Annotated in this window: 109 protein-coding genes and 1 pseudogene (2 of these 110 cut by a window edge); 66 read left to right on the top strand and 44 right to left on the bottom strand. The window is 67.4% G+C overall.

Annotated features, from left to right (window positions below; all coding sequences use genetic code 11):
- The 7 genes from JX552_RS24495 to JX552_RS24465 form a co-directional block, all read left to right on the top strand.
- Positions 1-1,117, top strand: the 3' portion of a protein-coding gene (locus JX552_RS24495; protein ID WP_205874410.1) for a virulence factor Mce family protein. The gene continues 305 nt to the left of window position 1, outside the view; only the last 1,117 of its 1,422 coding nucleotides appear in the window; its start codon lies off the left edge, out of view; the stop codon is at positions 1,115-1,117.
- On the top strand, positions 1,114-2,712 hold the full coding sequence (locus JX552_RS24490) for a virulence factor Mce family protein (protein WP_205874409.1): 1,599 nt from the start codon (positions 1,114-1,116) through the stop codon (positions 2,710-2,712). The genes JX552_RS24495 and JX552_RS24490 overlap by 4 nt, the downstream gene beginning before the upstream one ends.
- On the top strand, positions 2,709-3,854 hold the full coding sequence (locus tag JX552_RS24485; RefSeq protein WP_205874408.1) for a virulence factor Mce family protein: 1,146 nt from the start codon (positions 2,709-2,711) through the stop codon (positions 3,852-3,854). The genes JX552_RS24490 and JX552_RS24485 overlap by 4 nt, the downstream gene beginning before the upstream one ends.
- A complete protein-coding gene (locus JX552_RS24480) occupies positions 3,848-5,398 on the top strand; it encodes an MCE family protein (RefSeq protein ID WP_205874407.1) in 1,551 nt (516 codons plus the stop codon). The genes JX552_RS24485 and JX552_RS24480 overlap by 7 nt, the downstream gene beginning before the upstream one ends.
- Positions 5,399-5,478: 80 nt before the next feature.
- Entirely contained in the window at positions 5,479-5,937 is a 459-nt protein-coding gene (locus tag JX552_RS24475; RefSeq protein WP_205874406.1) for a type II toxin-antitoxin system prevent-host-death family antitoxin, read from the top strand.
- A gap of 146 nt (positions 5,938-6,083) precedes the next feature.
- Positions 6,084-6,422 (top strand): MmpS family transport accessory protein, encoded by a 339-nt coding sequence (locus tag JX552_RS24470; RefSeq protein WP_241010708.1) that lies wholly within the window; start codon positions 6,084-6,086, stop codon positions 6,420-6,422.
- Between the two features lie 85 nt (positions 6,423-6,507).
- Positions 6,508-6,972 carry a MarR family winged helix-turn-helix transcriptional regulator gene (locus tag JX552_RS24465; protein WP_241010707.1) on the top strand — a complete coding sequence of 155 codons (465 nt, stop codon included), beginning with the start codon at positions 6,508-6,510 and terminating at the stop codon, positions 6,970-6,972.
- Here JX552_RS24465 and JX552_RS24460 read toward each other — a convergent pair.
- Positions 6,961-7,992: a TIGR03617 family F420-dependent LLM class oxidoreductase gene (locus tag JX552_RS24460; RefSeq protein ID WP_205874404.1), complete on the bottom strand. Its 1,032-nt coding sequence runs from the start codon at positions 7,990-7,992 to the stop codon at positions 6,961-6,963. The genes JX552_RS24465 and JX552_RS24460 overlap by 12 nt on opposite strands.
- A 98-nt stretch (positions 7,993-8,090) precedes the next feature.
- Between JX552_RS24460 and JX552_RS24455 the strand changes: the two genes are divergently transcribed.
- The 5 genes from JX552_RS24455 to JX552_RS24435 all read left to right on the top strand — a co-directional run bounded on the left by JX552_RS24455 (position 8,091) and on the right by JX552_RS24435 (position 13,615).
- Positions 8,091-9,242 (top strand): sulfotransferase family protein, encoded by a 1,152-nt coding sequence (locus tag JX552_RS24455; protein ID WP_205874403.1) that lies wholly within the window; start codon positions 8,091-8,093, stop codon positions 9,240-9,242.
- Positions 9,232-10,572, top strand: a complete 1,341-nt coding sequence (locus JX552_RS24450) for a DUF1214 domain-containing protein (RefSeq protein WP_205874402.1) — start codon at positions 9,232-9,234, stop codon at positions 10,570-10,572. Before JX552_RS24455 ends, JX552_RS24450 begins: the two co-directional genes overlap by 11 nt.
- Positions 10,573-10,654: 82 nt before the next feature.
- Positions 10,655-11,137 carry a hypothetical protein gene (locus JX552_RS24445; RefSeq protein WP_205874401.1) on the top strand — a complete coding sequence of 161 codons (483 nt, stop codon included), beginning with the start codon at positions 10,655-10,657 and terminating at the stop codon, positions 11,135-11,137.
- 45 nt (positions 11,138-11,182) lie between these two features.
- A complete protein-coding gene (locus JX552_RS24440) occupies positions 11,183-11,965 on the top strand; it encodes a hypothetical protein (RefSeq protein ID WP_205874400.1) in 783 nt (260 codons plus the stop codon).
- A 54-nt stretch (positions 11,966-12,019) separates the two neighbouring features.
- The gene (locus JX552_RS24435; protein ID WP_205874399.1) at positions 12,020-13,615 is read left to right on the top strand and encodes an esterase-like activity of phytase family protein; all 1,596 of its coding nucleotides are present in this window, start codon (positions 12,020-12,022) and stop codon (positions 13,613-13,615) included.
- 6 nt (positions 13,616-13,621) lie between these two features.
- Here JX552_RS24435 and JX552_RS24430 read toward each other — a convergent pair whose 3' ends face one another.
- Positions 13,622-14,131 (bottom strand): nitroreductase family deazaflavin-dependent oxidoreductase, encoded by a 510-nt coding sequence (locus JX552_RS24430; RefSeq protein ID WP_241010706.1) that lies wholly within the window; start codon positions 14,129-14,131, stop codon positions 13,622-13,624.
- 38 nt (positions 14,132-14,169) lie between these two features.
- Here JX552_RS24430 and JX552_RS24425 point away from each other — a divergent pair, with 38 nt between their 5' ends.
- The 3 genes from JX552_RS24425 to JX552_RS24415 are packed head-to-tail and all read left to right on the top strand — an operon-like array spanning position 14,170 to position 15,711.
- The gene (locus JX552_RS24425) at positions 14,170-14,649 is read left to right on the top strand and encodes a dienelactone hydrolase family protein (protein ID WP_241010705.1); all 480 of its coding nucleotides are present in this window, start codon (positions 14,170-14,172) and stop codon (positions 14,647-14,649) included.
- A gap of 10 nt (positions 14,650-14,659) precedes the next feature.
- Complete coding sequence (locus JX552_RS24420) at positions 14,660-14,932, top strand: DUF6295 family protein (protein WP_205874398.1); 273 nt, start codon at positions 14,660-14,662, stop codon at positions 14,930-14,932.
- A 35-nt stretch (positions 14,933-14,967) separates the two neighbouring features.
- Complete coding sequence (locus tag JX552_RS24415) at positions 14,968-15,711, top strand: DUF427 domain-containing protein (RefSeq protein WP_205878664.1); 744 nt, start codon at positions 14,968-14,970, stop codon at positions 15,709-15,711.
- Here JX552_RS24415 and JX552_RS24410 read toward each other — a convergent pair.
- The gene (locus JX552_RS24410; RefSeq protein WP_277396100.1) at positions 15,708-17,540 is read right to left on the bottom strand and encodes a heavy metal translocating P-type ATPase; all 1,833 of its coding nucleotides are present in this window, start codon (positions 17,538-17,540) and stop codon (positions 15,708-15,710) included. The genes JX552_RS24415 and JX552_RS24410 overlap by 4 nt on opposite strands.
- A 150-nt stretch (positions 17,541-17,690) precedes the next feature.
- Here JX552_RS24410 and JX552_RS24405 point away from each other — a divergent pair, with 150 nt between their 5' ends.
- The 7 genes from JX552_RS24405 (at position 17,691) to JX552_RS24375 (ending at position 24,798) form a co-directional block, all read left to right on the top strand.
- On the top strand, positions 17,691-18,050 hold the full coding sequence (locus JX552_RS24405; protein WP_241010704.1) for an ArsR/SmtB family transcription factor: 360 nt from the start codon (positions 17,691-17,693) through the stop codon (positions 18,048-18,050).
- 413 nt (positions 18,051-18,463) lie between these two features.
- Positions 18,464-19,645 (top strand): YncE family protein, encoded by a 1,182-nt coding sequence (locus JX552_RS24400; RefSeq protein ID WP_241010703.1) that lies wholly within the window; start codon positions 18,464-18,466, stop codon positions 19,643-19,645.
- Positions 19,646-19,764: 119 nt separating this feature from the next.
- Positions 19,765-21,396: a long-chain fatty acid--CoA ligase gene (locus JX552_RS24395; RefSeq protein ID WP_205874396.1), complete on the top strand. Its 1,632-nt coding sequence runs from the start codon at positions 19,765-19,767 to the stop codon at positions 21,394-21,396.
- Between the two features lie 97 nt (positions 21,397-21,493).
- Positions 21,494-22,567 carry an NAD(P)H-dependent amine dehydrogenase family protein gene (locus JX552_RS24390; RefSeq protein WP_205874395.1) on the top strand — a complete coding sequence of 358 codons (1,074 nt, stop codon included), beginning with the start codon at positions 21,494-21,496 and terminating at the stop codon, positions 22,565-22,567.
- On the top strand, positions 22,567-23,043 hold the full coding sequence (locus JX552_RS24385; protein ID WP_205874394.1) for an SRPBCC family protein: 477 nt from the start codon (positions 22,567-22,569) through the stop codon (positions 23,041-23,043). The genes JX552_RS24390 and JX552_RS24385 overlap by 1 nt, the downstream gene beginning before the upstream one ends.
- Positions 23,044-23,050: 7 nt before the next feature.
- Positions 23,051-23,932, top strand: a complete 882-nt coding sequence (locus JX552_RS24380) for a class II glutamine amidotransferase (protein ID WP_205874393.1) — start codon at positions 23,051-23,053, stop codon at positions 23,930-23,932.
- The gene (locus JX552_RS24375) at positions 23,929-24,798 is read left to right on the top strand and encodes a patatin-like phospholipase family protein (protein ID WP_205874392.1); all 870 of its coding nucleotides are present in this window, start codon (positions 23,929-23,931) and stop codon (positions 24,796-24,798) included. The genes JX552_RS24380 and JX552_RS24375 overlap by 4 nt, the downstream gene beginning before the upstream one ends.
- A gap of 430 nt (positions 24,799-25,228) precedes the next feature.
- Here the strand turns inward: JX552_RS24375 and JX552_RS24370 are convergent, their stop codons facing one another.
- The gene (locus tag JX552_RS24370; RefSeq protein WP_205874391.1) at positions 25,229-28,996 is read right to left on the bottom strand and encodes a PE family protein; all 3,768 of its coding nucleotides are present in this window, start codon (positions 28,994-28,996) and stop codon (positions 25,229-25,231) included.
- A gap of 233 nt (positions 28,997-29,229) precedes the next feature.
- On the opposite strand from JX552_RS24370, the gene JX552_RS24365 reads away from it, so the two are divergent.
- Both JX552_RS24365 and JX552_RS24360 read left to right on the top strand, forming a co-directional pair.
- A complete protein-coding gene (locus JX552_RS24365) occupies positions 29,230-29,421 on the top strand; it encodes a hypothetical protein (RefSeq protein WP_205874390.1) in 192 nt (63 codons plus the stop codon).
- A gap of 184 nt (positions 29,422-29,605) precedes the next feature.
- Positions 29,606-29,995: a hypothetical protein gene (locus JX552_RS24360; RefSeq protein WP_205874389.1), complete on the top strand. Its 390-nt coding sequence runs from the start codon at positions 29,606-29,608 to the stop codon at positions 29,993-29,995.
- A 72-nt stretch (positions 29,996-30,067) separates the two neighbouring features.
- On the opposite strand, the gene JX552_RS24355 is transcribed toward JX552_RS24360, so the two are convergent.
- Positions 30,068-31,111: a patatin-like phospholipase family protein gene (locus JX552_RS24355; protein WP_205874388.1), complete on the bottom strand. Its 1,044-nt coding sequence runs from the start codon at positions 31,109-31,111 to the stop codon at positions 30,068-30,070.
- A 99-nt stretch (positions 31,112-31,210) separates the two neighbouring features.
- Entirely contained in the window at positions 31,211-31,645 is a 435-nt protein-coding gene (locus JX552_RS24350) for a lipoprotein LpqV (RefSeq protein ID WP_205878661.1), read from the bottom strand.
- Between the two features lie 107 nt (positions 31,646-31,752).
- Between JX552_RS24350 and JX552_RS24345 the strand changes: the two genes are divergently transcribed.
- Together JX552_RS24345 and JX552_RS24340 are read left to right on the top strand one after the other, a co-directional pair.
- Positions 31,753-32,316 (top strand): cysteine dioxygenase, encoded by a 564-nt coding sequence (locus tag JX552_RS24345; protein WP_205874387.1) that lies wholly within the window; start codon positions 31,753-31,755, stop codon positions 32,314-32,316.
- Positions 32,316-32,717, top strand: coding sequence for a rhodanese-like domain-containing protein (locus tag JX552_RS24340; protein WP_205874386.1), 402 nt, complete (start codon positions 32,316-32,318; stop codon positions 32,715-32,717). The genes JX552_RS24345 and JX552_RS24340 overlap by 1 nt, the downstream gene beginning before the upstream one ends.
- A gap of 119 nt (positions 32,718-32,836) precedes the next feature.
- On the opposite strand, the gene JX552_RS24335 is transcribed toward JX552_RS24340, so the two are convergent.
- The 4 genes from JX552_RS24335 to JX552_RS24320 form a co-directional block, all read right to left on the bottom strand.
- The gene (locus JX552_RS24335; RefSeq protein WP_205874385.1) at positions 32,837-34,732 is read right to left on the bottom strand and encodes a PE family protein; all 1,896 of its coding nucleotides are present in this window, start codon (positions 34,730-34,732) and stop codon (positions 32,837-32,839) included.
- 661 nt (positions 34,733-35,393) lie between these two features.
- Positions 35,394-37,136, bottom strand: coding sequence for an alpha/beta hydrolase (locus tag JX552_RS24330; protein WP_205874384.1), 1,743 nt, complete (start codon positions 37,134-37,136; stop codon positions 35,394-35,396).
- A complete protein-coding gene (locus tag JX552_RS24325) occupies positions 37,133-37,906 on the bottom strand; it encodes an enoyl-CoA hydratase (RefSeq protein WP_205874383.1) in 774 nt (257 codons plus the stop codon). The genes JX552_RS24330 and JX552_RS24325 overlap by 4 nt, the downstream gene beginning before the upstream one ends.
- A gap of 9 nt (positions 37,907-37,915) precedes the next feature.
- Entirely contained in the window at positions 37,916-38,953 is a 1,038-nt protein-coding gene (locus JX552_RS24320; protein ID WP_205878660.1) for an enoyl-CoA hydratase/isomerase family protein, read from the bottom strand.
- Positions 38,954-39,224: 271 nt separating this feature from the next.
- On the opposite strand from JX552_RS24320, the gene JX552_RS24315 reads away from it, so the two are divergent.
- Entirely contained in the window at positions 39,225-40,064 is an 840-nt protein-coding gene (locus tag JX552_RS24315; protein WP_205874382.1) for a Bax inhibitor-1/YccA family protein, read from the top strand.
- Between the two features lie 204 nt (positions 40,065-40,268).
- On the opposite strand, the gene JX552_RS24310 is transcribed toward JX552_RS24315, so the two are convergent.
- From JX552_RS24310 to JX552_RS24300, 3 genes are all read right to left on the bottom strand, one after another.
- The gene (locus JX552_RS24310; RefSeq protein ID WP_241010701.1) at positions 40,269-40,886 is read right to left on the bottom strand and encodes an endonuclease domain-containing protein; all 618 of its coding nucleotides are present in this window, start codon (positions 40,884-40,886) and stop codon (positions 40,269-40,271) included.
- A 110-nt stretch (positions 40,887-40,996) separates the two neighbouring features.
- Entirely contained in the window at positions 40,997-42,214 is a 1,218-nt protein-coding gene (locus JX552_RS24305; protein ID WP_205874381.1) for an acetyl-CoA C-acetyltransferase, read from the bottom strand.
- Positions 42,215-42,258: 44 nt separating this feature from the next.
- Positions 42,259-43,188, bottom strand: coding sequence for an SGNH/GDSL hydrolase family protein (locus tag JX552_RS24300; RefSeq protein ID WP_205878658.1), 930 nt, complete (start codon positions 43,186-43,188; stop codon positions 42,259-42,261).
- Positions 43,189-43,411: 223 nt separating this feature from the next.
- Here JX552_RS24300 and JX552_RS24295 point away from each other — a divergent pair, with 223 nt between their 5' ends.
- The 4 genes from JX552_RS24295 (at position 43,412) to JX552_RS24280 (ending at position 48,102) form a co-directional block, all read left to right on the top strand.
- Positions 43,412-44,479, top strand: a complete 1,068-nt coding sequence (locus tag JX552_RS24295) for an alpha/beta hydrolase (protein ID WP_205874380.1) — start codon at positions 43,412-43,414, stop codon at positions 44,477-44,479.
- A 52-nt stretch (positions 44,480-44,531) separates the two neighbouring features.
- Positions 44,532-45,926 (top strand): cystathionine beta-synthase, encoded by a 1,395-nt coding sequence (locus JX552_RS24290; RefSeq protein WP_205874379.1) that lies wholly within the window; start codon positions 44,532-44,534, stop codon positions 45,924-45,926.
- An 81-nt stretch (positions 45,927-46,007) separates the two neighbouring features.
- Complete coding sequence (locus JX552_RS24285; protein ID WP_205874378.1) at positions 46,008-46,778, top strand: RDD family protein; 771 nt, start codon at positions 46,008-46,010, stop codon at positions 46,776-46,778.
- A 169-nt stretch (positions 46,779-46,947) separates the two neighbouring features.
- Positions 46,948-48,102: a cystathionine gamma-synthase gene (locus JX552_RS24280; RefSeq protein WP_205874377.1), complete on the top strand. Its 1,155-nt coding sequence runs from the start codon at positions 46,948-46,950 to the stop codon at positions 48,100-48,102.
- 47 nt (positions 48,103-48,149) lie between these two features.
- Here JX552_RS24280 and greA read toward each other — a convergent pair whose 3' ends face one another.
- Positions 48,150-48,644: a transcription elongation factor GreA gene (gene greA / locus JX552_RS24275; protein ID WP_205874376.1), complete on the bottom strand. Its 495-nt coding sequence runs from the start codon at positions 48,642-48,644 to the stop codon at positions 48,150-48,152.
- Between the two features lie 215 nt (positions 48,645-48,859).
- On the bottom strand, positions 48,860-49,306 hold the full coding sequence (locus JX552_RS24270; RefSeq protein WP_205874375.1) for a DUF4307 domain-containing protein: 447 nt from the start codon (positions 49,304-49,306) through the stop codon (positions 48,860-48,862).
- A 106-nt stretch (positions 49,307-49,412) separates the two neighbouring features.
- Here JX552_RS24270 and mca point away from each other — a divergent pair, with 106 nt between their 5' ends.
- From mca to JX552_RS24250, 4 genes are read left to right on the top strand one after another with little or no spacing between them, the layout of a single operon-like run.
- Positions 49,413-50,282 (top strand): mycothiol conjugate amidase Mca, encoded by an 870-nt coding sequence (mca, locus tag JX552_RS24265; RefSeq protein ID WP_205874374.1) that lies wholly within the window; start codon positions 49,413-49,415, stop codon positions 50,280-50,282.
- Entirely contained in the window at positions 50,279-50,569 is a 291-nt protein-coding gene (locus JX552_RS24260; protein ID WP_205874373.1) for a hypothetical protein, read from the top strand. Before mca ends, JX552_RS24260 begins: the two co-directional genes overlap by 4 nt.
- Complete coding sequence (locus JX552_RS24255; RefSeq protein ID WP_205874372.1) at positions 50,556-52,568, top strand: thioredoxin domain-containing protein; 2,013 nt, start codon at positions 50,556-50,558, stop codon at positions 52,566-52,568. The genes JX552_RS24260 and JX552_RS24255 overlap by 14 nt, the downstream gene beginning before the upstream one ends.
- 13 nt (positions 52,569-52,581) lie before the next feature.
- Complete coding sequence (locus JX552_RS24250; protein WP_205874371.1) at positions 52,582-52,965, top strand: nuclear transport factor 2 family protein; 384 nt, start codon at positions 52,582-52,584, stop codon at positions 52,963-52,965.
- Between the two features lie 8 nt (positions 52,966-52,973).
- Here JX552_RS24250 and trhA read toward each other — a convergent pair whose 3' ends face one another.
- On the bottom strand, positions 52,974-53,708 hold the full coding sequence (gene trhA, locus JX552_RS24245) for a PAQR family membrane homeostasis protein TrhA (RefSeq protein ID WP_205874370.1): 735 nt from the start codon (positions 53,706-53,708) through the stop codon (positions 52,974-52,976).
- Between the two features lie 146 nt (positions 53,709-53,854).
- Between trhA and JX552_RS24240 the strand changes: the two genes are divergently transcribed.
- From JX552_RS24240 to JX552_RS24225, 4 genes are all read left to right on the top strand, one after another.
- The gene (locus JX552_RS24240) at positions 53,855-54,643 is read left to right on the top strand and encodes a (2Z,6E)-farnesyl diphosphate synthase (protein WP_205874369.1); all 789 of its coding nucleotides are present in this window, start codon (positions 53,855-53,857) and stop codon (positions 54,641-54,643) included.
- Positions 54,644-54,664: 21 nt separating this feature from the next.
- On the top strand, positions 54,665-56,035 hold the full coding sequence (locus tag JX552_RS24235; RefSeq protein ID WP_205874368.1) for a hypothetical protein: 1,371 nt from the start codon (positions 54,665-54,667) through the stop codon (positions 56,033-56,035).
- A gap of 33 nt (positions 56,036-56,068) precedes the next feature.
- On the top strand, positions 56,069-57,163 hold the full coding sequence (locus JX552_RS24230) for a methyltransferase (RefSeq protein WP_205874367.1): 1,095 nt from the start codon (positions 56,069-56,071) through the stop codon (positions 57,161-57,163).
- A gap of 149 nt (positions 57,164-57,312) precedes the next feature.
- Positions 57,313-57,726, top strand: a complete 414-nt coding sequence (locus tag JX552_RS24225; RefSeq protein WP_205874366.1) for a hypothetical protein — start codon at positions 57,313-57,315, stop codon at positions 57,724-57,726.
- Between the two features lie 353 nt (positions 57,727-58,079).
- On the opposite strand, the gene JX552_RS24220 is transcribed toward JX552_RS24225, so the two are convergent.
- Complete coding sequence (locus JX552_RS24220) at positions 58,080-59,648, bottom strand: FAD-dependent monooxygenase (protein WP_241010700.1); 1,569 nt, start codon at positions 59,646-59,648, stop codon at positions 58,080-58,082.
- A 349-nt stretch (positions 59,649-59,997) separates the two neighbouring features.
- Between JX552_RS24220 and JX552_RS24215 the strand changes: the two genes are divergently transcribed.
- Both JX552_RS24215 and JX552_RS24210 read left to right on the top strand, forming a co-directional pair.
- Positions 59,998-61,995, top strand: coding sequence for a PE family protein (locus JX552_RS24215; RefSeq protein ID WP_205874364.1), 1,998 nt, complete (start codon positions 59,998-60,000; stop codon positions 61,993-61,995).
- A 175-nt stretch (positions 61,996-62,170) separates the two neighbouring features.
- Entirely contained in the window at positions 62,171-64,978 is a 2,808-nt protein-coding gene (locus JX552_RS24210; RefSeq protein ID WP_205874363.1) for a PE family protein, read from the top strand.
- An 18-nt stretch (positions 64,979-64,996) separates the two neighbouring features.
- Here JX552_RS24210 and coaA read toward each other — a convergent pair whose 3' ends face one another.
- Positions 64,997-65,935 (bottom strand): type I pantothenate kinase, encoded by a 939-nt coding sequence (gene coaA, locus JX552_RS24205; RefSeq protein ID WP_205874362.1) that lies wholly within the window; start codon positions 65,933-65,935, stop codon positions 64,997-64,999.
- A 145-nt stretch (positions 65,936-66,080) separates the two neighbouring features.
- Here coaA and glyA point away from each other — a divergent pair, with 145 nt between their 5' ends.
- The 5 genes from glyA to JX552_RS24180 all read left to right on the top strand — a co-directional run bounded on the left by glyA (position 66,081) and on the right by JX552_RS24180 (position 72,442).
- Positions 66,081-67,361, top strand: a complete 1,281-nt coding sequence (gene glyA / locus JX552_RS24200) for a serine hydroxymethyltransferase (protein ID WP_205874361.1) — start codon at positions 66,081-66,083, stop codon at positions 67,359-67,361.
- Positions 67,362-67,510: 149 nt separating this feature from the next.
- Positions 67,511-68,338 (top strand): acyl-ACP desaturase, encoded by an 828-nt coding sequence (locus tag JX552_RS24195; RefSeq protein WP_205874360.1) that lies wholly within the window; start codon positions 67,511-67,513, stop codon positions 68,336-68,338.
- Positions 68,339-68,579: 241 nt separating this feature from the next.
- The gene (gene phoH2, locus JX552_RS24190) at positions 68,580-69,881 is read left to right on the top strand and encodes an RNA 5'-3' helicase PhoH2 (RefSeq protein ID WP_205874359.1); all 1,302 of its coding nucleotides are present in this window, start codon (positions 68,580-68,582) and stop codon (positions 69,879-69,881) included.
- Between the two features lie 142 nt (positions 69,882-70,023).
- Positions 70,024-70,899 carry a polysaccharide deacetylase family protein gene (locus JX552_RS24185; RefSeq protein WP_205874358.1) on the top strand — a complete coding sequence of 292 codons (876 nt, stop codon included), beginning with the start codon at positions 70,024-70,026 and terminating at the stop codon, positions 70,897-70,899.
- A 52-nt stretch (positions 70,900-70,951) separates the two neighbouring features.
- On the top strand, positions 70,952-72,442 hold the full coding sequence (locus tag JX552_RS24180) for an adenylate/guanylate cyclase domain-containing protein (protein ID WP_205878657.1): 1,491 nt from the start codon (positions 70,952-70,954) through the stop codon (positions 72,440-72,442).
- Here the strand turns inward: JX552_RS24180 and JX552_RS24175 are convergent.
- The 3 genes from JX552_RS24175 to glpX form a co-directional block, all read right to left on the bottom strand.
- On the bottom strand, positions 72,411-73,412 hold the full coding sequence (locus tag JX552_RS24175; RefSeq protein ID WP_205874357.1) for a hypothetical protein: 1,002 nt from the start codon (positions 73,410-73,412) through the stop codon (positions 72,411-72,413). The genes JX552_RS24180 and JX552_RS24175 overlap by 32 nt on opposite strands.
- A 106-nt stretch (positions 73,413-73,518) precedes the next feature.
- On the bottom strand, positions 73,519-74,922 hold the full coding sequence (locus JX552_RS24170; protein ID WP_205874356.1) for a class II fumarate hydratase: 1,404 nt from the start codon (positions 74,920-74,922) through the stop codon (positions 73,519-73,521).
- Between the two features lie 26 nt (positions 74,923-74,948).
- Positions 74,949-76,025 carry a class II fructose-bisphosphatase gene (gene glpX, locus JX552_RS24165; RefSeq protein WP_205874355.1) on the bottom strand — a complete coding sequence of 359 codons (1,077 nt, stop codon included), beginning with the start codon at positions 76,023-76,025 and terminating at the stop codon, positions 74,949-74,951.
- 75 nt (positions 76,026-76,100) lie between these two features.
- Here glpX and JX552_RS24160 point away from each other — a divergent pair, with 75 nt between their 5' ends.
- Complete coding sequence (locus JX552_RS24160) at positions 76,101-76,745, top strand: DUF4245 domain-containing protein (RefSeq protein ID WP_241010699.1); 645 nt, start codon at positions 76,101-76,103, stop codon at positions 76,743-76,745.
- Positions 76,746-76,765: 20 nt separating this feature from the next.
- Entirely contained in the window at positions 76,766-77,563 is a 798-nt protein-coding gene (locus JX552_RS24155) for a dienelactone hydrolase family protein (RefSeq protein WP_205874353.1), read from the top strand.
- Here the strand turns inward: JX552_RS24155 and JX552_RS24150 are convergent.
- Positions 77,544-78,674, bottom strand: a complete 1,131-nt coding sequence (locus tag JX552_RS24150; protein ID WP_205874352.1) for an AI-2E family transporter — start codon at positions 78,672-78,674, stop codon at positions 77,544-77,546. The two genes, JX552_RS24155 and JX552_RS24150, sit on opposite strands and share 20 nt — an antisense overlap.
- Before the next feature lie 154 nt (positions 78,675-78,828).
- Between JX552_RS24150 and JX552_RS24145 the strand changes: the two genes are divergently transcribed.
- Positions 78,829-80,364 (top strand): carboxylesterase/lipase family protein, encoded by a 1,536-nt coding sequence (locus JX552_RS24145; protein WP_205874351.1) that lies wholly within the window; start codon positions 78,829-78,831, stop codon positions 80,362-80,364.
- 6 nt (positions 80,365-80,370) lie between these two features.
- Here the strand turns inward: JX552_RS24145 and JX552_RS24140 are convergent, their stop codons facing one another.
- The 4 genes from JX552_RS24140 to JX552_RS24125 are packed head-to-tail and all read right to left on the bottom strand — an operon-like array spanning position 80,371 to position 83,633.
- Complete coding sequence (locus JX552_RS24140) at positions 80,371-81,468, bottom strand: 3-beta-hydroxysteroid dehydrogenase (protein WP_205878656.1); 1,098 nt, start codon at positions 81,466-81,468, stop codon at positions 80,371-80,373.
- A gap of 53 nt (positions 81,469-81,521) precedes the next feature.
- Entirely contained in the window at positions 81,522-81,767 is a 246-nt protein-coding gene (locus tag JX552_RS24135; RefSeq protein WP_205878655.1) for an exodeoxyribonuclease VII small subunit, read from the bottom strand.
- Positions 81,757-83,010: an exodeoxyribonuclease VII large subunit gene (xseA, locus tag JX552_RS24130; protein WP_205874350.1), complete on the bottom strand. Its 1,254-nt coding sequence runs from the start codon at positions 83,008-83,010 to the stop codon at positions 81,757-81,759. The genes JX552_RS24135 and xseA overlap by 11 nt, the downstream gene beginning before the upstream one ends.
- On the bottom strand, positions 83,007-83,633 hold the full coding sequence (locus tag JX552_RS24125) for a lipid droplet-associated protein (RefSeq protein WP_205874349.1): 627 nt from the start codon (positions 83,631-83,633) through the stop codon (positions 83,007-83,009). The genes xseA and JX552_RS24125 overlap by 4 nt, the downstream gene beginning before the upstream one ends.
- An 89-nt stretch (positions 83,634-83,722) precedes the next feature.
- Between JX552_RS24125 and JX552_RS24120 the strand changes: the two genes are divergently transcribed.
- Entirely contained in the window at positions 83,723-84,736 is a 1,014-nt protein-coding gene (locus tag JX552_RS24120) for a 4-hydroxy-3-methylbut-2-enyl diphosphate reductase (RefSeq protein WP_205874348.1), read from the top strand.
- A 5-nt stretch (positions 84,737-84,741) separates the two neighbouring features.
- On the opposite strand, the gene JX552_RS24115 is transcribed toward JX552_RS24120, so the two are convergent.
- Positions 84,742-86,010, bottom strand: a complete 1,269-nt coding sequence (locus JX552_RS24115) for a DUF6542 domain-containing protein (protein ID WP_205874347.1) — start codon at positions 86,008-86,010, stop codon at positions 84,742-84,744.
- Between the two features lie 84 nt (positions 86,011-86,094).
- Here JX552_RS24115 and ychF point away from each other — a divergent pair, with 84 nt between their 5' ends.
- Both ychF and JX552_RS24105 read left to right on the top strand, forming a co-directional pair.
- Positions 86,095-87,168, top strand: a complete 1,074-nt coding sequence (ychF, locus tag JX552_RS24110) for a redox-regulated ATPase YchF (protein WP_205874346.1) — start codon at positions 86,095-86,097, stop codon at positions 87,166-87,168.
- A gap of 39 nt (positions 87,169-87,207) precedes the next feature.
- Positions 87,208-87,753, top strand: a complete 546-nt coding sequence (locus tag JX552_RS24105) for an AAA family ATPase (protein ID WP_205878654.1) — start codon at positions 87,208-87,210, stop codon at positions 87,751-87,753.
- 202 nt (positions 87,754-87,955) lie between these two features.
- Here the strand turns inward: JX552_RS24105 and JX552_RS24100 are convergent, their stop codons facing one another.
- The gene (locus JX552_RS24100) at positions 87,956-88,441 is read right to left on the bottom strand and encodes a MarR family winged helix-turn-helix transcriptional regulator (RefSeq protein WP_241010698.1); all 486 of its coding nucleotides are present in this window, start codon (positions 88,439-88,441) and stop codon (positions 87,956-87,958) included.
- 365 nt (positions 88,442-88,806) lie between these two features.
- On the opposite strand from JX552_RS24100, the gene JX552_RS24095 reads away from it, so the two are divergent.
- Genes JX552_RS24095 through JX552_RS24075 form a run of 5 tightly spaced genes read left to right on the top strand, consistent with a single transcriptional unit; the run spans position 88,807 to position 92,222 of the window.
- Positions 88,807-90,327, top strand: a complete 1,521-nt coding sequence (locus JX552_RS24095; protein WP_205874344.1) for an aromatic/alkene/methane monooxygenase hydroxylase/oxygenase subunit alpha — start codon at positions 88,807-88,809, stop codon at positions 90,325-90,327.
- A gap of 5 nt (positions 90,328-90,332) precedes the next feature.
- Positions 90,333-90,584: a toluene-4-monooxygenase system B family protein gene (locus tag JX552_RS24090; protein ID WP_205874343.1), complete on the top strand. Its 252-nt coding sequence runs from the start codon at positions 90,333-90,335 to the stop codon at positions 90,582-90,584.
- Positions 90,571-90,906 carry a Rieske 2Fe-2S domain-containing protein gene (locus JX552_RS24085; RefSeq protein ID WP_205874342.1) on the top strand — a complete coding sequence of 112 codons (336 nt, stop codon included), beginning with the start codon at positions 90,571-90,573 and terminating at the stop codon, positions 90,904-90,906. Before JX552_RS24090 ends, JX552_RS24085 begins: the two co-directional genes overlap by 14 nt.
- On the top strand, positions 90,903-91,214 hold the full coding sequence (locus JX552_RS24080; RefSeq protein ID WP_205874341.1) for an MmoB/DmpM family protein: 312 nt from the start codon (positions 90,903-90,905) through the stop codon (positions 91,212-91,214). Before JX552_RS24085 ends, JX552_RS24080 begins: the two co-directional genes overlap by 4 nt.
- A gap of 3 nt (positions 91,215-91,217) precedes the next feature.
- On the top strand, positions 91,218-92,222 hold the full coding sequence (locus JX552_RS24075; protein WP_205874340.1) for a ferritin family protein: 1,005 nt from the start codon (positions 91,218-91,220) through the stop codon (positions 92,220-92,222).
- A 410-nt stretch (positions 92,223-92,632) separates the two neighbouring features.
- On the opposite strand, the gene JX552_RS24070 is transcribed toward JX552_RS24075, so the two are convergent.
- Positions 92,633-93,025 (bottom strand): DUF732 domain-containing protein, encoded by a 393-nt coding sequence (locus tag JX552_RS24070; RefSeq protein WP_241010697.1) that lies wholly within the window; start codon positions 93,023-93,025, stop codon positions 92,633-92,635.
- 364 nt (positions 93,026-93,389) lie between these two features.
- Between JX552_RS24070 and JX552_RS24065 the strand changes: the two genes are divergently transcribed.
- Complete coding sequence (locus tag JX552_RS24065; protein ID WP_205874339.1) at positions 93,390-93,749, top strand: hypothetical protein; 360 nt, start codon at positions 93,390-93,392, stop codon at positions 93,747-93,749.
- Between the two features lie 366 nt (positions 93,750-94,115).
- Positions 94,116-94,657 (top strand): annotated as a pseudogene (locus JX552_RS24060) (hypothetical protein); the annotation flags it as partial.
- A gap of 263 nt (positions 94,658-94,920) precedes the next feature.
- On the opposite strand, the gene JX552_RS24055 reads toward JX552_RS24060, so the two are convergent.
- The gene (locus tag JX552_RS24055; protein WP_205874337.1) at positions 94,921-95,148 is read right to left on the bottom strand and encodes a hypothetical protein; all 228 of its coding nucleotides are present in this window, start codon (positions 95,146-95,148) and stop codon (positions 94,921-94,923) included.
- A gap of 230 nt (positions 95,149-95,378) precedes the next feature.
- The gene (locus tag JX552_RS24050; RefSeq protein ID WP_205874336.1) at positions 95,379-96,071 is read right to left on the bottom strand and encodes a guanylate cyclase; all 693 of its coding nucleotides are present in this window, start codon (positions 96,069-96,071) and stop codon (positions 95,379-95,381) included.
- 33 nt (positions 96,072-96,104) lie between these two features.
- On the opposite strand from JX552_RS24050, the gene JX552_RS24045 reads away from it, so the two are divergent.
- On the top strand, positions 96,105-96,314 hold the full coding sequence (locus JX552_RS24045) for a hypothetical protein (protein ID WP_205874335.1): 210 nt from the start codon (positions 96,105-96,107) through the stop codon (positions 96,312-96,314).
- On the opposite strand, the gene JX552_RS24040 is transcribed toward JX552_RS24045, so the two are convergent.
- Positions 96,263-97,099 (bottom strand): adenylate/guanylate cyclase domain-containing protein, encoded by an 837-nt coding sequence (locus tag JX552_RS24040; RefSeq protein ID WP_205874334.1) that lies wholly within the window; start codon positions 97,097-97,099, stop codon positions 96,263-96,265. The two genes, JX552_RS24045 and JX552_RS24040, sit on opposite strands and share 52 nt — an antisense overlap.
- A 114-nt stretch (positions 97,100-97,213) precedes the next feature.
- On the opposite strand from JX552_RS24040, the gene gnd reads away from it, so the two are divergent.
- Positions 97,214-98,236 carry a phosphogluconate dehydrogenase (NAD(+)-dependent, decarboxylating) gene (gene gnd, locus JX552_RS24035; protein WP_205874333.1) on the top strand — a complete coding sequence of 341 codons (1,023 nt, stop codon included), beginning with the start codon at positions 97,214-97,216 and terminating at the stop codon, positions 98,234-98,236.
- A 23-nt stretch (positions 98,237-98,259) separates the two neighbouring features.
- On the opposite strand, the gene JX552_RS24030 is transcribed toward gnd, so the two are convergent.
- From JX552_RS24030 to JX552_RS24010, 5 genes are read right to left on the bottom strand one after another with little or no spacing between them, the layout of a single operon-like run.
- Positions 98,260-99,117 (bottom strand): alpha/beta fold hydrolase, encoded by an 858-nt coding sequence (locus tag JX552_RS24030; protein ID WP_205874332.1) that lies wholly within the window; start codon positions 99,115-99,117, stop codon positions 98,260-98,262.
- Positions 99,114-99,734, bottom strand: coding sequence for a TetR/AcrR family transcriptional regulator (locus tag JX552_RS24025; RefSeq protein WP_205874331.1), 621 nt, complete (start codon positions 99,732-99,734; stop codon positions 99,114-99,116). The genes JX552_RS24030 and JX552_RS24025 overlap by 4 nt, the downstream gene beginning before the upstream one ends.
- The gene (locus JX552_RS24020) at positions 99,731-100,798 is read right to left on the bottom strand and encodes an NAD(P)H-dependent amine dehydrogenase family protein (RefSeq protein WP_205874330.1); all 1,068 of its coding nucleotides are present in this window, start codon (positions 100,796-100,798) and stop codon (positions 99,731-99,733) included. Before JX552_RS24020 ends, JX552_RS24025 begins: the two co-directional genes overlap by 4 nt.
- Positions 100,795-101,364 carry a nuclear transport factor 2 family protein gene (locus JX552_RS24015; RefSeq protein WP_205874329.1) on the bottom strand — a complete coding sequence of 190 codons (570 nt, stop codon included), beginning with the start codon at positions 101,362-101,364 and terminating at the stop codon, positions 100,795-100,797. Before JX552_RS24015 ends, JX552_RS24020 begins: the two co-directional genes overlap by 4 nt.
- Positions 101,365-101,376: 12 nt before the next feature.
- Positions 101,377-102,240 (bottom strand): SDR family NAD(P)-dependent oxidoreductase, encoded by an 864-nt coding sequence (locus JX552_RS24010; RefSeq protein WP_205874328.1) that lies wholly within the window; start codon positions 102,238-102,240, stop codon positions 101,377-101,379.
- A gap of 101 nt (positions 102,241-102,341) precedes the next feature.
- On the opposite strand from JX552_RS24010, the gene JX552_RS24005 reads away from it, so the two are divergent.
- Positions 102,342-102,815, top strand: a complete 474-nt coding sequence (locus JX552_RS24005; protein WP_205874327.1) for a VOC family protein — start codon at positions 102,342-102,344, stop codon at positions 102,813-102,815.
- Positions 102,816-102,817: 2 nt separating this feature from the next.
- Here JX552_RS24005 and JX552_RS24000 read toward each other — a convergent pair whose 3' ends face one another.
- A complete protein-coding gene (locus JX552_RS24000; protein WP_205874326.1) occupies positions 102,818-103,405 on the bottom strand; it encodes a TetR/AcrR family transcriptional regulator in 588 nt (195 codons plus the stop codon).
- A gap of 8 nt (positions 103,406-103,413) precedes the next feature.
- Positions 103,414-104,454: a PPE family protein gene (locus tag JX552_RS23995; RefSeq protein ID WP_205874325.1), complete on the bottom strand. Its 1,041-nt coding sequence runs from the start codon at positions 104,452-104,454 to the stop codon at positions 103,414-103,416.
- Between the two features lie 183 nt (positions 104,455-104,637).
- Here JX552_RS23995 and JX552_RS23990 point away from each other — a divergent pair, with 183 nt between their 5' ends.
- Both JX552_RS23990 and JX552_RS23985 read left to right on the top strand, forming a co-directional pair.
- On the top strand, positions 104,638-105,549 hold the full coding sequence (locus JX552_RS23990; RefSeq protein WP_205874324.1) for an alpha/beta fold hydrolase: 912 nt from the start codon (positions 104,638-104,640) through the stop codon (positions 105,547-105,549).
- Between the two features lie 17 nt (positions 105,550-105,566).
- Positions 105,567-106,790 (top strand): WS/DGAT domain-containing protein, encoded by a 1,224-nt coding sequence (locus tag JX552_RS23985; RefSeq protein ID WP_205878652.1) that lies wholly within the window; start codon positions 105,567-105,569, stop codon positions 106,788-106,790.
- Between the two features lies 1 nt (position 106,791).
- Here the strand turns inward: JX552_RS23985 and JX552_RS23980 are convergent, their stop codons facing one another.
- Positions 106,792-107,397, bottom strand: coding sequence for a helix-turn-helix domain-containing protein (locus JX552_RS23980; RefSeq protein WP_205874323.1), 606 nt, complete (start codon positions 107,395-107,397; stop codon positions 106,792-106,794).
- Entirely contained in the window at positions 107,394-109,016 is a 1,623-nt protein-coding gene (locus tag JX552_RS23975) for a pyruvate, phosphate dikinase (protein WP_205874322.1), read from the bottom strand. The genes JX552_RS23980 and JX552_RS23975 overlap by 4 nt, the downstream gene beginning before the upstream one ends.
- Before the next feature lie 100 nt (positions 109,017-109,116).
- Here JX552_RS23975 and JX552_RS23970 point away from each other — a divergent pair, with 100 nt between their 5' ends.
- The gene (locus JX552_RS23970) at positions 109,117-109,626 is read left to right on the top strand and encodes a DoxX family protein (RefSeq protein ID WP_205874321.1); all 510 of its coding nucleotides are present in this window, start codon (positions 109,117-109,119) and stop codon (positions 109,624-109,626) included.
- 230 nt (positions 109,627-109,856) lie between these two features.
- On the opposite strand, the gene JX552_RS23965 is transcribed toward JX552_RS23970, so the two are convergent.
- The 3 genes from JX552_RS23965 to JX552_RS23955 form a co-directional block, all read right to left on the bottom strand.
- The gene (locus tag JX552_RS23965) at positions 109,857-111,209 is read right to left on the bottom strand and encodes a flavin monoamine oxidase family protein (protein WP_205874320.1); all 1,353 of its coding nucleotides are present in this window, start codon (positions 111,207-111,209) and stop codon (positions 109,857-109,859) included.
- 127 nt (positions 111,210-111,336) lie between these two features.
- Positions 111,337-112,467: a bifunctional 2-methylcitrate synthase/citrate synthase gene (locus JX552_RS23960; protein WP_241010696.1), complete on the bottom strand. Its 1,131-nt coding sequence runs from the start codon at positions 112,465-112,467 to the stop codon at positions 111,337-111,339.
- 44 nt (positions 112,468-112,511) lie between these two features.
- Positions 112,512-114,020: an MmgE/PrpD family protein gene (locus JX552_RS23955; RefSeq protein WP_205874318.1), complete on the bottom strand. Its 1,509-nt coding sequence runs from the start codon at positions 114,018-114,020 to the stop codon at positions 112,512-112,514.
- A gap of 118 nt (positions 114,021-114,138) precedes the next feature.
- On the opposite strand from JX552_RS23955, the gene JX552_RS23950 reads away from it, so the two are divergent.
- A protein-coding gene (locus JX552_RS23950) for a short-chain fatty acyl-CoA regulator family protein (RefSeq protein WP_205874317.1) crosses the window boundary here: on the top strand, positions 114,139-114,737 show its beginning. The gene runs 823 nt beyond the window's last position; only the first 599 of its 1,422 coding nucleotides appear in the window; its start codon is at positions 114,139-114,141; its stop codon lies beyond the right edge, outside the window.

Raw genomic sequence — 114,737 nt, 5'->3', positions numbered from 1 at the left:
CCTGGGTAAGAAGGTGCTCGAGATCGAGCCGCGGGGGAGGAAAGTCCTGCGGTCCGGGGGTGTGCTCCCGCTGGGCCAGAGCACCACGCCCTACCAGCTTTACGACGCGAACTTCGACATCGTCAGGGCTGCAACGGGCTGGAACATCGACAGCGTCAAACAATCGCTGAATGTGCTGTCTGAGACCATCGATCAGACCTACCCGCATATCAGTGCCGCGCTCGACGGCGTGGCCAGGTTCTCCGACACTATCGGCAAGCGCGATGACGAGATCAAACATCTGCTCGCGCAGGCCAACAAGGTGGCCAGCGTGCTCGGTGACCGCAGCGAACAGATCAACCGGTTGCTGGTCAACGCGAAGGCGCTGCTGGTCGCGTTCAACGAACGTGGACGAGCCATCGACGCTCTGCTGCAGAACATTTCGGCTGTGGCAGCGCAGATCAAGGGATTCATCAACGACAACCCGAACTTGAACGCGGCGCTGGAGCAGTTGCACACCCTCACCGATGTGCTGGTCCAGCGTAAATACGACCTGGCTCAGACCCTGACTTTCGTCAGCTCCTTCGCGGCATCGCTGGGTGAGTCCGTCGCGTCGGGACCGTATTTCAAGATCGTCCTGTCCAACCTGCTCCCGTTCTGGATGCTGCAGCCGTTCGTCGATGCCGCGTTCAAGAAGCGCGGTCTGGATCCCGAAGAGTTCTGGCGCAGTGCCGGCCTGCCCGCCTTCCGCTTCCCCGACCCCAACGGCACCCGGTTCCCCAACGGCGCGCCGCCACCGGCACCACCGGTACTGGAGGGCACCCCGGAGCATCCGGGACCCGCCGTTCCACCGGGATCGCCATGTTCGTACACCCCAGCGGCCGACGGGCTGCCGCGCCCGTGGAACCCATTGCCCTGCGCGGGGGTTGACGTGGGTCCGTTCGGCGTCAGCTTCCCGGCCCCGCTCGACGTGCAGACCTCGCCACCGAACCCGAACGGGCTGCCCCCGACACCGGGGATTCCGATCGCCGGGCGGCCTGGCGAGCCGCCGCCGGACGTGCCCGGCACTCCGGTGCCGCTGCCGCCCAACGCGCCGCCCGGCGCGCGCACCGAGGGTACGACGGGAGGCCAGAGTTGAGCAGCAATTTCGTTCTCCGCAAGCCGCGTCCGCGGAACGTCATCGCAACGCTGGCCGTAATCGTGGGCCTGGCCGCCGCGTTCGTCGGCTGGCGGCTCTACCAGAAGGTGAGCAACAACACCGTGGTCGCATACCTGCCCACGGCGATCGCTCTCTACTCCGGCGACAAGGTCCAGATCATGGGCGTGCGTGTCGGTTCCATCGACTCCATCGAACCGGCCGGCGACAAGATGAAGGTGACGTTTCACTACGCCAACAAGTACAAGGTGCCCGCCAACGCATCCGCGGTCATTGTGAACCCAACTCTGGTGGCATCCCGCAGCATTCAGCTCGAACCGCCCTACAAGGGTGGCCCGGTCATGACCGATAATGCGGTGATTCCCATCGAGCGCACCCAGGTGCCGACCGAGTGGGATGAACTGCGTGCCAGCGTCGCCAACATCATCGACAAGCTGGGTCCGACACCCGAGCAGCCCAAGGGTCCGTTCGGTGACCTGATCGAGTCTTTTGCCGACGGAGTGGCCGGTAAGGGCAAGCAGTTCAACACGACACTGGACAGCTTGTCTCAGGCGCTCACCGCCCTCAACGAAGGTCGTGGTGACTTCTTCGCGGTAGTGCGCAGCTTGGCGCGGTTCGTCAACGCCCTGCATAAGGACGACAAGCAGTTCGTCGCGCTGAACACCAACCTCGCCCAATTCACCGACAAGCTGACCAGTTCCGACCGCGCGCTTGCCGACGCGATCCAGCAGTTCGACGGGCTGCTCGCCACGCTGCGCCCGTTTCTGACCGAGAACCGTGAGGTGCTCGCCCAAGACATCGGCAACCTGGCCACCGTCACCACCACGCTGGTCCAGCCCGAGCCGCTGAACGGTTTCGAGACCGCCCTGCATGTGCTGCCCACCTTGGAAACCAATCTCAGCCAGATCTACCACCCGTCCCACGGCGCGGTCATGTCGATCCCGGCCATCCCGAACTTCGCCAACCCGATGCAGTTCATGTGCAGCATGATTCAGGCCGGCAGCCGGCTGGGATATCAGGATTCGGCGGAGCTGTGCGCGCAGTACCTGGCGCCGGTGCTCGACGCGATCAAGTTCAACTATCTCCCGGTGGGGTTGAACCTGTTCAGCACGGCCGAGACGCTGCCGAAGGAAGTCGCCTACTCCGAGCCCCGGTTGCAGCCGCCGAACGGCTACAAAGACACCACGGTGCCCGGGATCTGGGTTCCCGACACCCCGTTGTCGCACCGCAACACCCAGCCCGGTTGGGTGGTCGCGCCGGGCATGCAGGGCGCTCAGGTGGGGCCGATCACGGCGGGACTGCTGACCCCGGAGTCGCTGGCTGAACTGATGGGCGGCGCCGACATCGCGCCTCCGCAGTCGGGGCTGCAGACTCCGCCGGGTCCGCCGAACGCCTACGACGAGTACCCGGTATTGCCGCCGATCGGTCTGCAGGCGCCGCAGGTGCCGATCCCGCCGCCGCCACCGGGGCCGGGAGTGCTCCCGGGGCCGGCCGCGCTTCCCAGCACACCGCTGCCCGCCGCTCCCGGACCGCCGCTGCCGGCGGAGGCGGCCGTGGCGACAGGCGCCGGCTCATGAGGACGCATCTGCGGCAGACCCTGGCGTTGTTCGTCGCCGCGCTGACCCTCACTTCGTGCGCGGATTGGCGTGGGGTGGCGAATATTCCGATGCCCGGCGGTCCGGGGTCCGGGTCCGGCTCTTACACCGTCTACGTGCAGATGGCCGACACCCTGGCGCTCAATACCAACAGTCGAATCCGGGTGGCCGATGTGTTCGTCGGCACGGTTCGCGCGATTCAACTGAAGAACTGGATGGCCACCCTGACGCTGCGCCTGGACAAGGGCGTCAAGTTACCCCGGAACGCCACCGCCAAGATCGGGCAGACCAGCCTGCTGGGCTCACAGCACATCGAGCTGGCCGCGCCACCGAATCCGTCTCCCGAGCCGCTGCGGCCGGGAGACACCATCCCACTGAAGAATTCGTCGACCTATCCGACGACCGAGCAGACGCTGGCAAGTCTTGCCATGATCCTGCGCGGGGGCGGAGTGCCGAACGTGGAGGTGTTGCAGAACGAGATCTACGACATCGTGCATGGTCGGGCCAACGAGATCAGGGCCTTCTTGGGAAAGCTCGACACGTTCACCGCCCGGCTCAACGAGCAACGCGACGACATCACCCGGGCGATTGACTCCAGCGACCGGCTGTTGGCCTACGTCGGTCATCGCTCCGACGTGCTGGACCGCGTGCTCACCGAATTCCCGCCGCTGCTCAAGCATTTCGCGGACAAGCAGGACCTGCTGATCAACGCGGTCGACTCGGTGGGGCGGCTCGGCGAGGTTGCCGACCAGTACCTGTCTCCGTCGCGGGGCGATCTGCACCAGGACCTGGTGGCGCTGCAGTGTCCGCTGCGGGAGTTCGGCCGTGCCGCGCCGTATCTGGTCAAGGCGCTCAAGCTGATGCTGGTCCGGCCGTTCGACGTCGACTCCGTGCCCAAGGCATTCCGCGGCGACTACTACAATCTGTCGCTGACACTCGACCTCACCATGAGCGCCGTCGACAACGCGGTCCTCACCGGGACGGGTTTCTCCGGAGCGCTGCGCGCACTCGAGCAATCCTGGGGCCGTGACCCGGAAACGATGATCCCCGACGTCCGGTACACACCGAACCCCAATGACGCTCCCGGCGGACCGCTGGTCGAAAGGGCGGACCGGCAATGCTGACCCGCTTCATCTGGCGCCAGATCTTCTTGTTCACTCTCTTGAGTCTGGCGACCGCATTTGCGTTGGGCTGGTACTACTTACGAATTCCCACCGCAGCGGGCATCGGCCAGTACACGCTGAACGCCAGCCTGCCCACATCCGGTGGCCTGTACCGGACGGCCAATGTGACCTATCGCGGGGAAACCATCGGCACGGTCACCTCCGTCGAGCCCACCGAGAATGGGGTCTTGGTCAGGATGAGCGTCGCCGACCGCTTCCAGATCCCGATCGACGCGTCGGCGAACGTGCGTTCCATGTCGGCGGTCGGCGAGCAGTATCTGGACCTGGTGTCGTCGGGGAATCCGGGCAGATATTTCGGACCGGGGCAGACCATCACCAAAGGCAGCGTGCCCTCAGAGATCGGTCCGGCGCTGGACGCGGCCAACCGCGGGCTGGCTGCCCTTCCCGCTGGCAAGATCCCGGCGTTACTTGACGAAACAGCCCAAGCCGTAGGTGGATTGGGCCCCGCGCTACAACGGCTCGTCGATGCGACGCAGGCGCTCGCCGGCGACTTCAAGGCCAACATCGTCGATATCGACGACATCATCCAGAATTCTGGGCCCGTGATCGACAGTCAGGTCGAGTCGGGTGACGCGATCGGGCGCTGGTCGCACAACCTGGACACGCTGGCCGCACAGGCCGCAGAAAATGACCCGCACGTGCGAAGCATCCTGAACCAGGCGACGCCGACCACCGATCTGGTCGACGCGGTGTTCAACGACGTGCGCGAGTCCCTGCCGCAGACGCTGGCGAACCTGGAGATCGTGCTGGAAATGCTCAAGCGCTACCACAAGGGCGTGGAGCAGCTCCTGGTCGCCTATCCGCAAGGTGCGTCCGAAGGTCAGACGGTGACGTCGGCGTTTCCCGGCTTCGCCTCACTCGGAACGCATTTGACGATCAACCAACCGCCGCCGTGTCTGACCGGCTTCCTGCCGGCGCCGCAGTGGCGGTCGCCGGCGGACACCAGCCTGGCGCCGATGCCGTCGGGAACGTATTGCAAGATCCCCCAGGACACACCGGCCAACGCCGTGCGGGGAGCGCGGAACCTGCCCTGCGTCGATGTGCCCGGTAAACGCGCCGCCACGCCGCGGGAGTGCCGCGACTCCAAACCCTATGAGCCGATGGGCACCAACCCCTGGTACGGCGACCCGAACCAGATTCTGACCTGTCCTGCGGCCGCGGCCCGCTGCGACCAGCCGGTGAAGCCGGGTCAGGTGATACCCGCGCCGTCGATCAACAACGGTATGAATCCGGCCCCCGCCGACCGGGTGCCCGGCAGCCCCCCGCCGGTCAGTGACCCGCTGTCGCGGCCGCATTCGGGAAACGTCGTGTGCAACGGTCAGCAGCCCAACCCTTGCGTCTACACCGGGAACGAGCCGCCGGTCGCCGTATACAGCCCACAGCGCGGTGAACTGGTCGGGCCCGACGGAGTCAAGTATGCCGTGGAGAACTCCACCAGGACCGGGGACGACGGCTGGCAGGGCATGCTGTCGCCACACAACTGATTGACACTGACCGCACGTACAGTCATATAATGATTGGGTGACCCGCGGCCGCATCGGTCGTGCGCGACGATCGGAGCGAAATGCCGGAAGTGATTGGCCTGGGCCAACTCCGGAGTGACGCCTGCACCTACCTCGAGCGGGTCGCCGCCGGCGAGACGCTCGACGTTGTCCGGCGCGGCAAATTGGTGGCACAGATTGTGCCGGTTGGTGATTGGCGGGCGGCGCCGTTACCGGCCCGGTCGGTCAAGACCGAGGACCCGGGTTGGGTCGGCCTGGATGAACTGCGGACGCGCGCTGGGCGGTGCTTCGACCGGGTTGCGGCAGGGGAGACGTTGTACGTGGTCCGCGCCGGCCGGATCTTGGCACGGATAGTGGGGACCGGCGCTGCGGCCACCAGCGCGGCGGACGCCGGTCAGCGCGTCGAACTCGACGAACTGCGCAACCGCGCGGGCCGCTACATCGATCGGGTCGCGGCTGGGCAGACCATCGAGGTCAGTCGGGGCGGCAAGGTCGTCGCGCGGATCGTGTCGGTCGCGTAACCGGCTTCCTCGCGCCCAGAGGTTTAATCTCGCTCCACCACGGGTAACGGTGATCGCATCGAAAAGGTGAACGCCAGCTCGTAACGTACGCGGTCGGTGACATGAGGCGATCAATATTCGTGCGAGATTTGGGGGAACTGATGCAGATGAAGCGTGTCACCCGAGCCACCTGCTCGGCCCTGGCGGTTGCCGCACTGTCCGGACTGGCCGCGCCGCCGGCTTCCGCCGACTCGAGCACCGTGCTCTTCGAGGCGTTGGGGACGGGCACCGCCACGACGATCGACACGGACCCGGCGATCGATCGCGTGTACAACGCGCCATTGCCCTGGAGCCGGACGATCCAGGCCGGTCCTGATGTCGCCCTGTTCCAGGTGGTGGTCGTCGGGTCGGGCACGACCAGCCCCGGCTGCCGCATCACCGTCGGCGGCCATGTGGTTGCCGAGCAGCCGGTCGGTGGTTCGGCGCACTGCATCTACTCGCGCTGACCCGGGCGGGCCCGTCGTCCAAAGTCCGGTCGCGGCAGCGGTCTTCGGTGCCGTGAAGATTGACTATGTCAAGTAATGTAGGGGCGTGACGACCGCATCGAAACGCGACACGCTCGATTCGATCAGTGCGACGATGTCGCGGATCATGCGCCTCAGTGGCAGTCGGTCGATGTTCAAGCGTCAGGCGGCGGCCGCCGCGGTGGAGCTATCGCAGCCGTCGTACATGTTGCTGCGCGTGCTGACCGACGAGGGCCCTATGCCGATGGGTCAGCTGGCCCGCCTGGCGCACATGGATCTGGGCATGGCCGCACGCCGGGTGCAGAGCCTGCAGGACGACGGGATGGTCCTGCGACAGTCCGATTCCGGGGATGCCCGCAAGACCTTGGTCGACGCCACCGCCGCGGGTAAACGGGCCGCGGCCGCCCTGCAGGACGTGCGACGTGACCACCTGCAACGGGCGCTGGCGCAGTGGTCGTCCGCCGATCTGCGCCAGTTCGACCGACTGCTGGAGCGTTTTCTCACCGACACCACGGTGACCTCATTCGACTGACCGCGGACCCCGGCGCATTTCCCGGATGCAGCGGGCCAGCGGTTCGTCATCCGTGCCGGCGGGCGGTGGCAGCACCAGGCCGTCGGCGATGTCACCGTATCTGCCCCAAAGCAATTGGGGGAGCTCGTCATACCGGCCCCGGACCACGAGCGCGTCCAGGACCGTGTCGTCCAGTACGGCGGACAACTCATCCCAGCGTTGGTCACGGGTCAGGGTGCGCAACCGATCCGGCAACGACGTCCAGCCGCGCCTCTTCAGCGCCCCGGCATACGCCGGCGTCGACAGCAGGAAAGCCAACATGCGACGTTGCCGTTCCCACTGCGCCGCCACCTCGTCATCGGTGCGGCCGGTGGCGATGGCGGTGGATACGACGAGTTGTGGCGCTTCGCCCCGGCCGGCCGCAGCGGCACCCCGCTGCAACCCCGGCTTGACGACATCGCGCAGGTATTCCGGATCGGAATTGGTGGAATGCGTGACTACGCCGTGCGCCACCCGGCCGGCCAGCTCGCACATGCCGGCGTTGACCGCGCCCAGCCAGATCGGAGGTGGCGTGATGTCGCAGGGGCCCGGGTTGAAGTAGGGCTGCAGGCGGGTCAACCGGTAGCTGTCCCCGGTGTAGTCGATCGGGCCGCCGCTGCCGAAGGCGGCGAACAACGCCTGCAACGCCTCGACGTACTCCCGCATCCGCGCTTGCGGCTCTGACCACGGCATACCGAACCGGTCTTCGATGTTCTGTCTGATCTGGCTGCCGAGCCCCAATTCGAATCGCCCACCCGAGAGCAGCGCCAGATCCCATGCGGCATAGGCGGTCAGCGTGGGACTGCGGACGAACGCCAGCGTGACCGCGGTGCGGATTCTCAGCCGGGTGGTGTGCTCGGCGGCCAGCGCCGCGACGGTCAGTGAGTCGTGGATCGTCTCGGCGATGTGGACGCCGTCGAAACCCAGCCGTTCCACCCGGCGGACGTACGCGCCGACCTCGGACAGCGGCAGCTCGGGAGTCATCGCGGCAAGCACCTGCATGGCAGCACCCTAACCCAGGACTGTTCGAGAGGTATTTGACATAGTCAAATACTTCGGCCTACGCTCCCGACTAAAGACGATGTGGGTGAGGGAATCTCATGAGCGGGTCGCGTTTCTACTTCGACTGGTCCAACTTCGCCACCATGTTGCGGTTGCTGCGCGACGATCCCGCGACGCCGCGTAAGCGGTATCTGACATTCCTGGTGGCCATACCGATGGTCGCGGCGTTTCACGCGATCTGCTTCGCGCTCGACCCGCTGCTCTTTCCGTCGCTGCGGCGCACCGAAGTTCGCGCACCCACGTTCAGCGTGGGTCACGCTCGCAGTGGCACCACCTACCTGCACCGGCTGATGGCCGCCGACCCGCAATTCAGTTATGCCTTGATGTACGAGCTGTTCTTCCCGTCGCTGCTGCAGAAGCGCTTGCTGCGCCTGCTGCTGCGCGTCGATGCCAGGTTCGGCCGACCGTTGCGACGGCGCCTGGACGCCGTCGAAGAGAAGATGTTCGCCCAGACCGACGACATGCACAAGACCGGCTTCTTCGTTCCCGAGGAGGACGACTTCTTGTTGACCTGGTCGCTGAGTTCAGGGTTCTGGATCGTGATGTTTCCCTACATGGGCGAGCTGGACTTCTACCACGTGGACCGGTGGCCCGCGCGCAAGCGGCGTCGATTGATGACGTTCTACCGCGAATGCGTGCGCCGCCAACTGGCGCTCAACGGTGGCGCTGTGCACCTGAGCAAGAACCCCACCTTCTGCGGCCGGGTGGAGGCCTTGATCGAGACCTTCCCCGACGCGAGATTCATTGTGCCGATGCGCAATCCGTACGAGACGATTCCCAGCCTGCTGAAGATGATGCAAACCGAGTGGCGATTACGCGGCCGCGACGAGCGGCTGATCGAGCACTCCCTGCGGGTACTCGCCGGCCAGTCGATCCACTCCTACACCCACCCGCTGGAGGTGCTGGCCAGACATCCGGAGGTGCGTTCGGCCGTGGTGGACTACCGCGAGTTGGTGGCGGATCCCGCGGCCACGATGCGGCGGGTGTATGACGAACTGGGACTGCACCTCGGGTCGAGGGCGGCAGCCGAGTTCGAGGCGGCCGGCCGCCGCCACGGCCACGAGACGGCGCACCGTTACAGTCTCGCCGAGTTCGGTCTGGGCCCGGACGCCATCAGGGCACCGCTCGCGCCGATGTTCGACGAATTCGGCTGGGAAGTCGAGGAAAAGGGCAGGACACATGTCAGTTGACCAGACTCGGGCGGAGCTGCGCGCGGCCTGGATGGACATGATCGACACGCTCAACCGGGCTCGTGACTACGTCGATTCGCCGGCATTGCACGCGCCGCCGCCGACCGAGCAGGGGCTGGCCGAGGGCCACCGTTACCTACTCGGTTTTCTGTTCAGCTCGATCGAGCGAGCCTGCTTGGAGGATCCGGAGTTCCCCTACTTCCGGCGCGCCATCCAACCGCAGGACAAGGCCACTATCGACAACGCCGACGCGCTGTACCTGTCGGCGCGGATCGACGGCACCCAGAGCTACCGGATCACCGGACGCTTCGCCGACCACCGGCACTGGAATGGTGCCGCGCGGGCGAGGGGGCCGGTGGCGCCGCAGTACGTCGTCTTCGAAGCGCACACCGTCTACGCCGGCGACACCGGCAGCCTGATGGAGCTGGCGCCCGGCGGACGGGCGGTGACCGGCCTGCTGGACAGTACCGACCTTGCCGTGGATCCAGACGGGCGGTTCGAAATCCTCTGCGCGCCAGAGCGTCCCGCCGATTATGCCGGCAACTTCATAGCCACCGCCAAGGACGGCGGGCACACCGCCGCTTATCTGATCGTGCGGGTGCTGTTCGGTGATTGGGCCAACGAGGTGTCACCCGAGTTGCGTATCGTGCGGATCGGACGGCGGGGGCGGCACCCGTCGCCCGTCGACCCCGACAGCACGGCCGCCGCGGTCCGGCGCGTCGGCGAACTCGTCGAGCACCAGATGCGGTTCTGGAACGAGTTCTACGACATCGTCCTGGAATCCAACGGCGACAAGAACGGCGACGGTGTCACCTTCATGCCGCACAACGCGCTCAACGAGCCGGCGGCGGCCAATCTGGCCTCGGGCGGCGGCCAGAGCACCAACGTCTACTCCGGCGGCGTCTTCGAACTCGACGCCGACCAGGCGCTGGTGGTGGAGGTCAGCGTTCCGGTCGAACCGGCCTATCTCGGCTTCCACCTGTCCAACGTCTGGGGGGAGTCGCTGGACTACGGCAATCATGTCAGCAGCCTCAACGGCTTCCAGACGGTGATGGACCCCGATGGAGTGCGGCGCTACGTCATCGCACACCGCGATCCGGGTGTGCCGAACTGGCTGGACACCGTAGGCCACCGCACCGGGTTTCTCGCCGTGCGCTGGACCTATCCGAAGCCGCCGGAGCGGATGCCGGCCACGGCCGTGCGCAAGGTTTCGCTCTGCGAGGTGCGGGACCTGTTGCCGCCCGGCACCGCCGCGGTGAGCCCCGAGCAGCGCGCGGAGCAAATCGAGAGCAGGCAGCAGCACGTAGCCCGCCGCTACCGGCAGTACTGAATACGCAAAACGGTAGGGCCAGGATGCGAAAAACCTGCTGTGATGGACGGGTAGCTGAACCCACGCGACTCGGGACGTCCTCATGTACAACTACCCGCCTCCGGGATACCCGCCCCCGCCCTACGGATCCCCGGCGCCGGTCCCACGAAGACTGTTGTGGCCATGGGTGCTCGGCGGCGTTGCCCTGCTTGTCGTCGTGATGCTGGGGGTCGTGGTCGTAGTGCTGATGAAGCCGTCGAGCGAGGACAAGCGCCGGGCTGTCACCATGACATACCAGGTCCAGGGCACGGCCAAGACGGCGCGCGTGTCGTATACCGGACCCACTGACAGCGACGAAAACCACGAAGTTTCGCTGCCCTGGTCGATCGAGGTGGTCGTCGGGAAAACTGTCGTGATGGCGGGGGTGACGGTGACGACTCTTGAATCGGGGGCCACCGTCGAGTGTCGGGTGCTGGCCAACGGCAAGCAGGTGGCGCACAACGGCCCGTCGCCGATGATCGCCGGATGCCTGGGTGAGACCGGAAATCCGTGGCCGACACCGACCAGAAGCAGGTACCGCAACTGATCCGGTGCGCATCACTCCGGCAGCCCGGCCATAGACTGACCCGTTGTGGGCATGCTTTTTGGCTTTGCGCCGTGGATCGTCTACTGGGTCCTGGTCGGTAACGTCCCGTTTGCCACGGCCGTATCGATCGCGCTGCTGATGGCCGTTGCAGTCTTCGCCGTCGGGCGCACCACTGGAAAACCCGGACACACGCTTGAAATCGGGGCTGTCGCAACGTTTGTGGTGCTGGCCGTGCTGACCTTTGTGTTCAGCGACGAGTTCATGTCGCGCTGGATCCAACCGCTGAGCAATCTGGGGATTTTCCTGGTGGCGCTGGTCGGCGTGCTGGTCGGCAAACCGTTCGTGCGTGAGTTCGCCGCCGCCGAGCAACCCCCCGACGTCGTCAAGACCGACCTGTTCGCACGGGTCACCACGACACTGACCTGGGTCTGGGTCGCCGCCTTCGCCGGGATGACCATCTCGTCGACCATCCCCGCGATCGTGGAGAGTGACGCCACGATCCTGGACACCAAGACCCCGCTGTCGTTCATCTGCTACTGGGTCATCCCGTTCTCGCTGCTCGGCGCGGCCGCCCTGGCATCGCGCTTCCTGCCGGAGAAAATGCTGGCCGGCATCGACGACGCCGCGCGGGAGACCTCTTTCGTGGCCTACGACGAGGCCACCATCGACGAGCTGTACTACCTGGCTCAGGAACACGCCAACCGGGAAGTCGGACCGGGCAAGGAGGCCTACAACGTGAAGGTGGGCGGCATGGGCACCCCACTGACCGGCGACGAGTCACGAAAATCGTGGCCGTCGACCTACAAGGTGAGAGACAAGAAGCATTAGCGGCGCGCGGCCGGCGTACACCGGGTTGTCAACTTGGCTTGCTAAGTAATGCGGATGGCATACACAACGAAAACCGTCGCCTTGTTCGCCACGCTGCTGGTCACCGTCGCGGGCTGCGCATCCAGTGCCAAGCCGTCGCTGCCGGCGGCCACGGGCAAGGCCGAGTTCAGCGCGTCGGCCGGCAAACCGCTCACCATCACCCCGGACCGCATGTTGGCCGCGACCGGCGGTGTCACGCCTGTGGCGTTCGGCAAGCCCGCCCACGGCAAGATCGGCTACGGACCCAAAGGGGTGGTGGTCTACACCCCCGACGCCGGTTTCCGCGGCAACGACGAGTTGTCGGTCACCGTCAGTCGCACCGTCAAGCTCTTCACCGAGGACCAACTACCCCTGGCCACCATGGGTGGCGTCGACATTCAGGCCAGCGCGCACGGCTCCGGCATCGCCCCGGTGCCCGGCAGCAGCGACGAGATCTACGGGCTCACCGACCGCGGCCCCAACGTCGAAGGACGCACGCCGAACGAAGTCGTCTTCCCGGTCCCGGAATATCACCCGCACATCGCCAAGCTCAAGCTGGCCGACGGCGTGGCCACGGTGGAACGGACCATCCTGTTGCAGGGACCTGACGGCCACCCGCTGGAAGGCCTGCTCGACCCCCGGGCGAGCGCTGGTGAGACCATGGTCGACCTCAACGGCGTGCCACTGCCGCCTGCGGACTACGGCGTGGATCCCGAGGGACTGGTCGCGACACTGGACGGCAACTTCTGGGTGTCCGACGAGTACGGCCCATCCATCATCCACTTCGACGCGAACGGCAAAGAGCTGGAACGGCTTTCGCCCTACGACGACACCCTGCCGCGAGAGCTCTCGCTGCACGCCCCCAACCAGGGCCTGGAGGGGCTGACGATCACCCCGGACGGCAACACCTTGGTGGCCGTCATGCAGTCGGCGCTGCAGACGCCGGGTTTGCCGGGTCCGGGCAAATCCGTCCCGATCACCCGCATCGTCACCGTCAATCTGGTCAACCGCAATATCATGCACGAATACGTCTACCCGCTGGCCAACCCGCAGGACTCGAAGGTCGGGATCTCGGAGATCACCGCGCTGAGCGCAACCACGTTCCTGGTCGACGAGCGCAACAGCAAGAACCCGCCGAACGGGAACGTGAAGATCTACCTGGCCGACATCGCCGCCGCCACCGACGTGGGGCCGAACTCGACGGTGCCCGACGCCACGTACGACGCCGCCGCCGGCGGATTGCTGGTGAACAAGATGCCGATCGAGACGCTGGTGGGTGTCAGTACCGACGCCGAGGCGCTGGCCAAACTCAAGGCTGCCGGAATCACCGCCGCCACCAAGACACTGCAGCTGGATGTCTCAGCGCTGCTGCGCTCCCTGTCGCCCAACGGCGACTTCTTCGGACACGACAAGATCGAGGGCATCACCACCCGCGACGGCGGGAAGACGCTGATGCTGGCCAACGACAGCGACTTCGGTTTGGCCGGGCTGGCGTCGGACACCCCGCCGTTTCGGCTCAAGCCCAAGGTGCTGCCCAACGGAACCCAGGACAGTGGTGAGATTCTGGTGGTCGACACCGATCGACTGCCCGCCAAGACCGAGAAGATGACAGTGGCCATCAAAGTCGGCTGAGCGCAGCTAACCGGTGGGCCGCAGCAGGAAGATCCGGATTTCGCGAGGCGCACACTTCGTGCGGTAGGTCTCGAAGCCCGCGTAGTAGTCGACGGCGTTGGCCCACGCCGCGGCCCGGGCGTCACCGGTAAGTAGCTCGGCGCGGTACTGCCTTGGCGGGCCGACGAATTCGACCGTGCACTCCGGGTGCTCGAGCAGGTTGGCGCTCCAGGCCGGGTGGGCTGGGCGCCCGTAATTCGACCCGATCGCCAACAAACCACCGTCGGCAGCGAAGAGCGCCAACGGATGCGTGCGCGGCCGTCCGGACTTTGCTCCGGTACTGGTGACCAGCCCGACCTTGTCGATCCCCGCCGAGCTCACGCGGCCGTTGGTGCGGGGGATCACCACTTTGTCGAGCGACGGAGCCACGTGCAACATGAACTGGTAGCCGACCCTGGTCATGGCGAAGCGCTCGAACAGAGCCTCGCCGAGCCGCAACCGTCGCCCGCGCATCGGGCTTTCCCGCCGAAGTGACACGCTTCAGAGCGTATCCGCACGGGTGGCAAGCTGAAACGGTGAATGCCTACAGTTCAGACGCGATCCAGGCGGAGACGATCGGCATCACCGGTCACGATGGTGACCAGATCGAGGCATACCGGGCGATGCCGCTGGCCGCAGGTTCCCGCGGTGCCGTGGTGTGGATCCACCACATGCCCGGATACGAGCGGGAGACAAAGGAATTCGTGCGGCGCCTGGCGGTCGCCGGCTACCACATGGTGGCGCCCAACCTGTACTCCCGAGAAGCACCCGGCGCCGCACCCGACGACGCTGCGGCGGCCGTCCGCGCGGCCGGCGGTGTGCCCGATGAACGGTTGGTGGGCGATGTCGCCGGGGCCGTCGAGCAGCTGCGGTCGTTGCCCGGCGCCAACGGAAAGTTCGGCGTGATCGGACACTGCTCCGGCGGACGGAACGCCTACCTCGCGGCCTGCTCGTTGCCTTCGATGCCGCGGTGGACGGCTGGCGCCGCATCGACGCGTTCTTCGCCACTCACTTGAAAGGCTAGCCATGTGTACGTATCTCACCGAACACGTTCAGATCGACGGCAGCGGCAAGGGTGCGACGGCATGGTTCGGGGCCAGCCGCGCGACGGTGTACGTCGACAATCCCGTGCATGCGCAGTACGGCCACACCGTCAACATCGACGTCATCAATCCAGAGCTGGGGCCGTCCGCCCGGGTCGCGTTGGAACTGACCGAGGAGAGCGCCCTGGCACTGGCTGACGCAATCCGCCGGGCCAATCACCATGCGCCCGCGGGCTTGGCGTCCAAGAACCAGTAGGAGTACCCGTGAGCACCGAACATGACTTCCCCCAAATGGCCGCGGCGCGAGGACGAATCGAGCCCGCGCCGCGCCGGGTACGCGGCTACCTCGGTGCCGAGCTGGTGTTCGACACCACCGCGGCGCGCTATGTGTGGGAATTCCCTTACTACCCGGCGTACTACATCCCGCTGACCGACGTGCGCACCGAGTTTCTCAGCGACGAGAATCATCCGCAGCGGGTTCAGCTGGGACCGTCGCGGCTGTACTCCCTGGTGGGCGCCGGGCAGACGCACTCGTCCGCCGCGCGGGTCTTCGACGCCGAAAGTGACAGCCCCGTGGCGGGTCTGGTGCGATTCGACTGGGATCCGCTGCGCTGGCTGGAAGAGGACGAGCAGATCTACGGTCACCCGCGCAATCCGTACGCACGTGTCGATGCCCTGCGCTCGCACCGGCACGTCCGGGTGGAACTGGACGGCGTCGTGCTCGCCGACACCCGATCGCCGGTGCTGCTTTTCGAAACCGGTTTACCCACAAGGTATTACATCGACCCCAGCGATGTCGCAGTCGAGCACCTGGAACCGACGTCCACGCAGACGCTGTGCCCCTACAAAGGGGTGACTTCGGGTTACTGGTCGGTGCGGGTGGGCCAGACCGTGCACCCGGATCTGGCCTGGACATACCATTACCCGCTTCCCGCCGTCGCCCCGATTGCCGGGTTGGTGGCCTTCTACAACGAGAAGCTCGACATCGTCGTCGACGGCGCGGCGCTGGCGCGGCCGCGCACGCAGTTCAGCTAAGACCGACCAGGCCAGGCGCGATCACGGAGCAGTCGTAGGCCGTTGAGGCCCACGAGCACCGTCGACCCTTCGTGGCCGGCCACCCCCAGCGGTAGCGGGAGATGGCCGACCAGGTCCCAGGTGACCAGGACGACGACGAAGGTCGTGGCGATCAGCAGGTTGGCGGCGACCACGCGGCGAGCCCGGCGGGCCAGCGCGACGACGGCCGGCAGCGCCGCCAGGTCGTCGCGGGTTATCACCGCGTCGGCGGTTTCCAGCGCGAGGTCGGACCCGGAGCGGCCCATAGCGACCGCAACGTGCGCGGCGGCCATTGCGGGGGCGTCGTTGACACCGTCGCCGACGAACAAGACCCTGGATCCGTCGGATTCCAAGCCGCGCACGACGCCGACTTTGCCCTCGGGCAGCAGGTTGGCACGGACATCGGTGATCCCCACCTCGCCGGCGAGCCGTCCGGCGGCCTGCGGGTTGTCTCCGGTGACCAGTAACGGCGTTGTGCCGATAAGGGATTCGAGGTTGGCGACGGCACTGGTAGCCTCGTCACGCCGGTGATCGGTCAGCCCCAGCACCCCGGCCCGGGCGCCGTCGACGACCACGATCACCGCGGTGTGGCCGGACTGCTCGAACTGCCCGACCGTCTCGTCGCGGTACTCGCCGAGCAGCGCCGGACTGCCCACCTCGACCGTATGGTCACCGATCCGCGCACGGACGCCGCGTCCCGGCGTGGACGCAAACTCTACGGCCGGCTGTATTGCGACGCCCGCGTCGCGGGCAGCGGCGACGATGGCACGGGCCAACGGGTGTTCCGAGGGGTTCTCTGCGGACGCGGCCAGCGACAGCAGTGTCGTGTCGGCGAAGCCGTTGTCCGAGTGGATTCGGGTGAGCCGTGGGGCCCCCGCGGTCAGGGTGCCGGTCTTGTCGAACGCGACGTGGGTGACACCGGCGAGTTTTTCCAGGACCACGGCCGACTTCACCAGCACGCCGTGGCGGCCGGCATTGGCGATCGCCGCCAACAGTGGCGGCATCGTGGACAGCACCAGGGCACAGGGGGAGGCCACGATCATGAACGTCATCGCGCGCAGCAGCGACGATCGCAGATCGCCGCCGGCCAACACGGGGACGACCAGCAGGGCGACGGTCGCGGCCACCATGATCACCGAATAGCGTTGCTCGACCTTTTCGATGAACAGCTGCGTGCGGGCCTTGCTCGCGCTGGCCTCGGTGACCATCGCGGCGATGCGGCTGATGACCGTGTCGGCGCTGGGGCGAACCACTCGGACGCGCAGCGTGCCGGTGCCGTTGACGGTGCCGGCGAAGACCTCGTCACCGGCCGCCTTGGCGACCGGCAGGGGTTCCCCGGTGATGCTGGCCTGATCGACCTCGCTGGCCCCGTCGAGCACCACGCCGTCGCCGCCGATGCGCTCACCGGGCCGGATCAGCAACACGTCGCCGACCGCCAGTAGCGCAGTGTCCACCACTTCCTCGTCGTCGAGACCGCGGACCCGGACGGCGGTTTCGGGGGTCAGCCCGAGCAGTCCGCGCACCGAGTCTTCGGTGCGTCGGGTCGCGACCGCCTCTAGCGCCCCGGAGGTCGCGAAGATGACGATCAGCAGCGCGCCGTCGAAGACCTGGCCGATCGCGGCCGCTCCGACCGCGGCCATGACCATCAGCAGATCGACGTCCAGGATCGTGCTCCGCAACGCCTGCAGGCCGGCGAGGCCCGGCTGCCACCCGCCGGCGGCGTAGCAGGCCAGATACAGCCCCCAGGACAGCCAACCGGGAACACCAGCGAGCTGGCCGATCAGCCCCAGCGTGAAGAGCGTGGTCGCCACCAGCGCCCACCGGACTTCGGGGAGCTCGCGATACGTCGCCGGCGCCCCGGGGGCCGGCGCTCCGGAGGCTTGGCGGACAGCGGTTGCGGGCACGTCCACACTATAGCTGCGTATGTGTGAATATATGCAAGTGCGATTACAGATGGATGCGTGATTGCACAGGTCAGCGGTATGCTCGGGGTCGTGCACACGTCAATCGCTGGCTTCTCCATGCCTTCTGAGGAGCAGGTGTCGCGTGCCGCGGAAACCTTCCGCATGCTCAGCGATCCCACGCGAGTGAAGGTCCTGTGGGCGCTGCTACAAGGTGAGACGTCGGTGGCCTGTTTGGCCGAACTCGCCCAGGTGGCTCCCACGGTCGTCAGCCAGCACCTGGCGAAATTGCGGCTTGCCGGGCTGGTGAAAACGCGCCGCGAAGGAACCTTCGTCTACTACTCGCCGGCCGATCAGGACATTCTGCGCGTGCTCAGGCAGGCCCTGGGTGGCGCAGAGGCCACCCAGTCGATCACCTAGCGGAGTGTCGAATTCGCGGCGACACGCGGTGGCAGCGGGTGTGATATTTGCCTCGTTGTGGGGCTGATAATAAGAATTTCTTACCCAGGTGGTTCGCCGAACGGACAAGAATCGTTAACCACTGTATCGTAACTGCAGCTCAACAGCGTGGGTTGGTTTGCTAGAGCATGCTTGCCGAGCCATTCGTGTCGACCTTCCTGAGCGTATACTGAGGCGTTCGCGTGATGTAGGTAACAGCCGCGAAATTGAATTCTAATTAAGTGCAATTCGGCCGCTAGAATGGCCGTTAAACATGTCGAAGCAGCCCTTTTGGTGCTGTTATGCGTTTTATCGGATGTCGGCGTCGCACTTAGCCGCGCGATGCTTGGCATCCCATCCGGAGAGTCGACGAACAGAGCAAAGGCGGTGCCAGCGTGAGCTTCGAAAGCAAGGCGAACGGCCGGGAGTCAGAGGCCCTCGAGCTCGGTGAATTCGGGGCGAACCCGGTTGCCATCCAGATCCCGCTGCACATGGGGCCCATCGGTGACGTCGCCGTCAGCCCGGACGGCAAGCGATTGCTGGCGACCAACTACGGCAGCGACAGCGTCTCGGTGATCGACATCCAGACCTGCCGGGTGGTGGACACCATCGACGGCCTCGACGAACCGTTCGCGATCGCTGCCGACGACGCCGACCGTGCCTACGTGAGCACCGTTTCCCCGGCGTCCGACGCGATCGAGGTCATCGACCTGGCCACCAACACCGTCGTCGCCTCCCATCGGGTTGCGCTCAGCGTCAGCGACCTGACCGTGAGTGCGGACGGCAAGCGCGTCTATATCAGCCGCAACGGTGCTCGGGCGGCCGATGTCGCCGCCCTGGACATCGCCACCGGCCGGATGCAGATCGTCGACATCGCGACCACCGCCGGCACCACCACGGAATCCTTGCGGGTCAGTCCCGACGGCGGACGGTTGTACGTCGGCGTCAACGGCCCCTCCGGAGGTCAGCTGATCGTCATCGACACCGGCCTGAATCCGCACGAGCCCACCGGACGCGCCCGTTGGCGGCGCAAGGGCGCCAAGAACGCCAAGAACACCCAAGCCTCGGCCAAGGCGACGCCGCAGCTCACCTCCCCGTCGGTGATCGGCACCATCGAGATCGGCCTGGCCATCCGCGATGTCGCCGTCAGCCCCGATGGTGGTCTGGTCTACGTGGCCAGCAGCGGCCCCGAAGCCGCCGTGATCGACGTCGTCGACGCGCGTACCAACAAGATCACCGGCACTCGCAAGATCGCCGAGGTCACCGGCCTGGTCACCCGCCTCACCCTCAGCGGTGACGGTGACCGCGCGTACCTGGTCAGCAATGACAGCGTCACCATGCTGTGCACACTGACCCAGGACGTCGTCGACACCATCGAAGTGGCCGGCCAGCCGTCCTGCGTGGTCGAGAGCCGCGATGGCGAATACCTGTACATCGCCGACTATTCCGGTGCCGTCACCGTGGTGCCGGTCGCGGTGAACGCCGAGACGCGGATGGAGCAGGCGGCACTCGAGAGCAAGCGGTCGGTCGACCTGTTCGTCCCCGACTTGCTGCAGTACGACGCGGCTCTCGTCTGACGCGGATCGCGGGCCGGGTCCCGTCGGCCCGGCGTTCGTTATCCCGTGGCGCGGCGATAGCATTCGGCCACGGGAAACGACAGGCGGTGCTGCGCCGAGACGCGTGAGGCGGTACATCGATGTACAGCACGATGCAGGAATTTCCGCTGACGATCACCGCGATCATGCGGCACGGCTGCGGCGTTCACGGACTGCGCGAGGTCATCACCGCCACCGGTGACGGCTACCGGCGCACCACGTATCGCGAACTGGGAGCACAGGCCGCGCAACTCGCCAACGCATTGCACCGCCTCGGCGTCACCGGTGATCAGCGGGTCGCCACCTTCATGTGGAACAACGCCGAACATCTGGCGACCTACCTGGCGGTTCCCTCGATGGGGGCCGTCCTGCATACCCTCAACATCCGGCTGTTCCCCCACCAGATCGCCTATGTGGCCAATGAAGCCGAGGACCAGGTGGTGCTGGTCGACGTGTCGCTGGCCAAGCTGCTCGGCCCGGTGCTGCCCGAACTCGAGACCGTGCACACCGTGGTCGCGGTCGGCGACGGGGACGTCACGCCGCTACAGGAGTCCGGCAAGACGGTGGTGCGCTACCACGAGCTAATCGAGGGCGAGTCGACCGACTTCGACTGGCCGACGATCGACGAGAATTCCGCGGCCGCCATGTGTTACACCAGCGGCACCACCGGAAACCCAAAAGGCGTTGTCTACAGCCATCGTTCGAGCTTCCTGCACTCGATGGCCGCCTGCACCGTCAACGGCATCGGGGTGGGCTCGAGTGATCGGGTGCTGCCGATCGTGCCGATGTTTCACGCCAACGCCTGGGGGCTGCCGTACGCGGCGTTGATGGCCGGAGCGGATCTGGTGCTGCCCGACCGCCATCTGGACGCCCGTTCGCTGATCGACATGGTGGAGACGCTGTGTCCCACGCGGGCCGGGGCGGTGCCGACCATCTGGAACGACGTCATGCACCACCTGGAAAAGGAACCGGGACACGACATGTCCTCGCTGAAGATGGTCGCCTGCGGGGGCTCGGCCGTTCCGGAATCGCTGATGCGCACCTTCGAGGACAAACACGGCGTCCAGATCCGGCAGTTGTGGGGGATGACGGAGACCTCGCCACTGGCCACCATGGCCTGGCCGCCGCCGGGCACCCCGGACGACCGGCACTGGGCGTTCCGGGTGACCCAGGGGCAGCCGGTGTGCGGCGTGGAGACCCGGATCGTCGACGACGACGGCAAGGTGTTGCCCAACGACGGCAAAGCCGTGGGCGAGGTGGAGGTTCGCGGTCCGTGGATCACCGGCGCGTACTACAAGGGTTACGACGAGTCCAAGTTCGATTCCGGGTGGCTGCGCACCGGTGATGTGGGTCGCATCGACGAACAGGGGTTCGTCACGCTGACCGACCGCGCCAAGGACGTCATCAAGTCCGGCGGCGAATGGATCTCCTCCGTGGAGTTGGAGAATTGCCTGATCGGCCATCCCGACGTGGTCGAGGCCGCCGTCGTCGGCGTGCCCGACGAGCGCTGGGACGAACGGCCGCTGGCCGTCGTCGTCGCCCGGGAGGGGGCCGACGTCAAACCGTCCGAGTTGCGGAAATTTCTGAGCGACAAGGTGGTTCGCTGGTGGTTGCCCGAGCGGTGGGCGTTCACCGACGAGGTGCCGCGCACCAGCGTCGGAAAGTACGACAAGAAGACCATCCGGTCCCGGTACACCGACGGGGACTACGAGGTCGTCGAAGCACACGACTGAGCGACTGGAACGACTGAGCGCGAGCAGACGCAAAAGCCCCCTCTGGAGGGCCTAAACAGGGGATTTTGCGTCTGCTCGCGAGAGAAAGGGGACCGCCATGAGCCTGCGGGTGGTGCAGTGGGCAACGGGATCGGTGGGGGTGGCCGCGATCAGAGGGGTGCTCGAGCATCCCGAACTCGAACTCGTCGGTTGCTGGGTGCATTCGGCGGCCAAGAACGGCAAGGACGTCGGCGAGATCATCGGCGGCCCGGCGCTGGGTGTCACCGCGACCAGTGACATCGACGACATCCTGACGCTCGACGCCGACGCGGTGATCTACGCGCCGTTGCTGCCCAGCGTCGACGAAGTGGCGGCGTTGCTGCGCTCGGGCAAGAACGTCGTCACGCCGCTGGGGTGGTTCTACCCGACCGAAAAAGACGCCGCCCCACTGGAAGTCGCCGCACAGGCCGGCAACACCACGCTGCACGGCGCCGGCATCGGCCCCGGCGCCGCCACCGAGCTGTTCCCCCTGCTGCTGTCAGTGATGTCCACCGGTGTGACTTTCGTTCGCGCCGAAGAGTTTTCCGACCTGCGTACGTACGGCGCTCCGGACGTGCTGCGCTACGTGATGGGATTTGGCGGCACCCCGGACAGCGCGCTGACCGGGCCGATGCAGAAGCTGCTCAACGGTGGCTTCTTCCAGTCGGTGCGGCTGTGCGTGGACAAGCTGGGCTTCGCCGCCGATCCCGAGATTCGTCCGTCGCAGGAGGTGGCCGTCGCGACGGCGCCCATCGACTCGCCGATCGGGGTGATCGAGCCCGGGCAAGTGGCCGGACGCCGGTTCCACTGGGAGGCGCTCGTCGGCGACACTCCGGTTGTCCAGATCACCGTCAACTGGCTGATGGGCGAGGAAAACCTCGACCCCCCATGGTCTTTCGGACCCGCCGGCGAGCGTTACGAGATCGAGGTGCGGGGTAACCCGGACACCTTCGTCACCATCAAGGGATGGCAGCCCGACAGCGTGCAGGCCGGGCTGGTCAGCAATCCCGGCATCGTGGCGACCGCGGCGCACTGCGTCAACGCGGTGCCGGCAACCTGCGCCGCGCCGGCGGGAATCCAGAGTTTCTTCGATCTGCCGCTCATCACCGGCCGGGCCGCACCCGGGCTGGCGCGCGAGAACAAAGGGGTCTGATGTCAAAGTCGGTTGTAGTGCAGCAGTCGCGTGCGATACCCATCTCGGTCGAGGACGCATTCGCCGGGACGATGCCGATATCGCTGCCGGTCATCTGCGCGCAGTGGTACGGAATCATCCCACCCATCAAGGAGGTGCGCGACCAGGTCGGTGACTGGGACTCGGCCGGTCAGACCCGGACCATCCTGATGGTCGGCGGCGGCCGGGTGCGCGAGAAATTGACCAGCGTCGACCCGCCGCAGTCGTTCGGCTACACGCTCTCCGACATCAACGGACCGCTGGCCACGCTGGTGGGCTCGGTGGACGGCGTCTGGTCGTTCACCCCGGCCGGCACCGGTACCAGGGTGACTTGGCAGTGGACCCTGCATCCGAAGTCGTCGGCTTCGGCGTTGCTGCTGCCGGTGTTCGCCAAGATGTGGAGGGGCTACGCGCGCGTGGTGCTCGAGAAGCTGTCCGCGCAACTGGTGACCGACTAAGCCGGCCATGTGTCGACTCTTCGGCTTGCATGCCGGCACCGAAGTCGTGACCGCGACGTTCTGGTTGCTCGAAGCGCCGGACAGTCTTGCCCGACAGAGCCGCAAGAACCCCGACGGCACCGGCCTCGGAGTGTTCGACGAACACGGCCGTCCGCAGCTGCACAAGGAGCCGGTAGCGGCCTGGCAGGACGCGACGTTCGCCACCGAGGCGCACCGACTCGATGGCACCACCTTCATCGCCCATGTCCGGTATGCGACGACGGGGTCACTCGATGTGCGCAACACCCACCCGTTCCTGCAGGACGGCAGGATCTTCGCGCACAACGGCATGATCGAGGGGCTCGAGACGGTCGATGAGCGGCTTCGCGAGCTCGGCGCCGACCACCTGGTGCTCGGCCAGACCGACTCCGAGCGGATATTCGCGCTGATCACCGCCGGCATCCGCGCCCACGGCGGCGACGTCTCGGCAGGTGTGGTGGAGGCCGTCAGCTGGCTCGCCGACAAGGTGCCCGTCTATGCCGTCAACCTGCTGCTGTGCATGGGCACCAAGATGTGGGCCCTGCGCTACCCCGACACCCATCAGCTGTTCATGCTGGACCGACGAGTAGACGGGGTACCCGATTTCGACATGAGCACCAGCAGGATTCACGCGCAGTGCCAGACGCTGACCGAGCGGTCCTCAGTGGTGTTCGCGACCGAACCGATGGACGACGACCCGCGGTGGTGCCTGCTCGACCCGGGTGAGTTGGTCTACGTCGACGCGGCTCTGGACATCAGCCGCACGATGGTGCTGCCCGACCCGCCGCGGCAGCTGGTGCGCAGGGACGATCTGAGTCAGCCGGTCTTCCGTGCGCAGCACGCTCTTCCCGGAACCCGGCACCGGCCATGACGTTCCGACGGGCACTGGTGCTGGCGGGCGGCGGGGTTGCGGGAATCGCCTGGGAGACAGGCATTCTGCGGGGAATCGCCGACGAGTCGCCGGTGGCCGCTCGGTTGCTGCTGGAATCCGACGTCCTGGTGGGCACGTCGGCGGGTTCGACGGTTGCGGCACAGATCAGCAGCGGCTGTTCTCTGGAGGAGCTCTTCGATCGGCAGGTCGCCGAGGCCTCCGCCGAACTGGACCCCGGTGTCGACATCGATGAGATCACCGAGTTGTTCCTGGACGCGCTACGCGAACCGCGCACTCCTGGCTGGGACCGGACCAGGGGGCGCCTGCAGCGGATCGGCGCCGTGGCGCTGACCACCGCCACCGTTTCAGAAGCCGTCCGGCGCCAGGTGATCGCCGCACGCCTACCGTCGCACGAATGGCCGAACCGCGTCCTGCGGATCGTCGCAATCGACACGGCGACAGGCGAATTGGTGGTTTTCGAAGGAAACTCCGGAGCTGGATTGGTCGATGCGGTGGCTGCCAGTTGCGCGGTGCCCGGGGCGTGGCCGCCGGTGACGATCGGCGACCGTCGGTATATGGATGGTGGCGTGCGCAGTTCGGTCAATGTCGACGTCGCCGCCGACTGTGACGCGGCCGTGGTGTTGGTGCCCGCGGGCGCCGACGCCCCGTCGCCATTCGGCCCCGGGCCGGCCGGCGAGATCGCGGCCTTCGCCGGTGAAACGTGCAGCGTCTTCGCCGACGAGGAATCACTCGCTGCGTTCGGCGCCAACCCGCTGGATCCGCGCTGTCGGATCGGTTCGGCTCAAGCCGGCCGTGCGCAGGGTCGTCGGGAAGCCGAAGCCGTCGCGCGATTCCTCGGCGCCTGATCAACCCGGCGCTACGCAGCCTTGCGGTCGGTCAGGCGATGACCCGTAGAGGTGCCGAAATTCTTGCAGACTGACGACCAATATCGCCGGATGATTTGACGAATTGCCGGTCCCGGATACGAACTGGTTGCTCTGCGTGGAGTGTCCGATAATTCGCACCTCCCCCGCCGTCAGCGCTCCCGCGCGGGATGAAGCTCGACCGCTGCCATTATCAGTGGTGCGTTATTGCTGATCTTTGTGGAGCGAACGTGACGCCTGCGGATTTCATTGACAGACAGCGAGGCCGAAAGCCGTCGCTGAATGCGTCCGCAGGCACCACGTCGTTGGCGGATCGGAGCGCTGGGCGATCCCACTTATTAATTCTGCTGCGATATCAACCGCTCCGATCCACCATTTGTCGAACGCTCGCGTCCAGGGGGTCGACCGGCCGTTAGCCGCTGCTGCCGGCTTGGCCCGCGGTGCCGTCGGCACCGTCACCTCCGGCGCTGCCGGTGGTGCCGGCGACGCCGGCCACGCCGGTACCAGCCTGGCCACCGGTGCCGGCAGCTCCGGCCGCTCCGCCAACGCCGCCTGTGCCTCCGGAACCACCCGCGCCCAGGGCGCCACCGGCGCCCCCGGCGCCGGCGCCGCCGCCCCCGGAAGCGCCGCCCTTGCCGCCATTGCCGCCGTTGCCGCCCAGTGCCCCGGGAGCGCCGTTGCCGCCGTTGCCGCCGTTGCCGCCGTCACCGTTCGTGGTGATGGGGCCGAGGGCTGGACTGCTGGTGCCGCCGCCGGCGCCACCGGCGCCACCTACGCCGCCATCAGCGCCGGTGCCACCGGCCCCGCCCGCGCCACCGGCGCCCCCGGCACCGCCCGCGCCACCATTGGACCCGCCGGCGCCACCCAAACCGCCGTGGCCGCCGGACCCACCGGCACCAGCGTTGAAAGCACCGTCGGCCGCGTTGCCGCCGTTACCGCCATTGCCGCCCACCAGGCCATTACCCGGACCGCTACCGCCTGAGCCGAAGTTGACGGTGCCGCCGTTCCCGCCGGCACCACCGGCGGCGCCGTTACCACCCATGCCCACGGGGCCATTGGTGGCATTGCCGCCGTCGCCACCATTGCCGCCGGTGCTGCCGGCGCTACCCTGAACTACGTCGCCGCCCCAGCCGCCGGCACCGCCAGCCCCGAATTCGCCGCCGTTGCCGCCGTTGCCGCCATCGCCGCCCAGCGCCACAGAGTTGAGGCCGGAAGCTGAAGCAGAACCGCCATCGCCGCCATTACCGCCGGGCGCACCAAAACCACCGTTTCCGCCTCGACCACCGTCACCGGCATTAAGGGTGACGTTGTTGCCATTGCTGGACGAGGCCCCGCTGTTGCCCCCATCACCGCCCTGCTGGATAACGACGGGACCTGGGGGCAGCGAGCTGGCGCCATCGCCGCCGGGTCCCCCGGGTACGCCGCCCGGGGTCGAAGCGCCATTCGCTGCGCTCGAGTCCACTGGGATGGGTACGTTGACCCCATCGGCTCCGGCACCGGCGGCCCCGCCGGCCCCGCCGATACCGCCATCGCCGCCGACACCCATGCTTCCCGTCTGACCACCGTTGGCGGCTCCGGCGGCTCCGGGTGCACCGCCGGCGCCACCGATACCGCCGTCACCGCCGTCACCGCCGGTTCCACCGGCCGTGTTGTAGGCGCCGCCCGCGCCGAGTCCGCCGCCGCCGCCGGCTCCGGCGTTGCCACCGCGGCCGCCACCGCCGCCCGAGCCGGCTTTTGCTCCCGCGCCGCCCGCAGCGCCGCCGGCCCCGCCGGTGCCACCAGCACCACCGTCCCCGCCGTTACCGCCGACGTGGCCGTCCACGAGACCCGGCGCGCCGTTGGCGCCCTTGCCTCCGACACCGCCGTCGCCGCCATTCCCGCCGGCGCCCCCGGCGCCACCGTGCCCGTTAACCCCGCCGGGAGCCCCCGCGCCGGCCGCTCCGCCGTCGCCACCGACACCGCCGGCGCCGCCGGCGGTGCCGTCGCCGCCGTCGCCGCCGTCGCCGAACCCGCTGCCACCCGTGCCCCCGTCGCTGCCGTTACCGCCAGCGCCGGCGTCACCACCGTGGCCGCCGCTGCCACCGACTCCAAGGCTGCCCGAGGCGCCGCCGGTGCCACTGCCGGCTGCGCCGCCGAGGCCGCCGGCCCCACCGGCCGCGCCGTCGCCGCCGTCACCGCCTTTTCCGCCGGCTTGGGTGGCAGTGCCTGGTGTGCCGCTCCCACCCTTGCCGCCATGGCCACCGTCGCCACCTGTGCCGCCGGCACCACCGTCGCCGGCCTCGCCCACGGTGCTCCCGGCACCGCCGTTGCCGCCGGCACCGCCGTTGCCGCCGGCACCGCCGTTGCCGCCGTCACCGCCCTGTATGCCGGTGTCACCCGCGGCCCCAATGGCGCCGTCACCACCGTCAGTACCGGCAATTCCATTGCCGCCGCGGCCGCCCACGCCGCCGTTACCACCCGCGCCCTGGATGCCGGCTGCCCCGGCGGTGCCGCCCGCGCTGCTGCCCGCGGCGCCACCGGCTCCACCGGCTCCGCCGTCTCCGCCCCGTCCGCCGATGAATCCGTCCGCTCCGGCGCCTAGGCCGATGCCACCGGCGCTGCCGGCACCGCCGTGTCCGCCGACTCCGCCGATACCGCCGTTACCAGCAGCCCCGCCGCCAAGCGCGGCCCCGCCCAGACCACCTTGACCGCCGGCGCCACCGGCGAAGCCGGAATTGCCCGCAACGCCGGCGCTGACAGCGGCGCCGTTCGCGCCCTGACCACCGGCTCCGCCTGCTCCACCGCTACCACCTCCGGCGGCAGCGCCGCTGGCGCCGTTGCCGCTGAATGCACCGCCGACACCGCCGGCGCCGCGAGCGCCCGCGAGACCACCGGTTCCACCGACACCTCCGGTGCCACCGTCGCCGCCGACGCCGCCGCCACCGTTGCCGCCCACACCGCCGGTGCCGCCGATACCAGCCGCTCCACCGGTGCCGCCGCGGCCGAGTAGCAGCGGGCCGCCGCCGCCGGTTCCACCGTTGCCGCCGTTACCGCCTACGCCACCGGCATCACCGGTGGCGCCGGCAAGAACCGCATTCGTGCCCGCTTCGCCGGTGCCACCCTGGCCGCCGGCACCGCCGGCTCCGCCGTCCATGAACAGCCCGCCGGCGCCACCGCTACCGCCGTTGCCGCCGGTGCCTCCGGGGCCACCCGCACCGGTGGCGCCGATGCCGCCGGCACCGCCCGCGCCCCCGGTACCCACCAGGAATCCGGCGTTACCGCCGTTTCCGCCATTGCCACCGTCGATGCCGCCGACACCGCCGCGCCCACCGGTTCCCCACACCGATGCTGCGTTTCCGCCGTCACCGCCGGTACCTCCGCCGCTGCCGCCGACACCACCGGTGCCGCCATCGCCGAACAACCCCCCGGCGTGTCCACCCACGCCACCGGTGCCACCGCCGGCACCACCGACCCCACCGGAGCCTCCGGACCCGAACACCAGTGCGCCATGCCCGCCGGCGCCACCGGTGCCGCCGACGGCACCTCCTGCTCCACCGGCGCCGCCGGAACCGAAGAACAAGGTGCCGCTTCCACCGGCGCCGCCGTTGGCGCCGATGCCGCCTGCGCCGCCGGTGCCACCGTTGCCGTACAGCCAGCCACCGTTGCCGCCGTAGCCACCGGAAGCACCAGCCCCGCCGGCCCCGCCGGTGCCGCCGCTGCCCAGCAGGCCGGCACTGCCGCCGTTTCCGCCTGGCTGGCCGGCCGTGCCGCCCGCACCGTTGCCGCCATTGCCGAACAACAACCCGCCGTCGCCACCGTTGCCGCCCGGCGTCGTCGCGCTGGCACCGTCACCGAGCAGCGGGCGTCCGAAAAGCAACTGCGTGGGCGCATTGATCAAGTCCAAGACGACGGACTCGGCGCTACTGGCCTCGGCCGACAGGTATGAATCGGCCGCACCGGTCAGGGCCCGCACGAAATGCGCGTGGAACGCCGCCGCCCGCGTGCTCAGCAGCTGATACTGCTGACCGTGCGCACCGAACAAGGCCGCGATTTGCGCTGATACTTCGTCGGTTCCCGCCGCGAGTACTTGAGTGGTCGACAAGGCGGCCGCGGCGTTAGCCGCGTTAATGCCGGAACCGATTCCTGTCAAATCTCCGGCGGCGGTCGACATGAATTCCGGAGAAATTAAGACAAAAGACATGTATCGGCTCCTATCGCGGGGGTGGCAGCGCAATAAACCCAGCAGGACGCTGGGCCGGACCGATGTTAATAGGAGCGGTTGTGCGCCACAAGAAAAATGAGCAAAAATCGCCGTTTGTAAAAGCGCCTGACCATATGTCGCCTTTTGTTTCGACGCTGAGCAGTAGATGGCTTTTGTAAAATTTGCTGTGCAAATGCCGGATTTTGTTGACGCTGTTGAGCAAATACTGATGTTTGTCAGACCTCTCGAGCGCCCGGCCCGAGGTCTCGGCCGACGAGGCGAAGCCGCCGCCGGTCGGTGGGCGCGACGGCGTCCGTGTGCAGTCAGGCAACGCCGTCGTGGCTGGACGGGTCGGCGCCGCGTGTCGCCGGGTAGCCGTGATCGTGGTGGACAAGCCGGCTCGCGGACCGGCCCACCCTTACTGACCTCGCAGCGGCGATCGAAAGTTGAAGAATTGTTGAATCGGTATGTAATGAACGCTTTTCGGCCATTTCGTTGGTTGTGAGGCGGATCCACAGGGTGTTACATCTGGCTGATCGCAGCGCCTGATTCCGAAGTGGCGGACCGCTGTGGGAATTGATTTTCTGATGCCCGGAAAGGAAAACTCCGATGACTTTTGGTGTCACCGCGCGAAATGGCTCGACGCAGCCTGATGCGGTTCCGAGGAGGTACTACCCGGGCCGTCCCGCCCCGATTCCGCAACCGGCGGTCCGGCCCGCCGCGCCGCCGCAGCCGGGCGCGGCGTCACCGATGGTGCGACCGCCGCGGCCGACGGAGCTGACGAAGGTCTCGATCTATCTCGACGAGCCGGCCGACGCCTTCCTCGAATCAGTGCGTACCGCAGCACGTTTCGCCAAACCGCGAGTGGACGCGACGCGCAGTGCGGTCGTGCGGTTGGCACTCACCCGGTTGGCCCAGCAACTCCACCCGTCCGACCTCGTCGCCGAGTTGCAGCGCAAGGCGGCCACCCACACCGGGCCGGGGCGCAAACGCGCCTAGCCGATCGATGGCGGTTCACTGCAGCGACGGACGCCATTCTTCGGGCATATGCACTCATTGCCCGGGCACGGCTCAGCCCTCAATAGCGGGTGTTTGCGCATCTTCGGCGCCAGCATTTTCGAATGCGTCCAGAGCGCGGCTGGCCAGGGCGCGGCCGACGGCGATCACCTCGACCGCGCGGTGGAATTCCAAACTGCGACAAGTGGTGCGCGGCACCTCGATGAGCAGATCCGGCGGATAGGCGGCCAGGGAGTGGCGGGCGAGCGCGGACTGGGCGATGTCGATCGTCCGATTCATCACCTCGAAGCTGCCGAGCCGGGGCACTTCGGGTGCATCCTCGTCGGCTGTGTCGGACGAGTCTGACCAGTCGTCTGGCGACGTCGCACCGAAGCGGCTCAACACCGCTCGCGCCGTCGGCCGGTCCAGCAGCGACTTGGCTGCGTTGGTGTCCAGCAGCGCGGTAGTGCTGCGCATCATGCGGTTTAACCATTCGGCGGTCATCCCCGGCCCCGCGTCACGCGTGGCGCCCGGTTCGCTGCCGTTGAGGCTGACCGCGATGGTCAGATCGGCGTTGACGGCCGCGATCGGCGCCATCGGCAGCGGGTCGAGGATGCCGCCGTCAGCGAGCAGGCGTCCGCCCACCTCGTGCGGAGCGATCACACCGGGAATCGCGATCGAGGCGCGGATCGCCTCGTCGAGGGGGCCCCGCTGGAACCACACCGATTTGCCGGCCAGCAGATCGGTGGCCACGGCCGTGTACGGAACCGACAATTGCTCGATGGTCACCGGGCCAAGAATGTCGCGCACTGCGTCCAGGATCTTTTCCGCCCGCAACACCCCGGCGGCGGTGAGTGAGGGGTCGAGCAGCCGGACAATGGTGCGCTGCGTCAGCGACTTGGCCCAGTCGGCAAGCTCGTTCAGGCGCCCGGCGGCCTGCACTCCGCCCACCAGAGCGCCCATCGACGAGCCGGCGATGCCGACAATCTCATAACCCCGCTCCTGCAACTCCTGGATCACGCCGATGTGGGCGTAGCCGCGGGCGCCGCCACTGCCAAGAGCCAGCGCGACGCGACTTCCCGATGTCGTGTGCGGGCGAAGGGGGATTGGTCCGGACATCTCCACATGGTGATTGTGCTCGGCGACCGGTTGCCTACTGGAACCGGCCGACAGTTTTAGGCAGGCGTGATTTCAAAGCTAACAACCGGGCGCCGATCATCAACCACACTCGCCCCGCCCGGCGGCCTGTGCCGCCACGATCACCGCGGCCTGACGCTCCGGGCCCAGCTCCGCCCAGCGCTTGTTCCAGCTGCCCGCAAAGCCCGGTCCGGAGGTCTGGACCATGGCCAGATACGGCTCGATCTGCGCCTCACCGGTGCCGCCGTGCGCGTCCATCCACAGCTTCGCGGCGTGGCAGGCCTGGAAATACTCCTCTTCAGTCGACTCCGCGGGCGCGTCCACCCGGGTAGTGACGCCGCCGGGGGAGACGCCGATAGCGCCGGGGGGCAGCGAACTGGGTGCGGTCGAGGATCGGGCCGGCGACGAGGTGGTCTTGCCGCCGTCGCCGCCGTGCGAGCAGCCCGCGAGCGCGGCCGCCCAGGCCAGCGGGCCGAGCAGCACTAGCCATCGTCGGTGTCCGCGCACGCGTACCAATCTATGCAACACTATCGGCGTGATGGTGCGGTTCGGGTTTTGCGAGTGTTGTCGGCGCTGACGCGCCGCCGCTTGCCCAAATCCGCTCGACACCTCGGAGTTCTTCCATGGCTATCGCCCTTGCTCGTCCATACCCCGCGCCGCTCGCCCCCAACTCGGGACCGACCCGGCTGCGGGTGCCCGATCTGCTGCACGCCACCGACCAAGCCGCCGACGACGTTCTCAGCGGGCGCTGCGACCACCTGCTGCCAGCAAGCGGTGTGCCACAGACCGAACGGTGGTTCACCCGCATCCACGGCGACGAGGAGCTCGACATCTGGCTGATCAGCTGGGTCCCTGGGCGCGCCACCGAATTGCACGACCACGGCGGGTCGCTCGGAGCCTTGACCGTGCTGTCCGGGTCTCTCAACGAATATCGTTGGGACGGAAGGCAGTTGCGGCGGCGTCGGCTGGATGCCGGTGACCAGGCAGGTTTCCCGCTGGGTTGGGTGCACGACGTGGTGTGGGCTCCGCGCCCGGCGGCCGTCACGGCACCGACACCGGTGGCGCCGACGTTGAGTGTGCACGCCTACTCACCGCCGCTGACCGCCATGTCGTACTACGACGTCACCGAGCGCAACACCCTGCGCCGCCAGCGCACCGAATTGACCGATCAACCGGAAGGGCCGTGATGAGCAGGATCGACCGGGTCCTTCAGGCCGCCCGCGAGCGCTATCGCCGGCTGCCTGCCGAGCAGGTGCCCGCAGCGGTGCGGCGGGGAGCGCTGCTGGTCGACATCAGGCCGGCCGCCCAGCGGGCCCGCGAGGGCGAGGTGCCCGGCGCGTTGGTGATCGAACGCAACGTTCTGGAATGGCGCTGCGACCCGACCAGCGACGCCCGGCTGCCGCAGGCTGTCGGCGACGACGTCGAATGGGTGATCCTGTGTTCGGAGGGATATACCTCGAGCCTGGCCGCAGCGGCGCTGCTGGACCTCGGCCTGCACCGCGCGACCGATGTCGTGGGCGGTTACCACGCGCTGGTTGCCGCGGGCGTGCTGGATTCGGATCGGCCCGTTGAGCCCGTCCTGAACTAGCCGCAGCCCGCCGGCACCGCCGGTGGTGTCGGTTGCCTGGAGTCGTCGAAGGCACGGATCGACCGGTGGCGAGCCGAGCAGACCACCCAACAGTCCACCGGCTCGGCCTGGGCCGGTGGCTACTGCCCGGCTGCGCCGGAGGAGCCGAACAGCGTCCCGCCCTTCCCGCCGGGCCCACCCGGTCCTTGGATACCAGGGATTGCGCCGTTGCCGAGGTTGCCACCGTTGCCGCCGCTGCCGCCGCTGCCGATCAGTTGGGCGTCGCCACCGCTTCCGCCGCGGCCGCCGTCGGCGCCAGCGCCGGGAAACCCTTGCCCGGAGCTGTCTTGCCCGCCGTCGCTGGCGTGGCCGCCCCGGCCGCCGTTGCCGCCATTGCCCAACCAGCCGGCAGTGCCGCCGTTGCCGCCATCACCGCCGTTACCACCATCACCGCCGTTGCCGACGTTGCCGACGTTGTTGTTGCCGCTGGTCCCAGCGGGACCACCCTCGCCTCCGGTGCGGGCGTCTCCGCCGGCGCCGCCCACGCCGCCGTCGCCGGACAGCATGCCCGCGCTTCCACCGTGGCCGCCACGGCCGCCAGCTCCGCTGCCTCCTCCGATGCCGCCGTCTCCACCCGAAGCGGTTCCCTGCGAGACAAATCCGCCGCCACCGCCGCCGCCGCCGGCCCCGCCGGCGCCACCGCCGCCGCCGGCTCCACCGTTACCTGTCAGCCAGGCGCCGCGTCCGCCGGCGCCACCGTTGCCTGCCTGGCCACCCTTCCCGCCGTTGCCACCATCGGCTCCGGGGAATGTCATGCCGCTTGGTGCGCTGCCCGCTTGACCGCCGATCGCAGCGCCGCCGCCGTCCCCACCTGCACCGCCCGCGCCGCCATGGCCGTGCAGCCATCCCGCGCTGCCGCCGGCGCCGCCGTCGCCCGCGTTGCCGGCATCGCCACCGACCCCGCCGTTGCCGCCCCGGAAACCTGACGCGCCGAAGCCGGCCTCGCCGCCGGCTCCGCCACCGCCGCCGTCGCCGGCGGTGCCGCCGTTGCCGACGAGTCCGCCGCCCTGTCCGCCACGGCCGCCGATTCCGCCATGTCCGCCGCTGCCGCCGCTGCCGCCTTGGGTACCGAAACCGTTCTGATTGATGCCGTTGGCCCCGGTCCCTCCTTGTCCACCGGCTCCTCCGGTCCCGCCGTGTCCGCCCTGGCCGAGGATGGAGCCGCCGTTTCCGCCCGCCCCGCCGGCGCCGGCACTGCCGCCGAGTGCGCCGTCGGCCGCGGCACCGGTTCCAGCGCCCACGCCGCCTTGTCCTCCGTCGCCACCCATGCCGCCGCTGCCGCCGTCACCGAAGAGTCCGGCCGCTCCCGCGGCACCGCCGTTGCCACCGTTTCCACCGGCCAGGCCGACCGCACCCAAGGTGCCGGCCCCGCCCGCGCCGCCGTTGCCGCCGTTGCCGTACAGCCACCCCCCAGCGCCGCCGATCCCCCCGTTGGCGCCGGCCCCGCCGGCGCCGCCGTTCCCGCCGGCGCCGATCAGTCCGGCCGCTCCGCCTGCGCCTCCGGCGACTCCTGGCGTGGTCGCGGAATAGCCGTTGCCGCCGTTGCCATACAGCAAGCCGCCGGCTCCGCCGTTGGGGTTGAAAGCGGTTCCATCGGTGCCGTTGCCGATCAGCGGACGCCCCAGCAGCGCTTGGGTGGGCGCATTGATCAGGCTCGAGGGGGCGTTGACGAGGGTCTGAAGCAGCTGCTCGACATTGGTCGCCTCGGCTTGCGCGTAGCCGTCCGCACCGATGCGGATCGCCGCTACCAGCCGTTGGTGCAACAGCGCGGCCTGCGCGCTGACCTGCTGATAGGCCTGGCCGTGGGAGGAGAAGATTGCCGCGATCGCTGCCGACACCTCGTCGCTTGCGGCTGTCGCCAGTGCTGTGGTGGGAGTCAGCGCGGTGATGTCGGCCGCCCGGACTATCGAGCCGACACCAGCCATGTCGGCTGCCGCGGCCATCAGTTCGGAGGGCGACACCAGCAAGTACGACATGTCGTCTCCTGTTCGACAGCGAATGCACCGCATCGCTTGACAAAGGTCGGTCAACACGGCGTATTGCGCCGCTCGATCTCGGGATAGTCGAGCGATGTGAACTGGATTACATTACGTCTGCGGTGATTTTTTGCCAAGCAAATTGCGAAACGGGTGTAGCCGATAAGAGTTGGCGAATAGGTGCGCACGCTTTTCGCACGGAGTCGGCCGGGTGTCGATGTTCAGGTGATGCCGACGGTGCTGGTGTGGCGCTCCGGCCGGATGGGCGGCGCGGCATCGGCGTCGGCGTCGGAAGCTGTGATGGCGGGACGTTCCGACGACATCTGCGATACTAATTACACCGGTGTGCGAAGAATCAGCAATAACGCGGTTGTGTCGAGATTGCCCAGAACGCAATTCTAGAATGAGCGGGCAGCAACTCGACGGGCGTCGATGGAGATAATGGTTCGCAACGCAATCGCCACCAACGGCACGCTTTGCGCTTATCCGTGGCCGGCCGACAACTGCGCCAGCCGAAATGGCGACCATGAACGTCGGGCCGGTCGGCGGCGCCGGTCAGGTCCGCCCTTCCCGACGTTCGGGTTCCGTCGCCGCCGGTACCGCCCGCGCCGCGTGCTCCTCCGTGGCCGGAGGAATTGCGTATTGCGTCGAGCTGCGGCGTCTAGCCCGAGGTGCCGGCCGTCGAGTCCGCGTGCAGCAGCGGCCGCAGCTTCGCTGTCTTGTCCGCCGTCCAACCCGGCGGAGACAGCACCGCGGCCCAGCCGTCGGCGCAGTTAGCGACGTAGCGGTGACCGTGACCGTCGGGTACGTCGACGGCGACCGCCATGTCGGCAGACACCTGCAGAAACGTCACCAGCGGAAACCAGCGCATCTCGGGCACCACGTCGTAGCCCCGCTTCTCGCGCAGCCAGTCCGGCTTGCTGAACAGCAGGTCGGGCGTCCACCAGGCGATCGGGTCGGACGCGTGCTGCAGATACACCACTCGCGGGTGGTTCCAGGCCGCCTTCGGCCGGTCCAGGTTCTCCGGGCGGGCGACAAATCTGACGTTGCGGCCGTCGTCGTAGATCGGCAACCACTCCGGTGAACCTGGGTCGCGGTTGGCCGTCAGCTGCGTCCAGATGGTGTTGTTGAACGTCGGCCCGCTGAACAGGGCGCCGTCGGTTCGGGCCAGCACGTTGTTGATGCTCATGAAGGGCGCCTCACCGCCGAACGAGCCCAGGCTCTCGCCGAACACGACGAGCTTGGGCCGTTTGAACTCCGGCATCTGCCGGATCAGCTTGTCGACCGCCTCGAACAGCGCCTGCCCGGCGTGCCGCGCGTTCTCCTTGTCCACCAGGAACGACAGCCAGCTGGGCAGGAACGAGTACTGCATGCTCACGATCGCGGTGTCGCCGTTGTACATGTACTCCAGCGCCGAGGCTTCCGCCTCGTTGATCCAGCCGGTCCCGGTGGTGGTGGCCACCGCGACGACGGCACGCTGTAATCCACCGGTGCGCAACAACTCCCGGGCCGCGAGGTCGGCCGTCGCGTCGATGTCTTCGGCAGATTTCAGTCCTGCGTAAGCGCGGATCGGTTCGATGGCCGGGGTTCCGTTGAAAGCGGTCAGCTTGCTGAGCGGAGGTCCGCCCTCGACGAAGATCCGGCCCTGATGCCCCAGCGACTCCCACGAGACCAGCGACTCCGGCCCGCCCGATCGCAACCTGGACTTGGGTGCGCTGAAACCAGGGTCCATCTCGTTGTTGACCGCGGCGAAGCTGCCGTTCATCGACCGCATCGCGAATTTGAGGACGACGCCGTTGAGCAGGCTGATAGTGAGCACGATCAGCCCGACCACCACGATCGCGGCCGACACCCGAAACGGTGCGATCCGGTCGACCTGTCTGACCAGGAGAATGACCAGCCGACGGATGAGCTGGCCGATCTCGACCAGCGAGAACAGCACAATCACCCCGAGCGCCGCGGTCAGCGGGTAGTCGTACCACTTCAGGTGCTCGACGCCCATCATGTCGCGCACGTGGTCTTGCCAGACGTGGAACCGGATCGCCATGACGACGACCCCGATCGCGCCGACCAGGATCAGCGGCGGCCAGACCCATGGCGGCGCCGGGGGACTGGTGTTCTGCGAGCGCATGTAGCGGACCAGCCAGACGGCGAACACGCCCAGCCCGTAGCCGATGGCCCCAGAGCAGCCGCTAACCACTCCCTGAAACAAGGGACCGCGCGGCAGCAGTGACGGGGTGAGGGACAACCACACGAAGATCAGGCCGACCAGGGTCCCGGTGTAGGTGTAGTGGCGGACCCACCAGCGGCCGCGATACCGATGCCACCAGGGTGCATTTTCGGCGACGTCGGTGGTTTCCGCCGCGTCCTGCTCGCCGGCTTCGGCGGTCGGGGTCTTGGTCATCGGTGGGTGAAGTCGGGCGGGCGCTTCTCGATGAAGGCCGTCATCCCCTCGGACTGGTCGTCGGTGGCGAATGTCGAGTGGAACAGCCTGCGCTCGTAGAGCAGCCCTTCGGCCAGCGTCGATTCGAAGGCGCGGTTGACGGCCTCCTTGGCCATCTGGGCCGACGGCAGCGACATCTGCGAGATGGTCGTCGCCACGGCTTTGGCTTCGGTGAGCAGGTCGTCGGCGGGCACCAGGCGCGAAACCAGGCCGCTGCGTTCGGCTTCCGCGGCGTCGATGGTGCGCCCGGTGAGAATGAGATCCATCGCTTTGGCCTTGCCGATGGCCCTGGTCAGCCGCTGCGACCCGCCCATCCCGGGAATGACGCCCAGCTTGATCTCCGGTTGGCCGAATTTCGCGGTGTCGGCAGCGATCAGCAGATCGCACATCATCGCCAACTCGCAGCCACCGCCCAGGGCGTACCCGGCGACGGCCGCTATCGTCGGCGTGCGCACCGCGGCCAGCCTGCTCCAAGGGGCGAAGAAATCAGCGCCGAAGGCGTCGGCGAACGTCAGCCCCGCCATTTCCTTGATGTCGGCACCGGCGGCGAACGCCTTGGCCGAACCGGTGATGATGATCGCCCCAATGCCTGGGTCTTCGTCCAATTCTGTTGCCGCGCTGGTGACTTCGTTCATCACCTGGCTGTTCAGTGCGTTCAGCGCCGTCGGTCGGTTCAGCGTGATGATGCCGACCCGCTCCTCGCGTTCGACCAGAATGGTTTCGTAAGCCATGCGTTCCTCCTAGAATTCCAGGTCGTCGTCGACGGGCGCGAAATAGGCCGCGACGTCGGCCACCGTGACGTCGTCGAGCGATGCCGGTTTCCACTTCGGATTGCGGTCCTTGTCGACCAGTTGCGCGCGAATGCCTTCCACCAGATCGTGGGAGCGGAGCGAGGCGCTTGAGACTCGATAGTCCTGTACCAGAACGTCTTCCAGCGTTTCGAGGTCGGTGGCGCGACGTACCGCCTCGAAGGTGACCGACAGGGCGACGGGGGAGCGGGTGGCGATCAGGTCGGCGGCGTCATTGGCCGGCCCGGCGTCATGATCTCTCAAGGCCGCCACAATGTCGATCACACTGTCGGCCGAGTAGCATTCGTCGATCCATTCTCGTTGTGCCGCAAGCTCGCTCGGCGGGGGCTCGATTGCGTGCCGGGCGAGTGCACCTTCCACGCCGTTGGCTGCGACGGCCGCGGTGAACGCGTCGAGTTCGCTGTGCGGCACGTAGTGATCGGCGAATCCCAGCGCGATGGCGTCGGCGCCGTTGAACGGCGCTCCGGTGAGGGCCGCGTGCAGGCCCAGTTTACCGGGGGCGCGGGACAGCAGGTACATCCCGCCGACGTCGGGGATGAACCCGATACCGACCTCGGGCATCGCGACCTTCGAGGTGTCCGTCACCACGCGGGTGTTGGCGTGGGCGCTGACGCCGACGCCACCGCCCATCACGATGCCGTCCATCACGGCAACATAGGGCTTGGCGAACCGGCCGATCAGACCATTCATCAGGTACTCGTCGCGCCAGAAGCGGCGCGCGTCGGCCCCGTCCTTGCGCGCGCTGCGATAGATGGCCACCACGTCGCCGCCGGCGCACAATCCGCGCTCACCGGCCCCGGTGAGCACCACCGCACGCACGGCCTCGTCGCGTCCCCACCGGATCAGAACGGTGCTGAGCAGGTCCACCATCGTCTGGTTCAGCGAATTGATGGCCTTGGGCCGGTTGAGCGTCACGTAGCCGACGCCGTCGACGACGCGGGTCAGGACTTCGTCGGATTCCCCTGTCACGGCCCCTTCAGCAACCCCAGTCATGCGTTCGTCTCCCCTTCGCCGCAATCCGCTCGGAGCCGGTCACTTGGCCCATGAGTTTGACGAGCAATCTAGATCGTTACTCGCCCGGCGATCCCCGCGGGTCTAAGGTTTAGGGTGATCCGGGCGAGCTATACGGGTCCCTGACTGACCACGAAACGCCAGCTCCGCCGGGAACTCGGGCGGACCACCACTCGTTGAGCGATTGTTCGCACGTTCGAAGCCATAGTCATTGAGAGAGGATCCGACGGTGCGGGAGACAAGTAACCCGGTATTTCGTTCGCTACCCAAGCAGGCGGGCGGATACGCGCAATTCGGCCCCGGCGTGCAGTCGGGCTACCCGGCCGACCCCTACGCTCCCTACCAGCAGGGTCGTGAGGCTCGTGTCTCGCGCCCGCTGACCATCGACGATGTCGTCACCAAGACCGGCCTGACGCTGGCCATGCTGTCGACGACCGCCATCGTCTCCTACTTCCTGGTTGCGACCAACCTGAAGCTGGCGATGCCGCTGACAATGGTCGGTGCGTTCGGCGGTCTGGCGCTGGTGTTGATCGCGACGTTCGGTCGCAAGCAGGACAACCCGGCGATCGTGCTCAGCTACGCGGCGCTTGAGGGTCTGTTCCTGGGCGCCATCTCGTTCCTGCTCGCCAACTTCTCGGTGGGCTCCGCCAATGCCGGTGTACTGATCGGCGAGGCGGTGCTCGGCACGCTCGGGGTGTTCTTCGGCATGCTGGTCGTCTACAAGACCGGTGCGATTCGGGTGACCCCGAAGTTCACCCGGATGCTGGTCGCGGCGATGTTCGGCGTGCTGGTGCTGATGCTCGGCAACTTCGTGCTGGCGATGTTCCACGTCGGCGGCGGCGAGGGTCTGGGTCTGCGCAGCGCCGGCCCCGTCGGGATCATCTTCTCGTTGGTATGCATCGGTATCGCAGCTTTCAGCTTCCTCATCGACTTCGACGCGGCTGACCAGATGATCCGCGCGGGTGCGCCGGAGAAGGCCGCTTGGGGCATTGCCCTGGGCCTGACCGTGACGCTGGTGTGGTTGTACCTGGAGATCCTGCGTCTGCTGAGTTACCTGCAGAACGACTAGCCCCTCGACGGGCAAAGCCGGCACGCCTTCTTGGTGTGCCGGCTTTTCCCTGTGGGGTGGCGGGTGTCGGGCGTTGGGGGGTTGGAATCTGGCGCGCCGCACCGCTGCGTGGGGTGCGGCGCGGTGCGGTGCGGAGTCTGCGTTGTGGGTCTGGTGCGGCGTTGAATCTGCGATGGAGGTGGGGTGCACTCGAAGTTCGTCGCCCTAGGCGCAGCGCCGACCTTTGGTCAGGGCGTCCCAGGCGCACTGTACCCGTCGAATAACGTCGCTGGGCCGGTGGCGGCCGACTACCCGGATGACGGTCCAGCCGATCCGTTGCAGATACTCCTGCCGGTCGACATCCGAGGCGTACTGGGCGGGGTCGGTCCAATACTGGTCGCCGTCGTATTCCGCGGCAAGCCTGATGTCCTCCCAGCCTATGTCGAGGAAGTAGCGGGGAAACCCGTGCCGGCCCATCACGGGTAGCTGAGTCCGGGGCTTGGGGAAACCAGCATTGACCAACAGCAACCGCAGCCAGGTCTCCTTCGGCGATTGCGCCCCTGCGTCGACCAATTGCAGTGCGGCCTCCAATTGGCGGAGGCCCCCTACATGCCGATGATCAGCGGCCAATTCACCGACATCGGGCACCTTGAAGCCCGTCGCGGCAGCGAGCGCATCGAGATTGGCGACGGCGCGAACCAACGTCCCGCGCCGGCCGACATCGAACGCCGTACGCTCCGGCGTCGTCACCGGCGTGTCGTTGAGCAATTGGGTTTCCCCGTCCCGCAGCAGTTCGTCACGCGTGATGACGTGCTGGGGTGCTCTCGCGTTGCGCCAGATCAATTCGATCGCTGCGGCCTGGTGCCGTTGGCTCTGCCGCAGGGGCGGAAAATTCGAGTGGCGGTCGCCGTGGGCGCAGGCTCATCGCCCGAGCCGGGCGCCGCACCCAAACGTCAGCTCAAGCGTTCGATCACCATCGCCATGCCCTGGCCCCCACCGACGCACATGGTCTCTAGGCCAAAGGTCTTGTCGTGCGTGGTCAGGTTGTTCAGCAGCGTGGCAGTGATCCGGGCGCCGGTCATCCCGAACGGGTGGCCCAGGGCGATCGCCCCGCCCGACACATTGAGCTTGTCTTCGTCGATACCCAACTCCCGCGCCGACCCCAGCACCTGCACCGCGAATGCCTCGTTGATCTCGAAGAGGTCGATGTCGCCGACGGACATCCCGGCCCGCTGCAAAGCCTGCTTGGACGCCTCGATCGGACCCAGGCCCATGATCTCCGGGGACAGCCCGCTGACGCCGGTGGACACGATGCGGGCCAGCGGCTTCAGGCCCAGCTCCTTGGCCTTGACGTCGCTGGTGATCACCACCGCCGCGGCGCCGTCATTCAACGGACAAGCGTTGCCTGCGGTCACCGTGCCGTTGGGCCGGAACACCGGCTTTAGCTCGCTGATCTTCTCGTACGTGGTGCCCGCCCGCGGGCCGTCATCGGTGCTGACCGTCGAACCGTCGGGCAGCGTGACAGCCGAGATCTCGCGCTCGAAGAACCCGCTCTTGATGGCTTCCTCGGCGCGGTTCTGACTGCGCACGCCCCAGTGGTCCTGGTCCTCGCGGGAAATGCCGGTCAGCAGTGCGACATTCTCCGCGGTCTGGCCCATCGCGATGTAGATGTCGGGCAGGTTCCCGTCGGCGCGCGGGTCGTGCCATTCGTCGGCTCCGGCAGCCGCGGCGGTCGTCCGCTCCTGAGCGGCGTCATACAGCGGGTTCTTGGTGTCCGGCCAGCCGTCGGCATTGCCCTTGCCGAACCGCGACACCGTCTCGACCCCGGCGGAGACGAAGACGTCGCCCTCGCCGGCCTTGATCGCGTGAAACGCCATCCGGGTGGTCTGCAGCGACGACGAGCAGTAGCGGTTGACGGTGGTGCCGGGCAGGAAGTCGTAGCCGAGTGCGACGGCGACCACGCGCGCGATGTTGAAGCCGGACTCGCCGCCGGGCTGGCCGCAACCCATGATCAGGTCGTCGATCTGGTGTGGATTGAGTGCCGGCACCTTGTCGAGTGCGGCGCGGACCATCTGCGCGGCCAGGTCGTCGGGCCGGATGCTGATCAGCGACCCCTTCATGGCGCGGCCGATCGGCGAGCGGGCAGTTGAAACGATGACGGCTTCCGGCATGACGGCTCCTCGATTGGGGTGTGCGAAGGCGAGCCTAACGCGCCCTACCCAGAGGCGACCGCGGCGGTCACACGCGCCTGCGTGGGGCGCGGCCACAATCTGGACACGATGGTCCGCCGGGCGGCGACCGGCTGTGCGGCGGGGCGGGCCAGCACCGGGATCTTTTCGCTCAGGGCTGTACACAGCGCCAGCAGCAACTGGTCGGCCGCCTCGGCATATCCGGCCGCCGACGGGTGGTAGTGGTCGGAGGAGAACATCAGCTCGGGCATCTCGCGGAACTTGGGTGCGAGCAGATGCGCGAGCGGCACCGGCACGCCACCGGCCGCGCGGACGGCCGCCGCCTGCGCCCGGGCGAGCTGTAGACCCCGGGTGCGCGCCAGCGAGCGCAGCGGCTGCGGAATCGCGGTGATCAGACCGAAGTCCGGGCAGGTACCGACTACCACGACCGCACCGCGGTTGCGCAGCCTGCGTACCGACGTTCCCAGCCGCTGTGCCGACGGTCCGACACCGTTGAGGGCGGTGATGTCGTTGGCGCCGATGATGATCACCGCGACGTCCGGTGGCGGACCCGCTACGAACATCGCGTCGACCTGGCCCAGGACCCCCTTCGACGTGGCACCGACAATGGCTTTAGTGCTCAGCCTGATTCGTAAACCGGATTGTTCGGCAAGCCTGCGGGCGATGACCACGCCCGGCACTTCTTCTGCGGTGTTGCACCCGTAACCGGTGGCGGTCGAGTCGCCGAAGATCATCAGGTGCAGATCGAACGGTGTGCCGTAGCGCCACCGCTGCACCGGTTCGCCGCCGGGGCCATAGACGCCGTCGGCACGCGGCGGCGGCTCCCAGTTCTTGGGGATCACGGTGCGCACATGCGTCGCCTGGCCAACCAGCAGGTTGCGTGCGCCCAGATAGGCCGAGCCTGTCGAGGCGAGTGCACCCGCTGTGGCCAGAGCGATCGTCGAACGCCGCGGCACATGCACGCCCACAGCCATGAGTTTAGGACGGTTGTGCTCATTTCGGGGGTAGCTGACAAACAAACCGGTTACGGTGTGAAACAGATGTGGTATCGAAACCGGTTAAGTGGAAGTTGAATGGGTAAAGGACTGTCAAGCTAAGTCTGCGAGGTTGGCTGAACGTATCGCTCAGCTTCTTCGTCGCATGCTGTATCGGACTACAACGGCGTAGGAAGTGTTGAGCATGACCGCACCCAGTAAGGTGTCTGGCGCACCTAGAGTTGCCATTCGCCCGCGCGACGCGCTGAAGGCTCGTAGACTCGAAGCCCGCAGGTTTGCGATCAGCGACGGGGCTCCCGTTGAGGTTGTGGAATCTGGACCGAGTGTTGCTGCTCGGTTCGCTACACTAGCGTCTCGCGTGACGATCCGGCCGGTTTTGGCGGCTGGCAGCTATGTTCCGCACCTACCTTGGCCGTGGGGCTTGATCGACCACGCCGCACGCATCCTGTTGCCAGCCACCAGCACGGTCAGGGCCGATGTGACCTTGCCGAATGCCTCGGCGCAGCTGGTTCGCGCCCCCGGGGTGCTGCCGGCCGACGGCACCCGGCGAGTCGTGCTGTACCTGCACGGTGGCGCGTTCTTGACCTGTGGAGCAAACTCGCACGGCCGGTTGGTCGAATCACTCTCGAAGTTCGCTGACGCGCCCGTTCTCGTCGTCAACTATCGGCTGATGCCCAAGCATTCGATCGGGATGGCGCTCGACGACTGCCACGACGGCTACCGGTGGCTGCGGCTGCTGGGCTACGACTCAGACCAGATTGTGCTGGGCGGCGACTCCGCCGGCGGGTACCTCGCGCTGTCTCTCGCGCAGCGTCTACTGCGCGAAGGCGAGGAGCCCGCGGCCCTTGTTGCGATCTCGCCACTGCTGCAGCTGGCAAAGGAGCCCAAGCAGTCTCATCCGAACATCAAGACCGATGCGATGTTCCCCTCCAGAGCTTTCGATGCGCTCGGCGCTTTGGTTGCTAGCTGTGCCGCAAAGAACACCGTGAACGGTCAGCCGGAAGAGATCTACGAGCCGTTGGATCACATCGAACCGGGCCTGCCGCGGACCCTGATCCACGTGTCCGGGTCCGAGGTGCTGTTGCACGACGCCCAGCTGGCGGCGAGCCGTCTCGCGGCGGCCGGCGTGCCGGCCGAGGTACGCGTCTGGCCCGGCCAGGTGCACGACTTCCAGGTCGCCGGGCCGCTGGTGCCGGAAGCTGTGCGCTCGCTGCGCCAGATCGGTGAGTACATCCGCGAGGCCACCGGGTAGCGGCCCGGATAGCGCCCGCGCGCCCTCCGGCGCCGCCTGCGACGATAGGCGCATGCGGATCGCGCACCACCTCAGTGACCTCATCGGCGGCACGCCCCTGGTTCGGCTGAATTCCGTCGTCCCCGAAGGCGCGGGCGTCGTGGCCGCGAAGGTCGAGTACCTCAACCCTGGCGGCAGCTCCAAGGACCGCATCGCCGAGCGGATGATCGACGCCGCCGAGGCCAGCGGGGCGCTGCGACCGGGGGGCACGATCGTCGAGCCGACGTCCGGAAACACCGGCGTCGGACTGGCCCTGGTGGCCCAGCGCCGTGGCTACAAGTGCGTTTTCGTCTGCCCGGACAAGGTCGGCGAGGACAAGCGAAATGTGTTGCGCGCCTACGGCGCCGAGGTCGTGGTATGCCCGACGGCCGTGCCGCCCGAGGACCCGGACAGCTACTACAGCGTGTCCGACCGATTGGTCCGGGAAATCGAGGGCGCCTGGAAGCCGGACCAGTACTCCAACCCCGAGGGGCCGGCCAGTCACTACGCGACCACCGGCCCCGAGATCTGGGCGGACACCGACGGCAAGGTCACCCACTTCGTCGCCGGCATCGGCACCGGCGGGACGATCACCGGCGCTGGCCGTTACCTCAAGGAGGTCTCCGACGGGCGAGTGCGCATCATCGGCGCCGACCCGGAGGGGTCGGTGTACTCCGGTGGCACCGGCCGGCCCTATCTGGTCGAGGGCGTCGGCGAGGACTTCTGGCCGGCGGCCTATGACCCGTCGGTGCCCGACGAGATCATCGCCGTCTCGGACTCCGACTCCTTCGACATGACCCGGCGGTTGGCCCGCGAGGAGGCGATGCTGGTCGGCGGGTCGTGCGGGATGGCCGTTGTCGCCGCGCTGAAAGTGGCCGAGCAGGCCGGGCCGGACGCGCTGATCGTGGTGTTGCTGCCCGACGGCGGCCGGGGCTACATGGCCAAGATCTTCAACGACGCCTGGATGTCGTCGTACGGATTCCTGCGCAGCCGGCTCGACGGTTCGGCGGCGGAGTCGACGGTCGGGGACGTGTTGCGCCGCAAGTCCGGTGCGTTGCCCGACCTGGTGCACACGCATCCCTCGGAGACCGTGCGCGACGCCATCGGCATCCTGCGGGAGTACGGGGTGTCGCAGATGCCGGTGGTAGGGGCCGAGCCGCCGGTGATGGCCGGTGAAGTCGCGGGCAGCGTTTCGGAGCGAGAACTGCTGTCGGCGGTCTTCGAAGGTCGGGCCAATCTGGCCGACGCCGTCAAACAGCACATGAGCCCGCCGCTGCGGTTGATCGGGGCCGGCGAACTGGTCAGCGTCGCTGGAAGGGCGTTGCGCGATCAGGACGCCCTGATGGTCGTCGAGGAAGGCAAACCGGTTGGGGTCATCACCCGTTATGACCTGCTCGGTTTCCTTTCCGAAGGGACGCGGCGCCGCTAGTGGGCCTATGACGTGGTTCTCGGCGCTGCGGTACTGTATCCGGCTTAGTTCAGCAATAGTCCGCCTCGGAAGGGTTGCCCCATGACCGATCAGCCGCCGCCCGGCGGGTCCTACCCGCCACCGCCGCCGCCACCTGGCTCTTCGGGTGCCGCGCCGTCCGGTGGGCATCTTCCGCCGTCCGCGCCGCCTCCCCCGGGCAGCAGTGGTGACTTCTCGCAGTCCGTCGGGGGTTCAGCGCCGCCGCCTCCGCCGCCTCCACCGTCGCCTGCAGGCGGCTACCCGCCGCCTCCACCGCCGCCTGCAGGCGGCTACCCGCCGCCTCCGCCGGCTGCCGGGGGGTACGCACCCCCGCCGCCGGGACCCGCGGTCAAAGGGTTGTCGACCGATTCCTACACGCCGTGGATGACGCGTTTCCTGGCATTCCTCATCGACTTCGCCCCGATCCTCGTCCTCTCGGGCATCGCCCAGGTCGTCGACCTGCTCACCCAAGAGGAGTCCTGCGTCACGAGCGTGAACCAGTACGACGTGGCGCAGTACTGCTACACCCAGGGCTCGATCATCGGGGTGTTGGCGCAGGGGCTGACGTCGCTGCTGATCCTGGCGTACGGGGTCTGGAACTACGGATACCGGCAGGGCACCACCGGCTCGAGCATCGGCAAGTCGATCCTGAAGTTCAAGGTGGTCAGCGAGGTCACCGGAGAGCCGCTCGGTTTCGGGATGTCGCTGGTGCGCCAGCTCGCGCACTTCGTCGACGCGGTCATCTGCTGGGTCGGGTTCCTGTTCCCGCTGTGGGACAGCAAGCGCCAGACCCTGGCCGACAAGATCATGACGACGGTGTGCCTGCCGCTCTGACACGAGCCTGCTGAATCTTGATCCCCTCCCCGGTCGCGGCATGCGGCCGGGGAGGCTTCGTTGTGGGGCCCGCGGCGTTGAGTCTGCGTTGATGGCGGAGGCGCCTTGGACTTGCCCGCCTTCACCGCAGAGCCAGCGGAGACGCGGGTGGCGACTAGGCTGGCGGTCGATGAGCAACGACCACCCGTTCACCGGACTTGCCACCAAAGCCATCCACGCCGGCTACCGTCCCGATCCGGCGACCGGCGCCGTCAACACCCCCATCTACGCCAGCAGCACCTTCGCCCAGGACGGTGTCGGCGGTCTGCGCGGCGGGTTCGAATACGCCCGCACCGGCAACCCGACGCGGTCCGCGCTGGAGGCATCGCTGGCCGCAGTGGAGGACGGTGTATACGGGCGGGCGTTCAGTTCCGGCATGGCCGCCAGCGACTGCGCGCTGCGGGCGATGCTGCGCCCGGGTGACCACGTCGTCATTCCCGACGACGCCTACGGGGGCACGTTCCGGTTGATCGACAAGGTCTTCACCCAGTGGGGTGTCGCCTACACCCCGGTGGCGCTGTCGGATCTGGACGCGGTGCGCGCCGCTATCACGCCGCAGACGCGATTGATCTGGGTGGAGACGCCCACCAACCCGTTGTTGTCGATCGCCGATATCAGCGCAATCGCCCAGCTGGGTGCGGTCAGTTCAGCAAAAGTGTTGGTGGACAATACTTTTGCTTCGCCCGCGCTACAACAGCCGTTGACGTTGGGCGCCGACGTGGTGCTGCATTCCACCACCAAATACATCGGCGGCCACTCCGACGTGGTCGGCGGAGCATTGGTGACAAACGACGAACAACTGGATCAGGCGTTCGCCTTCCTGCAGAACGGCGCCGGAGCGGTGCCCGGTCCGTTCGACGCCTACCTCACCCTGCGCGGTCTGAAGACGCTGGTGCTGCGCATGCAGCGGCACAGCGAAAACGCCGCGGCGGTAGCCGAATTCCTGGCTGGGCACCCGGCGGTGAGCGCCGTACTGTACCCGGGCCTGCCAGCTCACCCCGGGCATGAGGTTGCCGCCCGGCAGATGCGCGGCTTCGGTGGCATGGTCTCGGTGCGGATGCGTGGCGGGCGTGCGGCCGCCGAGAAGCTGTGCGCCCGAACCGGCATCTTCATCCTGGCCGAGTCGCTCGGCGGGGTGGAGTCGCTGATCGAGCACCCCAGCGCCATGACGCACGCATCCACCGCCGGGTCCCAGCTCGAGGTTCCCGACGATCTCGTCCGGCTTTCGGTGGGAATCGAGGACGCCGCCGATCTGGTGGCCGACCTGGATCAGGCGCTCGGTTAACGCGCTCGCGCAAAGATGCCTGCGCGGGGAGCCCGCGCAGGGAGCGCTCAGGAGTGGTAGGGCTCCGCGCTGACCAGGGTGACCTCGACGGTGTTGCCGCTGGGCACCTTGTAGCTGCGGGTCTCGCCGACCTTGGCGTCGATCAGCGCACCGCCCAGCGGTGAATTCGGCGAGTAGACCTCGAGCTTGCCGTCGTTGACGCCTTCCTGGCGGGTGGCGATCAAGAAGGTCTCGGCGTCGTCCTTGTCGCCGTTGTAGTAGACCTTCACCACGGAACCGGGCAGGGCGACGCCGGACTGCTTGGGCGCCTCGCCCACCTTGGCGTTGTTCAGCAAATCCTGCAGCTGCCGGATGCGGGCCTCCTGCTGGCCCTGCTCCTCGCGAGCGGCGTGGTATCCGCCGTTCTCGCGAAGGTCGCCTTCTTCCCGGCGGTCGTTGATCTCGGCGGCGATGACCGGACGATTCGCGATCAACTGGTCGAGCTCGGCCTTGAGTCGGTCATGTGACTCCTGGGTCAACCAGGTCACCTGAGTGTCCGTCATCTCGTGGCGCTCCTTGTGATTGTTGTTCCGCGCAAGTTCAGGTCCCGATGTTGGGCGTCTGCGGGCCCCCACCCCGGGTGCTGCAACTCCGTTCTGCTCACGGCCTCTAATGCAGCAATACACGGTCCCCGGCAGGACCGTGCATTTACCCATGTTACCACTGCGGAAACAATAGATGACTGACATATCCGCAGTTCGGCGTTTTGCAGCGCGCGTTACGGCGACCGCAGATACGGGGGCACGTCCGCGCCGCAGCCGTATACGTCCGCCATGGCCGGCGGCTTACTCGATTTCAGCGTCGTGGTCACCTGCACGGTCTGCTGGTTGGCCGGGGGCACCAGTAACTCCCGGCGACCCGTCTCGCTGCCGTCCTTGGACCTGACCCGCACGATGCAGTCCACGGGTCGAGAGGGGTCGGACCGGTACACGCTGACCGTCACCGCTGCCGTTTCGTCGTCGATCACCTGGTAGCCGGCCAGGGTGCCTTTGACCGGGCTGGAGCCGAGTTGCCGATAGGCCACCACGGCAATCCCGACTCCCAGCGCCAGGACCAGCACGGTCAGACCGATGACGACGCGGCGCCGCGATCTGCGCGACAGCCGATCGCGTCCATAGCGGGCTTCGGGCCGGGAGGGGGAATCTTCGGTCAAGTGCTCAGTCATGCCCTCGGGAGTTGTGGGGTACAAGAGAACTGGAAGTATAGGGGGCACTCACAGGGTCGGTGGGCGGCCAACGGACGGACTGGGAATAACGGATACAAGGGAGCTCGTGAGCAAACTGCGACTGATGGCGGTACATGCCCACCCCGATGACGAATCCAGCAAGGGGGCCGCGACGCTGGCACGCTATGCCGATGAAGGCCATCGCGTCATGGTGGTGACGCTTACCGGCGGGGAACGCGGTGAGATCCTCAACCCGGCTATGGACCTGCCTGACGTGCACGGGCACATCCACGAGATTCGGCGGGACGAAATGGCCAAGGCCGCGGAGATCCTCGGTGTCGAACACCACTGGCTGGGCTTCGTCGACTCCGGCCTGCCCAAGGGCGACCCCCCGCCGCCCCTGCCGGAAGGCTGCTTCGCGCTGGTACCGCTGCAGGAGTCCACCGAAGCCTTGGTGCGCGTGGTCCGGGAATTTCAGCCGCACGTGATGATCACCTACGACGAGAACGGCGGCTACCCGCACCCCGACCACATCCGTTGCCACGACGTGTCCGTCAGCGCCTATGAGGCGGCCGGCGATTATCGCCGGTTTCCCGACGCCGGGGAGCCGTGGTCGGTGTCCAAGCTCTACTACGTGCACGGGTTTCTACGGGCGCGGATGCAGTTGCTGCAAGACGAGTTCGCCAGGCACGGGCAGGAGGGTCCGTTCGGCAAGTGGCTGGAGCACTGGCTGCCCGACAACGATCATTTCGAGAAACGGGTGACCACCCGGGTGGAGTGCTCGGCGTATTTCGGTCAACGCGACGACGCCCTGATCGCGCATGCCACCCAGATCGACCCGAACGCCGAGTTCTTCGCCGCCCCGCTCGAGTGGCAGGAGCGGCTGTGGCCGACCGAGGAGTTCGAACTGGCTCGCTCGCGGGTACCGGCCCGCCTGCCTGAGACCGATCTGTTCGAGGGGATCGAGGAACGGTGAACCACTTTCTGCTCAGCCTGATTGCTGACGGCGGACCCAAGAACAACGGCCCGGATTTCGGCAAGGCCAGTCCGCTCGGGCTGGTGGTCGTCGTGTTGCTCGTCATCGCCACCGTTTTTCTGGTTCGTTCGATGAACAGGCAGTTGAAGAAGGTTCCGGAGTCCTTCGATCGCCAACATCCCGAGCCGGATCAGGCCGCCGACGAAGGCACCGACGCGGTCGGCACGGTCGAGAGCCCGGACGCCGACAACAATCGACCTCCGGGCTCGGCCCATGACCCCGGCTGAGCCGACCGGGACGAACACCCTCGGCCAGGCCACCAGTCCGTATCTGCGCCAGCACGCCGACAACCCGGTGCACTGGCAGCAGTGGACTCAGGAAGCCCTCGCGGACGCCGCAGCACGCGATGTACCGGTCCTGTTGTCCATCGGTTACGCCGCCTGCCACTGGTGCCATGTGATGGCCCACGAATCGTTCGAAGACGACGAGGTGGCCGCCGTCATGAACGCCGGATTCGTCTGTATCAAGGTGGATCGCGAAGAACGCCCCGACATCGACGCGGTTTACATGAATGCCACCGTTGCGCTCACCGGCCAGGGCGGTTGGCCGATGACCTGCTTCCTCACCCCTGACGGGCGGCCGTTCTTCTGCGGCACCTACTACCCCAAAGATTCATTCCTGCAACTGCTTTCCGCCATCACCGAGACCTGGCGACACCGCCGTGGCGAGGTAGAGGAGGCGTCGGACCATATCGCTGGGGAGCTGCGGTCGATGGCCTCCGGCCTGCCGGGCGGGGGACCGGAGGTCGCCGCCGGGCTGTGCGACGACGCCGTCACCGCGGTGCTGCGCGACCAGGACACCGTGCACGGCGGTTTCGTTGGCGCACCCAAGTTTCCGCCGTCGGCGATGCTCGAGGGTCTGCTGCGCCACTACGAGCGCACCGGGTCATCCGAGGTGTTGCAGGCCGTGTCGCGCGCCGGCGGTGCGATGGCCCGGGGCGGCATCTACGACCAACTTGCCGGTGGCTTCGCCCGTTACAGCGTCGACAAAGCCTGGTTGATACCGCATTTCGAGAAGATGCTGTACGACAACGCGCTGCTGCTGCGCTGCTACGCGCACTGGGCCCGCCGGACCGGCGATCCGCTCGCCCGACGGGTCGCCGCGCAGACCGCCCGGTTCCTGATCGAGGACCTGGCCGACGGTGACATGTTCACCTCGTCGTTGGATGCCGACGCCGACGGGCACGAGGGGTCGACCTACGTGTGGACGCCGGCGCAACTGACCGACGTGCTCGGCGATGACGACGGTGCTTGGGCCGCAACGGTTTTCGGGGTATCCCGACGCGGCACCTTCGAGCATGGGTCATCGGTGCTGCAGCTGCTCGAAGACCCCGGTGACCCGGCCCGACTGGAACGGGTGCGCGGTGCGTTGCTGGCGGCGCGGCGCACCCGGGTGCAGCCCGGGCGCGACGACAAGGTGGTCACCTCGTGGAACGGGCTGGCGATCACGGCGTTGGCCGAAGCCGGCGTGGCGCTGGGTGATCCGGATCTGGCGGGGGCAGCGCAACGCTGCGCTGCCGCGCTGCTGGATCTGCACGTCGTCGACGGGCGGTTGCGCCGCGCCAGTCTGGGTGGGGTGGTGGGGGACAGCGCGGCCATCCTGGAGGACTACGCGATGCTCGCCACCGGGTTGCTCGTGCTGCACCAACTGGGTTCAGGGGATGCCTGGCTGGCCGCGGCCACCGGCCTACTGGACACCGCGATCCGGCACTTCAGCGATCCACGCCACCCCGGTCGCTGGTTCGACACCGCCGATGATGCCGAGCAGCTCGTGCTGCGGCCCGCCGACCCGCTGGACGGGGCCACGCCGTCGGGCGCGTCATCGATCGCCGAGGCCCTGCTTACCGCCGCACACCTTGCAGACGGCCAGCGGGCCGAGCGGTACCTGGAAATAGTCGGCTCCACGCTGGACGCGCACTCGGTGCTGCTGGCCCGCGCCCCACGGTCGGCCGGGCACTGGTTGGCGGTTGCCGAGGCCGCGGTGCGCGGGCCGCTGCAGATTGCGGTCGCGTGCTCCGACGCGGCGTCGCCGCTGCTGGCCGATGCCCGGCGGCTCGCCCCCGGCGGGGCGATCGTCGTCGGCGGCACGGTGGACTCGTCGCCACTGTTGGTGGGACGGGACCGGGTGGCCGGCGCCGACGCCGCCTATGTGTGCCGAGGCCGGACCTGTGACCTGCCGGTAACCAGTGCAAGCCAGCTCGCCACCGCCCTGGCGATACCCGGGTAGTAACGTGCGTCACATGCCGAACACCGCTGACAGGACGCAAGCGATCACCGCGACGGTCAACCGCTACATCGACGCGGTGACCAGCGGCACCGCCGACGACCTGGCGGCCTTTTACGCCGATGACGCCACCCTTGAGGACCCCGTCGGTGGCGAGGTGCACATCGGCACGCATGCCATTCACGGTTTCTACTCCGCCGTGACGGGCGTCGAGCGGCAGTGCGAATTGGTGACGCTGCGCGTATCGGGCAACGAGGCGGCGTTTCATTTCCGGCTGACGATCACCGCCGGCGACAGCAAGATGCGGATCGAACCGATCGAGACGATGGTCTTCGACGCGGACGGAAAGGTCACCGCGATGAAGGCCTACTGGTCACCGGCCGACGTGACGCAACTGTAGAAGTCCGGTCAGAAGACGACGAACCACATCGCGATGTAGTGGCAGATGGCCGCGACGGCGGTGCAGGCGTGGAAGAACTCGTGGTATCCGAAGGTCGACGGCCACGGGTCCGGCCACTTCAGCGCGTAGAGCACTCCGCCGATGCTGTAGAGCGCGCCGCCGACAAACAGCAACACCATCGCCGCCACTCCAGCGTTGTGCAGGATCGAGCCGGTGTACCAGACCGCCACCCAACCCAGCAGGATGTACAGCGGCACACCCACCCAGCGCGGCGCGGTCGGCCACAGCATCTTGAGCGTGACTCCCGCCATCGCCCCGCCCCAGACGATCGCCAGCACGACGTGCCCGTCGTGCCCGGGCAGGGCCAGCAGCGCGAATGGCGTATAGCTGCCTGCGATGAAGATGAAGATCATCGAGTGATCTGCCCGCTTCATCCAGATGCGGGCGGTGCTCGATTTCCAGTTCACCCGGTGATAGGTAGCGCTGACGGTGAACATGATGATCGTGGCGAACGTGTACAGCATCGTCGCCAGGCCGGCTTTGGTGGAATCCAGCGCCCAGGACACCGCGACCAGCGAGGCGCCGGCGAAAACGGCGGCACCCGCGGAGTACACGTGGATCCAGCCGCGGAAACGCGGCTTTTTGAGGACCTTGGCGACGCCCTCGGCGAGCTGGTGGGCGGCGTTGGCCGGCGATGGACCGTCCGAAGCCGCGCTGGTGAGCGTGCTGCTTTGACTGCTCATCGTTATTACTGCCCCATCTATCCCGTCCGGATGGTTTCTTTGGATCAGGCTAGCGGGATTGCCCGCCAGAGGCCCGTCAAACTTCGCGTGACATTGCCTGGATTGGCAGCCGGAACTTAGCGTCGGTCACAGTAGTGTGGGATTCCGTGGAGATCATCCCGCCGCGGATCAAGGAGCCGTTGTACCGGCTGTACGAGCTGCGACTGCGGCAGGGTTTGGCTGCCTCGCGATCGGAGTTGCCGCGCCACATCGCGGTGTTGTGCGACGGGAACCGGCGATGGGCGCGCAGCCTGGGGTATGACGACGTCAGCGTCGGCTACCGGATGGGCGCGATCAAGATCGCCGAGATGTTGCGGTGGTGCCAGGAAGCCGGGATCGAGATGGCCACCGTCTATCTGCTGTCCACCGAGAATCTGCAGCGCGACCCCGAAGAGCTCGCCGCTCTGCTCGAGATCATCACCGACGTCGTCGAAGAAATCTGCGCACCGGCCAACCGTTGGAGCGTGCGAACAGTGGGTGATCTGGAGTTGCTGGGCGAGGTGCAGGCCCGCCGGTTGCGCGGTGCGGTGGACTCCACGCCCCAGAATGCGTCGTTCCACGTCAACGTGGCAGTGGGCTACGGCGGCCGTCAAGAGATCGTCGATGCGGTGCGTGCGTTGTTGGGTAAGCGACTGGCCGACGGTGCCACCGCCGAGGAACTCATCGACGCGGTCACCGTCGAAGGGATCTCCGAAAATCTCTACACCTCGGGGCAGCCCGACCCGGACCTGGTGATCCGGACCTCAGGGGAGCAGCGGCTGTCCGGCTTTTTGCTGTGGCAGAGCGCCTATTCGGAAATGTGGTTCACCGAGGCGCACTGGCCGGCGTTCCGCCGCGTCGATTTCCTGCGTGCGCTGCGTGACTACAGCATGCGGAACCGTCGTTACGGCAAGTAGTGGCCGTGACAGACTGAATCCATGGCTGCGCTGTCGGCGGTGGTGTTCACGCTGAGCGGGTGGCTCGGGCTGTATCTCCTGGCCCGCGATCCGCGCAAGCCGGTGCTCGTGCTCGCCTCGATCGGGCTCTGTGGCTTCGCGTCGGTGGTGGCCCTGGACGCGGTGCGCAACACCAGTGCGGCACACGCCGCGCTACTCAGTCAGCTCGAGGTCTACCTGGTGGCCGTGCCCGGGGTGGCCTGGTTCGCTGTGCTGCTCGAACTGGCCCGGCCGGCTGACAGCCCGAAGGGACGAACGCGTGAGCTGCTGCTCGTCTGCGCCGTAGCCGCGCTGACCCTCCTGGCCGCCGGGCTGGCCGGCAACGTCGACAGCCCGCTGAGGCTGGGCCACTGGCTGATGTCCGCGGTCATCTCGCTCTCCACTCTGGGGGCGATGGCCCGCAACGTGCTGCGGCCGGTCCGGCCCGCGCCGGTCATCGGTGCGGTGGTGATTGCGACGCTGTTCTTCGCGCTGGCGAATGCCATCCTGATCATCCCGCTGGGACTGGTGCCGAGTTGGCTTGCCCTGGCTTCGACGGGTCTGGATGTGCTGCTGCTGGGCGTGGCGGTGGCGGTGTGGGACGCCTTCGACGAGGGGCAGGCGCTGCGTGCCGACATGCTGCGCTCATTCGTCGGCTGCTCGGTGGTGTCGGTGTTGTTCGGTGGTCAGGCGTTGGCCGGTCTGGCCGTGACCCGTAACGATCCCACGGCCCAGACGGCCATGACCGTGCTGCTGTTCACTAGCCTCGCGGTGGCCATCACGGTGCAGGTGTTGGCCGACCCCCTGGCCGGAATCCTGGACCGGTTGGCTTTTTCGCGCTCACCGGAACTGCGCGCCGACCGGGCCGCGCTGCGCGACGCGGGGGCGGCGTTGCCGCTGCGCTCGGAGGGTCCCCTGGCCGACGTCGAGGACGACACCTTCATCCGGCTCACCCGCCGGGCGCTCGGTCATTACGGCGACCTGACCAAGCTGGTCGCCAGCCCGCTGACCGCGCTGCCGGTGATCGACGAGCGGCTGGCGGCCCGCGGCGCGCCCGACCATCCAGTGGAGCGCGCGAACGAACTCAAGGCGGTGCTCGCTGATGGTATCGCCCGACTCAAGCCGCGGGACGGCGGTGACTTCGGCACCACCGAAGAATGGCGCTACTACAACTCCCTGTATTTCCCCTACGTGGTCGGCGTGCGCGCCTACGCCCAGAACGCCACCGCCGCCGGCCTGGACCCGACGGCGCGGCAGGCATGGCAGTGGCTGGTCACCGAGGTGCCCCAGCGTTCGCTGCACAATTGGCAGAACGCGGCGGCGCGCCTGATCGCCGCCGACCTACGCGGGCGGGTCACTGTAACCAGCGACTGATCCGTCGCGCCTTTTCCCCACCAGCAGACGGAGATGCCTGTGCCAGACAAACCGCCGCCCGCCCGCGTCGTGCGGGCCCTCGAAGTCATCCGCGACCGGCTCGCCCGGCTGCACCAGAAGATGGTGCCGGCGCCGATCGCGATGATGGAACTGATCCTGGACGCCTGGTCGGCCCAAGCGATCACGGCGGCGGCCGAACTGGGCATCGCGGATGCTCTCGCAGACGGGCCGCTCACCGCCGACGAGCTCGCTGCGGCCGTTGGCGCCGACGCCGACGCCGTCGGCCGGCTGCTTCGGGCGTTGATCGGCAGGGGCATCTTCCGTCGGCGCCGCGACGGTCGTTACGAGCTGAACCCGCTCGGCGACGCGCTGCGCAGCGACGCCGAGGTGTCACTGGCCGGCATGGCCCGCCTGGTGGGTGCCCCGCAGCAGCGCGAGCACTGGAGTGGGCTGACAGACGCGATTCGACGCGGCGGTGCAGTGGTCCCCGACCTGCGGGGCAAGCCGTTCTTCGACTATCTGGCGGGCGAGCCGGAGCTGGCGCAGATCTTCAACAACGCCATGACCAGCACATCCGATCTCTCGATCGCGCCGCTAATCGCGGCCTACGACTTCAGCGGCTACTCGACCATCGTCGACGTCGGCGGGGGGCACGGCCGACTGCTGGCCGCCGTCCTGCGCGCGACGCCGCAGGCGCGCGGCATCCTCTTCGACCAACCGCAGGTGGTCGACGGCGCCGCGGCGGAACTGCGCGAACACCGGGTCGAGGATCGGGTGCGCGTCGTGGCCGGATCGTTCTTCGAAGACGACATACCCGGTGGGGGAGATGCGTACGTGCTCAAGAACATCATCCACGACTGGCCCGACGACGACGCGGTGCGCATCCTCGCCAACGTGCGCAAAGCCGCATCACCGGGCAGCCACGTCCTGCTGCTGGAACAGGTGATCCCGGAGCACGACCGCGACATCCCAGCGAAGTGGATCGACCTGGAAATGCTGGTGATGGTCGACGGCCGGGAGCGAACGGAGTCCGAATACAGCCGGCTGTTGCAGCGGGCCGGCTTCCAGCTGACTCGAGTGGTGGAAACCGCGTCTCCCTTCGGCGTCGTCGAGGCCCGGGCCGTCTGACGGGCAGCCGGCGAGTTCCGCAGTAAAAGCCCTGTTCATCGGGTTGGTGGCAGTAACTGGCAGCGGCGGGCGTCGATCTGGCAGTGCGTGAACGGCACCGTCAGACGTGTTCGACCCGCACCAACGCCCAAGCCCGAGGAGACCCGAACATGACCGCAATTTCCGGCGTGCAGCCCCGCCCGCTATCCGACTCCAACGACTCGCTGCTGCGCTTCGCGATGCGCGCTGACGCGACCTTGACCGGTTTGATGGGGCTGGCAGTCGCCGTTGCCGCCGATCCGATTTCGCGAGTGACCGGCCTGACGTCCGCCCAGGAATACAGCATGGGTGCCTTCTTCGTCCTCTACGGACTGGCTGTGTTCAGTCTGGCCGCGTTGCCGAACCTGCGTCGCGCGGGACTCGGCGTCGTCGCAGCGAACCTGGTTTACACGGTCGCGGCGATCACTGCCGCGGAGTTGTTGTCGATGACGTCGGTCGGGGTCGGTGCGACGCTGGCCAGCGGCGTCTACACGCTGGCGTTCGCCGGCCTCCAGTACCTGGGAGTGCGCCGCCTGGCGGCGTGATTCCCCTTCCCGCCGAGCGGGGTTGCCACCGCCTGAGCAGTGCGGTGCGCGGCCCCGCTTGGCCTGTTGGAATGAATTTTTTGTCGTGCCGGCCCCCGAGGGCCGACACGATTGTCACGCGTCGACGTCGTCGACTACGAAGACCGCCCACGCGTATGCGGCGTCCGTCTCCTGGAAAAGGATTTCGTGGCTCATCAGGTCCCTCCTCGTTGTTGTTGAGGCCGAGCGAAACTGCCCAGCTACACCACATTGCCCGCAGTTGCGCGCCCGCGTTGTCCTCCGATCGGGCGGCGGCGGGATGAATTTCGGGGTACTACGAACGGTGGACATCGGGCGTCCGCCATTCGGGGGACTCAGCGGGTTGTGGTGGTGACGCCGAACCAGAACGTGAGTGCGTGATCGAGTTCGTCCAAGTCGGGTGTCTGCGACGAGGACGCCCAGGCCACATAGCCGTCGGGGCGCACCAACAGAGCCGTGGCCGACAGTTCCTCCACCGCGCGCCCAGCGACGACGACGATTCGGTGCGCGATGGCCGAGGCCGCGGCGTCCACCACTCCCAGCTCGGTCAGATCGATCAGCAACGGCTTCCCGGCCCGGGCGAGCTCCGCGAAGCGGGCCGTTCCAGAGGAGTTCGTCACGGCGGAATCCGGCACCCAGCGTCCGACCAGCGGATGGGCTGTCGCGCCTGCGCCATAGCGGATGTCGGCGCCGGACACGAGGTCCCCGAGGTGACCGACGACTGCGGGCTGCGAGAGCAATTCGCCGAAGAGTTCCCGCAGGGCGCTGACTTCGGCGCCAGGCCGGATGAGCGCCAGCTGGGCGCGGCTGTGCATGATCACCCGCTCGGCGGCGGGCCGCCGCTCGCTTTCGTAGGTGTCGAGCAGTTCAGTGCCGCGGCGCTTGTCCAGTACAGCCGCCAGCTTCCAGCCGAGGTTCGCTGCGTCCTGCAGACCCAGATTGAGACCGGGGCCCCCGAGCGGTGGCTGCACGTGCGCGGCATCGCCGACGAGTATGACCCGGCCCAGTCGGTATTGTGACGCGATCCGCGAGTTCACGCCGCGATAAAGGCGAAGGTCCGGTGCCAGGTCACTGGATTCCAGCTGTAGCGGGACCGGTACCCCGAGCACGCGCTCGATGCTGGCTTCCTGCTCGGCGATGCTGGCGGGCGCATTGTCGCCGTTGAGGTCGGGGTTCTCACGTGGTGAGTTGTCGAGTTCGATTGTGAACACCCCGCCCCGGTCCGTCAGCTTCGTGCCCCACCCGAATATGCCTCCGCCGGCCCGAAAGTATTGCCGCGGCGGAATGGCGCCGAACCCGGGGACGTTCAGCGCCCCGGTGTCGGAATCAACCCAGTCCAGGGGCGGCAGGACTCCGAACGCCACATGCTCGGTTACGTCGTAGGACGACATCCCCGGAAAACCGATGCCTGCCAGCTTGCGGGTGAGACTTGAGCCGCCGTCGGCGCCCACCAGGTATTCGGCCGACAATTCATAGAGGCCGTCCGGACCTGCGACGTGTACGACGACGCCGTCGTCGTCTTGCTCGAAACCGGTCAGGGCGTGACCCCAGCGAAAGTCGACGTCGTATCTCTGGGCCGCGGTGACAAGCACTTCGATGAGCCTGGGTTGTTCCACCCGCAATGTGTACAGCTGGTGTTTCGGCACCTCGGCGACGTCCAATCCGAAGCCGGCGAAGAACGAGCCGGCGGCCGGCCGCGGGGGCTCTGTCGTTTGCGCGAGTGTGTCGTACAGGCCGTGGTGGTCGAAGATCCGGACTCCCTGGCCCACGATGCCCGCTGCACGTCGCTGCGTATTGGGGCCTGGGCTCGTGTCCAGCAGCACCGGCCGGATGCCGGCCAGCCCGAGTTCGCAGGCCAGCATCAGTCCGTTCGGGCCGGCGCCGACGATCACCACATCAGCCACGAGCCGGAATCTACCGGAATCACAGCCCGCTAGGGGTCGTCGAATTTCGTCCTGACCGATTGTGCGATGTGCATACCGCCCCCCTCGCCGGAGCGCCGAGGTCCGTGCCGAGAATACCGGGCGCCTTCGCCGTCCGCCGACCGACTGCGCCTTGCCGGGCTCGGCTCGGCCCACTTCGGCGCCTGTGCACAGTGCACCTCGCCCCGAACTGGGTCTGTGCACTCTGCACGATGTCGTCCCGGTGTCTGGCGAGGCAAGCTGGCAAAACTCAAGAGATGTTGGGCCCGTTGTTGATTGGCGCATTGCCTGGCCGACGCCGGCCCCGATTGAATCCGATGGAAGGACAGCGATGGCATTCCTGATTGCCGCGCCGGACGCGGTGGCGCATGCTGCGAGCCAACTGACGAATGTGGGATCGATGCTGAGCGAGGCCAACAGCGCCGCGGTCGGCCCGACGACCGCGCTCGCTGCGGCCGGTGCCGACGAGGTGTCGGCGGCGATTGCCGCAATGTTCTCGACACACGCCCAGACCTACCAAGCGGTCAACGTGCAGGCGGCTTCCTTCCATCAGCAGTTCGTGCAGGCGCTGACCAGTGCCGGCGGGTCATATGCGACCGCCGAGGCATTGAACGCGTCACCGTTGCAGGCGGTTGAGCAGGCCGTGCTGGGCGCTGTCAACGCGCCCACCCAGCTGCTGCTGGGTCGCCCTCTGATCGGCGACGGTGCCCACGCCACCGCCCCGGGTGGGGCCGGCGGCGCCGGCGGCCTGCTGTGGGGTAACGGGGGTAACGGCGCTGCCGGTGCGGCCGGCACCGGTCAGGCGGGTGGTGCCGGTGGCGCTGCCGGGCTGTTCGGTAACGGCGGTGCTGGCGGGGCCGGCGGATCGGGCACTGCCGGCACTGTCGGCGGTCTCGGCGGCGCGGGCGGGGCCGGCGGGGCCGGGGGCTGGTTGTACGGCAACGGCGGCAGCGGTGGCTTCGGCGGGGTCGGCGGTCTGGGCGCCACTCAGAGCGGCAACGGCGGCAGCGGTGGCTTCGGCGGCGCCGCCGGAGTGCTGGGCGCCGGCGGTGCCGGCGGCCTCGGCGGGGCGGGCGGTGCCGGTCGCAGCGGTAACCCGCTTCCTGCCGGCTCGGCAGCGGACGGCGGTGCCGGCAGCGCCGCCAGCAGCAATACCAGTTCACCGGCGATTGCCGGCAACGGCAGTCCCGGCACGCCAGGCAGCGCCACCGTCAATGGGGGTAACGGTGGACAGGGTGGTACCGCGACCGGGCAACCCGGTCAGTGGGGGCTGAGTAACTCGAGTCCGATCACCGGCGGTAACGGAGGACACGGCGCCGACGGATTCAACGGCGGAAATGGTGGGGCGGGCGGTGACGCCAACCAGACGTCCGCGGGTAGCGGAGCGCCCAACTTCTTCACTCCGGGCCAGCCGACCGGAGGGACCGGCGGTGACGGTGGCAATGCGCTCGGCATCGGCGGCAACGGCGGCAACGGCGGCAACGGCGGCGACTCGCTCGGGTTCGCAGTCGGACCCAACCACCCCGGAGCGGCGGGCGGGGACGGCGGCAACGGGTCTGCTGGCGCGAACGGCGGCGCCGCCGGTGCCGGAGGTGCCGGGGGTGCCGGAGGGCGTGGCGGCTTACTCGTCGGCAATGGCGGAGCCGGAGGTTTCGGCGGGGCCGGCGGGGTCGGTGGGACCGGCGGAGCCGGAGGCTCCGGTGGCAGCGGCGGCGCCACCGGAGACACCCTCGGATCGTTTACCGCGCAGCAGAATCTCGCGGGCGGCGCTGGCGGCAACGGCGCCCAGGGCGGCAACGCCGGAGCGTCGGGGGCGGGCGGCACCGGTGGCGACGGTGGCGCCGGCGGACTGCTGTTCGGCGACGGGGGCGCAGGTGGCGGAGGCGGCGTGGGCGGCGCCGGTGGCGCAGGCGGGGCCGGTGGACTCGGTGGTGCCGGCGGCGGCGGCGGCAACGCCTACACCGCGCAATTGCTCGCCAACTCTCAACTGCAAGGCGGCGACGGAGGAGACGGCGGTGCCGGAGGGACCGGTGGGACCGCGAGTAACGGTGCGACGGGCGGCCGCGGCGGAAGTGGCGGAAGCCGCGGATTCATCGGTGCCGGGGGCGCGGCGGGCCTCGGCGGAGCCGGCGGCGCCAGCGCCGCCGGTGGCGCGTCGGGCACGGGTGGCGCCGGTGGCGCCGGCGGCGTCACGGCGGCCAGCTGGACATCCACCCCGGTTGCGGGTGCTCCGTCCACCTACGGCAGTGCGGGTGGCACGGGCGGCTCCGGGGCCGCCGGGGCGGGCAGCATTTCGGGGACAAGGGGCGCTGACGGCAGGGCGGGCTGATCGGCGGGTGGCTGTGCAGAGTGCACAACCTTCGCCGTGATGCACGTGCAGTGTGCCCTGCCCGCGGCGGGTCGGATTCGTCTTCGCTAAGAGGATACGAATTTCGCCGCAATGATCGGTCAGCCGCGCATATTCTGCGATTCGCCGCGTGCGCCGTCGAACGATAGGACACACCATGTCTTTCCTGGTTGCAGCACCCGAATTCCTGGCGCTGGCGGCGTCGGATCTCTCCGGCATCGGTTCCACGATCGATGCTGCCGCTGCCGCGGCGGCCAACCCCACGACGGCTCTGGCGGCCGCCGGCGCCGACGAGGTGTCTGCCGCGATCGCGATGCTGTTTTCCGGGCATGCTGAGACTTACCAAGCGCTCAGCGCCCAAGCCGCGGCGTTTCACCAGCAGTTCGTGGCGACCATGACGGGCGCCGGGAGCACCTACGCTGCGGCCGAGGCGCTCAATGCCGCGCAGGCGGTACCCCAGGACGTGATGGGACTGATCAACGCGCCCACCATGGCGCTGCTCAATCGCCCGTTGATCGGCGACGGTGTCAATGCCACGACCCCGGGGGGCAGGGGTGGCGACGGTGGATTGTTGTGGGGCAATGGTGGTAACGGTGCCGGGGGCAGCGCCGGACAGGGCGGTGGTGCCGGCGGGTCTGCGGGGCTGATCGGCAATGGCGGGGCCGGCGGCTCTGGGGGAGTCGGCCTGACGGGCGGCGCGACCGCCGGCGCCGGCGGCGCCGGCGGCAACGGTGGCTGGCTCTACGGCAACGGCGGTATCGGCGGGGCCGGCGGGGCCGGTGCCGCAGCCAACGGAGGCGCCGGCGGGCTCGGCGGCGCGGGTGGTTCGGCAACGCTGTTCGGTGCCGGCGGGGCCGGTGGTGCCGGCGGAACGGGCGGCACGAACGGCAATCAGTTCGGTCCCGGCGGCGGTGCCGGTGCAGCCGGCGGTCGGGGCGGGTTCCTGTACGGCAACTCCGGGGTCGGTGGCAGTGGCGGGACCGGCGGCGTCGGGGCGAGCTTCGGTGGAACCGGCGGTGCCGGCGGTGAGGGCGGCAGCGGCTGGATCTGGGGAGACGGTGGTCAGGGTGGCGCCGGCGGCGGTGGTGGACAGCCAGGCTTCAGCAGTGGTGGTGCCGCCGGCAACGGCGGGGCCGGCGGGCTATTCGGCAATGGCGGCGCCGGCGGTGCAGGTGGACATGCCGCCGGTGCGGTGGCCGGCAACGGAGGGCTCGGCGGCCGGGCTCTGCTGATCGGCAACGGCGGTCACGGCGGCGTCGGCGGCAACGGCAACGCCTTCTCCTCGACCACCGGGAACGGCGGGGAGGGCGGCACCGGCGGGTTGTTCTACGGCAACGGCGGCGACGGGGGTAACAGCGGCACGCCCGGGGGCGCGTCGGTCGCCAACTTCGCGTCGGGTGCCCGTGGCGGTGCCGGTGGCAATGCGCGGCTGGTCGGCAACGGCGGAACCGGCGGCGACGCCTACGGCGGTGTCGGTTCCAACGGGCCGGTGACCGGCCCGGGGCAGGCCGGCAGGGGCGGTCTCGGCGGATACCTGTTCGGCAACGGCGGGGCCGGGGGTAACGGTCTCACCGGGAGCTTCGGCGGCAGTTCGGCAGCCGCCGGCGCCTCCGGCGGCAACGGTGGCAACGCCTACTTCGTTGGCGCCGGCGGTGCCCCGGGCTCCGGTTCGGTGCACGGGAATTTCGGGTCCCTGCCGGACGGCGTCAACGGCATCGCCGGCGCCAACGGCACGATCTTCACTCCTCCGTCGATCGGCGGTGGCGGCATCCTCGACGTCATCAACGCACCCACCGAGGCGCTGTTGGGCCGTCCGCTCATCGGCGACGGAGCCAACGGCACGGCTTCGAATCCCAACGGGCAAGGCGGGGGTCTGCTGTGGGGTAACGGTGGCCGTGGCTTTGACAGCACTACCGCCGGTGTGGCCGGCGGTAGCGGAGGCGATGGCGGGCTGTTCGGCAGCGGCGGCGGGGGTGGCACCGGCGGTGCGGGTGCCGGCGGCGGCAACGGCGGTAACGCCATCATCGGACTCGGAGGAACCGGCGGCATCGGCGGTGCGGGCGCGTCCGGTGGCAACGGTGGAAATGTCGTCCTCTGGGGTGCCGGGGGGTCCGGTGGTGTCGGCGGCACGGGCGTCGTTGGAGGCAACGGTGGTAGCGGTGGACACGGCGGGTGGCTGTACGGCGACGGCGGCGCCGGCGCGCGAGGTGGCAACGGCAGCAGCGGCGCGAACGCTCAATTCGCCGGGCCCGGTGGGGACGGCGGTCGTGGTGGAAACGGCGGCGCCGCAGGTCTGATCGGCAACGGCGGCGCAGCGGGGAGCGGCGGCGTCGGCGGCGCGGGCGGCCTCGGCCTTGCCACCGGCGGCTTGAACCCGGCCAACGGTGGTGCCGGAGGCCATGGCGGCGACGCCGGCCTTGGTGGGGCCGGCGGGACGCTGTACGGAAACGGCGGGGCGGGCGGAGCCGGCGGGAACGGCGGCGCCGGCGGCAGCTACCAGGTCGCCGGAGGCGCTCCACGTACCGGGGGCATCGGCGGCGATGCCGGAAACGGGGGCGGCGGCGGCGCGGCCGGATTGTGGGGCGCCGGCGGCATCGGCGGAGCCGGCGGCATCGGCGGAGTCGGGGTGTCGGGATTCTCGGGCGGCACCGGCGGTGACGGTGGCGGCGGCGGAAACGCCGGGAACGGCGGGGCCGGCGGGTCGGTTTACGGCAACGGCGGTGTCGGCGGCGCCGGCGGCAGGGGTGGTGACAGCTTCGACGGCTTCCCGGCATTCAATGGCGGTAAAGGTGGGGATGGCGGCAACGCCGGCGTGGGCGGCAGCGCCCGACTCATCGGCAACGGCGGTAACGGTGGTTCCGGTGGGGCCGGCGGCATCGGGGAAGTTGGTGACGGCGGTGACGGTGACGGTGCGGTAGGAGGCTCCGGCGGCTCACTGTTCGGCACGGCCGGATTGCCCGGGTAGCGGTCCCGCTCGCCGGCTCTACAGTTTGCGCAGCCTCAGCCGGTTGATGGAGTGATCGGCGTCCTTGCGCAGCACCAGGGTGGCTCTGGGCCGGGTCGGGAGGATGTTCTCGACCAGGTTGGGCCGGTTGATCGACCGCCAGATCTCTTTCGCGGCGACGACGGCCTGTGAGTCGGACAGGGCCGAATAGTGGTGGAAGTGCGACTCCGGGTTGGCGAACGAGGTGCCGCGCATCGCCAGGAACCGCGACACGTACCACTGCTCGATGTCCTCGATGCGGGCGTCCACATACAGCGAGAAGTCGAACAGATCCGACACCATCAGCGTCGGACCCGTTTGCAGGACGTTCAGCCCCTCCAGAATCAGGATGTCGGGATGCCGAACCACGTGCTTGGCGCCGGGAATGATGTCGTAGCGCAGGTGTGAATACACCGGCGCGCAGGCGTAGTCGGATCCCGACTTCACCGACGTGACGAACCGCATCAGTGCCCGGCGGTTGTAACTCTCGGGGAAACCCTTGCGGTGCATCAGGTTTCGTCGTTCAAGTTCGGCGTTGGGGTAGAGAAACCCGTCGGTGGTGACCAGGTCCACCCGGGGATGGTGATCCCAGCGGGCCAGCAGCGCCTGCAGCACGCGCGCCGTGGTCGACTTGCCGACGGCCACGCTGCCCGCTACCCCGATGATGAACGGCACCGGGCGGTCGGGGTTTTGCTGCGGTTCGCCGAGGAACTCGGCGGTGGCGGCGAACAGGCCCTGCCGCGCGGCCACCTGAAGGTGGATGAGCCGGGCCAGCGGCAGGTAGACCTCCTCGACCTCCAACAGGTCGATCTGTTCGCCGAGGCCGCGCAGACCGACCAATTCCTCTTCGGTGAGGGCCAGCGGCGTCGACATGCGGAGCGCGCGCCATTGCCGTCGGTCGAACTCGACATAGGGGCTCGGCTCGCTCGGCCGCGGCATGGTGCCAGTCTCTCAGGAACGGCAGCGGCACTGACGGTGGGGCTGGCGAAAACGCGATTCAGCTGTGCGGCAACCGTCTCGATAGACTTATGCCCGTGACTGCTACTCCCGGCGCCCGCGTCGCTCCCCCGGCACAGCCTCCCTGATGTCCGCACCACTCGCTGAGGTCGACCCCGATATCGCCGAGTTGCTGGGCAAGGAGCTCGGGCGGCAACGCGACACCCTCGAGATGATCGCCTCGGAGAACTTCGCGCCCCGCTCGGTTCTGCAGGCCCAGGGCAGCGTGTTGACCAACAAGTACGCCGAAGGTCTGCCCGGCCGCCGGTACTACGGGGGCTGCGAGCACGTCGACGTGGTCGAGAACATCGCCCGTGATCGCGCCAAGGCGCTCTTCGGCGCGGATTTCGCCAATGTGCAGCCGCATTCGGGCGCGCAGGCCAACGCTGCCGTGCTGCACGCGCTGATGTCGCCGGGGGAGCGGCTGCTGGGTCTCGACCTGGCCAACGGCGGCCACCTGACCCACGGGATGCGGCTGAACTTCTCCGGCAAGTTGTACGAGAACGCCTTCTACGGCGTCGATCCCACGACCCATCTGGTCGACATGGACGCGGTGCGCGCCCAGGCACTGGAGTTCCGTCCGAAGGTGATCATCGCCGGCTGGTCCGCTTATCCCCGGATCCTCGACTTTGCGGCGTTCCGGTCGATCGCCGACGAGGTGGACGCCAAGTTATGGGTCGACATGGCGCATTTCGCCGGCCTGGTCGCCGCGGGGCTACATCCTTCGCCGGTGCCGCACGCCGACGTGGTGTCCACCACCATCCACAAGACGCTCGGGGGCGGCCGCTCCGGCATGATCGTGGGTAAGCAGGAGTATGCGAAGGCCATCAATTCGGCGGTGTTCCCCGGTCAGCAGGGCGGGCCGCTGATGCACGTGATCGCAGCCAAGGCGGTCGCATTGAAGATCGCCGCCACGCCTGAGTTCGCCGAGCGTCAGCAGCGCACGCTGGCGGGTGCGCGCATCATCGCCGACCGCCTGCTGGCCGACGACGTCGCCAACGCCGGTGTCTCCGTGGTCAGCGGCGGCACCGACGTCCATCTGGTGCTCGTCGACCTGCGCAACTCTCCGTTGGACGGCCAGGCCGCCGAGGACCTGCTGCACGAGGTGGGTATCACGGTCAACCGCAACGCCGTGCCAAACGACCCCCGGCCGCCGATGGTGACGTCGGGTCTGCGGATCGGGACGCCGGCCCTGGCGACCCGCGGCTTCGGGGACGCCGAATTCTCCGAGGTTGCCGACATCATCGCGACCGCGCTGGCGGCCGGCACCTCAGCGGACGTGGCTGAACTGGGCGCGCGCGTTGCGCGGCTGGCCAGGGAGTTTCCTCTCTACGAGGGCATCGAGGAATGGGGCCTGGTCGGGCGCTGAGGCCCGCCCGCCCCGCCGAGCAGACGCAAAAGCCCCCTTTTCCATGCGTTCCATGCCGAAAAGGGGGCTTTCGCGTCTGCTCACAAAGTGACCCGCGACACGCCCGCAGAAATTTGAAAGAACCTGTGAATGCGGGTTACAGTTACCGCATGGCACAGAAACCTGTCGCTAATGCGCTGACCCTTGAACTTGAGCCCGTGGTGGAATCCCTGCTGGCACACCACCTGGCCACCGAAGAGATCTGGTTCGCCCACGACTACGTACCGTTCGACCGTGGGGAGAACTTCGCGTACCTCGGCGGGCGCGACTGGGACCCGTCCCAGGCGACGCTGCCCCGCCCGATCACCGACGCCTGCGAGGTCATGCTGCTGCTCAAGGACAACCTGGCGGCCCATCACCGCGAGTTCGTCGAGCACTTCATCCTCGAGGACTACTGGGGCCGGTGGATCGGCCGCTGGACCGCCGAGGAGCATCTGCACGCCATCGCGCTGCGCGAGTACCTCGTGGTCACCCGCGAGGTCGACCCGGCCGCGAATGAAGACGCCCGGGTCCAGTACGTCATGAAGGGCTATCGCACCGAGAAGTACTCGCAGATCGACACCCTGGTCTACATGGCCCTCTCCGAGCGCACCTATGGCACTTTCTGCCGCAACCTTGCCGCGCAGATCGAGGAACCGATTCTGGCCGGACTTGTGGACCGGATCGCGCGAGACGAAGCGCGGCACGAGGAGTTCTTCGCCAACCTGATCACCCACCTGCTGGACTACTCCCGCGACGAGGTGATCCAGGCGATTGCCGCACGTGCCGCCGATCTCGACGTCCCCGGCGCCGACATCGATGCCTACCAGGACAAGCTGCAGGCCGTGGCCGACGCCGGTATCTTCGACCGCGCCCAACTGCAGCAGGTGATCTCCGAGCGCATCACCGCGTGGGGTCTGGCCGACGAACCGGCACTGCAGCGGTTCGTCACCGACTAGCACGGACTAGTCCGCCCACATTTGTTGCGTTTACGTGTCTCGATAGCGTCTCGGCGCGCCTGCACTGCGGGGGTGTGGCCACCGGAGTAGCGTCGCCGGTGATGGCCAGCGACTTGCTCTGCTGCCAGGGCGGCACCTTCCGTCACTTCAACGGCAGGACCGGCCCCGGTCCTGGTGCCGCGGCCCCCGCCGACACGCTCGCGTGGGTCCGCCCGAGCGCCATTCGCTCGAGGAGCGCCCCGTGACCGAAATCCGGACGTATGTGCTTGACACCTCCGTGCTGCTGTCCGACCCGTGGGCATGCAGCCGGTTCGCCGAGCACCAGGTGGTGGTTCCGCTGGTAGTGATCAGCGAACTGGAGGCCAAGCGCCACCACCACGAGCTGGGCTGGTTCGCGCGTCAGGCGTTGCGCCTGTTCGACGATCTGCGTCTGGAACACGGCCGGCTTGACCAGCCCATTCCGGTTGGGACACAAGGCGGTTCGCTGCACGTCGAGTTGAACCACACCGACCCGTCGGTGCTGCCCGCGGGCTTCCGGACCGACAGCAACGACTCGCGCATCCTGAGCTGCGCCGCCAACCTCGCCGCCGAGGGTAAGCGGGTGACCCTGGTGAGCAAGGACATTCCGCTGCGGGTCAAGGCCGCCGCGGTGGGCCTGGCCGCCGATGAATATCACGCGCAGGACGTCGTAGCCTCCGGCTGGTCCGGGATGGCCGAGATCGAGACCGCCTCCGACGACATCGCGGCGCTGTTCGCGGACGGTGAGATAGACCTGGCCGAGGCTCGGGACTTGCCGTGCCACACCGGGATTCGGTTGCTGGGTGGCAGCTCGCACGCGCTGGGCCGGGTCACGCCCGCCAAGCGGGTGCAGCTGGTTCGCGGCGACCGGGAGGTGTTCGGCCTGCGGGGTCGCTCCGCCGAGCAGCGGGTGGCTCTGGATCTGCTGCTCGACGAATCGGTGGGCATCGTCTCGCTCGGCGGCAAGGCCGGCACCGGGAAGTCGGCCTTGGCGCTGTGCGCGGGACTGGAAGCGGTGCTGGAACGCCGCACCCAACGCAAGGTGGTCGTTTTCCGCCCGCTGTATGCCGTGGGAGGCCAGGAGCTGGGTTACCTGCCCGGCAGCGAGAGCGACAAGATGGGCCCCTGGGCCCAGGCGGTCTTCGACACCCTTGAAGGTCTGGCCAGCCCGGCGGTGCTGGACGAGGTGCTCTCGCGGGGCATGCTCGAGGTGCTGCCGTTGACCCACATCCGAGGTCGGTCGTTGCACGACTCGTTCGTCATCGTCGACGAAGCCCAGTCCCTGGAGCGCAACGTGCTGCTGACCGTGCTGTCCCGGCTGGGCACCGGTTCCCGGGTGGTGTTGACGCATGACATCGCCCAACGCGACAACCTGCGGGTCGGCCGGCACGACGGGGTCGCCGCGGTGATCGAGAAGCTCAAGGGTCACCCGCTGTTCGCCCACATCACGCTGCTGCGCAGCGAGCGCTCGCCGATCGCCGCGCTGGTCACCGAAATGCTCGAGGAGATCGCCGGCCCGCACTGAGTCCTGGGAGTCGGCCATCCGGGCGCTGAGCCTGCGCCTGCGGCGGGAAAATGCCGCGGATGGCGCCTTGGACGCAGAATGAACGCCGTCACCGCACCCTCGACGTCGGGGTTGCGGGCGATACGTTCGGTAAACTTTCCTGGTGCCGAAACGACCCGACAATCTCGCCTGGCGCTACGGGCGCACGGTCCTCGGCGTCGTGGTCGCGGCCGGGGTGCTGGTGATCGGCGGGCTGACCGGCCACGTCACGCGGGCCGACAACCAGAGTTGCGCCGCGGTCAAGTGTGTCGCGCTGACCTTCGACGACGGCCCCAGCCCCTACACCGACCGGCTGCTGCAGATCCTCAAAGACAACGACGCCAAAGCGACGTTCTTCGAGATCGGCAACAAGGTCGCGGCCAACCCGGCCGGCGCCAAGCGGGTCGTGGACGCCGGGATGGAGCTCGGCAGCCACACCTGGGAGCACCCCAACATGACGACCATCCCGCCGGAGGACATCGCCGCGCAGTTCTCCCGGGCCAATGACGCCATCGTCGCCGCGACCGGCCGCAAGCCCGCGTTGTACCGGCCCGCCGGCGGGCTGTCCAACCCGGCGGTGCGCCAGGCTGCGGCGAACTTCGGCCTCGCTGAGATCCTCTGGGACGTCATTCCTTTCGACTGGGCGAACGACTCCAACACCGCGGCGACTCGGCAGGTGTTGATGGCGCAGATCAAGCCGGGATCGGTGGTGTTGTTCCATGACACCTACTCGAGCACCGTCGACCTCGTTTACCAGTTCATCCCGGTGCTCAAGGCCAATGGCTACCGCCTGGTGACGGTCAGCGAGCTGCTGGGGCCGCGGGCGCCCGGCAGCAGTTACGGGAGCCGGGAGAACGGCCCGCCCGTCAACGAGCTGCACGACATTCCGCCCGGCGACATCCCGCCGCTACCGAACACCCCGTCGCCCAAGCCGATGCCGAACTTCCCGATCACCGACATCGCCGGGCAGAACTCGGGCGGGCCGAACAACGGTGCCTAGGGCAGCGGCGCCGAAGTCTGCTCTGCGGCTGTCGATTCAGTACGGCACCGACTTGTCGCTGGCGTACATCATCGCCGTCGCCGACACGGCCGCGATCCTGATCCCGATGCGAGGCCACAGCCCCGCGGTAGCCAACGCAGACTTCGCCGAAAAGAACACTGGCATGGTGGCGCTGCTGATCGTGCTGGGAACTCTGTCAGTGGCGGTCATCGGGCCCCTGATCCTGGCGCCCACCCTGCGCTGGTACACCGCCGGCGTGCAACCGACACCCGAGCAGCGCGACGCGGCGATGAAAATCGCGGGTCGGCAGTCAGCGCTGCTGGCGGCGACCTGGGCGGTGTGTGGCGTGATCGTCGTTGTGCCCAATACCGATGGCGGAGCCGCGGTCATGGTGCCGATCTCACTCGGCGTGCTGATCGGCGGGGCCGCGGCCGCCGGTACGGGTCTGCTTCTCGCGCAGCGCACGCTGCGGCCGATCATGAGCGCGGCCACCCGCGGGTGCCAGCCGCGACTGGTGGTGCCGGGTGTCTTCGCGCGGCTCGTTCTGCTGTGGTTTCTGTGCAGCGCATTGCCGATCGGGGTGATTGCCACGTTCGCGGTGATGCGCTCCACCGGCTGGGTAATGGAGCAGGCGAACTCGCTCGACGTGCCGATCCTGGTGGTGTCGTTGGCGGCCATTCTGCTGGGAATGCCGATCATGATCCTGACGTCGCGGTCGATCTCCGATCCGGTCGCCGAGGTCGCCGACGCGATGGCCGAGGTCGAGCACGGCCACATCGACACCTACGTCGGTGTGTACGAACGGTCCCAGATCGGGAGGCTGCAAAGCGGTTTCAACCGGATGGTAACCGGGCTCGAGGAACGGGACCGGCTGCGTGACTTGTTCGGGCGTCACGTCGGGCCCGACGTTGCGCGCCGTGCCCTCGAGGAGGGCGCCACGCTGTCCGGTGACGTCGTGGACGCCGCCGTCCTCTACATCGACCTGGTGGGTTCCACCAAGCTCACCCAGAACCTCCCGCCGCAGGAGGTGGCGGCGGTGCTCAACGATTTCTTCCGCATCGTCGTGGGCACCGTCGACGAGTTTCAGGGACTCATCAACAAATTCGAGGGTGACGCCGCGCTGGTCGTCTTCGGAGCACCGTTGCGCACCAGCGAACCGGCGGCGGCGGCGTTGGCCACGGCGCGTGCCCTGGGTGACAAGGTCCGGCAGCTGCCGATGGTGGACTTCGGCATCGGTGTTTCCGCCGGGCGGGTCTTCGCCGGCAACATCGGCGCCGAAAACCGCTACGAGTACACGGTGATCGGCGACGCGGTCAACGAAGCGGCCCGGCTGGCCGACCTCGCCAAGACGTCCGAACGTCGAATCCTGGCCTCGGGCACGGCAATTGACCGCGCGGGGTCGGCTGAGCGCAAGAGCTGGGACGAGTGCTATGCGACCGTGCTGCGCGGTCGCTCCGAGCCGACCCACGTCTGGATGCCGCCCGACCGGGCACCGGCCAAGGCTTCGCCGGTTACTTCTTCGAAACCTTCAGCGAGGCAATGACTTTGTCGACGATAGCCGCGGAGGCCTTGTCTCCGATGGCGGTCGCGCCCAAGAAGATGGTGACCGGTTTGGTGTCGACCGCGATGATCGTCACCGTGTCACCCTTCACACCGCGGGTGGTGTCGGCGATGGTGACGTCGGCGTCCACCCGGGCCGCCTTGACTCCGTCCACCGTCATCGACGACTTCTTCTTCGGCCCCAGCGTGGGATTCGACTGGATATAGCCGGGGCCGTTGGCCACGCAGTCCATCAACTTCGACGCCTGCGCGTTGACGTCCATGCTGGTCACGAAATTGGTGATGGCGACCTCGACCTGCATCATCCATTGGCTCGCGTTGGGCACCTCCGCGCCCAGGCCGACGGCGTCGATCATGTTGGGGTTCTGGTCGTCCACATAGGGCTGCCAACCCGGCGCCGCGTTCGTGGGGAAGGACAGCTTGCCCGCCGAGACCGTGTCGCCGGTGGGCTTGTTGCCGCCGGAGACGTTGGGGGTGCAGTCAGTCGCGGTCTGCATCGACGTCTCGGGTCCGGAGGTCGCGGCGCTCGTCGTCCCGGACGGGCCGGCCGTCGGAGACTCGTTTTCGTTGCCTTTGAGCGAGACCACCAGGATCACCACCAGCACGATGACACCCAGCACGGCGATGCCGGCGACGATCAGCCACGGCAGTTTCGAATTCGACGGCGGGGGACCGGGCGGGTAGCCACCCGGCTGCCAGCCAGGCGGGACCTGTTGGCCGGGCTGGCCGTATTGCTGGGGTGCGTAGCCGGGGACGCCGTAGGGATCGGTGCCGGGGGGATACTGGCCACCGGGCGGCGGGTAGGGGTACGAACCTGGCTGACCGGGTGGCGGGCCCTGCGGCTGGCCCTGGGGCTGGCCGCCCCAATACGGTTGCTGCCCATACGGGTTCGCCCCGTACGGGTCCTGACCGTAGGGGTCCTGACCGTAGGGACCGCCGGGGGGAACCGTCATTACTGAATCACCCTTACTCTCACCGGCCGTCTCCACGCTGAGCTAGCCACACATAACCGCGTCCACCGCAGGGTACCTGCGGTTGCCACCATCCCCCCCGATCCGGCTATTCGACGGGTTCGACCTTGGCCATCGCGAGCACGTCGAGGCGGCGGTCCAGTTCCTCTTCGGACAACTTGTCACCGATCAAGCCGCGGTCGATGACGGTCTGACGGATCGTCTTGCGCTCCTTGAGCGCCTGCTTGGCTACCGCGGCGGCTTCCTCGTACCCGATGGCCGAATTCAACGGCGTCACGATCGACGGTGAGGACTCGGCCAGCTCGCGCAGGTGCTCGACATTGGCGACCAGTCCCGATATGCATCGGTCGGCGAACAGCTTTGACACGTTGGTCAGTAGCTTGAACGACTCGAGGATGTTGCGGGCCATCATCGGGATGTAGACGTTGAGCTCGAAAGCGCCGGCGGCGCCACCCCAGGCAACGGCAGCGTCGTTGCCGATCACCTGTGCTGCCACCTGGGTAACCGCTTCTGGCAGAACCGGATTCACCTTGCCCGGCATGATCGAGCTGCCCGGCTGTAGGTCCGGCAGCTGAATCTCGGCCAGGCCGGTCAGCGGGCCCGAGCCCATCCAGCGGATGTCGTTGGCGATCTTGGTCAGCGACACCGCGATGGTGCGCAGCGCGCCGGACGCCTCGACCAGCCCGTCGCGCGCTGCTTGGGCCTCGAAAGAATTTGTCGCCGTGCGTAATTCGGACAAGCCGGTCGATTCCACCAGCACCGCCACCACCCGGACGCCAAACCCTTCGGGAGCGTTGAGGCCGGTGCCGACCGCGGTGCCGCCGATCGCCAGCTCACCCAGCCGGGGCAACGTAGCCCGTACCCGCTCGATACCGGCCTCGATCTGGCGGGCGTACCCGCTGAACTCCTGGCCGAGGGTCACCGGAACGGCATCCATCAGGTGCGTGCGTCCGGATTTGACGACCGTCTGCCACTCGAGTGCCTTGCCCGACAACGCGCCCTGCAGCACCTCGAGGGCCGGGATGAGATGGCGCACCGCGGCCTCGGTGGCTGCGATGTGGGTGGCCGTCGGGAAGGTGTCGTTGGACGACTGCGACATGTTGACGTCGTCGTTGGGGTGCACCTTCACCCCGTTGGCCGCGGCGATCGACGCGATCACCTCGTTGGTGTTCATGTTCGAGCTGGTCCCCGAGCCGGTCTGGAAGACGTCGATCGGGAACTGGTCGTCGTGCTTGCCGTCGGCGATCTCGGCGGCCGCGGCGATGATCGCGTCAGCCTTCTCCGGGTCCAGCAGTCCGAGGTCCTTGTTCACCTGCGCGCAGGCGCCCTTCAGCAGACCCAGTGCGCGGATCTGGGTGCGCTCCAGGCCGCGGCCCGAGATCGGGAAGTTCTCTACCGCGCGCTGGGTCTGCGCGCGCCACAACGCGTTGACCGGCACCCGGACCTCGCCCATGGTGTCGTGCTCGATGCGATATTCGGCGCTTTCGGCCATAGCTCAGATCCTCGTATGTCTAGGTGTCAGGGCAGGGGATAGGCGGCGTTGCTGTCGCCGGTGAAGTCGATCGCCGAGTATTCGTTGAGCTTGGACAGCCGGTGGTAGGCCTCGATCATGCGCACGGTGCCCGACTTGGACCGCATCACGATCGACTGGGTGGTGCAGCCGCCCGGGTAGTACCTAACGCCCTTGAGCAGGTCGCCGTCGGTGACACCGGTCGCGCAGAAGAAGACGTTCTCGCCCGATACCAGGTCGGTGGTGGTCAGCACCCGCTCGACGTCGTGGCCGGCGTCGATGGCCTTCTGGCGTTCGGCGTCGTCCTTGGGCGCCAGCTGGGCCTGGATGGCCCCGCCCATGCAGCGGATCGCCGCGGCGGTGATGATGCCCTCCGGGGTCCCGCCGATACCGGCCAGCATGTCGGTGCCCGAGCCCGGCCGGCACGCCGAGATGGCGCCGGCGACGTCACCGTCGGTGATCAGCCGGATCCTCGCGCCGGTGTCGCGGACGTCGGCGATCAGCTGGGCGTGCCGCGGCCGGTCCAGGATGCACACGGTCATGTCCCGTACCGACAGTTCCTTGACCCGCGCGACCGCGCGGACGTTCTCGGCGATCGGTGCGGTGATGTCCAACACGTGGGCGGCATCGGGGCCGACGGCGATCTTGTTCATGTAGAACACCGCCGACGGGTCGAACATGGCACCGCGATCGGCCACCGCCAGCACCGAGATCGCGTTGGGCATGCCTTTGCTCATCAGCGTGGTTCCGTCGATCGGGTCCACGGCGAAGTCGCATTCCGGGCCGTCGCCGTTGCCGACTTCCTCGCCGTTGTAGAGCATCGGTGCTTCGTCCTTCTCGCCCTCGCCGATGACCACCACGCCACGCATCGACACCGAGTTGACCAGCTCGCGGATGGCGTCGACGGCCGCGCCGTCGCCCCCCTCCTTGTCGCCGCGGCCGACCCAGCGACCCGCGGCCATGGCACCGGCTTCGGTGACGCGCACCAACTCGAGAGCCAGGTTGCGGTCGGGGGCCTCGCCACGGGGTCGGGCGTGTGACGAGGTCGCAATGGTCGGCGACGAGCCTGATCCCTGTGCAGTCATGGTTGGCGCCCTTCATTCATGGTTGCCGATTGTCCCAGAAGCGGAACACTCGACTGGAGCTGGGATACTTGCGGAGTGACCTCGGAGCCGCAGCCTGCCCCCAAGCCGGCCAAGCCGCGGTTGCTGCAGGACGGACGCGACATGTTCTGGTCGCTGGTGCCTCTGGTGATCGGGTGCATCCTGCTGGCCGGCATGGTGGGAATGTGTTCCCTCGCGCCAGGCGGGACCAATCGGGGCAAGGTCCCGTCCTATGACGCGGCGGCGGCGCTGCGGGCAGACGCCGCGACGCTCGGATTCCCGATCCGGTTGCCCGAGTTGCCGCCGGACTGGAAGCCGAATTCCGGCGGCCGTGGCGGCATCGACGCGGGCCGCACGGACGCCTCCGCCGGCCAGCGGCTGCACGCGGCCACCTCGACCGTCGGCTACATCAGCCCGACCGGGATGTACCTGAGCCTGACGCAGAGTAACGCCGACGAGGACAAACTGGTCGGCTCCATCCATTCCGGCATGTTCCCGAGCGGGACCGTCGACGTGAACGGCACCAGGTGGGTCGTCTACCAGGGAGCCGACCAGGACGGAGCGGTCGAGCCGGTGTGGACCACCAGGCTCGCCAGTCCGGCCGGCCCCACCCAGGTGGCGATCACCGGCGCCGGCACCCCCGACCAGTTCCGCACCCTGGCGTCCGCGACACAGTCCGCGCAGCCGCTACCGAGCCGTTAGGCCGAGAGAAAGGACGTCTTGTGACCGCACCCGAAGCAGATCTCGCCGGGTGGTCGGCTGCGCCGTTCACCGGCGCCGGCTATACCTACGACGTCTACCGCAAGGGATCCGGCCCCGGCGTGGTGCTGATCCCGGAGATGCCGGGCATCCATCCCGGCGTGCTGGCGCTGGGCAACCATCTGGTGGACAACGGGTTCACCGTGGCCATCCCGTCACTGTTCGGTCAGCCAGGCAAGGCCAAAACCCCTGGCTACATCCTGGCGGAGATCAGCCGCGGCTGCGTCGCGAAGGAGTTCGCCGCGATGGCCACCAACAAGCAGCGCCCGGTGTCGCTGTTCCTGCGCGCCCTGGCCCGAGATCTCAACGAGCAAACGCCCGGCAGGGGCGTCGGGGTGATCGGTCAGTGCTTCACCGGCGGCTTCGCGCTGGCCGCCGCCGTCGACGACAGCGTGCTGGCCCCCGTCCTGAGCCAACCCTCGGTGCCCTTCCCGTTCACCGCCAAGCAGCGCCGCGATCCGGGGATGAGCGAGTCCGAGCTGGCCGTGGTGGCCGAACGCTGCGCCAACCACGACCTGTGCGCCCTGGGGCTGCGGTTCAGCGGGGACAAGATGGCGCCGGGCGAACGCTTCACGACGCTCAAGCAGCGTCTCGGCGATGCGTTCGAGGTGATCGAGATCGACTCCGGCCCGGGCAATGAGCACGGTTTCGGCCGGATGGCGCATTCGGTGCTGACCGACGAGGTCCGCGAGGTCGACGGCCAACCGGCTTACGAGGCGCGCAAGCGGGTGGTCGAATTCCTCACGGCGCGGCTGACTTAGCGCGCCGCAACCATCCGCGGCGGGCCGGCCTGTCCTCGGGGACGGGTTTGAGTTCGACGCCTTTGTAGACCGCCAGATAGACGTCGATGGTGGTGACGATCACGATCATCACCACCGGGCCGATGACGATGCCCCACGGGCCGAACATCGAGATCCCGGCGAACACCGAAAGCAACATCAGCGCCGAATTCAGCCGGGCATCCCGGGGCACCAGGATCGGTCGCAGGAAATTGTCGATGTTGGTGACCACCACGAAGTGAAAGAGCACCACGAACAGGCCGCCGCCGATATTGCCGAAGAGCATCATTCCCACCCCGAACGGAATGGTCACGATGCCGCCGCCCAAAGGAATGATGGACAACGCGGTCAGCACGATCGCGAAGATGAAGAAGCCATGGTGGAAACCCGCGATGAAGATCGACGCGGCGCCCGCGACGCCCTGGCAGAAGGCGATGACGAACTGCCCGTTGACGGTGCCGCGCACCATCGAGCCCATTTTCTGCAGGTACAGATCGGTGACCTCGTCGCCGAGCGGATTGAGTTGGCCGATCAGGGTCCGCAGCTTGTCGCGGTGCACCAGCAGTGCGACGAACACATACAGGAAGATGATCGCCGACGTGATCGTCCCGGCGAGACTGCCCGCCGTGTTCTGCAGCACGCCCAACAGCCAATGCCCGACGCTCTGGGCCGCGGACACCATCGCCTTGCGCAGCATCTCGGCGGTGACGTTGATGTGCACGAACGGCACCCGGGACAGAAATTCGTTGACCAGCTTCAAGGTCTTATCGCCGAGGCTGCTCAGGTCGGTCGAGCGGACCCACTCCGAAACCGAGTCGATCATGCGAGCGATCTGCACGATCGCCAACGCCACCAGCAGTCCCACCGGGACGATCACGATGAACAGCGCTGACAACAGGGTGGCGGTGGCCGACAGGCCGGTGCCCACCCGCGTGTTGAACCAGTTGAACAGCGGCGTGAACAGATACGCGCCCACGGCGGCCACCACGATGAGAACGAAATAATTGCGCAGGAAGTACGCGCCGAAAGCAAGGGCGAGGAGAGTGATGATCGCCAGGGCGCGTTTCTGGGTAAGCGTGAATTCGGTGTTCATGCTGGACCGAGACCGCCCTCCGCGTCAGTGTTGAAGGCAACCCTAGCGGCGACGGCCTCCAGCACCAGCGCACCCGCGGAACGCGACTAAAGTGGAGCGGACGTTTGTGCCATGGCCATCTGTGGCTTGGCGCGGAATCAGGAGTTCGAAGGCGATGGCGACCGAAGTAGTCGAGACCGGATACGGCCCGGTCCGGGGCGGCGACGACGGTCGCGTCAAATTCTGGAAGGGCATCCGCTACGCGGCACCGCCGCTCGGCGACCTGCGCTTCCGGTCACCCGAACCGCCGCAGCGGTGGATCGAGGTTGCCGACGCCACCGAATACGGCCCGGCCTGCCCGCAGCCGGTGGTACCCAGGATGCCGCTCGACCTGGGTGCGCCGTTGGGCGAGGACTGCCTGCGCGTGAACATCTGGGCGCCCGCCGGCGTGCAGCCCGGCGCCGGCAAACCGGTGATGGTGTGGCTGCACGGCGGCGCCTACGTGCTGGGTTCGGGAAGCCAGCCGCTCTACGACGGTCGCGCGCTGGCGGGCACCGGCGACGTCATCGTGGTCACGCTCAACTACCGGATCGGCGCGCTGGGCTTTCTGGACCTGTCGTCCTTCAGTACCTGGCAGCGACCGTTCGAATCCAATATCGGGCTGCGTGACGTGCTGGCGGGCCTGGCCTGGGTGCGCGACAACATCGCGGCGTTCGGCGGCGACCCGGGCAACGTCACCGTGTTCGGCGAATCCGCGGGTGCGGGGCTGGTCACCACCCTGCTCGCCTGCCCGGCGGCCGAGGGTCTGTTCGTCCGTGCCATCGCCCAGAGCTCCCCGGCCACCTCGGTATACGACCGGGAAAGGGGCCGCCGGGTCGCCTCGACCTTCCTGGAGAAGCTGGGTATCGGCGCTCCCGACGTGCGGAAGCTGACCGAGGTGTCGACCGAGGCGCTCGTCGCCGCAACGCAGGAAGTGTTCAACGAAGTGCCCGTGCGCAATCCGGGCACGCTGGCCTTCGTCCCGATCGTCGACGGCGACCTGCTGCACGACTATCCCGTCAAACTGGCGCAGGAAGGCCGGCTGCTGCCGGTTCCGCTGGTCATCGGCACCAACAAGAACGAGGCGGCGCTGTTCAGGTTGATGCGCTCACCGCTGATGCCGATCACTCCTCGCGCCATCACGTCGATGTTCGACCAGATCGCCGCCGAGCAGCCCGACCTGCAGTTGCCGACCGTGGACGAGATCGGATCGGCCTACACCGGCCGGCACAAATCGCGCGTGGTCAACATGGCCACCGATATCGGTTTCCGGTTGCCCACGATGTGGCTGGCCCAAGGGCACAGCGCGGTCGCGCCGGTGTACCTGTACCGGTTCGACTACGCGACACCCCTGTTCAAGCTGCTCCTTGTCCGCGCCGCCCACGCCACCGAATTGCCTTATGTCTGGGGCACTCTCGGTGGGCCGCAGGACGTGACACTCAAGCTGGGCGGGGCCAGGACCGCGACGGCGGTCTCCCAGCGGATGCAGGCCCGGTGGATCAACTTCGCCACCGGCGGTGAGCCGACCGGCCCGGCGGGTGAAACGCTGTGGCCGCGCTACGACGTGACCGATCGGGCCTGCCTGGTGATCGACAAAGCCGACACGGTCGTGCACGACGTCGACGCCCGGATCCGGGACGCCTGGGGTGCCGAAATGGTGAGTTTCCGGTAGCAGCCGCTACTTCTTCTTGGCGGCCTGCGCCTCGGTCTTCATCTTGTGGAACAGGTCCACGTAGTACGGCAGGCACTCCTTGAGGGCCTGCTCGGTGGTGAACAGCGGCTCGTAGCCCAGGTCGCGGCGGGCCTTGTCGATCGAGAAGTAGTTGTTGATGGCGATGCGCTCGATTGCCAACGGCTCGAGAAGCGGTGCGGGGGCACCGAATTGAAAGTGCAGCCGTTGCCATGCCGTCATCGCCAACCGCACCGGGGGAGCGGGGATCCGGATCGTCGGCCACTTCTCGCCGCATGCCTCGATCACCGGCCGGGCGAACTCGAACATGTTGATCGGTTCACCGTCGTTGATGAAGTAGGCCTGGCCGGGGGCGCTACCCCCAGGCACCAGGTGCTCGCCGGCCAGGATGAAGCCGTGAATCAGATTGTGTACGTAGGAGTTATCCAGCTTCACCGATTTCGGGCCGACCAGAACCTTCGTGTGACCCTTGAGCACGCTTTCGAACAGCTTGCGGAACATCGTCTGGTCGCCGGTGCCCCAGATGCCGCTGGGACGGATAGAGCAGGTGAGCATCCCCTCGGCACCGTTCTGGGATAGCACGTACTTCTCGGCGGCCACCTTGGTCTCGGTGTAGAGATCGTTGAAGCGGTTCGTATAGGGCATCGTCTCGTCGCCGTTGGCGATGTTCTGACCCTCCATCACCACACTGTTGGAGGCGGTGTAGACGAACCGCTTCACGCCGGCCTTCTGGCCGGCTTCCACCAGGTTCTGGGTGCCGCCGAGGTTGACCGAGAAACTGCGCTGCCGGTATTCCTCGGTCACCGACGCGCCACCCATTAGGTCGATGATCGCCGCGGTGTGGATGATCGTGTCGACGCCGTCGACCGCCGCCGCGCAGACCGCCTTGTCGGTGATGTCACCCTGCAGCACTTCCAGATTCGGGTGCTGCGGCAGTGGCGAGGGGGCGCGGTCGAAGGAGCGGACCCGATGGCCACGCTCCAACAAGGTCCTCACCAGGTTAGCGCCGACGAAGCCGGAGCCCCCGGTGACCAGGACGCTGCCGAGTTCGGTTGTCAGTGATGGATCACCCATGCGGGAGAGAATAACTGAAACGTGTTCCAGTTCGGAACCAAGTTCGCGGACGAGTTTTGCGGCACTCAGCTTTCCGGAGCTTCGCCCGACGCCAGTGCATCGGTGACGCGTTGGCGGGCACCAGCTAAGTGCTCCTCGCACCGTTTGGCTAGTTGCTCGCCTCTTTCCCACAGCGTCAGCGACGTGTCCAGATCTAGCCCACCCTGTTCCAGAAGCCGCACCACTTCGATTAGCTCATCTCGGCAATTTTCATAGCCGAGCTGACTAATGGGCGTAACCGGCGACGTCTCGCGTTGTTGTTCAGGAACCATCGGCACGCCCTTCACTCACCGCTGCGATGGCGCCGTCGGCGACCCGCACCCGCAGCCTGGTGCCGGCCGGCGCGTCGTCGACGGAGCGCAGGATCTGCCCATCGTCTGGGGACAGGTCTGCTGCCAGCACCTGGACCACGGCGTAGCCGCGCGCCAGGGTGGCGGCCGGGCCCAGCGTAGACAGCCGCGCGGCGAGGTGGCCGACGCGCTCGGTTTCCGCGGTGAGCAACCGGTTGATGTCACGCCGCAGTGCGGACCGGGCGCGCTCGACTTCGTCGCTGCGGCTGGTCACCATCCGCAGCGGGTCGGCCAGCACCGGACGGCTGCGCACCGCGGCCAGCGCCCGCTCTTCGCGGGACACCCAGTTGCGCAGCGCCTGCGCATTGCGCCGGCGCAGGTCGGCGATCAGGCGTTGTTCCGCGGAGGTGTCGGGAACCACTTTCTTGGCCGCGTCGGTGGGGGTGGCGGCGCGCAGGTCGGCGACCAGATCGCAGAGCGGGTTATCGGGCTCGTGTCCCACCGCGCTGATCACCGGCGTTCGACAGGCCGAGATCGCGCGGCATAGTGTCTCGTCGGAGAACGGCAGCAGATCCTCGACGCTGCCGCCGCCGCGCGCGATCACGATCACGTCCACCTCGGGATGTCCGTCCAGGTCGCGCAGCGCCTCGACGACCTGTGCGACGGCATTGACCCCCTGTACCGCGGCATGGCGGATCGCGAATCGGACTGCGGGCCAACGTGCTTCGGCGACCGTCGTGACATCGCGTTCGGCATGACTGGCCCGGCTGGTGATTAACCCGATCATGTTGGGCAGAAACGGGATCGGGCGCTTCAGCCGTGGGTCGAACAATCCCTCGGCGTCCAGCAGCCGGCGCAACCGCTCGATGCGGGCCAGCAGCTCACCGACACCCACGGCACGAATTTCACTGAGCCGCAACGAGAATGTGCCCCGGCCCGTATAGAAGGAAGGCTTGCCGCAGACCACCACCTGGGTACCCTCAATCAGTCGCACCGGCGCGCTCGACACCAGATCGCGGGAGCAGGTGACCGAGAGCGACATATCGGCCGCGGGGTCGCGCAGCACCATGAACACCGTGTTGGAGTTCGGGCGCACGTTTATCTGGGCCAACTGGCCCTCGACCCAGACGGTGCCCAGTTTGTCGATCCAGCCCGCCACCCGGATGGCGACCGCGCGTACCGGGAAGGGATTTTCGGCGGAGTTCGTCTGCGCGGCCGGAGTCACTTCGCGGTCGCGCGGGTGATCCTGTTGGCGAGCAGGGTCTGGAACGGGGCGCGGGCCTTGGTGGCCTGTTCATAGGCCAGCAGGGCTTCCAGCTCGGCGACATCCAGCGACTGCAGCCGCGCCCGGAGCTGCGCCAGGGTGAGCTGCGGGTAGCCGAGCTCGGTAGCGATCGCCGGCGCCGGCACGTTGGCCGCGGCAGCCGACTTCGGCGGGCGGGTCGAGACGGGTTTGGTGGGCGCATCCGCCGATGCCGAGGCGGACTCGGCGGTGTCGGACACCGAGTACAACGCGAACCGCCCCTCGGCACGCCGCTCGCCGTCGACGCCGTCCACCGGGATGTTGGCGAACCCGCCAGCGGCACCGCCGTCCAGAACTTCCAGGTCTTCGTCGAAGGTGGCCCATTCGGGCTGCTCGTCCTTGGGCGGGAAGATGCTTTCCAGCGTGGTGTCACCTTTGATGACCAGCTCGGCGAGGTTTTGCTGGAAACGCATCACCAGGTGCGCCGCCTGACTGGCCAGCGTCATCGGATACATCAGGATGGTTCGCGGGAGTCGCATCGTCTCCTCGACGGCGACTGTCGCCGCGCCGACGAGCAGCCGAACCCCGTACGGTGCAGTAGCCATGCGTCCCAGCCTGCCTCAAGCAGCGGCTAACTCCAAGCTGGCGGTGGCGAAATAGCGGTTCCGTGTCGCCGGAACGTACCCTGAAGGGCATGGCGCCGACTATTGACATGGGGATTCCTGGTGCGGTGAGTTCGGTGGCTTCCGAGAGCACGCCGGGCCGCAAGCGGGTGCTGCTGGCGGAGCCGCGCGGTTACTGCGCAGGGGTGGATCGGGCCGTCGAGACGGTGGAGCGTGCGCTGGAGAAGCACGGCGCTCCCGTCTACGTGCGGCACGAGATCGTGCACAACCGGCACGTGGTCGACACGCTGGCCAGGGCGGGCGCGGTCTTCGTCGAGGAGACGGATCAGGTGCCCGAGGGCGCCATCGTCGTCTTCTCCGCACACGGCGTCGCACCGACGGTGTATGCCGACGCCGCCGAGCGCAACTTGCAAACCATCGACGCCACCTGCCCGCTGGTCACCAAGGTGCACAACGAGGCCAAGCGCTTCGCGCGCGCCGACTACGACATCCTGCTGATCGGGCATGAGGGGCACGAGGAAGTCGTCGGGACGGCCGGGGAAGCGCCTGATCACGTGCAATTGGTCGACGGGGTCGAGGCCGTCGAGCACGTCACCATCCGTGACGAGGACAAGGTCGTGTGGCTCTCCCAGACCACGCTCTCGGTCGACGAGACCATGGAGATCGTCGGGCGACTGCGCCAGCGCTTCCCGAAGTTGCAGGATCCGCCCAGCGACGACATTTGCTACGCGACCCAGAACCGCCAGGTCGCGGTCAAGGCGATGGCGCCGGAATGCGAGCTGGTGATCGTCGTCGGCTCGCGCAACTCGTCGAACTCGGTGCGCCTGGTCGAGGTGGCGCTGAACGCAGGATCGCGCGCGGCGCACCTGGTGGACTGGGCCGACGACATCGACCCGGCCTGGCTGGACGGCGTCACCACCGTCGGCGTGACGTCCGGGGCGTCGGTTCCGGAGGTGCTGGTCAGCGGTGTGCTCGAGCGGTTGGCCGAGCACGGCTACGACATGGTGCAACCGGTGACGACGGCCAACGAGACGTTGGTGTTCGCATTGCCCCGCGAGATACGGCCGGCCCGGTCGCGGGATTGAGCGACCTACTCCCAGGGCTCGCTCTGCGGCCTGCGCGGGGCGCGCGGCCGGCTGGGCCGATCTGAGCGTGGCTCGTCGCGGCGATCCTCGCGTGGCTCGCTGCGCGGCGCCTGTCCGCGGTAGCGGACCTGCGAAATCGGGTGGTGGGTCGGATTGGCGTTGGACCCGTTCGTGCGCCTGCTGCGCGGCTCGTGGGGGGGCTCGTAGGGCGGGTACGGCTCATAGCCGGATCCACGGCGCTCATGGCGGTTGGGGCGCTCACGGCGCTCGGGGCGCTCGGAGCGCGCGGGGCGCTCGGGGCGCTCGTAGGTCTCGTAGGGGCTGAATCGGCTGGTACGGGGTTCGGGCCTGTCGTAAGGCCGTTCCGACGGTCTCTCAGAAGGCCGCTGCCGCTCGTAGGAGCTGCGCCGTGGGTGCGGTTCGCGACGCATTTCCCGGGGTGGGTAGGCGCCCAGATCCGAATCGCTGTCCGGACGGCGGCGACGTGGCCGCGGCGGCACGTCGGCCCGGTCGTAATCGGGGGTGTCGGTGGGTGGCACGGGACTTCTGGTGGGGGTTCGACGTGGACGCTCGGCGCCCGGTTCGTAGGTGTCGTCGGGGCGTGCGTGCCGTGAGCGGGATCGGGCCGACCGCTGCGCAGTCCGGCTGGTGTTGCGGGTGGTCCGACTGCTGCGTGCGGCCCGGCCTCTGGAGTGGGCCGGTGGCGCGGCGTCGGAGGCGTCCGCGTCGTCGTCAGAGCCACCGGCCAACAGCGCGCTCAGCTTCGCGATCAGCCCGCTGAGCGCGGACGGCCGCTCCGGCGCCGAATCTCGCGTCGCCGCGTCCCCGGTTTCGGCGACGGTTCGGCCGCTCTTGCCGAAGTACCACCGGATCAGGCCGATCAGCAGGATGACACCGGCGGTGCCCAACATCAGCGGGAACCGCTCGATGAGCGGATAACCGCAGTTGATCAGTAGGTCCTTGAACTTGTCGACCTTGCCGCCGTGGAACAGCCAGTAGGCGCCGGGCACGCTGCAGAACAGGATCAGCGGCGGCTGGATGACGGCGGTGAACACTGCCGCCTGCCGCACCGCCAGGACGGCCACCACGCATCCGGCGATGTACAGGCTCGCGAAGGTGTGGGTCAACTCCTTGTGGCCAGCGTCGAACACATAGCCCACGGCCGTTGCTCCGACGGCGATGAGCACCGCCGCCCACCACGGCACCCCCGGGATGGTAGGGACGATGGAGCGGTGACTGGCCTCCACCGCCGCTCTCTCCCGCTGCGCTGACACATAATGACCGTACCGGCATTGCGGCCAAAGGCCCGTATATCGCTGGACACTTGTCGCGGGCGTGCCCCCTAAACTTGGTTTCCCGTGAGCCTAAGCCTGGGAATCGTGGGTCTGCCCAATGTCGGTAAGTCGACCCTGTTCAATGCGCTGACCCGCAACAACGTGTTGGCGGCCAACTATCCGTTCGCGACGATCGAACCGAACGAGGGTGTGGTCTCGCTGCCTGATCCGCGCCTGGACAAGCTGGCCGAGCTGTTCGGATCAGCTCGCGTCGTGCCGGCGCCGGTGACCTTCACCGACATCGCCGGGCTGGTCAAAGGGGCATCCCAAGGGGCTGGGCTGGGCAACAAGTTCCTGGCTCATATCCGCGAATGCGATGCGATCTGTCAGGTGGTGCGGGTGTTCGCCGACGACGACGTGACGCATGTCTCCGGAAAGGTCGACCCCCGCTCGGACATCGAGATCGTGGAGACCGAACTGATCTTGGCGGACCTGCAGACGCTGGAGCGCGCCCTGCCCAGGCTGGAGAAGGAGGCACGCACCAACAAGGAGCGTAGACCGGTACATGAGGCCGCCGCGGCCGCACAGCAGATTCTCGACAGCGGCAAGACGTTGTTTGCTGCACGAGTGGACACATCTTTGCTGCGCGAGCTGAACCTGCTGACTACCAAACCGTTCCTGTATGTGTTCAACGCCGACGAGTCGGTGTTGACCGACGCCGCGCGGATCGCCGAATTACGCGAGCTCGTCGCGCCGGCCGATGCGGTATTCCTGGACGCGGCGATCGAGTCCGAACTCATCGAGCTCGACGACGAGTCCGCGGCGGAACTGCTGGAGTCGATCGGCCAGCCAGAGCGGGGCCTGGATGCGTTGGCACGCGCCGGTTTTCACACGCTCAAGTTGCAGACCTATCTGACCGCAGGCCCGAAAGAGGCGCGTGCCTGGACGATTCACCAGGGGGACACCGCACCCAAGGCGGCCGGTGTGATCCACACCGACTTCGAGAAGGGCTTCATCAAGGCCGAGATCGTCTCGTACGAGGACTTGATCGCCGCCGGTTCGATGGCGGCCGCCAAGGCGGCCGGCAAGGTCCGGATGGAGGGCAAGGATTACGTGATGGCCGACGGGGATGTGGTGGAGTTCCGCTTCAACGTCTGACGAGCTCGCGCGCCGGACGGGCAGTATGGGTGCGCGTCGATCATCGTCATCACCGGTATCCAGGCCGCAGGCAAGTCGACGGTGGCTCAAGCGCTAGCTGAAACCTTGCCGAACAGCGTCCATGTTCGGGGGGACGTGTTCCGCCGCATGATCGTGAACGGTGGGGCGGATATGGGTGCCGCGGTGCTGGCACCTGAAGCGCTACGGCAACTGCAGTTGCGGTATGAGTTGGCGGCCGCAACAGCCGACCGCTATGCGCGAGCGGGGTTCACGGTGGTTCTGCAGGACATCATCTTGGGAGAACACGTGCAGCACGTCGTCGACCACATCGAGAGCCGTCCGCTGTATCTCGTGGTCCTGGCCCCGTCGATCGACACCGTCGTCGAACGCGACGCAGAGCGACAGCGAACGCGCGGGAAGTTTGCGTATCAGCCAGGTGGCGCTGACGTTGCGACATTCGACCACCGGCTTCGCTCGATGACTCCGCGTATCGGTTACTGGCTCGACACTACGGAGTTGACCGTCGCTGACACGGTGGCCAACATTCTTGCCCACCTGGATTCTTCGGCTCGCGTCGCCTGGTAACGGCTTGGCCGAGGTGTTCGACGGCGAAATCGCGGTGCAGCTCCGGTTCAACGAGTAGTTCTGTTGCTCAGCGATTCCGGTGTCTGGGCCATGCCAGCGGTATCCAAAAGTGGTTTGCGCGCGTGTAGATTTCGAGCCTCCCCACGCGTCTGGTCGCCGGCAATGGGTCATGAGGTGGGACCGGCCATGAGGATACAGCCAGCTAGGCGGTCACGTGGTCGGCGCAGTCGACCCGCAAGTCTGAGAAGGTCATTGGTGTGTCGTAGAACATGCAGCGGTAGCTGCGCGTATCGGTCTGGACGGTTTCCAGTTGGACGCAGGTGCTGCACGCCCGCATGACGGGAAGCAGTTGCGCGTCATGAAGTTTGGCCATCACGAGCAGGAGCGTGTCGAGCAGCTGTTCGGCTTCGGTGCGGTCCAGTCTAGAGGTGGCGACTTCTGCCGGTGCGGTCCACCGTGCGAGCTCGGCCGCTTTCTTGCGGCCGGCCCGGGTGAGGGTGAGGTCATGGCGGCGGCGGTCATCGGGGTCCAGGGTGCGCACCACCAAGCCTTTGCGGATCAGTGCCGCGATTGCGTCGCTGACGGTGGGATCGGCGACGTTGAGTTCGCGGGCCAGCGTGGTGCTGCGGGCGACGGGCGGCGGACCGACGTAAAGCCAACCGAGCACTCGCATTTGGGTGCTCGACAAATCGTGGCCTTCAGCGGTCCGCCTAGCCAGCACGTGGAGAGCATCGCCGATCCGGTCGAGCGCGGCGACGATCTTGGAGTCCAGGCTTCGGTGGCGTGCGCTGTCGGACTTCAGCGGACGACCTCGTTCGGGCGTAGCGGTTGACGAACGGTGACTGTCACTGTGACCTCTTCTTCGATGTTTGCTGTCGCGGTGTTGTGCGCACCGCAGCGTAGTAGCGGCGCGGGTGGGGCCGAATGTTGTGAATCACCATGAACGTAATGCTTAGGAGTCCTTGGGATTTACCGGATGATGGTCTCGGTCGCGTATCAGCGCAGCTCAACGCGGCTCAGATCGCAGCTCTTATGCCCTACCGAGGACGACACATGCCCAAACTTTCCCGCAGCGACTGGTACGACCTGGCTCGCGACACCAACTGGACGTTCCGCTACGTGACCGACGAGGAGGTGTTTCCGGAAGAGCTTTCGGGCACGCACCGGGTTTCCTCGGATGCCTGGCTCAAGTGGGACGAGCCGTACAAGATTGGTTACCGCGAGTACGTGCACAACCAGGTCACCAAGGACACCACCACGTATTCGCTCAAGAACGCCATCGGGCGATCGAAGCTGTTCGAGCAACTCGACCCGGGCTGGAAGTCGGTCATCGTGGCGCACTACGGCGCCATCACCATGCCCGAATACCTGGCCTCGATCGGCGAAGCGCGAATGGGAAGGTTCGGCCGCTCGGCGGCGTGGCGCAACACCGCAACCTTCGGCACCCTCGATGAGATCCGCCACGGCCAGATCCAGGCATTCTTCCCCTATGGTCTGCTCGACAAAGAACCGCGAGGTGACTGGGCTCTCAAGGCGTTCCACACCAACAACTGGATCGTGCTGGCGGTGCGCTATCTGTTCGACGACATGTTCGTGGCGAACGACGCCTTATCGATCGCGCTGCAGTTGACTTTCACCCTGGAAACCGGCTTTACGAATCTGCAGTTCCTCGGGATGGCCGCCGACGCCATCGACGTCGGCGACCTGGAGTTCGGCGCCCTGATCAGCTCGATCCAGACCGACGAGGCACGCCACGCCCAGCAGGGCGAGCCCACCATCAAGGTGCTCGCCGACAACGGCGAGGCCGAGTGGGGACAGTTCCTCATCGACCACATGTTCTGGCGGTCCTGGCGCATCTTCGCTTTGCTGACCGGTCTGTCGATGGACTATTACACCCCACTGGAGAGCCGGCGGATGAGCTTCAAGGAATTCATCGAGGACTGGGTCGTCAAGCAGTTCGTCGACCAATTCCGCGACTATGGACTCGAATTCCCATGGTACTGGCAAGAATTCATCGACGAGCTGACGTGGTATCACCATGCCATCCATTTGGGTGTGTGGTATTACCGGCCCACGGTCTGGTGGAACCCGGACGCGGGCGTCTCCGATGCGGAGCGGCTATGGCTCGAGGAGAAGTACCCCGGCTGGAACCGCGACTTCGGCAAGCAGTGGGACGTCATCACCGACAACATCCGCAACGGCGACATCGCCGCTACGTTGCCCGAAACCCTGCCGATCACGTGCAACCTGTGCCAACTGCCGATCGTGCGAGCTGCCGGGGTGATCGTCGGCGCGCACACCGATTCCGCTCCGCTGACACATGTGCACGACGGCCGCAGGTACCTGTTCTGCTCCGAGCCGTGCAAGTGGATCTTCACTCAACGGCCCGATCGGTTCGCCGGTCACCAGTCTCTGATCGACCGGGTCCTGTCCGGCGAGATCAGCCCACCCGATCTCGGCACCGTTCTGCAGTACTTCGGGCTCTCGACCGAGGAACAGGGTCAGGACGCCGACAACTACAGCTGGGCGCTCAATGGTGCACGCCGCCGATCGACCACCCAATCGAAGGGCTGAAAATCATGGCGCTACTTCCCCTGTCCGCATTGTTCGAGGGCGACGTGCTCGAACTGCTGATCCCGGTTGACGACGCCGACAGCGTCGAAACCGTCAGCGCGGCGATCGCCCATCATGTGGTCGGTCACCGCGTCGCCCCCAGAGACGCCCCGATCCGGTTGCGTCACAACGGCATTGTGCTGGACCCCAATGCGGGGATCGGCGCATCGGGTGTGGGGCCACTGGACCATGTCGAGGTCTTCTATGACCAGCGCTAGCACCTGGACTCCGGTGGCCACCCTCGATGACCTCTGGGAAGGCGAGGTGGCGGAATTCGAGGTGGGTGATCGGCCGATCCTGCTCGCCCATCTGCGGAGCGGAGAGATCCGCGCCTACGACGGTCTGTGCCCCCACGCCGGCTTCCCGCTGATCGACGGCGACGTCAAGAACGACGTCTTGACTTGCGGCGCCCACAGCTGGGAATTCGACCTGGCCACAGGTGCAGGGCTGAATCCGGCCAACTGCAGGCTGCACAGCCACCCCGTACGCCTTGACGGCGACCAGATCACCGTATCGCTCACCGAAGGAGACACTCGATGACCGCCGCCGCAGAACAGGACAAACTTGTCGGTCCCGTCGTACGCGGCTTCGACCCCGACATCGTCGCCGCTGTGACTGACGCCATCTACACCGACAACCCCGACGCCGCGATCACGATCGAGGACCACGCAGGCTACGTCCGCATCCACGCACCGCGATTCCTGCGGGTCACCCGCGCAAGCCTGGAAGCAGCTGCGGGACAAGCGTTCCCGCTGGCAACCCTGGAACCGGCACTGGTGGGCTTCGCCGGACGAATCCGCTACATCGGCGACGACGAACTGCACTGGTATCTGGATCGAGAGGACTGACACATGACCACCGCGAAAACCCGACCACTCAAGACGTGGAGTATCGCCGGCGACACCCGGCGTAAACCTACCGAGTACGAAGCCGTCACCGGCCAGTTCCACTACCACTTCAACCGCCAACCGGCGCCGTTCGACCTCGACCCCGGCAGCGCCATCAACCGCTGGTATCTCAAACATCGCGAAGGCTCACCGCTGCAGGCCGAAAGCTGGGAAGGTTTCCGTGATCCCGCCGCACTGAACTACCGCCGCTACATCGCACTGCAACACGACCGCGAGGTCTACGCCGAGGATCTGGTCGACCACTACGAGGCACTCGACGGTGACGACAAACTCGATCCAGCGTGGATCGAGACCCTGGCCCGTATCTACGTGCCCGCCCGCTACCTGTTGCACGTCCTGCAGATCACCAGCCTCTACGTCGGACAACTCGCACCGAGCGCCTACATCACCAACGCGGCGTTCTTCCAAGCCGCCGACGAATTGCGGGCATTGCAGTGGATCGCCTATCGCGCCAAGTCGCTGTCGCTCACCAGCAACGCACAGTTGTCCACCGCACAGTTGGCCAATACCGAAGCGACACGGCGAATCTGGGAGACCGACGAGGCCTGGCAACCCGTCCGCGAAACGCTGGAACGCCTGCTGCTCGCCTATGACTGGGGCGAGGCCTTCACCGCGCTGAACCTGGTCGTCAAGCCGGCACTCGATGCGCTGTTCAAGGAGGCGTTCGTCGGGCTGGCCAACGATCATCGCGACGGTCTGACCGCCGCGTTGCTGCAGGAATCCCGGGTCGACACCACTCGCAACCAAGCCTGGCACGTCTCACTCGCCCGCTACGCGCTGAGCGCGAACCCCGCCAACCGAACGGTCATCGACGGGTGGATCGAAAAATGGCGCCCCCGCGCCGACCAGGCTGTCGCCGGCCTCGCTGCCGCCCTCACCGATCCCGACGCTATCGAAGAACGGGTTGCACGCTCGGTCGCGGCGTTCAGCGCCCAGTGGGTCGGCTGATCGCATCACTTATCAGACTCTGGGGGCCGAGCCGCGCTCAAGCTCGAACCCCGCGCACCCAAGCCGCGGCCGCCTCTCTGCGATACCGGGCTCTATGACACTCAGCGTCAGGGACGGTCTGAACGGGACGAACCGACACCTCGTCGTCGGTCATCGGGGCTCCGGTGCGTCGGGTGTACGGCGCACTACGGGTGTACGCCGCCGCACTACGGGTGTACGCCGCACTAATCGTGCCGCCAGCACTTGTCGAATAGCCTGTGCCGCAAGGGATGTCGGGGTTCTGCTACCACTCCTGCGCTCGTCCCGGTGGGTCCTACCTGACGAGATCGACTCCGCCGAACCGCATGAGGCCGGCGGCAAGTCAGGCGTCGATGACCATGACGCCGGCGGTCACCGCGGGACGACCTGCGTCAGGCGCTCTGAACGGGAGGGGCGGACGGAGTCGCCGGCGCCGTGCTCGGCGCGGTAGGAACCTTACTGGGGACACTCGGTGGGGTCAGCGAGCCGTACTGCGGGCAATAGGCCTGGATGGCGGCACCGGTGAAGTAGGCGGCATTGAGCGCTGGCCAGTTCGTCGCGTTGGTGACCTTGGTGGTCAGCTCTGCGTTGCTGGTGTTGGGGTTGGCCTTGAGCGAGTCGCAGACAACCGTTTTCGCGACCTGGATCGCCTTGTCGGGCGCCCCGAAATTCATTCCGGACGTGCTGAGGTTCGTGATGAAAGCGTCGTCGGTCGAGTCCGCGTAGGCCGGTGCGGCCAAGCCGACGGAAAGGACGATCAACGCTACGGCTCGCGCCACCAACATGGCGTTCCCCTCCCTTGACGATTTCCGCACGCCGGGCATCCGCGACGCGATTACCCGGCATTTTAGCCAAGATCAGGCCGGAGGGCGGCCACACGGCGAGGAAGAGCAGCCTGGCCGGCAGGGGTCATGCGCCACGCGCTCGCTGTCAGGCGCCTTGCCGCTGCACTCGCGCAGGACGGCGACAACCACATCGCCGGTTCCCTACAGCACGTCCCGCTACCGAGACTTGGAGCAACCCAGCCGGCGCGGCCAGACGGTCTCCGCGCGTGATGGCGAAAGCGTGACTCGCGGCTTTGCTGCACGCTGTTCCTGCGGTCTCGACGGCTCACTCCTACGCTCGCGCCCTCGGCGATAGAGTTGTGAGGTGGTCTACGGTGACCGCGCCGACGCTTCGGGCGAGCATGATCGGCGCGCTACTGAGGGGAATGATCGCGAAGCGGATTTCGCGCAGCGTGAGAGGGACCTATCCCGACGGGAGCGCATAGCCGACGAGCGCGACCGGTTGGCCGACGAGCGCGACCGCATCGCGGACGAACGCGAGCAAACCGCTGACGAGCGAGAGTGGCTGGCGGACGAACGCGAAGGCGCCACGGCACAGCGTGAGCGTGAGCGACTACGCCGCCTCGAGGAACGGGCGGAACGCGACAAGGCCGCCGGCCGGCGTGAGGACGCCGAGATCAGGCGTGCGATGGCGGAAAGCCAGCGAGAGGACGAAGTCCCGTAATCGGCGACGTTTCTGACGTCGCAGCGCCGCAACCTCGCACACCGTCGCGTTGTCCGACGTCAACCCTCCGGGTTGCGTCGGCAGGTTCCCGATGCACGGTCCACGCATTCGTGTGGTCTCGGCCACGCCCGAGACTAACCGGGAGAGCAGTGATTATCGGGCCCCGCGATGTGCTCGATGTGCAATCCAAGCATTGCTGAAGGAATGTAGGATCTGACTATAAATGCAGTTCAGAAGTAGATACAGGCGAGTAGAATAATTTGCTGAATGGAATCTTCGATCACAGTAACCACTTCTGTTTCGCTTTATATATTATTGCGTGACATGCCTGCGGTATATGCAGGTCACGGGCTTATTTGAATTCGCGTGATTAGTGCCACAAATTTTGATTTCCTATGCATATGGTCGGTAGGTTCCTGGCCATGATTGCTCTAGCAACGCTGTTGGCGCTCGTTAATCAGGTCTCCGGTACCCCGTACATTCCGGGTGGCGATTCTCCGGCCGGGACCGACTGTTCAGGACTGGCCTCGTGGGTCGCAAATGCGGCCGCTGACCGGCCGGTTTTTGGCAGTCGCTTCAACACCGGCAACGAAGAGTCCGCGCTGGCGGCTCGCGGCTTTCAACAGGGCACCGCTCCCAACGCCCTGGTGATCGGCTGGAACGGCGGCCACACGGCCGTGACCCTGCCGGACGGGACGCCGGTCTCCAGTGGTGAGGGTGGCGGTGTCCGCATCGGCGGCGGTGGCGCCTACCAGGCACAATTCACACACCACATGTTCCTGCCGGTCGAGGATGTCGACCTGGGTGATGGTCCGCCGGCCCCGGATGCGCCCGTTGAGCTCGTCGACGCCGTCGCTCCGGACCCGGCGCCGCAGATGCTCCCGCCCGCGCCTGACCCGGCCCCGCCGGCGGAGGACATGGCCCCGCCGGCGCCCGAGCCCGTCCCCGCCGCCGACCCAGGGAATGGCTGATACGTAAGTAGTAGTGCGACGCAACTCACAAAATCTTCCGAAAATCGCAGCCACATCCGTCGTGCGCATTTGTGGATCAGATCACAATGCGCCACGGGTGTGGCTTGCGCCATTCATTCAGCAATTCTCACGTTATGACTGCTCACTACTGTGGATACCACTTTCCGATCGGAAGTAAGCCACGTATGTCGAGGTTCGATTCAGCGTGAGCTGCGGGCGACCTCGACGTGTGGGGCTTCTTCGGCCTGGACGGGAGCGTCGAGCCCGTTCAGTGAGCGGACCGGAGGCGCCCGAGCGCTACCGCCAACTGCAGGACCGCCGTCCTCCTGCTCGGTACTGGATCCGAGGCGCAGCCCCACTCCGTGGTCACCCGTGTCACAGTCGGCTGCCTCGATGGTGATGACCGGTGCTGCGCCCGGGCCGCGCATCGAGATCGCGGCTACGGCTGCGATTGGCCCCGTGCCACGACCGCTACGGCAATTTCGCTGTCAGTCAGGGGCGACGGCGCCGCGCTGGCGATCGCCAACGGACCCGATGGTGGCGACCCTTGCTGCGCCCGGGCCGCGCATCGAGATTGCCGCTACGGCTGCGATTGGCCCCGTGCCACGACCGCTACGGCAATCTCGCTGTCAGTCAGGGGCGACGGCGCCGATCACCACTAGCCGATAACCGCGATTTCCTTGCCGAGCTCGTAACCCGGTGCCAACGGCAGCGAGTCACCGCTCCAGAATTTGCCGGGGTCGAACCAGTTGGTGTCCTTGTCGGTGAGCAGCAGTCCCATCTCCTCGTAGGTGATGGCGACCGTCTCCGCGCAGTACGCCGTGGACAGGCCCATCTTGCGCTGTTCGGTTCTGCGGCGCTCGGTCCGTTCTCGGACCTTCTTCTCTACCAACGGAATTCCGCGGAACCAGTCGTTGATGGTGGGTAGCCGGCCGCGCAGCCACCGGCCGGTCAGCTTGGCGGTGGTCGGAAACGCGGTGCCGTCCATCCGGGCGATCACCTTCAGCAGTTCGTTCTCCTGCTTGTGGTTGGCGTGCGGCGCCAACTGCCTCAGCCAGCAGCGCTGTTGGTAGCGCCCGGTCCACTGCAGGAAAACGTCCCGGGCGTCGTTGAGCTGGACCCCGCGGTGGTTGGTGCCCGTCCACATGTCGACGAGCTTGTCGCCCAACTCGGCGTGCCAGATCAGCGGCGGCAGGTCGTCGATGGCCACCGTCATGCCTACGTGGTTCACCGGCGCGTTGGTCAGCGTCTGGATGGCGCGGTCGGGCCGTGACCCGCCCCGGAACAGCCACAGGTCGCCGGTCCGGGTCTCGTCGAGCGCTTGGTCCAAAGTGAGCGTGCTGGAGTTCACGCCAAGCACTCTAGAGCGGGATAGCCTGTGCCGATGCGCAACGTTTGGAAGTGGATCGGGCTGGCCGGGGTGGCCGGTGTCGTCGCCGGTGGTGCACTGGTGGTGCGCGATCAACGGAAACGGCGTGCCTACACGCCCGACGAGATCCGGGCACGGTTGCACCAGCGGCTGGTCGAATCGGACACCGACGGCTACCGGTCCCGCTCGGGTTCGGGTTCGGCTTCCACCGCGAACAACCGGTGACTGCCGGAGAACCCTTTCAGTTCGACCTCGCGTCCGTCGTCGAAACGGATGTCGTCGCAGTCGTGGACGGCGTCGCGCACGGGTTCGCTCACCAGGACCTGGCCGCCGACGGCCTGCCCGGCCACGCGGGCGGCCATGGCAACGTTGCGGCCGAACAGGTCATCCCCGCGGCGCACCGACCGGCCCATGTGAATGCCGATCCGAACGCGAATCTCGGGGTGCCGCTTGCGCTTTGCCTCCTTGCGTAGTACCCGCTGCAAGTCGATGCTGCAGCGCACCGCCTGCTCGGCACGCGAGAAAGCGACCATGAACCCGTCGCCCTGGCTTTTCACCACATGCCCGGATTGGCGCTGGACGAGTTGATGCATCAGCTTGTCGTGGGCGCCGATGAGTTTGACCCAGGCGCGGTCGCCGATCTTCTCGTTGAGCGCGGTGGACTCTTCGATGTCGGAGAACAGAATCACCACCCGGCCGTCCGGAGTGACCCGGGCCAGGTCGGGCCGCTCCACCTCAGCCCAGTCGGCGAGGTCCTCGATCGAGCTGCGTACGGCGGCTCCGAAGCCCTCCTTGCGCATGATGTTGGCTGTGTTCCAGACCGTCTTGACGGCCTCACGGCCACCGGACCACAGCCGATTGCGGACGTCGGCCCGTTGCTGCAGCTCCGCGACCTCACGACGGCTTTGATCCAGCAGCCGCCACAATGCGATAAGCCCCCCGGCCTCGATCACCGCGACGGCGGCCAGCACGTAGACCGCCAGATGCAGCGCATCACCCATACCCATCATCCTGACAGGCCGCCGCGCGGTGTTTAGGGTTGAGTTCGGCCGTCGCGGGGAAGCACCACAAGCACCACCTCAAGTAACCCGACCACTCGAAGGACTTGAAGGAGACGCAGCAAGATGCAACTTGGGATGATCGGTCTGGGCAGGATGGGCGCCAACATCGTGCGTCGCGTGGTCACCGGTGGGCACGAATGTGTGGTCTACGACCACAGCCCCGAGGCGGTCGAGGCGATGGCGGGGGAGGACGGCATCACCGGCGTGTCCTCGCTGGCGGAGTTGCGCGACAAACTCACCGCGCCGCGAGTGGTGTGGGTGATGGTCCCCGCCGGCACCATCACCACTGGCGTGATCGAGGAACTGGCCGACACGCTGGAGTCCGGCGACATCGTGATCGACGGCGGCAATTCCTACTACCGTGACGACATCAAGCACGCGAAGGCGTTGGCGAAGAACGATATTCGGCTGCTGGACTGCGGTACCAGCGGCGGCGTGTGGGGCCGCGAACGCGGCTATTGCCTGATGATCGGTGGTGATTCGGACGCATTCGATCATGCGGAGCCGATCTTCGCCACCGTCGCGCCCGGTGTCGACGCCGCCCCGCGCACGCCGGGCCGCGAGGGTGAGGTCGCCCAAGCGGAGAAGGGTTACCTGTACTGCGGCCAGGCGGGGGCGGGGCACTTCGTCAAGATGGTGCACAACGGAATCGAGTACGGCATGATGGCTTCGCTCGCCGAGGGCCTGAACATCCTGCGTAACGCCGACATCGGCACTCGTATCCAGCAGGGTGACGCCGAGACCGCTCCGCTGTCCAATCCCGAGTGCTACCAATACGATTTCGACATTCCCGACATCGCCGAAGTGTGGCGACGCGGCAGCGTGATCGGCTCGTGGCTGCTCGACCTGACCGCGATCGCGCTGAACGATTCACCCGACCTGTCCGAGTTCTCGGGCCGCGTATCGGATTCGGGCGAAGGCCGCTGGACCGCCATCGCAGCGATCGACGAGGGCGTGCCCTCGCCGGTGCTCACCACTGCGCTGCAGTCCCGCTTCGCCTCGCGGGACCTCGACGACTTCGCGAACAAGGCGCTGTCGGCGATGCGCAAACAGTTCGGCGGCCACGCGGAGAAACCGGCCAACTAGGCCGGGGCGCCGGTGAAGGGGAGTTAGGCCCGCTCGACGAACGCCACCACCGCGTCGCTGAAGGCGTCATTGTCGTCGCCCGCGGCGGTGTGCCCCGCGTTGGAGAGTTCGACGAACTCGGCGCGCGGAACCTGGGTCAGAAAGTGTTCCACGCCTTCGAGGCTGACGACGTCGGACAGCTTGCCGCGGATCAACAGCACCGGAATCGCAAGGTTGGTCGCGGCTTCCTCGAAGGCTTCGGTGCGCAGTTCGGGGTCGTCTCCCGGTTTGGTCATGAATGCCGGGTCCCAGTGCCAGTACCAGCGTCCGTCCCGTAGCCGCAGGTTCTTCTTGAGGCCCTCGGGACTGCGCGGCTTGGTCCGGTGCGGCAGGTAGGCGGCCACCGCCTCGGCGGCCTGCTCGAGCGACTCGAAGCCGTCGATGTTGGTCATCATGAAATCGCGGATGCGGGCGCTGCCGTTCTTCTCGAATCGCGGGACCACGTCGACGAGCACCAGCTTCGTCACCGTCTCCGGCCCGGCCCGATCGGCGACCAGGATGCCGGTCAGCCCGCCCATGCTGGCGCCGATGATCACCACCGGGCGGCCGATCGCATCGAGTACCTGCATGACGTCGGCGGTGAGTGTCTCCACGTCGTAGTCGGCGTCCGGTGCGCGGTCGCTGTCACCGTGCCCGCGGGTGTCGAGGGCGACGACGTGATATCCGTCGTCGGCCAGGATCTGCCCGGTGTTCTTCCAGGAGAACCGATTCTGGCCGCCGCCGTGCAGCATCAGGATGCTGGGCCGCTCGCCCGGGGCGCCGCGGTTCCACTCGTCGGCGACCAGCGTGATGCCGGCCACTCCGGCGAACTCTACCGTCGCCGCGTTGCTCGTCATGGTCATGAATCTCCTTGGGTTGAGGCCAGGTACGCGGTGATGACTTCGGCGAGCATCTCGCGGTCCCGAGTGCTGTCCAACGGCTTCGGCCACGTCAGCTGCACGGCCACCAGGCCCCGGATGGTGGCCCAGATCAGATTGCCCAGCCTTTTGGCCTGGGCCGGCGCGACACCGGTGCCCAGGTGTTCGCCGATCTCGGTCATCCGGGCCGTCATCGCGGCCAGGTGGGCGTTGGCCTTGGCGGTACGCGCACTGCGGGTGGCGATCAGGATCTCCAGGGCCGCCATCGACGTGGGGCTGGAGAAGGCCCGCCACACCGCGTCGACGACGAAAGCCGGCCGGGCCTGCGGCGGGATCTGCGCGGCTTGCGCAGGCAGGCGGTCGAGGGTGTCCAGCAGATCGGCAAAACCCTTGTCCAGCACGGCCATCAAGATGCCGTTGAGATCGCCGAAGTGGTATTGCACGACGCCCCAGGTCAAGCCCGCGCGTTCGGTGATCTGTCGTACGCTGGGTGGGGCGAAGCCCTCTTTGAGGATGTAGCGGACTGCCTCGTCGATGACCGCCTGACGGCTGCGTTCGGCGCGGGCCTGTCCGCCGCCGGGCGGTCGGCGTGGGCTGGTCACCGCATCACGCCGCGGAGATGGTCGAGCGGCCGCAGGTCGTGAGCCGCCAATATGCCGCTCGGAGCACGACATACCGCGTCGATCAGGTTCACCACGCGCGCCGCGGTGGCGATCACCCCACCCTGGTTGTGGTCGATCTCGCCGCCCAGATGAGTGTTGATCTCCACGCCCGGACTCCCGGTTACCACGACCCGGTGCACACCGGCGCGGCCGTCCGGGGGACAGGCCCAGTGCGGGGCGGTGTCCGGGCCGAGCCGGTTGACGTGCTCCATGGTGATGACGACTTCGCCGTCACGTAGACCTTCGACGCCGAACCGGACCGCGGCGACCTGTCCGGGGTCGACGTGCATCATCGTGCAGTCGATCGGTTCGGGCGTCACCCACTTCTCGCAGCGCTCGCGCACCTCGTCGAGTTCGATTCCCAGGTCCTGCGCCAGGCTGCGCACCTGCACGCCCCACATCGACGTCAGTACCCCGGGCAGAAACATGACCGGCGTGTGATCCGGCGTGGTGCCGAAACCGAAACTGACACCGGTGAATTCGGCGTCGTCGTAGCTGGCGTAGTCGCAGATCTCCTGCACCGTGATGCTGGTGGCCCGCGCGGTCAGGCTCAGCGCCGCGTATGCCAGGGTGTCACCGGAATAGCCCGGGTCGACGCCGTTGATGTACAGCGTCGCATCACCGTCCGCACAGGCCTGCCGGAGGGGCTCGCGCAGCCAGTCGCCGGCCTGCTCGGGCGCCACCATCCACACGAACGACGAACCGACGACATTGGTGCCCGCCCGCAGAAACCGGCTGATCTCGCCGATGGCCTGCTTGGGCCGGGTCTCGGCCTGCGAGGTGTAGACGACACAGTCGGCCTGCAGGGCCAGCAGCACCTCGACGTCGTTGGTGGCCGTGATGCCCGTGGGCGTCTCGAGTCCGCACAACTCTGCAGCGTCGCGCCCCACCTTGTCCGGGCTTGATGCGTGCACACCCACCAGCTCGAAGTCGGGCCGTTCGATGAGCATGCGCAGCGCATGCCGGCCGACGTTGCCCGTCGAGTACTGGATGACGCGCCTCATGACAGCACCGGCGGCACCGGCCACAACGGCGCGCTCATGTCGGCCCACGAGCCGTAATGGCCCGGCTGCCGTCCGGCCCGGATCGCGTCCATCCGCGCGTCCAATTCCGGTGTGTTCCTGCCGTCGCGGAGAATGTCGAACATCGCTGCAGTGGCCATCCGCACGTCGAAGATGTCGCGTTGCCACGACCAGCTCCGGTGGCCGCTGTACTGGAACCAGCTCCCACCCAAGCCCTGAATCTCGTACGGCTCACCATCGGGGGAGGCGAAGGTCGACATCTGCCGCCACAGTCCGAACGCCTGGCCGGACCTGTCGTCGAAAAGCATTGCCTGGTATGGATATATCCAGCCCTGAAAGCCGAGCATCTCGGTGCCCAGTGCCAGGTCCCGGATCTCGTCGCGTCCGTTGGCCATGAAGTGATCGGTCGGGGAGTAGGACCATCCGTAGGTGGCGTCGGGCTCATAGAAGTCGGCCATCACCCCCCAGTTGCCCGAGTCTTGTGCCCGGCGGTTCACGTCGAGCCAGTCGTTCCAGAACGCGTCGAACTCCGCGCGGTCATAGCTCATGGCCGCTCCTCCTCACATCAGGTCGGTGATGGTCTTCAGTCCCGCGTCATAGAGCACCCCCGGCAACATGCCGCCGTCGACCTCGATGGTGGTGCCGTTGATGAAATCGACTGTGCCCGACGCCAAGAACGCAACGGTGCGGCCCACCTCGGCGGGGTCACCGCCGCGCTTCATCGGGATCTTCGCGAAATATTCGGTGCCCGTCGGGTCGTCCTCCGGTAGCACGAACGCGCGGAAATTCTCGGTGATGGTGGGGCCCAGCGCCACACAGTTGACCCGGACCTTGGGTCCCCACTCCTGGGCCAGCGAGCGGGTCAGGTGGTTGAGCCCTGACTTTGCCGCCCCGTAGGACACCAGCGTGGGTGCGCCCGCGGGGTGGCCCGCGCCGCTGGAGATATTGACGATGCAACCGGTGCCGTCCTGCGTCTTCATCTGGCGGTAGCCGCGGATGGCGAACCACAGCGGGCTGATCAGGTTCATCTGGATCGCGAAGGCGTGGAACAACGCGGTGCGCTCAAAGTCGTCGGTGCTGTGCGGCGCGCCTTGGAGGCGTTGCACCAGTTCCGGAATGTCGTCGACGTGTGGTGCCGGCACCGTGCCGCCGGCGTTGTTGACCAGGATGTCGATGCGGCCGTAGGCGTCGACGACCTGCCCCACGAAGGCGTCGATGGCGTGGTAATCGCCTTGGTCGCAGACCATTTGGGTAGACCGGGCGGCCCAGTCGGGTTCTGCGTCGGCTCCCGGTAGCGCGTCCAACGGGGATCGCGAACACCCGATGACCGTGGCGCCCGCGCGCAGCAGTTCGTGCGCGATACCCACGCCGACCCCGCGGCTGGTTCCGGTGACAACGGCGACTTTGCCGTCCAACAACCCCACCCACGGATAATTACACTTGTAATCTTTTCCGGCAAGTGCGGTGAGTTCCGGCGGGGGACGGGGTCTATCCCCGCAAAGACCCCGACAGCTAGGAGACGAACATGCCGGCGATCACTCCGTCACTGTGGTTCGACAACAACCTTCAGGAGGCCGCCGAGTTCTACACGTCGGTGTTCCCCAACTCCAGGGTCGAGCAGCTCAACCGGTGCACCGACGCCGGCCCCTACGAGCCGGGCGCGGTGCTCAGCGGCACCTTCGTCCTGGACGGCGCCCGGTTCATCGGCATCAACGGCGGCCCGGCGTTCACCTTCAGCGAGGCGGTGTCCTTCACCGTGCACTGCAAAGACCAGGACGAGGTCGACTACTACTGGGACCGGCTCGGCGACGGCGGTGAGGAATCGCAGTGTGGTTGGCTTAAAGACCGGTTCGGGCTGAGCTGGCAGATCGTCCCGGACCGGCTGTATGAGTTGGTGGCCGATCCTGATCCTGCCCGCGCCACCGCCGCGACCAAGGCCATGCTCGGGATGCGCAAGATCGTCGTCGCCGATCTGGAGCACGCCGTCGCCGACGTGTGAGCTCATTGCGTGATTTGGTCGATCCATTCGATCGTGGCCTCGACGATCGGAGGTACCTCGGCCGGATCGTCGCAGCCGATGACCATCAGCGTCGACTCGGCGACCGTCGCGATGAGAACGCGGACCATCAGTTGGTTGCGCGGTGAGGTGTCCAGTTCCAGCATTTCCACCCAGTTGTGCAGTACCGAGGCCAGTCGCTTGCGGCGGGTCACTTCGAAGCCGGGCGGGGTATCCCCGGACGACAGGACCCGGGCCGCATGACGGTTCTCCCACATGCCGGTGAGGTAGGCCCGTACGTGCAGCTGAAAGACGCGCCGAGGGTCGGCGGCGACGGTGCCCGGTCCACCTACCGCCGCCCGGATGCGTTGTTCCACGGTGTCGGCGATCTGGTCGAAGATCGCCGTGAACAACTCGCTCTTGCCGCCGAAGTGGTGGTAGATGCTGCCGATGCTGGCCCCCGAGTTGGTGACCACTTCGGCGATCGTCGCCGCGGTATAGCCCTTGGTGGCGAATACCTGGGTGGCGGCGTCGACGATCCGGCGCTGGGTCGCATCGGTCTTGGCCCAGCGGCGGGCCCTTGTGGAAGTCATGTTTGTCATCAGCCGATCTCCGGAAGGATTCGCAGGGTGGGGAGTTCGAGTAGGGACTCCGACGTCGTCATGGGTCGAGCGGACAGCTGGGTCAGTGGCAGCCTGCCTAGCAGGCGTTCCGGACGGATGCTGTCCAGGGCGCGGACCGCGGCACCGGCGGAGGCGCCCTGACGGCTGGCGGCTGCCGCGGGGAACAGGCCCTTCAGCGTCGACATCATCGGCATCCCCAGGCCCGCCAGGGCGGTGGTGGTGAAGAACGGGGCGCCGAAGACGCTTACCAAGGTTCGCAGATCGCTGACCCATGCTGGAAGCCCCGACCATCCGATGCCGCCCAGCAGGTTGGGGATGGTGCTCATCAATCGGGACAGCGCGTTGACCCTCTCCGAGCCCACCGAGCCCACCGAGCCCACCGAGCCCACCGAGCCCACCGAGCCCACCGAGCCCACCGAGCCCACCGAGCCCACGCCGGCCTGCGCGACCGCCTGCGTGGCCGGCCCGGCCGGGTTCACCGACTGTGGTGGCGCGGTGAAGGGGGTAAGTGTGCTGGCGGCGGTCGAGGCGGCGGCGTAGGTGTACGTCGTGGTCGCGTCCTGCGCCCACATCTCGCCGTAGTGGGCTTCGGTCGCGGCAATCGCCGGCGTGTTCTTGCCGATGAAGTTGGTGGCGGTCAGAGTCGCGAGCTCAGCGCGGTTGGCGGCGACCAGCGCCGGTGGAACCGTCATCGCATAGGCCCTTTGGTAGGCCGTTTGGTAGGCCGTTTGGTAGGCCGCGACGGCCGCCCGGGCCTGCTCGGAAGCCTGTGCTGCCTGTTCGGCGGTGGCGTTGAGCCACCCGCGCCACGGCACGGCGGCGGCGGCCATGGTCGTCGCGGCCAGGCTCAGCCACGGCCCGCCGATCAGGTCGGTGATCACCGCGTCGAACGAAGCGGCCGTCGAATCGAGATCGGCGGTGAGCTGCTTCCGGGCCGTTGCGGCGGCCAACATGGAGCCGGCACCCGGCTCGGTGTACATGCGAATGGAGTTGATCTCCGGTGGTAAGGCGGCGAACATTATCGTTGCTGCTCCTCCCTCTGCGCCCTGCATCAAGACTCCCGTGCACAGGCGCTGCGGTCTGTCGACCGAGCGGCTACAACGGGGGAGGAAATCCGTGTCCCCCGATCGACGGGCTTCTTGTCCCCCGTGCGGCCCGTTACGTTGGACGGAGCGGGCTGTCCACGGCGAACAGGAGTCGAGTTGTCTGAACCACGGTGGATCGACGTCAAGGGCTCCAACGGAGACCTGAAGGCCCTTACGTGGGGGCCCGCCGATGGCCCGATCGCGTTGTGCCTGCACGGTTTTCCCGACACCGCCTATGGCTGGCGCAAGTTCGCGCCGATGCTGGCGAGGTCCGGCTGGCGGGTGGTGGCGCCGTTCATGCGCGGGTACGCGCCGTCGGCCATCCCGGTGGACGGGAGCTACCATGTCGGCGCCCTGATGCACGACGCATTGCGGGTGCGCACGGCGGCGGGCGGCTCTGCACGCGACGTGGTGATCGGTCACGACTGGGGGGCGATCGCCGCCACCGGCCTGGCCGCGATGCCGGACAGCCCTTTCGTCAAGGCGGTGATCATGTCGGTGCCGCCGTCGGGCGCCTTCCGGCCGCTGGGCCGGCTTCCCGATCGCGGCAGGCTCGCCGCCGAGCTCTCGCGTCAGCTGCTGCGTAGCTGGTACATCAGCTACTTCCAGCTGCCGTTCCTGCCGGAACGGTCCGCATCATGGGTAGTGCCGCTGCTGTGGCGGCGGTGGTCGCCGGGCTATCGCGCCGAGGAGGACCTGCGCCACGTCGACGCCGCGATCGGGACGCCGGAAAGCTGGCGCGCGGCGCTGGGCTATTACCGCGCCACGATCCGAAATACCCGCCCGCCCGCGCAGTACGCAGAATTGCACCGGTATTGGACCGAGCCACCGAGGCTGCCGACCCTGTACCTGCATGGTCGCGACGACGGTTGCATGACATCGGCTTTCGCGCACTGGGTGAAACCCATCCTGCCGCTTGGCAGCGATGTGTCCATCGTGTCGAACGCCGGCCACTTCCTGCAGCTTGAGCAGCCCGACCGGGTTGCCGAGTTGGTCCTGTCATTCATCGGCTCCGCCGATCCCAAGTAGTGGCCGCTGGGCAGCGGATGGCCGCCGTCGACGCGCAGTTTTACTGGATGTCGGCCAAGATTCCCAACGACGAGTTCCTGCTGTACGCGTTCGGCGGCGAACCTGACGATCTCGACGGTGCGATGGCGCAGGTGGTGCGCCGTGCCCGCGCATGCGCGGACCTGGGCCTGGTGGTGGACGACGGCAGCCCGCTGACCTATCCGCGGTGGGTGCACGCCCCGGTCGAAGCCGGGCGGGTCGCGCGGCGCGATGTGGCCGGTGACGGCTGGGCGGGCTGCCTGGACGCCGTGGCCGAGCTGACCGGTAGCCAGCTGGATATTCGCGAAAAAGCCTGGCAAGTCCATATTTTCGCGCCCGTGCGCGGTATTCCCGGCGTCCGGGACGCGGGTGTCGTCGCCGTGTTGCAGATCGCGCATGCGCTCGCCGACGGGGCTCGGGCGTCGGCCATGGCGGCCTGGTTGTTCGGCCGGCAGCAGCCTGTGCCGGTCGTGCGGACCCGGGCGGGATTTCTTCCCTGGCGGGGTGTGGTCGCGGCCCGTGCCCACCGCCGGTTCGTCCGCGACACCGACGACGGGGTGCTGGCGCCCACGCTGGGGTCGCGGCCGCTGCTGGCCACCAACTCCCGGCCCACCGGAGCGCGGCTGATGCGCACACTGGTCCGACGACGCGGGGAACTGGCCGGGCCGACGGTCACGGTGGCGGTATTGTCCGCGATATCCACCGCGCTCTCGGATCTACTCGGCCCCGCTGCCGCCTCGTCGGCGGCGGAGGTGCCGATGGCCAAGCCGGGTAAGCCGTTGGGCTTCAACCATTTCGGAAACGTCGTCGTGGGGCTGTACCCGGAACTCGGCCCCGACGATCGGGTGTCACGGATCGTCACCGACCTGTCCAACGGCCGGCGCCGCTTCGAGCATCCGGCCACCCGTGCCTCCGATGAGGCTTTCGCCGCCGTGCCCGCCATGCTGTTGCGTTGGGGCGTCAGCCAATTCGATGCCGATGTGCGGGCGGAGCAGGTATCCGGCAATACGGTGGTGTCCAGCGTGCACCGTGGTGTCGCCGATCTGCACTTCGGTGGCGTCCCGGTGGTGCTGACGGCGGGCTATCCGGGTCTTTCCCCGATGATGGGTCTGACGCACGGGGTACACGGCATCGGCGACACCGTCGCGATCAGCGTCCACGCGGCGCCGTCGGCGGTACCGGACGTGGACGGCTATCTGCGGTTACTAGACGCGGCCCTCTGAGCTACTGTGCGTCACCGGATCTGGCTGCCTGCTCCCGGGTCAGACCGGCGGCCAGGATCAGCTCTTCGTGGAGCTCGAACCACACGGTGTGGTAGGAGTCGATGAGTGGTCTTGTCAGCCAGACGATGTCGCCGGCCTTCACCTTATCCAGCGCCGCGGCCAGTTTCGCCGGGTAGCCGCGCAGGCGAGGCAGCTGCGCGGTGACCGCCGCGACGACCGGCGCCAACCGCCCGTGTACGTCATCGAGCCGGGCCAGCACGGCGGCGTCGTATTCGGGGTCCCGGTGGTCATTGGGTTGGCCGTCCCTGAGTTGCCAGTCCGTGACCAGTGCCTTGAAATCGGCGTTGACGGAGCGGAACTCGCGGTACGCGGCGTCGATCGCTGCGGAATCGACACCCCGGCGTTCGGCGGCGAGCAATTCGGCGAGGCGGGCACGCCCGTCGGGGGTGATCCGCAGGATGGGACCCTCGATCAGCAAACCCTCTTCGGAAAGCCGGTGCAGCGCGTCATCGATCAGCGGACCGTCGGCGCCCAACGTGCTGGCCAGGTCGGCGGGGCTGACCCGGCCCTTCAACCGAACAGCTTGCAGCACTTGTAGATTGATCATGAGCCGACCTGCATCCGGATCGCGTTCAACATGGTGATCAGTGGTTTCACCGACACCACGTCGGTTTGTCCGGCCGCCAGGGCTGCCCGTACCGCCGCGTCGGAAACGTCGTCGAGCCGTGGATGTTCGCCACTGGTGTGTGCCCGCAGCGGGCTCACCCGCAGCGCGATCTCGGCCAGCTCCCGCAACTCGGGCGTGTCGTCTTCCGACCATGCCGTCAGACTCAGAATCCCTTGGCGCACTTCGCCTGCGTACCCGTCGACCGTGATCTGGCGACCGGCTAGCGATGCGGCGACCCCGAGGCCACAGCCCACTACCGCTACCCGCCCGAGTTCCCGGCTGACGACGGCCGCGTGGCTGGCGGGCCCGCCCACTTCGGTGACAATGCCCTGTGCGGCCAACATGCCCAGCACGTCTTCGGGCCGGGTGTGGTCGCGGACCAGGATCACCGGCTCACCCCGGTCGGCGGCATCGAGCGCTTCGTCGACGTCGGTATAGGCGGTGCCCGTCACCACACCCGGACAGGCCGGCAGTCCTTTAGCCAGAAGTGCTGCGCTGAAACGGGTTTCGGGCTGCAGCGACGGCTTCAGCACGGCTTCGACGTCGGCCGGGGTGACCCGGCGCAGTGTTTCGACGTCGTCGATCAGCCCCTCGTGGCGTAATTGCAGTGCCAGGCGCGCCGCGGCCTGTGCGGACCGTTCGGCGGCGCGGGTCTGCAGCAGCCAGAGTCTGCCGTCTTCGACGGTGAATTCGATCTCCTGTACGTCGGAATTGAGCCGTTCGAGGCTGCGGGCGGCGTCCATCAGCTCGTCGAAAACGGCGGGTTGCTCGTCGCGCAGTGCGGTGATCGGTTCGACGTCGACCAGGCCCGACACCACGTCGTCGCCTTGGCCGCCGGGCAACCACTCACCGAAGGGTTCGTTGGCTCCGGTGATCGGGTTGCGCGACGTCAGCACGCCGGCGCCGGACTTCGCCGCCTGGTTGCCGAACACCATCGCCTGCACCACCACCGCGGTGCCCTGACGTTCGTCACGGTTGTAGTGATCGCGGTAGGCGAGCGCGCGCGGGGAGTTCCAGGAGGCGAACACCGCCTCGATACCTGCCCGCAGCTGCGTGTACGGGTCGTCGGACGGGTCCGGATCGCCCGCCACGATGCGTCGGTACATGCTGGTGAACCGGCGGCGCGTGTCGCGGGCGAACTCTACCGAGCCCTGCTCTGCCAGGGCCCGCTCGACGTCGTCGTTGATTCCCAGGTCCAGGATCGTGTCCATCATGCCGGGCATCGATTGGGTGGCCCCGGAGCGCACGCTGACCAGCAGCGGACGCGGTCCTCGTCCGAAGGTGCGGGAAGTCTGCTCTTCCAGCCAGCTCATCCGATCGAGCACGTCGGACCAGATCGCGTCGATGGTAGGCCCGGGTTCGGTGAGATAACGCAGACCGACCTCGGTGGTGATGCAGAACGCGGGGGGGACCGGCAGGTTGTTCCGGCGCATGGTGTCGATACCGTGGCCTTTGTTGCCGAGGATCTCGCGCGGGTGAAGCGATCGGCCGTCCAGCACCACCACGGCGTCTTCCAACGCGCCCGTGGGGGAGTGCCGGCCGTCTGCGACACCAGCCAAGATGCACCCCCTCGTCGTTGCCGGAACGCCCGCAATGGTCCCATATCGATCGGTGGGCTCGGCTGTTCGCCGGTGTTGGGAACCCGTTAGCTTGGAAGGTATGACTCCCTATGACGTCGCGTTGCTGATTCTGCGCCTGGTGCTGGGTCTGACCCTGGCAGCGCACGGCTTGAACAAGTTCTTCGGCGGCGGACGGATCCCGGGTACCGCGCGCTGGTTCGAGAGCATCGGAATGAAGCCGGGCAAGTTCCACGCCACCGTCGCCGCGACCACGGAGACGGCGGCGGGCCTGGGGCTGGCGGCCGGTCTGCTGACGCCGATCCCGGCGGCGGGTTTCGTCTCGCTGATGGTGGTCGCGGCCTGGACCGTGCACCGGGCCAACGGCTTCTTCATCGTCAAGGAGGGCTGGGAGTACAACCTGGTGTTGGCGGTCACCGCCGTGGTGGTCGCAACCCTGGGCGCCGGCAAGCTCAGCCTGGATCACCTGGTCTTCGGCAAGAACTGGTTGGACGGCTGGCAGGGTCTGGCCATCTCGGTCGGGCTGGGCCTGGCCGGGGCCATCGGACAGTTGCTGATCTTCTACCGGCCGCCGGCCAAGCAAGCCGGGTAGCCGGCGAGTCAGGCCGCCCCGGTGTTGGCGTCCTGACCGGGCAACAGGCCGCCATTGCTGCGGCACCGGCCTCGCCGGCGTGGTGGCGCTGGTCTGGGCCTCTGGGTCCGAGCGCGCGCGTGTTGCCAGTGCCATGCCGCGGTGGCTGGCATTGCGGGGGCGCTCGCGGGGCGGGGCCCGCCCACGCGTGACGCAGGGCCGCCCAGCGCGGTCCCGCCTACCGAGATTGATTAGGTTTGCGCCGCAACCGCTTCGGCCGCGGCGCGCTCGCCGGAGCGGATCGCGCCGTCGATCCACCCGCACATGACGGCTGAGCTCTCGGTACCGGCCCAGTGCACCCGCCCGCACGGAGCGCGCAGGGCGCGGCCGTATTCGGTGAGGACGCCGGTGGTTGTGTGGCTGATCATTCCGCCGCCGGAATAACGTTCGAGCGACCAGTTCTGCTCGTGGTATTCCACCGGTGCACCTGCTCTTTGGCCGAATCTGTCGACGAGTTCGCCGATGATGAGTGCTTTGCGGTCGGGCTCGCTGAGATCGGTCAGCCGTCGGGCTGCGGGTCCCTCGGTGATCGCGCACAGGATCCCCGGACTTCCGGTGTCGGTGCACGCATCGATGGTCAGGGTGGCCGGCGTTCCCGGCGCCGCGGACTGGCCGGACAATCCGTCGGCGCGCCAGAACGGTTCGTCGTAGATGACGGAGGTCTTGATGACGGCGCCGCTGGGCATGCGCTGATGGAGGAAGGTCCGGTCCACCGGCAGGGCGGGTTCGTAGAAGATCGAACTGGCGATGGCCATCGGGATCGCCACGATGGCCCGGTGCGCGCGTACGGCGAACCCGTCCGATTGAACGGTAACCCCGTCGACGTCCTGGATGACAGTCCGAACCGGCCGCGACAAGTGCAGCGCGTCACCCAGTTGAGCCACCATCGGGCGATAGATGGCGCCCATCCCGCCGACCGGCCTCGCGTCCTGCGCGCCGCCCTTGCCCGAGATGACGAACATGGGGCCACCACCCGAGGACATCTGCAACAACATCCATAACAACGACACCTCGGATGCCGTTGCGGTGTAGGTGCCGCCCAGCAGCATGTCCAGCATCTCGCGGGCCGGCTCGGACAACACGTTGCGCTCCAGCCAGTCGCCGACGCTCATCCGGTCCCATTCGGCAGCCTCCGCGGCCTCCCAGGGCGCCTCGCGTGGAATCGTCCTGCACATCTGCTCGACGCTCATCAGGCCCACGCCGAGGTTGGCGACCGCCCACGGACTCATCGACCAGGGCAGCTTGCCGCCGTAGCGGCGCTTCTTGCCGTCGATGATCATCATGGCGTCGCCGTCGTTGTGCTGCTTGTATTCCGGCACCCCGAATTCCTGCATCAGCGCATAGATCCGGTCCTGGCCCGGCCCGATCCACGCACCGCCGCGGTCGATCCACACCCCGTCGTCGCGGGTCACGGTGAACGTGCGCCCGCCCACGCGATCGCGGGCCTCCAGCAACGCCACCGAGTGGCCGGCCTGCTTCAGGCGCAGCGCCGCGGTCAGTCCTGCGAAGCCCGCTCCGACGACGCAATAGTCGACATCCGTCATGCCCCACTCCTCAGTGACCCCAAGACGCCCCAGCAGCAAGCTACACCGATCACGGCCCCGCCGACATGGTTTCAGCGAGGGTGACGCGTGGGTCAGCCGGTTGTGCTGGTGCGGAATGCCTTTGAGGTCAGCGGGTCGGGGCGAGCGTGCGTTGTGGCGGCCCGACGTACTGACTCAGTGGCCGGATCAACGCGTTCGACGCGGTCTGCTCCATGATATGCGCGGTCCAGCCGGTGATCCGGCTCATCACGAAAATTGGTGTGAAGCAACCGATGTCGAAACCCATCAGGTAGTAGGCGGGACCGGTCGGAAAGTCGAGATTGGCCTTGAGTCCGGTGGCGGTCGTCATCTCGCGCTGCAGGATGTCGTAGATGCGCAGCCAGCGTTCGCCGTTGCGGATCGCTGCAACGCGATCCAGAGCCGCCTTCATGGTCGGTACCCGCGAGTCCCCGTTCTTGTACACCCGGTGGCCGAAGCCCATCACCTTTTGCTTGCGTGCCAGCTTTTCCCGCAGCCACTGCGATGCCCTTTCGCCCGTACCGATTTCGAGCATGTCGCGCATCACTGCTTCGTTGGCACCACCGTGTAGTGGACCCTTGAGCGCGCCGATCGCGGCTGTGACGGCGCTGTAAATATCGGACTGTGTGGAGGTGACCACCCGTGCGGCGAAAGTCGATGCATTGAAGCTGTGTTCGGCGTACAAGATCATGGACTGCTCGAAGGCCTCGACAATCGCGTCCGCACCGACAGCGCCGAAGCACATGTGGAGGAAGTTCTGCGCATACGTCATGTGGCTGTGCGGGGCGATTGGCCGCAGTCCGCGCCGACGGCGCATGTCGGCAGCGACGATTGTCGGCAGGGCGGCAAACATGCGCAGCGATTTCGCGTAGTTCGCCTCGACACTGCTGTCGTCTTCGTCGACGTCCTCGGCGCCAAGGACGCTGATGACGGTGCGCACCACGTCCATCGGATGGCAGGTGTCGGGTTGCTTCTCGATCAGGGACAGCATGGAGCGGTTCAGTCGGCGGTTCGCGCGTTCCCGTTGCGTGAACAGCGTCAGTTGCTGTTCGTCGGGCATCTCGCCATGCCAGAGCAGATACGCGACCTGTTCGAAGCTGCAGTGCGCGGCAAGGTCCTGGACGGGGTAGCCGCGGTAGGTCAAAGTATTGGTTTCCGGGACGACCTTGGAGATCGAGGTGGTGTCGACGACGACGCCGGACAGGCCTTTGAAGATGCGCGACTCTGCACTGGCGACCATGAGGTGACTCCCTTCCGAGTACTGAATACCGTTGCGATGCTGGTTCATCCGAAGATTCCCGGCGGAATCCTCGGTGCCTGGTCCAGCACGGACCTATCGACGCGCAGGTTGAGCGCGCCGAGCGCACCGGCCGCCATTTCCGGGAGAGCGGTTACCGCCGACAGAAACCGCTGCCGTTCAGCGTCGTCGATCACACCTTCGGTGAGCCCGGTGAACTTCGCGACGTATTGTTCACGCCCGAAGGGCCTGGCTCCCAACGGATGTGCATCGGCGACGGCGATCTCGTCGACGATCACCGCACCGCTCATCAGCGTGACCTCGGCACGTGCGCCGAACGCCTTCTCGGCGGGGTCGCGGGAGTGGTAACGCCGGGTCCATTCAGGATCCTCGCGGGTGGAGACCTTGTGCCACAGGGCGACAGTGTCCGGACGGTGTGACCGCTCGGTCGCGTACGACCGGTCGTGGTGCCACGTTCCGTCCTGCAATGCGACCGCGAAGATGTACATCACCGAGTGGTCCAGGGTTTCGCGCGAGGCATCGGGGTCGAACTTCTGCGGGTCATTGGATCCGGTGCCGATCACATAGTGCGTGTGGTGACTGGTGTGCAGCACGATCGTCGCGATCTGCTCCAGGTCGCCGATCCGCGTGCGCATCCGGCGGGCCAGATCGATCAGAGCCTGGCTCTGGTATTCCGCGGAATGTTCTTTGGTATAGCTGTCCAGGATCGCGCGCTTGGGCTCGCCCGCTTCGGGAAGCGGCACCTGGTAGGTGTGCTCGGGCCCGGCGAGAAGCCAGGCGATCACGCCGTCCTCGCCTTCATAGATGGGAGCGGGTGCGCCTTCTCCGCGCATGGCGCGGTCGACGGCCTCGATCGCGACCTTGCCCGCCCACGCGGGAGCGAATGCCTTCCAGCTAGAGATGTGTCCTTTGCGCGATTGCCGGGTGGCGGTCGTGAGGTGCAACGCCTGACCGATCGCCGAATAGATGATGTCCGGGTCGAGACGCAGCATCGTCCCCAAGCCGGCGGCCACCGCCGGGCCCAGGTGCGCGACGTGGTCAATCTTGTTCTGGTGCAGACAGATTCCGTTCACCAAGGCAATCTGAATCTCGTACGCGGTCGCCAACCCGCGGACCAGATCTGCCCCGCTGAGCCCGAGATGCTGGGCCACGGCGGTTAGCGGAGGGATGTTGTCGGCGGGGTGGGAGTAGTCCGCGGCCAGAAACGTGTCGTGGAAATCGAGTTCACGGACCGCCACGCCGTTGGCCCACGCGGCCCACTCCGGTGCGTAGTCGCCGTCGATGCCGAAAACCTTCGCCCCCCGGCTTGGACTGGGCCGACTGACAGCCTGGGCACGGGCGGTGGCGACGGGACGCCGGATGACCGAGGCCGCCGACACCGCAACATTGTCGATCATGCGGTTGATCACCATGGCTTGTGTTTCGGCAGGAACCGCCACGGGGTCTATCGCGACTTCGGCGATTTTCCAGGCGAGCTGTTCGCGACGCGGAAAGTCGTCGGCGCTGCGGTGGGTGCGGACTGCGTGCAGGTGCATGTATCGCACAGTACGCAGAGCCGGGATGTCGGTAAATGGCCTAAATATGCGTGATTTTGTGTCCGTAGTCGACACTGATTGCGAATATTGTGAATCCGAGATGGCGTACCGTGTGCGCATGGCCAAGACTTTCGCCGGCGCACGGTTGCGGCGGTTACGCGAGGACCGGGGCCTGACCCAGGTCGCGCTGGCTCGTGCCCTCGGCCTGTCCGCCAGCTACGTCAACCAGCTGGAGAATGACCAGCGGCCCATCACCGTGCCGGTCCTGCTGACCCTGACCGAACGTTTCGACCTGCCGGCGCATTACCTGGCCCCGGAGTCGGACGCCCGATTGATTTCCGACCTGCGCGAGGTCCTGGCCGAGGCGCCGGCCTCCGCTGCCCAGATCGAGGAACTCGTCGCGCGGATGCCGGCGGTCGGCCAGACGCTGGTCAACCTGCACCGGCGGTTGCACGACGCCATCGCCGACGTCGAGGCGCTGCACAGCCGGGCCAACGTCGACACTTCGGCGACGGCCCAACAGCCGATGCCCTTCGAGGAAGTGCGCGACTTCTTCTACGACCGCAAAAACCACATTGCGGAGTTGGACGTCGCGGCCGAAGAGCTGTTCGACCGCAGCCGGCTACGGATTGGTGGACTCGACGCACAACTGGCCGCGTTGCTCGAAAACGAGCTCCGGGTGACCGTCGTCATTGATGACGGGCAGACGCTGAATCC

The organism is Mycobacterium gordonae, assembly GCF_017086405.1.
Classification (GTDB): Bacteria; Actinomycetota; Actinomycetes; order Mycobacteriales; family Mycobacteriaceae; genus Mycobacterium; species Mycobacterium gordonae_D.
This window is presented reverse-complemented; position numbering and strand designations above follow the sequence as displayed.

Coding starts and splice junctions, on each gene's coding strand:
- glpX (WP_205874355.1), bottom strand. CDS start 76,025: ATGACTGCACAGGGATCAGGCTCGTCGCCGACCATTGCGACCTCGTCA.
- JX552_RS24020 (WP_205874330.1), bottom strand. CDS start 100,798: ATGAGGCGCGTCATCCAGTACTCGACGGGCAACGTCGGCCGGCATGCG.
- JX552_RS24380 (WP_205874393.1), top strand. CDS start 23,051: ATGTGTCGACTCTTCGGCTTGCATGCCGGCACCGAAGTCGTGACCGCG.
- JX552_RS24435 (WP_205874399.1), top strand. CDS start 12,020: ATGGCATACACAACGAAAACCGTCGCCTTGTTCGCCACGCTGCTGGTC.
- JX552_RS24230 (WP_205874367.1), top strand. CDS start 56,069: ATGCCTGTGCCAGACAAACCGCCGCCCGCCCGCGTCGTGCGGGCCCTC.
- JX552_RS24040 (WP_205874334.1), bottom strand. CDS start 97,099: ATGATGGGTATGGGTGATGCGCTGCATCTGGCGGTCTACGTGCTGGCC.
- JX552_RS24080 (WP_205874341.1), top strand. CDS start 90,903: ATGACCGCCGCCGCAGAACAGGACAAACTTGTCGGTCCCGTCGTACGC.
- greA (WP_205874376.1), bottom strand. CDS start 48,644: ATGACGGACACTCAGGTGACCTGGTTGACCCAGGAGTCACATGACCGA.
- glyA (WP_205874361.1), top strand. CDS start 66,081: ATGTCCGCACCACTCGCTGAGGTCGACCCCGATATCGCCGAGTTGCTG.
- JX552_RS24210 (WP_205874363.1), top strand. CDS start 62,171: ATGTCTTTCCTGGTTGCAGCACCCGAATTCCTGGCGCTGGCGGCGTCG.
- JX552_RS24415 (WP_205878664.1), top strand. CDS start 14,968: ATGGCCGCGGCGCGAGGACGAATCGAGCCCGCGCCGCGCCGGGTACGC.
- JX552_RS24460 (WP_205874404.1), bottom strand. CDS start 7,992: ATGCAGGTGCTTGCCGCGATGACTCCCGAGCTGCCGCTGTCCGAGGTC.
- JX552_RS24335 (WP_205874385.1), bottom strand. CDS start 34,732: ATGTCGTACTTGCTGGTGTCGCCCTCCGAACTGATGGCCGCGGCAGCC.
- gnd (WP_205874333.1), top strand. CDS start 97,214: ATGCAACTTGGGATGATCGGTCTGGGCAGGATGGGCGCCAACATCGTG.
- JX552_RS24070 (WP_241010697.1), bottom strand. CDS start 93,025: ATGTTGGTGGCGCGAGCCGTAGCGTTGATCGTCCTTTCCGTCGGCTTG.
- JX552_RS23980 (WP_205874323.1), bottom strand. CDS start 107,397: ATGATCAATCTACAAGTGCTGCAAGCTGTTCGGTTGAAGGGCCGGGTC.
- JX552_RS24145 (WP_205874351.1), top strand. CDS start 78,829: ATGGCGACCGAAGTAGTCGAGACCGGATACGGCCCGGTCCGGGGCGGC.
- JX552_RS24370 (WP_205874391.1), bottom strand. CDS start 28,996: ATGTCTTTTGTCTTAATTTCTCCGGAATTCATGTCGACCGCCGCCGGA.
- JX552_RS24000 (WP_205874326.1), bottom strand. CDS start 103,405: ATGACTTCCACAAGGGCCCGCCGCTGGGCCAAGACCGATGCGACCCAG.
- JX552_RS24030 (WP_205874332.1), bottom strand. CDS start 99,117: ATGACCATGACGAGCAACGCGGCGACGGTAGAGTTCGCCGGAGTGGCC.
- JX552_RS24325 (WP_205874383.1), bottom strand. CDS start 37,906: ATGGCTTACGAAACCATTCTGGTCGAACGCGAGGAGCGGGTCGGCATC.
- JX552_RS24450 (WP_205874402.1), top strand. CDS start 9,232: ATGTCAGTTGACCAGACTCGGGCGGAGCTGCGCGCGGCCTGGATGGAC.
- JX552_RS24340 (WP_205874386.1), top strand. CDS start 32,316: ATGAGCAGGATCGACCGGGTCCTTCAGGCCGCCCGCGAGCGCTATCGC.
- JX552_RS24360 (WP_205874389.1), top strand. CDS start 29,606: ATGACTTTTGGTGTCACCGCGCGAAATGGCTCGACGCAGCCTGATGCG.
- JX552_RS24015 (WP_205874329.1), bottom strand. CDS start 101,364: ATGAGCTATGACCGCGCGGAGTTCGACGCGTTCTGGAACGACTGGCTC.
- JX552_RS24120 (WP_205874348.1), top strand. CDS start 83,723: ATGGCGCCGACTATTGACATGGGGATTCCTGGTGCGGTGAGTTCGGTG.
- JX552_RS24455 (WP_205874403.1), top strand. CDS start 8,091: ATGAGCGGGTCGCGTTTCTACTTCGACTGGTCCAACTTCGCCACCATG.
- trhA (WP_205874370.1), bottom strand. CDS start 53,708: ATGAGCAGTCAAAGCAGCACGCTCACCAGCGCGGCTTCGGACGGTCCA.
- JX552_RS24125 (WP_205874349.1), bottom strand. CDS start 83,633: ATGGCTACTGCACCGTACGGGGTTCGGCTGCTCGTCGGCGCGGCGACA.
- JX552_RS24170 (WP_205874356.1), bottom strand. CDS start 74,922: ATGGCCGAAAGCGCCGAATATCGCATCGAGCACGACACCATGGGCGAG.
- JX552_RS23955 (WP_205874318.1), bottom strand. CDS start 114,020: ATGCACCTGCACGCAGTCCGCACCCACCGCAGCGCCGACGACTTTCCG.
- JX552_RS24295 (WP_205874380.1), top strand. CDS start 43,412: ATGACCGCACCCAGTAAGGTGTCTGGCGCACCTAGAGTTGCCATTCGC.
- JX552_RS24280 (WP_205874377.1), top strand. CDS start 46,948: ATGAGCAACGACCACCCGTTCACCGGACTTGCCACCAAAGCCATCCAC.
- JX552_RS24225 (WP_205874366.1), top strand. CDS start 57,313: ATGACCGCAATTTCCGGCGTGCAGCCCCGCCCGCTATCCGACTCCAAC.
- JX552_RS23985 (WP_205878652.1), top strand. CDS start 105,567: ATGGCCGCCGTCGACGCGCAGTTTTACTGGATGTCGGCCAAGATTCCC.
- JX552_RS24470 (WP_241010708.1), top strand. CDS start 6,084: ATGAAGCGTGTCACCCGAGCCACCTGCTCGGCCCTGGCGGTTGCCGCA.
- JX552_RS24390 (WP_205874395.1), top strand. CDS start 21,494: ATGAGCCTGCGGGTGGTGCAGTGGGCAACGGGATCGGTGGGGGTGGCC.
- JX552_RS24095 (WP_205874344.1), top strand. CDS start 88,807: ATGCCCAAACTTTCCCGCAGCGACTGGTACGACCTGGCTCGCGACACC.
- JX552_RS24045 (WP_205874335.1), top strand. CDS start 96,105: ATGCGCAACGTTTGGAAGTGGATCGGGCTGGCCGGGGTGGCCGGTGTC.
- JX552_RS24355 (WP_205874388.1), bottom strand. CDS start 31,111: ATGTCCGGACCAATCCCCCTTCGCCCGCACACGACATCGGGAAGTCGC.
- JX552_RS24285 (WP_205874378.1), top strand. CDS start 46,008: ATGACCGATCAGCCGCCGCCCGGCGGGTCCTACCCGCCACCGCCGCCG.
- JX552_RS24385 (WP_205874394.1), top strand. CDS start 22,567: ATGTCAAAGTCGGTTGTAGTGCAGCAGTCGCGTGCGATACCCATCTCG.
- JX552_RS24345 (WP_205874387.1), top strand. CDS start 31,753: ATGGCTATCGCCCTTGCTCGTCCATACCCCGCGCCGCTCGCCCCCAAC.
- JX552_RS24395 (WP_205874396.1), top strand. CDS start 19,765: ATGTACAGCACGATGCAGGAATTTCCGCTGACGATCACCGCGATCATG.
- JX552_RS24475 (WP_205874406.1), top strand. CDS start 5,479: ATGCCGGAAGTGATTGGCCTGGGCCAACTCCGGAGTGACGCCTGCACC.
- JX552_RS24480 (WP_205874407.1), top strand. CDS start 3,848: ATGCTGACCCGCTTCATCTGGCGCCAGATCTTCTTGTTCACTCTCTTG.
- JX552_RS24055 (WP_205874337.1), bottom strand. CDS start 95,148: ATGCGCGGCCCGGGCGCAGCACCGGTCATCACCATCGAGGCAGCCGAC.
- JX552_RS24075 (WP_205874340.1), top strand. CDS start 91,218: ATGACCACCGCGAAAACCCGACCACTCAAGACGTGGAGTATCGCCGGC.
- JX552_RS24445 (WP_205874401.1), top strand. CDS start 10,655: ATGTACAACTACCCGCCTCCGGGATACCCGCCCCCGCCCTACGGATCC.
- coaA (WP_205874362.1), bottom strand. CDS start 65,935: ATGCCGCGGCCGAGCGAGCCGAGCCCCTATGTCGAGTTCGACCGACGG.
- JX552_RS24250 (WP_205874371.1), top strand. CDS start 52,582: ATGCCGAACACCGCTGACAGGACGCAAGCGATCACCGCGACGGTCAAC.
- JX552_RS24150 (WP_205874352.1), bottom strand. CDS start 78,674: ATGAACACCGAATTCACGCTTACCCAGAAACGCGCCCTGGCGATCATC.
- JX552_RS24290 (WP_205874379.1), top strand. CDS start 44,532: ATGCGGATCGCGCACCACCTCAGTGACCTCATCGGCGGCACGCCCCTG.
- JX552_RS23965 (WP_205874320.1), bottom strand. CDS start 111,209: ATGACGGATGTCGACTATTGCGTCGTCGGAGCGGGCTTCGCAGGACTG.
- JX552_RS23960 (WP_241010696.1), bottom strand. CDS start 112,467: ATGGTCGCCAGTGCAGAGTCGCGCATCTTCAAAGGCCTGTCCGGCGTC.
- JX552_RS24175 (WP_205874357.1), bottom strand. CDS start 73,412: ATGACGGTTCCCCCCGGCGGTCCCTACGGTCAGGACCCCTACGGTCAG.
- JX552_RS24090 (WP_205874343.1), top strand. CDS start 90,333: ATGGCGCTACTTCCCCTGTCCGCATTGTTCGAGGGCGACGTGCTCGAA.
- JX552_RS23970 (WP_205874321.1), top strand. CDS start 109,117: ATGACTCCCTATGACGTCGCGTTGCTGATTCTGCGCCTGGTGCTGGGT.
- JX552_RS24195 (WP_205874360.1), top strand. CDS start 67,511: ATGGCACAGAAACCTGTCGCTAATGCGCTGACCCTTGAACTTGAGCCC.
- JX552_RS24330 (WP_205874384.1), bottom strand. CDS start 37,136: ATGACCAAGACCCCGACCGCCGAAGCCGGCGAGCAGGACGCGGCGGAA.
- JX552_RS24215 (WP_205874364.1), top strand. CDS start 59,998: ATGGCATTCCTGATTGCCGCGCCGGACGCGGTGGCGCATGCTGCGAGC.
- JX552_RS24485 (WP_205874408.1), top strand. CDS start 2,709: ATGAGGACGCATCTGCGGCAGACCCTGGCGTTGTTCGTCGCCGCGCTG.
- JX552_RS24255 (WP_205874372.1), top strand. CDS start 50,556: ATGACCCCGGCTGAGCCGACCGGGACGAACACCCTCGGCCAGGCCACC.
- JX552_RS24420 (WP_205874398.1), top strand. CDS start 14,660: ATGTGTACGTATCTCACCGAACACGTTCAGATCGACGGCAGCGGCAAG.
- JX552_RS24375 (WP_205874392.1), top strand. CDS start 23,929: ATGACGTTCCGACGGGCACTGGTGCTGGCGGGCGGCGGGGTTGCGGGA.
- JX552_RS23995 (WP_205874325.1), bottom strand. CDS start 104,454: ATGTTCGCCGCCTTACCACCGGAGATCAACTCCATTCGCATGTACACC.
- JX552_RS24270 (WP_205874375.1), bottom strand. CDS start 49,306: ATGACTGAGCACTTGACCGAAGATTCCCCCTCCCGGCCCGAAGCCCGC.
- JX552_RS24235 (WP_205874368.1), top strand. CDS start 54,665: ATGGCTGCGCTGTCGGCGGTGGTGTTCACGCTGAGCGGGTGGCTCGGG.
- JX552_RS24305 (WP_205874381.1), bottom strand. CDS start 42,214: ATGCCGGAAGCCGTCATCGTTTCAACTGCCCGCTCGCCGATCGGCCGC.
- JX552_RS24005 (WP_205874327.1), top strand. CDS start 102,342: ATGCCGGCGATCACTCCGTCACTGTGGTTCGACAACAACCTTCAGGAG.
- JX552_RS24085 (WP_205874342.1), top strand. CDS start 90,571: ATGACCAGCGCTAGCACCTGGACTCCGGTGGCCACCCTCGATGACCTC.
- JX552_RS24135 (WP_205878655.1), bottom strand. CDS start 81,767: ATGGTTCCTGAACAACAACGCGAGACGTCGCCGGTTACGCCCATTAGT.